This is a genomic window from Salinivibrio sp. AR640, assembly GCF_001995405.1.
GTDB classification, from domain to species: domain Bacteria; phylum Pseudomonadota; class Gammaproteobacteria; order Enterobacterales; family Vibrionaceae; genus Salinivibrio; species Salinivibrio costicola.
The window spans coordinates 1-97,526 of the sequence record NZ_MUFD01000008.1 but is presented as its reverse complement, the minus strand read 5'-3'; the positions used below and the strand labels follow the sequence as shown (position 1 = coordinate 97,526).

Here is a 97,526-nt window from a genome sequence, read left to right as displayed (position 1 = left end):
TTATGGTGTTATCTATTAAGCGTAGGGATGCGTGTGCGAAGGCAAAAACCTAACTCCATCAATTTACTGTTGATCGCCATTTATATCGGCGCACTGGCGATATTGTCTCATTATATTGTCTGACAATGGTGTCGGCGCCGATCAAGCTCACTGATTGATAGAAATCTATCCGTCGTCGTAGGCGCTTAGCGTTGTACCTTGCAGTACATATCCCACCTCTGCTAAGTCATGACTGACATGCTCAGTATTGAGTGTCCCTTCGACATAAACCACATCCCATAGTTCTTGAATCGGCGCGCCATCGGCAAACTTTACGTAAATAATTTGATTGGGCGGTGGGGGTGGCACATGGATGCAGGCGCCAAGAAAAGGGACCAGCAAGAATTCGGTCACCCGTTGATCGTCACCTTCTAACGGGATCACAAAGCCGGGGATTTTAACTTGGCTATTATTGAGTTCAGGGCGAACCGATCCGACCAAGCTTTGCGGGTTATCACCGTCGTGGCTAATGTCTGGCATGCCGCGGCTATCAAACTGTGCCCGTTCGTGCTCAGGAACCAAATCTATCCAATCGAGCATGAGTGGTTCACTGCTTGCCCAAGCAAGCGAACTCAAAAGGCCGCTAAGCAAGGCGATAAGATGGAGCGTTATCCGTTTTTTCATGGGTTATACCTTCATTGTCATGCCGTCGGACAGTGTTTGTCGGTACGCGCGCCAAGCGGGAATTAAGCCGACCACGAGACCAGCGATAAACACGCCGACCATTAACAAACATTCATAATAAGAGGGCCAGTCGAGCGGTAAGAACAGGCCAAATTCACTGATAATATAGGGCTGGGTGAGCGCAAGACCGCCATAAAGCAGTAGCACACCTAAGATGATACCCGCCAGGGTGATGGCAACCGCCTCACTGACCAACAGCAGAATAATATGTACCGGACGTGCGCCCATTGCCCGTAAAATTGCCATTTCTCGTCGACGCTCGTTCAGGCTGGTGAGCAGACTGGAGAGCATGCCTAATAATCCAGCAACGACGACAAATCCAGCGATCACTAATAGCGCTTGCTCGCCCACGCGCATCATGTCCCATAGCTCATGCAAGGCAATACCGGGCATGATGGCAGTCAATGGCTCGCGTGGATAAGTATTGACCCAACGCTGGACGGCAAACGTTTTGATTTTACTGTTCAGACCCACCATGACTGCAGTGAGTTGCTCGGGCTGTAATTCACGCTGCTGTGCTTGGGCTTGAGTGAGGCCTTGGCCAAGTCGTGCGCCACTTTCCCAGCCGACATGAATCGCTTCTATGGCTTCGAGCGACACATGCACACTGCGGTCGACGGGCGTGCCGGTGGGCGCCAAAATACCGGTGACAGTAAATGGCAAATTGTCGTGTTGATTAAAGCTTTTATCGGCCAGTCCATGAGCAATCACTAGGTTATCGCCCATTTTGTATCCCAGATCTTTCGCCACTTGGGCGCCAATCACGGTATCAAATAGACCGGAAAATGGGCCGCCTTGGCGAAAGACGAGTGGTTGTTTTTGACCATATTGATAATGGGAAAAGTAATCATTGCTGGTGCCGAGTACGCGAAAGCCACGGTGAGAATCCCCGAGTGAAATGGGGATGGTCCAACTCACATCTGAGTGCTCGCGAAGGCGCTGATAACTTTCCCAGCCGATATTGTTGGTGGCGTTACCAATTCGAAACACGGAATAGAGCAGCAAATTAATGGAGCCAGAACGGGCGCCCACAATTAAATCGGTGTTGGAAATGGTGTTGGCAAAGCTGGCCTTCGCTTGCGTGCGCACCTTTTCGACGCCGAGTAACAGCACCACGGCGATGGTGACGGTCAGCAAAGAAAGCAATGCGGTGGCGCGGCGATTTTTCAGGCTTTTCCCCGCAAGTCCCAATAGCGAAATCATTGCTGATCCTCCTTGCGACGCATGGCGCGATTCAGCGCGGGAAGCGAGACATCACGGTCAAACAAGGGCGCTAATTGACTGTCATGGCTGACAAACAATAAGCTGCTGTTGGCTTCTCGGCAGCGGTCTTGAAGCAACTGAATAAAGGTGTTGCGGGTGTCAGCGTCGAGCGCAGAAGTCGGCTCGTCAGCGATAATTAACGCCGGCGCACCAATCAGCGCCCGCGCCGCCGCGACCCGTTGTTGCTGGCCGATACTCAGCGCGGTGACCGGCTGGTGGTGGCAGTTTGTGGGTAAGCCCAATTGGTCGAGCAAGGTGGCGGCCTCTTGATGAGGCGATCGTGTCAACGCCTGACGACGCAGGTGAGAAAAGCGCAGCGGCACGGTGACATTATCGATCACCGATAAATAAGGCAGCAGATTAAATTGCTGAAAAATATAACCAATGTGGTTAGCACGGAATTGATCACGCTCGCGATCATTCAGTGCCGTTAGCGCTTGATGATTGACCGTCAGCGTACCCGTCTGGGGGATATGAATACCCGCAATCAGGCTTAGCAGGGTGGATTTACCACTGCCGCTGGGACCTTGTAAAAATATATGCTCGCCAGCATTGACCGCAAAACTGTCGATATCAAGGATCGGTTGCGGCTGGCCCGGCCACGTAAAACCTAGTTGTTTGATGGTTATCATGCCTGACAGGGGCACTGGATGCGCCCCGCCTCCTTTTTTCACTACCACTGGATGTGCGACTTAGCACGAATCAAGGTATCAACCCAGACCTTATCATCGGTAACGGCCTGAATTTTGATGGCTTCTGTGTTGGGGAACAGGCTAAACCAATCCGTTTTCAATTCGGTGAAGGCTTGTGGGTTTTGGCAAACGAATTGGTAGTTCACGGATAAAGTGTTGTGGTTACCCTGATCATGCTCGTCATGGCCGTAGTGCTCGTCGTGGTTATGGTGCTCGTCATGACCGTGGTGTTCATTGTGGCCGTGATGTTCGTCGTGGTCATGGTGTTCATCGTGACCATGATGCTCCTCATGGTTGTGATGCTCGTCGTAGTCGTCAAAACTGCTAGTGACTTTGGTCTCGGCAAGCTGGCAATTCGCCGCTTCAGCAAGTTGGAAGCGTTTTCCACCATCACGCAGAAGCGCATAGGCATCTTCGACCGCTTGCTGGTCGGCGGCGTTTTTAGGCTGGTGTTCAAAGCCGACCACATCGTGTCCCGGGGCCGTTAATTCAATGAATACGCGCTCACCGTCTTGGGCGAGGCTCAGTGCCACCTCCCCGTGGACGTGGGCATCGAACGACTGATAGCTGGCTTCATCGGCTAATGTTGCTGCAGAGGTGGTCGCGATGGCCATAGTGATAACGCTGGGTAATAAACGAGCTTTCATGTGGTTTCTCCTCGTGAATAAATGAATTAGATAATGAAGGTATTTATTTCACTCGGTGGGGCGCGCGCCGAAAAGGCTATAGCGGTACGATAAGCTCGCTGAGGTTTTGACCAAACGATGAGGGTATTGGCGGCATAGGTGGGCGTCGGTGTCACGATACTGGAAGCCAGTATTGCTGGTGGGATGAGATGACAGACACCACAATGCTCACTGTGATGGCTCGGGGCTAAGGTGTCGACTTGATGGTGCGCCCACAGTCCGGCTTGGCTAAGCACCAATACAAATAGCAGGTTGACGAGCACTCGACGAGTCATCCAGACGTCCATGAGGTTATTAAGTAATGTGATAACATAACAATTGTAGCCTTGAACGCCAAGTCTGAAATGAAAGCGCGGGCCTTGCCCGCGATATGATTATTGGTTTACCAGCTCTGTCACCAAGCTGACAACTTGATTCACTTCATCCTCGTTTAGCTTACCTTCTTTAACAAAACGCACCATGCCTTTATCATCCAGTACGGCAATCAACGAGCTCTCTTCTTTTAAGCGCCATGCCTCTGCGACACTGCCATTTTCGTCGAGCACAATCGATGACCAGCTAAATTCGCGTTTACTGTCTTCGGCTGACGATTTTACAAAGCCGCCAGTTCCCCACATGGCATCATCTTGATTGATGATGGTGGTGGTTTGATAGCGTGCATCGTCAAAATCCGCGGCGGTAATTGCCGCCATGAGGGGGGCGTTCATTTCTTTGGCGCTACTGCGTCCAGCAATGGCTTGGATCACGCGTACTTTTTCCTGCAACTGTTCGGTTTGCCAAGCTTGATAAACGATATCGTCGCCATTCAAGGTTAGTTCGCCTTGCTCGGCGACCTTGGCTGACGGTAAAGGTGCACCGTTTTGGATCGTGTGCGCCCAACTGGTGCCTGTGAATAACGCAAAAGTGAGAGCAAGTAGGGTTTTGTTCATTCTTTATCATCCATGTCTGTGGTCATTATTTGGCATTCGGTGCCAAGTTATCTATGGTTACGCCAGACAGTGCGTTGTGCCAAGTGCCAAGGGTTAATCCGTGCGCGAGATCGGAGTTTTATCCAGCGATCGTCACTTCAAAGCGCGCGTATTGATCTAAGGTAGGAACTTTTCGTGCCCAGTAGGCTCTAATTCTGTGCTTGTCATCAGAATAAGATGGCACTTTGCTTGCTTAGCTTTATACGTGGAGATTGCCAGATAATATTCGGTGCTCCAAGGTGGTAACACATAATTTACCAAGAAACGGTGAAAGAGCGTTGTTACTGTTTCGGTCTGTTCATCAGACTTGGTTGAGAAATAAAGGGATCCCTATGCTTCGCATCTTTCGTCAATATCGACCAACCCAGATTGCGCGATATGTGAAACGATTTTTTAAGGGCCGACTTTATATTGAAGGTGTCGGCGCGTTTGAGTTTGATGGTGGGCGTTTGCTACCTCCAGGACACAGTGATAAACGTGCACTCTCGGTCATGACCGAAGTAAATAAAGAAATTAAATCGATGGCCATCACCGCATAAAAAACGTGCGATGCAGAAAAAACACGTCTAATGACGTGTTTTTTTTATCTCTGAGTTTGCGTGTCTTCAGACTTTTGCGTGCCTTCAGACTATTGTGGCGGGAAGCAAACGCCGGTGCCACCCAAGCCGCAGTAGCCTTGGGGGTTTTTGTGCAGATACTGCTGATGGTCTGTTTCTGCTAAGAAATAAGTACCTGCGGGGGCGATCTCTGTGGTGACGGCATCCGACTTGCCCGCTGCTTTTAAAGCGGCTTGATAGGCGGCAAAGCTGGCTTCTACCGTCGCGCAATCGGCAGGATCACAGTAATAAATGGCTGAACGGTACTGTGGGCCCACGTCATTACCTTGGCGCAACCCTTGAGTTGGATCGTGGTTTTCCCAAAAGATCGTCAATAAAGCGTCCAGACTGGTGACACTCGGGTCAAAAATGACATTAACCACTTCGGCGTGGCCTGTTTGACCCGTACAGACATCTTGATAGCGCGGGTGTTGTGTTACCCCACCGCAGTAGCCAACAGAGGTCATGACTACACCTGGTTGTTGCCAGAGTTTGCGTTCTGCTCCCCAAAAACAGCCCATCCCTAAAATGACCTGTTTCTGACCGTTCGCTGGGGCCGTTGTGATAGGTTGCCCAAATACGGCATGTGGCTCGGTGGGCGTGATGGCATCAGCACGATCCGCAATCGCATTATCGGGTTGGCTGAACGAAGATTGCATCGACATAGGCATCCTTTTACTGCTGTGATGAAAAGCGTTATGTGTTGTATGAAACCGCTTTGGGTGTGGACTGATGTGAATGGCGCTAGCATCAAGCCCAGCTCAACGCGTAATATGGCAAGATATCATCAATTTTGTTGAGCGGCACCCTAGTAATGGTTCTCATTGCATGAAGATACGTAAACTCTCCCTTATTGCGATCGCTTTTTTACTGCTACCTAGCTGGGTACGCGCGAGCCTCGACGTTGAGCTCCAAGGACTCGAGGGTGAAGCGCAACAAAATGTAGCAACCTATTTGGCGGCGATCGCGCCCGAAGAACGCGATGGGTCGTATCGGTTTAAGGCGCGTGTCGAGCGCGATGTCCGACAAGCACTCCAGGCAGTAGGCTACTATCAGCCAAAAATCACGCTGAACGCGCCAGAGGGCGATACCCTGGTTGTCTCCGTTAATCCAGGCCCCCCGGTTAACGTGGCGCAAGTCGATGTCGTCTTTTCCGGTGAAGCTGCGATGGATGATGACTTTCATTCGCTTAAAGCGAAAGGACCGCAACCTGGTCATCGGCTCAATCACAGTGATTATGAGTCACTCAAAAGTCAGATCCAGAGCTTAGCCGTGAAAAAGGGCTATTTTGATGGTCGTTTTACGCAAGCCCGGCTCGAAGTTGCGCCTGACCGCCAGCAAGCCTTTATTCGTCTGCATTTTGCCAGTGGCAAGCGTTATCATTTTGGTGCGATCGATTATCAAGGCTCGCAAATCCAGCATAAGCGACTTGATACACTGCGAGATTTTTCACCAGGTGATCTCTATCAAGTTACTGACTTAGGCGAGTTTAACCAAGCGTTAGCAAATACGGGCTGGTTTGCCAGTGCATTAGTCCAAGCGGATATGGAAGACGCCGAGGACAATGAAGTGCCGATCAAGGTGACGTTGACCCCGGAAGCGCGCAACAAGTTTGAAACTGGGGTGGGGTATTCCACCGACATTGGCCCGCGTCTTAAGCTTAATTGGCGTAAGCCTTGGTATAATTCAAGGGGGCATAGCCTGAGCACATCACTGGCGGTTTCTCAGCCAGAGCAAACCCTTACTTCTACCTATAAAGTGCCGCTTGACGATGTTTCACGGGAATATTATCAAGTTCAGCTGGGGTTAAAAAATACAGACCAACGCGATACCACCAGTTTTGAAGCGACGACCTCTGTCTCCCGACACTGGCTTTATGATACCGGCTGGCAGCGCAGTGTATCGCTGCGCTGGCTGTACGAAAACTATAGCCAAGGGCAAGATGAAGATATCGTCAGCGTGGTGCTGCCGGGCGTCAACGTTACCCGAACGCGCGTGCGTGGTGGTTTAATGCCGCATTGGGGAGACAAGCAATCACTGACGCTGGAGGCAGCCGATCCCGCGTGGCTGTCGGATATTAGCTTGCTGCGACTTCAAGGTCGTAGTGCTTGGATTCGCAGTTTAAATAAGAATCATCGTGGCTTACTCCGGGTCGATGGTGGCGCCCTGATTTCCGAGGAGTTTCGTGAAGCACCACCATCATTACGCTTTTTCGCTGGGGGGGATAACAGCATTCGTGGTTATGGCTATGAAACCGTCTCGCCTGTCGATGACAGCGGTCAGTTAAGTGGTGCACGCTATATGTTAACCGGGACTTTAGAATATCAGTATCGTCTTGGTGGCAATTGGTGGTGGGCGGTGTTTGCTGACGGCGGCGATGCGTGGACCAACCATTTGTCATGGAAGCGCGCGGCCGGGACAGGCATTCGTTGGTCATCACCGGTGGGCCCGATTCGCCTTGATGTCGCCCATGGTTTTGATAATGACGATGACGACTTTCGTGTGCACCTGACGTTGGGGCCTGAATTATGAGCCGGTGGTTGGTTAGATTAACTTTGATTCTGTTAATCACGATATTTGCGCTGGTAGGTTTGGTGTCCACCACCTTATTTACGCCGATCGGGTTACAAGTTGGAGTGTGGGGGGCACAGAAAGCTATACCTGCATTATCGCTTGAACAAGCCGAGGGCACTTTGCTGACCGGTTTTGAACTTCGTGGTCTGCAATATCAGGATGAGCAAATCCAATTGGCCGCTAATAAGCTGGGGATTGAGATAAAAGGTAAGTGCTTACTTACTCCATCAATCTGTGTCGAACAACTGGCGGCTGAAGGGGTAACGCTTGCGCTTAATTTCCCGCCAAGCGATGACAACACCGCCGCCGAGCCGTCTACCGCGAGGATCCAATCGCCGCTACCGATACATATTAACGCGTTTGCATTCAATGATGTGGCGATTCAGGTGGCGGGACAGGCGATTGACTGGCAGCAGCTTCAAGGCGGTGTGCATGTCGAGGGAGACACCTTAACCTTATCGCCCACAAAGTGGCAGCAGCTGGTGGTTACCCTGCCCACCAACGACAGTGATCAAGAAAATACCGACCGTGCGGTTGGTAAACCTGATAGCGACGCCTCGAGTGCCCCTTTTCATTATCCAGGGCTCCGCTTGCCGTCCATTCATGTGCCGCTAAATATCAATGTTGAGCAATTTAGCCTACGCGATACTCGTATTGACGCCGGTACAGTACATACCTTTTCTTCGTTAGATCTCGTCGGCGCCGTCAAGGGCAGTGCGGTGACGATTGACCATTTTTCGGTGGCTGCCCCTCAGGGCACGGCTAAGCTTTCTGGCGATATCTTGTTGGAAGGTGAGTACCCACTGACCTTAGAAACACAGTTGACCGCGAACTTGGCATCGCTCCAAGGGCAAGCATTGTCACTGTCGGCGACGGGGAGTTTAGCGGCTTTAGCGCTGCGCGCTGAGGCAACAGGACCGGTGAATGCCAAACTTGATGGTGAGGCGAATGTCCTGGCACCGAACTTACCTTTTGCCGTGCAATTGGATAGCGAGGCATTGGCGTGGCCGCTGACGGGGGAAGCGATCGCGGCATTACGCGAGCTACACTTTTACGCCGATGGTGACTTATCTGACTATCAGCTCGGCTTACAAAGTGACGTCGACGGCCCTGAGGTGCCGACAACACAACTGACCCTTGCTGGACAAGGCAGCCTCTCGGCGCTCAAGCTCTCGCAATTTGAGGCACAAACACTCGGTGGTACTGTTGCCGGGCGCGCCAGCGTCGATTGGTCCAGCGTGCCTTTTTGGCAAGCCGAGTTAGGCTTTGCCCATATTCAGCCTCAGCGGCAATGGCCTGAGGTGAATGGTGATCTCACCGGCGCAGTGAGCCATCGTGGACGATTAACCCCACAAGGTGGCTGGGATGTGTCTATGCCAACCTTGGTCGTTCATGGTGAGCTTCAGCAATTACCCCTTTCAGTGTCTGGCGCGCTTAATGCCCATGATCGTGATGGCGATGGGCAACCTAGCGTTTCTACCTCCGGTCTGACGCTTTCCCACGGTCCTAACCGTATTACTGCGCAAGGGCAAGTGCGTGACGAGTGGAAAATGGGGCTATCGGTGGATATTGCTGACCTGTCCCAATCATTACCGATGTTAACCGGTGTGATTCGCGGCGATGCGCGTCTGAGCGGGCCCTTTGCCCATCCCGATGCCAAACTGGCCTTCCATGCCAAGCAGTTGCGCTGGCAAGATCTTCGCATCAATCAGCTTACCTTAGACGGCGCGCTGGCCTTAAAGGATACCTTAGGTGGCAACCTGAATGTGTCTGTGCTGGGAGGGCGTTATCAAACGCTGCGTTTAGAGAATTTAGATCTGGCCGTCCGCGGTGATGAAGCCGAGCATCAGCTGGATTTACGCTGGCAAGGCGTCCCTGCCTCTGGCGTGCTACGTATTCAAGGTGCGCTGGCGCGTGAGTCTGGTTGGCAAGGGCAACTGCTCGATACGCGAGTGAATGTGGAAGACATTGGCGACATCGTGCAGCAAACCGCGGCGCCCATTGCGTTTACTTTCGCCGATAAGCAAACCCAGGTCGGCGAGCATTGCTGGCAGTGGCAAGCCACTTCTTTATGCTTATCACAACCGGCCTATATTGGTGAGCAAGGAGAGGTCGTTGCCAATATTGAAGGGTTTGATGCGAAGCAAATTGCGGCGTTCATGCCGCCGGAATGGCACGTTGAAACACGTGCCAATGCAGCCGTTCACGCTCGATGGCAGCCTGACGCCTCGCCAGATGTACGCGCCTCGATTGATATCACCGACGGTGCACTGCGTCAGCAAGCAGAAAGGCCACTGGTCATTGACTGGCAACACGCGAACATGGATGCACGCTGGCACAATGACCAATTACAAGGGGCGCTTGCTCTGACGTTGGATGATGGTGGCACCCTTGCGTCTGGCTTTACCCTAACCGATTTATTGGCCCCTACACCTACGATTACTGGCGATCTTATCGTGACTGCTGTGCAGTTGGCCAAGCTTGAGCCCTTGCTCGGAAACGATAAACAAGCGGATATGAATGGTGAAGTGAATGCGAATTTACGTCTTGAAGGCCCACTAACGTTACCGCAAGTGTATGGCGGCATGACGGTCAGTGGGCTGCGGATGAAAGGCTTATCGTCACCGGTGGATGTAGATAACGGGCAATTGGCTCTGACGGTTGATGGGCAACAAGGGCAACTGGATGGGCAGTTAATCACGCCTGAGGGTCCGCTAACACTAAAAGGCGATGGCCAATGGCCCCGCATTGATGATTGGCAATTTGGCTTGAATGTATCGGGTGATACGTTACGTTTTAACCTTCCCCCAATGGTAAAGCTCGATGTCGCGCCAGATCTTACCGTCTCTGCGACGCCTGACCAGGTCGCGATTCGTGGTGATATTCATGTGCCTTGGGGACGGATAGAAGTCGAAAACTTACCTGCGTCAGCGGTGACGGTGTCAGACGATACGGTGCTGTTAAACCAAGACTATACGCCAAAAAGTGCAGAACAAGACGAGCCGATGCCGTTTAACCTAGTCACCGATGTAAAGTTAGCACTGGGGGATGACGTTAGTCTCGCAGCCTTTGGTTTAAAGTCGCGCTTATCCGGTGAACTGAATATCAAAAACAACCCGCAAGGTGTATTAATTGTCGGGAATGTCAGCTTACTAGACGGAACGTATCGCTCGTTCGGACAAGACTTGATTATCCGCAAAGGGGAAATCTTGTTTAATGGCCCTGCCGACCAACCCTACCTGCAAGTGGAAGCGATTCGTAACCCAGAGCGAATAGAGGGGGATGTGATCGCAGGTATTCGCTTGAGTGGCCCGGCCGATGATCCGGTTGCGGATATATTTATGGATCCGGCTGGCTCGCAGGCGAATGCCTTATCTTATCTATTGCGTGGCCGAGCGCTGGATGCTGGCGCCGGCGATGCCAATATGACCTCGATGCTGATTGGTATTGGGTTAGCGCAAAGCGGAAAATTGGTAGGAGAGATCGGCCAAGCCTTTGGTGTTGAGGATCTCACCTTAGATACCGCGGGTGCCGGCGACGAACAAAAGGTCGAAGTGTCAGGCTATATTTTACCAGATTTGGAAGTGAAATATGGGGTCGGGATCTTCGATGCGATTGGGGTATTTACTGTGCGCTATCGTTTAATGAAAGACCTTTACCTAGAAGCGGTGTCGGGTGTTGACCAAGCGGTCGATGTGCTTTATCAGTTTGAGATTAAATAAAAAAGCCCGCTGATAGAGCGGGCCTTTACTGTCTCAGTGACACGCTCGATTATTTCTGTGCGCGCTCAAAAGAAGACAGGATTTCGTCTTTTGCGGCTTGTGCATCGGCCCAGCCATCGACTTTGACCCACTTGCCGGCTTCAAGCTCTTTGTAACGCTCGAAGAAATGCGTGATTTGTGCTTTGAGTAGCTCAGGCAGATCGTTCACGTCTTTCACGTGATCGTACTCTTTGGTCAGCTTGCTATGAGGCACTGCGACAACTTTGGCATCTTCACCAGACTCGTCGGTCATTTTTAGCACACCCACTGGACGGCAGCGGATTACTGAACCGGGTACGAGAGGGAATGGGGTTGGAACCAGTACGTCTACCGGGTCACCGTCAAGTGACAAGGTATGGTTTACATAACCATAGTTACATGGGTAAAACATTGGGGTAGACATAAAGCGATCGACGAATACCGCACCGCTATCTTTGTCCACTTCGTACTTGATTGGATCAGCATTCGCTGGGATCTCAATCACCACATAAATATCTTCAGGCAGATCTTTGCCCGCAGGGACCTGGTTCAGGCTCATGGAATGTCCTTTTGTTAAATCAAATAGTGTGTGCCAATTATAACCGCCAAGCGTGAAAATAACAGAGGCGACCTACCAGGTCGCCTCGTCATCATAAAAAAGCGCGGCATTCTTTTTGCTAATACGCGTTAATTGTCTTCATGATCAGGATAGGTTTCCAGGTATTCGCCGACTTTATCCACCATATTACTAGAGCCAACGAAGAAGGGAACGCGCTGATGAAGTTCTTTGGGTTCAATGTCCATCACTCGCTGCATCCCATTCGTGGCTTTACCGCCGGCCTGTTCGATAATAAACGCCATGGGGTTGCACTCATACAGCAACCGCAATTTACCATTTGGATAAGCTAAGGTACTCGGGTACAAGTAAATGCCACCTTTTAGCAGATTACGGTGAAAATCGGCCACCAAAGAGCCAATGTAGCGTGACGTATACGGCCGTTTCTCGTCAGGGACGTTTTCTTGACAGTATTTGATGTATTTTTTGACGCCCTGCGGGAACTTGATGTAGTTGCCTTCGTTAATTGAGTAAATCGTTCCCTCTTTAGGAACGGTCATATTCTCGTGAGAGAGGCAAAACAGACCCAGCGATGGATCATAGGTAAAACCATGCACACCATCACCTGTGGTGTAAACCAACATGGTGGATGAGCCGTAAATGATATAGCCGGCAGCCACTTGGCGATGACCCGGTTGCAGGAAGTCGTCTTCGGTAGGGGGGGTGCCGACCGGTGAAACACGGTGATAAATGGAGAAAATGGTGCCGACGGAGACATTGACATCAATGTTTGATGAGCCATCAAGCGGGTCAATCAATACCACATATTTAGCGTTACGGTTCAGTTGCTTGTTGAAGATGACCGCTTCATCTTCTTCCTCACTCGCGACACCGCAAACGTGGTCGCGAGCCTCCATCGCAGCTTTAAACTTTTCGTTGGCGTAAACGTCGAGCTTTTGTTGTTCTTCACCTTGTGCGTTTTCTGTGCCGATAGCGCCGGCGATGTCGACCAAGCCCGCTTTGTTGATCTCACGGTTGACAATTTTGGCGGCGAGACGAATCGAGGCAAGCAAAGAAGATAAGTCGCCGCTGGCATGCGGGAACGCGTGTTGCTTCTCAACAATATATTCGCCGAGGGTCTTAATGTCGGGCATTCTCAATCCTTAGTGATGATGAACTGTCTTTCTAATTCAATGGCATTTAAGTGGGCAGTGGTCTGCCTCTTGAAATCGTTGTCATTCTAGCGCTCGTGACTTTTTAATCGTACTGAAGAAATGGATGAGGCCAGGGAAGTGTGATCGCGACATAAAAAACCATGTCATATGCGCGCAAGCGATAAGACCCAAGCGTTAATCCAAGGCATAATAACGGCCCGCGTCCAACGGCTGGGTAACCAACAATACAGTGAAGGCCATGCATATTCATATTTTAGGCATTTGCGGCACCTTTATGGGTGGAGCCGCCATGCTGGCAAAACAATTGGGGCACAAAGTGACAGGCTCAGATAGCCAGGTTTATCCCCCAATGAGTACCTTACTCGAATCCCAAGGGGTTGCTATCATCGAAGGCTATGATCCTGCGCAGCTTACACCTAAGCCGGATTTAGTGGTGATTGGTAATGCCATGAGCCGCGGGAATCCCTGTGTTGAAGCCGTACTCAATCAAGGTTTGCCTTACACGTCTGGTCCGCAATGGCTGCATGATTTTTTACTCCAAGACTGCTGGGTGTTAGCGGTTTCAGGGACACACGGAAAAACCACCACCGCCAGCATGCTAGCGTGGATTTTAGAAGACTGTGGTTATCAGCCTGGATTTTTAATCGGTGGCGTGGCCAGCAATTTTAATGCGTCAGCCCGTTTGGGGGATAGCCCGTTTTTTGTGGTCGAGGCCGATGAATACGACAGTGCATTTTTTGATAAGCGCTCCAAGTTTATTCACTACCAACCGAAAACCTTGGTTATTAACAACCTTGAGTTCGATCATGCCGACATTTTTGATGATCTAGCCGCTATTCAAAAGCAATTCCATCATGTGATACGCACCGTACCTGGGATTGGCCAGATTATTGCGCCGTCCGATGATCCCAACGTAGCTGAAACACTCGCAATGGGGTGTTGGAGTGAGTGTGTGTATGCGGGGCCTGATGGCCAGTGGCAAAGCGTGAAAAAAGACGCAGCTGGCAGCCAATTTGATGTGTACTTTGCCGGTGATCTCGTGGGATCGGTTAACTGGGATTTGGTCGGTGATCATAACGTGCGTAATGCCTTGATGGCGTTATCAGCGGCGCGTCATGTGGGAGTGACCCCGGGTCTTGCTTGTCAATCGCTCGAGAGATTTATCAATACTAAGCGTCGGCTTGAGTGGCGTGGCGAGCGGGCTGGCGTCACGGTATATGACGATTTTGCCCATCATCCGACTGCCATTCGACTGACCTTAGAGGGCTTGCGAGCCAAGGTCGGCGCAGGGCGTATTCTTGCCGTATTAGAACCGCGCTCGAACACCATGAAACAAGGGGTCCATAAAGACACGCTTGCCGCGTCGCTGGCGAGTGCGGACAGTGTGTTTTTATATCAGCCTCAAGGGCTCGATTGGTCGCTCGATGCGGTGGCGGATCGTTGTGCTCAACCTACGCAAATTCACACTGATATAGGCACACTGGTTGTCGCGTTGAGTGAGCAAGCCTTGCCGGGCGATACCGTGTTGATCATGAGTAATGGGGGTTTTGGTGGTATTCACGATAAGTTGCTCAGTGCGTTGAGTCACAAAGGAGAAAAGCATGACGGATAAGCGTATCACGCTGGCATGGACAGGAGCGTCAGGCGCGCCATACGGCCTACGGTTACTGGAGTGCCTGCTTGCGCAAGATTATCAGGTCTTTTTACTGATATCCTCGGCCGCTCGCGTGGTGCTGGCGACCGAACATGGGTTGAAACTCCCGTCAGGCCCGCAAGCGGCACAGAAAATATTAGCCGAACATCTGCAATGTGATAGCAATAAACTGATCGTTTGCGGTAAAGAAGATTGGTTTTCGCCGGTCGCCTCGGGCTCGGCAGCGCCGAAGAAAATGGTTGTCTGTCCCTGCTCGGCCGGATCCTTGTCTTCGATTGCCCATGGTCTATCCGATAACTTGATTGAACGGGCGGCGGATGTGGTGCTCAAAGAGCGGGGACAATTGTTACTGGTCGTTCGCGAGACGCCGTTTTCAACGCTGCATTTAGAAAACATGCACAAGCTATCGCAGATGGGCGTCACCATTATGCCTGCTGCGCCGGGTTTTTATCACCAACCCCAGTCTATTGACGACTTGGTCGATTTTATGGTGGCGCGCATTCTCGACCACTTAGGGGCGGCGCAAACCTTGGTGCCGCGCTGGGGGTATGACCAACGCCCTCGCGATAAAGCATAATCAATCAGGTTCAGGCAAGGCCTGAACCTTCACTTTACGAGGGTGGCCCTAAACGAGCAGCCAGATATCGGCTAAGGTTTGAGTACCATCACATGCATGGTGGCGCCTTCAAGCACTTTCGCGGCCACCGATCCTAACATCATCTTGTTGACGCGAGAACGCTTATGACTTGGCATGACGATCAAGTCGCACCCTAAGCGCTCGGCGGTTTTGATAATCCCTTTGTAAGGCTTGCCTTCTTCAACAGACACCTGGCAGGCCACGTTTTTCGGGACATATTTATCCGCAAATCCTTGCAGATTTCGCTTCATATCACGTTTCATTTTATTGGCAGCTTCTTCAGGGAAATAAGAGGCCACCATGGAGTTATGAATCCCCGGCAGTACCGTCAGTAGGTGGAGCTTAGCGCCGGATTGACTGGCCAGCCATGCAGCGTGATCGACCGCTTTATCCGCGAAGCTCTCATCATTTAAATCGACCGGAACCAGAATGTGTTTATACATAGCGATATCCTTTGCTATCAAAAAAGAAAAGGGCACGCGCCGCGCACGCACCCCCTGTCATTAGGCTTGGCGGATGCGACGGCGTTGATTCCAGCCCAGCAATGCCAAGAGTAATAGTGTCGGCACAAAAACCCATTCTTTCCACGGACGGATGTTATCCACCGTGACGGTTTTAATTTGCCAATCAAAGTCGATCCCCGCCTTATCGGCATCGCTTCCAAATTGAACTCTATCAACCAGTAATGAGTCATCCTCTTCGCGCAGTATCAAACCGGTATCACGTACCCGTGCATCGCCGCTTTCGAGGCGATTATCTACCGACAAAACCACATGTTTGGAAATCTGATCGCCAAAGAAGTCTTCCCCTTCCACAACCAGTTGCAGCGGTTTTCCGTCAGGCAGTTGCTCGGCTACGCGCATAATTTCTGTTCCTGGGTAGCTGGTGGTGGGTGGATAGATTTCATCCCACCAAAAACCAGGCCGGAATAGAGAGAAGGTGATAAGCAACAGCAACACGGTTTCCCACCATTTATTTTTGGTCATCCACCACCCTTGGGTTGCGGCAGAGAAAGCCAGCATCGCAATGGTCGCGGAAATAATGGTCAATATCAGGTGGAAAGGACCGTCGAGGTCGAGCAACAACAACTGAGTGTTGAAGATAAACATGAAAGGTAAAATGGCGGTACGAATATCGTAGGTGAAGCCTTGTACACCGGTACGAATCGGATCCGATTTAGCAATGGCCGCGGCAGCGAAAGCGGCGAGACCGACCGGTGGCGTGTCATCGGCGAGAATACCGAAGTAGAACACAAAAAGGTGTACGGCAATAAGCGGAATAATCAGCCCTTGTTGTGCCCCCAAGGTCACAATGACAGGTGCCATCAGTGTAGAAACCACAATATAGTTTGCCGTGGTCGGTAGCCCCATGCCTAACAGTAAGCTGATCACTGCCGTAAAGAGCAACATCAAGAAGATATTACCGCCAGAAATTAGCTCGACAAAATCAGTCATGACCAAACCAATGCCGGTTAGAGTCACGGTGCCGACAACGATCCCGGCAGCCGCCGTGGCGACACCGATGCCAATCATGTTGCGCGCGCCAGTGACAAAGGCTTCGAGCAGATCAACGCCCCCTTCTCGAATTTCTTCTTTAAAGTTGGTGCGTTGATTAAAGTAGGCGATCAGTGGACGCTGGGTCACTATGATAAAAATCATAAAGATAGTTGCCCAGAACGCCGATAGGCCGGGTGAAAAACGCTCGACGGTCAAACACCAAACCAGCACGCCAATTGGCAGCAAGTAATACAACCCGGAGCGAACGGTAGGGCCTGGCTCTGGCACCTCTGATAAATCCGTGGCCGCTGGATCTTCGGCGGCTTCAGACTTGTAGCGGGCGGAATAGCGCACCAGAAGAACATACGCAATTAGGGTCAGTATGCCGATCACCACGGTGGCCATGACGCCAAATACGTCCTTGGTCCAGCCAATGCCGTAATAGACTGCTGCGCTGAGCACTAATAGCCCAACAAATACCGTCATAAAGGAAAAGAGCTTTTGCAATACCGTACTAGAGTGGCGGCGCGGCAAGCCTTCCATACCCGCTTTACAAGCTTCCAAATGGACGATGTAAATCAGCGCAATGTAGGAAATCAACGCCGGGAGCAGGGCAGCTTTGATCACTTCGACATAAGAAATCCCTACGTACTCCACCATCAAGAAGGCGGCGGCCCCCATTATCGGCGGTGTGAGCTGACCGTTGGTGGACGCGGCCACTTCTACTGCCCCCGCTTTGTGGCTTGGGAAACCAACCCGCTTCATCAGTGGAATGGTAAAGGTGCCGGTGGTCACCACGTTAGCAATCGAGGATCCTGAGACTAACCCGGACAGGCCCGAGGCGACCACTGCGGCTTTCGCGGGACCGCCGCGCATGTGGCCCAGTAAAGAGAACGCCACTTTGATGAAATAGCCCCCAGCGCCCGCGCGATCGAGTAAGGCACCAAAGAGTACAAACAGGAAAACGAATGAGGTAGAGACGCCCAATGCGACCCCGAACACCCCTTCAGTGGTTAGCCACAGATGCGACATCGCCTTATTAAGGCTGGCGCCTTTGTGGGCAATGACATCGGGCATGTGAGGGCCAGCAAAGGTGTAAAGCAAGAAAACGGCGGCTACCACCATTAATGGTGGCCCTAAAGCGCGTCGTGTTGCCTCGAGCATCAATACCATGCCGATCGCGGCAACACTAATATCGAAGGCAGTATAGGCGCCGGCACGATCGGCCAGTTGGTTGTAAAATAAGAATAAATACCCGGCGGCTAGGCTGCCGATAAGGGCAAAAATCCAATCTAGAAGAGGTACACGGTCGCGAGGCGATGTTTTACGTGCGGGGTAGGCAGTGAAGGCCAAAAACATCGCGAACGCTAAGTGGAGTGAGCGTGCTTGTGTATTATTGAGGACGCCAAAATCGAGCGCAAAGGGAAGTGGCGACGCATACCAAAGCTGAAAAAGGGACCAGATAAGTGGTACCAGCCAAAGAATACGTCCTGATAGTCCATGTGGTGAGCGCGCACCCGTATCTGCTTGCGCCACCATGTCTTGCACATCAGGAGACGGTTGATGTGTCTTCGTCATGCAGTTTGTCCTTATTATCATATGCACCGCTGATGCGGCGGCAGTGTCCCGAGAAAAGCCTACTTGGCCTATTTCACTGGTGTGGTGATTGGCCAGTCTGCAGCTCACTGCTCCCCGCGTTTTCATTGACCCTCAACGAAAGCGTGGACAGTGTGTTAGCAGCTAAAAACAGATAGTACTAAAAACCGATAGTAACAGAGCGGTACAGAAAAATTAAAAAGATGTTATCGCTTTTGTCTTAGGGAGGGCGCTTCAAATATGAGACAAGGCAGACAGGCAGCGGTGTCACGCTGCCTGATAAAAAAATCAATAATGGTATTCGAACAAGTCACAAATCGCTTCAAATAGCGCTTCTGTGCTGGTACCTCGGGTGGGGGTGATAAAGATCGTATCGTCCCCGGCGACAGCGCCTAAAATGCCTTCGGCCTTACCGAGAGAGTCGAGTAGACGCGCAATCAATTGGGCGGCACCTGGACCGGTATGAATCACGACCACGGCCTCGTTGTAGTCGATTTCCATCACCAGCTCGCGTAACGCGCTGCCAGTGGTCGGAACACCGAGCTCAATCGGCAAGCAATAGACCATCTCCATCTTGGCGTTACGGGTACGTACAGCGCCGAATTTGGTCAACATGCGCGAGACTTTCGATTGATTGATGCCCTCAAATCCTTGAGCACGTAGAGCTTCGACTATTTCGCCTTGAGAACTGAATTTTTCTTCTTTGAGGATCGCTTTAAACGCTCGAACTAATTGGTCTTGTTTTTCTGAGTTACGCATGACGGCAGACTCGTAATGACAAACGAGTAGCTATTTTGCATATACATGCAATCAGGAGCAATCATTGCGCGCCTAAAATGGCGACAATATCACTGTTGTTACGTCTCGGCTAAGCCTTGAACGCACACCGGTTTCGAGGGTGAGCGAAAAAATGAGAGCTTAGGCTGATCATCATCGCCCGAAGCTTGAGTGGGGGTATACCCGGGCATATGATGAAGCAACAGCTCGCACCATTGATGGGCGATTTGTGCCCGAACAGAAGCCGGACCAGATCCGGACAATAAGAAATATCGAAAGGAGAACGACATGAAAGTTGCTGTGATTGGCGCTGCGGGAGGCATTGGTCAAGCCTTAGCCCTACTACTTAAAAATAACCTGCCAGCCGGTTCCGACTTGGCGTTATATGATATCGCACCGGTGACGCCCGGTGTGGCCGTCGATTTGAGCCATATTCCGACCCCCGTGAGCATTAAAGGGTTTAGCGGTGAAGATCCAACCCCGGCGCTAGAAGGGGCCGATGTTGTGCTGATCTCTGCAGGGGTAGCACGTAAGCCGGGCATGGATCGCTCTGATTTGTTCAATGTCAATGCAGGTATTGTTAAGTCATTGGCGGAAAAAATCGCCGATGTGTGTCCAAAAGCCTGTGTTGGTATTATTACTAATCCAGTCAATACCACGGTAGCGATTGCTGCGGATGTCTTAAAAGCGAAAGGCGTCTATGACAAAAACAAACTGTTTGGTGTGACGACGCTGGATGTGATTCGTTCTGAAGCTTTCATCGGCGAGCTTAAAGGAATGGATCCTCGTGACGTCTCCATTCCCGTGATCGGTGGCCACTCAGGTGTGACGATCTTGCCTCTATTATCGCAAGTTAAAGGCGTTACCTTCAGTCAAGAAGAAGTGGAGTCACTGACGCCACGTATTCAAAACGCAGGGACGGAAGTGGTTGAAGCGAAAGCAGGGGGAGGCTCAGCAACCCTATCCATGGGACAGGCGGCATGCCGTTTTGGCCTGTCTTTAGTGCGAGCGTTGCAAGGTGAAGCTAATGTGGTTGAATGTGCGTACGTTGAAGGCAGCGGTGAACACGCACGCTTTTTCGCGCAGCCTGTACATTTAGGTAAAAATGGTGTCGAGGCAATCTTAGACATCGGTGAGCTGAGCGCCTTTGAACAGCAAGCGATGGAAAAGATGTTAGACACCCTGCATAACGATATCCAAATGGGTGAAGAGTTCGCCGCAAAATAAACGGCAAGAACGAAAAAAGCGGCGTCCAATTAGGGCGCCGCTTTTTACATGTAGGCACAAGCGTGATAGCGAGGCATCACTGCGGTGAAGTCTGCGCTGACTAAGCTCTGCGTTGCCTAAGTTCTGTGCTGACTAAGCTCTGTGCTGACTAAGTTCTACGTTGACTTAAGTATTGCGATCAACGGCCAACTTGGCGAGCGCGACTAAGGCTTGTTTGTAGGGCGAATCAGAAAGGCTATCGAGGGCACGGACCGCTTTTTCTGCTTCTTGCTCTGCGCGTTCACGGGTATAAGCGAGCGAGCCACAGACGTCCATACACGCTAAAATAGCGTCGAGTTTGTCGCGTCCGTTCCCTTTTTCGATCGCGTCGCGAATCATCGCCGATTCAGCGTCACTGCCGTGCTGCATTGCATGAAGCAAAGGCAGCGTCGGTTTGCCCTCAGCCAGATCATCACCGGTTTGCTTGCCCATCTCATCATCTTTACTGGTGTAGTCAATGACATCATCAATGAGCTGGAACGCAGTCCCCAGGTAACGGCCATAATCTTGCAGGGCTTTTTCCGTATCAGTATCCGCTTGGTTGAGAATCGCCCCTATCTGTGTCGCAGATTCAAACAAACGCGCTGTTTTTGAATAGATCACCTGCATGTAACTGCTTTCACTGGTGTCGGGATCGTTACAGTTCATTAACTGCAACACCTCACCTTCGGCAATAACATTGGTCGCTTCACTCATCAAATCAAGAATTCTCAGTGAGCGTAAGCTGGTCATCATCTGAAATGAACGCGTATAAATATAATCCCCCACCAAGACGCTTGCCGCATTGCCAAATAAAGCATTGGCGGTGGCATTACCACGGCGTAAGTCGGATTCATCGACCACATCATCATGAAGCAAAGTGGCAGTGTGGATAAACTCAATGAAAGCGGCTGCGGTGGTGTGTTTATCACCTTGGTAACCCAATGCACGCGCGGCCAAAATGGCCAACATGGGACGTAAACGCTTGCCACCGCTGTTAACGATGTAAAAACCAAGCTGATTAATCAGCGCGACATCAGAATTAAGCTGAGCGAGTATTTTTTGGTCGACCTGCGCCATGTCATCACTGATCAAGGCTTGGATTGATTTGAAATCCATGTATATATCCGGGCGTTGTCCTAGTTACTTGCCTGCCGAGCTAACGATACACAACTTACCCCATGTAAGGTGTGAGTCACGATCGCTAATACGTACAGACGGTGATGGATCTTTCGTCAGTATCGGCACTAGAGCGGGTATTAAGAATGACATGGTACACCAGATAACGTATGACGAGATAGCGATCACACCGGTAAAATGTGTGGGAATGAATGCTGAGCAGCTTTTCACCAATTTTCTTGCGTTACCCTCTTGCCTCTAATTAATTTCTACCGTAGAATTCGCGCCCTATTGATGAATTATATGCGCACCCCTTGTTGTTCATAAATGCAGCAGGCCGTGCGGAAATGCGGAGTAAAACATGTACGCAGTTTTCCAAAGTGGTGGTAAGCAACACCGAGTAAGCGAAGGCCAGACTATTCGCTTGGAAAAGCTAGACGTTGAAACTGGCGCAAGTGTAGAACTTGACAAAGTATTGCTAGTGGCAAACGGCGAAGACGTTAAAGTTGGCGCGCCTTTTGTTAGCGGTGCAACCGTAACAGCAGAAGTTGTTACTCACGGTCGCGGCGATAAAGTGAATATCGTTAAGTTCCGTCGTCGTAAACATTCTCGCAAGCACATGGGCCACCGTCAGTGGTTCACTGAAGTCAAAATCACTGGCATCAGCGCTTAAGAGTAGGAGAGAGAAGAGATGGCACACAAAAAAGCTGGCGGTTCCACTAAAAACGGCCGCGATTCAGAAAGTAAACGCCTAGGTGTTAAGCGCTTCGGTGGTGAGTCTGTACTAGCAGGTAACATCATCGTGCGTCAACGTGGCACTAAGTTCCACGCAGGTAGCAACGTAGGTTGCGGTAAAGACCACACTCTATTCGCTCTGTCAGACGGCAAAGTGAAGTTCGAGACCAAAGGTCGTCATAACCGTAAATTCGTTACTATCGAAGCTGAATAAGCTTCAACGCAACGCGAATTTTTGAAGCCCTGCCTTATGGCGGGGCTTTTTATTGTGTCTGGGGATCACCGATCAAGCCACCGCCTCATCACGGTACGCAGATAATCGGCCAACGCTGAAAAATGATCCTAAGATCGATATGATCACCATTCACTAATCTGGGATAAGGCTGGTTGTGAGACGCCATAGGCATTCATAACTGGTGCGGAGAAGTTAGCATGAAGTTTGTAGATGAAGCGATTATTCGCGTCGATGCCGGTGACGGGGGCAATGGTACCGTCAGCTTCCGGCGTGAAAAGTATGTGCCTAAAGGGGGCCCAGATGGCGGCGACGGCGGTGATGGTGGTGACGTTTACCTGCTTGCCGACGAAAACCTGAATACCCTGATTGACTATCAATTTGAACGTTTTCATGCCGCGGCACGTGGTGAGAATGGTCGAGGCGGCAACTGCACCGGGAAACGCGGTGAGGATCGCGTCTTGAACGTGCCGGTGGGGACGCGCGCAATCGATGAAGACACGGGCGAAGTGATCGCAGACCTTACCGAGCATGGTATGCAGGTTATGGTGGCGAAAGGGGGCTTCCATGGCCTCGGAAATACACGCTTTAAGTCCTCGGTCAATCGTGCACCTCGACAAAAAACCATGGGCACGAAAGGTGAAGTACGTGCACTGCGTTTGGAGCTATTACTGCTTGCCGATGTTGGTATGCTTGGCTTGCCGAATGCGGGTAAATCGACCTTTATTCGTGCGGTATCGGCTGCCAAACCGAAAGTGGCTGACTACCCATTTACCACCTTGGTGCCAAGCCTTGGGGTGGTTCGTGTCGCCGCAGACAAAAGCTTTGTCGTGGCTGATATTCCCGGCTTGATTGAAGGCGCGGCAGACGGCGCAGGGCTAGGGATTCGCTTCTTAAAACACCTTGAGCGCTGTCGTGTGTTGTTACACATGATTGATTTGCTACCCGTTGATGGTACCGATCCGGTTGATAATGCGTTTACCATTATTGATGAGCTAAACCAATACAGTGAGAAACTTGCCGATAAACCGCGTTGGTTGGTGTTCAATAAAGTCGATCTGATGCCGGAAGATGAGGCCCAAGCTCAGATTGAGCGTGTGCTTGATGCGCTCGCTTGGGACGATAAGCATTATGCGATTTCGGCGATCAATAAAGCGAATGTGCAACCGCTTATTTATGATCTGATGGCGTCGATTGAGGCACTGCCTGCGCCGAAGCCAGAGGTTGAGCCTGAAGATGAAACCGTCGCCTTTAAATGGGATGATCATCACGAACAACAGCTCAAGCAAGACGACGATAACGATGATGACTGGGATGATTGGAACGAAGACGACTACGACGTCGAGATCATCTACAAGCCATAATCAGACTCACGCCGCTGCCGATTGCAGCGGCTTTTTTTTGTCCGTGATTTAGCGAACAATTGAAGAGACTTTTATTTGCATCAAAGACTGGCATGAGCCAATCGCCAATACTGAAGGCGTCGCAGAGAGAGAAGAGGGATTTTGGGTGACAAAACGACTTACTGAGCCAGAGCAACGCGCGATATCACGTTTAGTGATTGAAGTTGGGCAACGGCTATTACAGCATGGTGCGGAGAGCAAACTTGTCAGTGATGTAAGTATCCGGCTCGGTCGTGCGTTAGGGTTAGACAGTGTTGAGCTGTCGTTATCCGCCAGCTCGTTGGTGGTGACCACCTTGAGTCATGGTCATTGTATTACCACGGCAAGACGTAGCCCAGATCGTGGTATTAACATGAAAGTTGTCACAGACATACAGCGGACCGTGATCTTAGCAGAGAAGGGCTTTCTCGACGCGTTAGCGGTACGTAAACGCTTAAGCCGTATCAAACCATTCCGTTACCCTCCTTGGCTCGTTGTTGGGATGATAGGCTTGTCATGTGCCGCCTTTAGCCGGTTAGCTGGCGGCGATGCCGTGGTGTTTGCGCTGACCTTTGTCGCCTCTGCCACCGGCATGCGGGTTCGGCAACTTATCGCCCACCGTCACTTTAACCCTTTTTTGACCTTTGCAGTGACCGCTATGGTGACCACTCTCCTATCCAGCACGGGAACCATCATGGGATGGGGCAATGAGCCTTTTTTGATCATGGCATCATCTGTCTTGATGCTGGTCCCTGGGTATCCCTTTATTAATGCCGTCTCGGATATGATGAAAGGATTTGTGGATATGGGGATCGCACGTTGGACCATGGCGTCATTACTGACCCTTGCCACGGCAATGGGTATTGTGGGGGCGATGAACTTGGTAGATGCATGGGGCTGGTTATGAGCTTACTTGTGGCGTTATTGCAAGATATGTTCTTTGCGATGATCCCTGCCGTGGGATTTGCGTTAGTCTTTAATGTTCCGGTGAAAGCGCTTAAGTATTGTGCTTATGGCGGTGCGGTTGGGCATGGTTTACGCTTTGTTCTGATGGAGTCGGGGGTGGCGATTGAGTGGGCGACACTGGCCGGTGCGACCACGATTGGTTTTCTGGGCGTGTATTGGTCTCAGCGCTTCCTGGCTCACCCGAAGGTTTTTACCGTCGCTGCAATTATTCCCATGATTCCAGGGGTGTACGCGTTTAAGGCCATGATCGCGCTAGTGACGATTAATAACCAAGGTTACAGCCCGGTGCTATGGGCCAGTTTGATTGAAAACTTACTCAGCGCTGGCTTTATTCTCTCCGCGTTGGCAATTGGTCTTGCGATGCCTGGGCTATTGTTTTATCGTCGCCGACCAGTGATCTAATCGAGGAAGGCGAGCGCAATGCGAATTAGTTTAGTGGCCGCAATGGCAAACGACCGCGTGATCGGAAAAGACAATCAAATGCCTTGGCACTTGCCCGCTGATTTAGCGTGGTTTAAGCGTACAACACTGGGCCACCCTGTGGTGATGGGACGTAAAACCTTTGAGTCGATTGGACGCCCGCTGCCTAAGCGTGTCAATGTGGTGATCAGTGGTGATGCGGACTTTGCGCCCGAGGGCGTGACTGTGGTGCGCTCTCCCGAGCAAGCGCTTGAAGTGGTGGCCGGCTATGAAGAAGTGATGGTGATTGGCGGCGGTACTATTTATCAAGCGTTTTTACCTCAGGCTGATCGTTTGTATCTCACCTTTATCGATTTAGACGTTGACGGTGATACCCGTTTTCCAGAATGGGGAACCGGATGGTCAAAAACCGAGGTCGGCACGCATCCCGTGGATGAGAAAAATGCGCACCCTCTTACCTTTACGGTTTGGGACCGCGCTTAACCTTTTGTCTATTCGGCGGGAACGGTAAAGCAGGCTTTGTCTTCCCAACGCAGGAGCGTCAACTTTCCTCCCCAGACACAGCCGGTATCTAGCCCATAAAGTTTGGGCTGAATAGTGCCATTCAATGCCGCCCAGTGACCAAAGACTACGGCTTGCTCAAGCGGTTGGCGATTAGGTACCTCGAACCATGGTACTAAGCCACTGCCTAAGGCTTGATCAGGGGGGAGTTTGCACTGCATATCCAAACGTCCGTCAGGGGAACAAAAACGCATCCGCGTGAAGCTATTAATAATATAGCGATAACGTGCTATCCCGGTCAGCGTAGCATCCCATTGATCAGGGCTGTCATGGTACATATTCTCCAATAACCAAACTTGGTCTTCACTCCGCAGAATCGTTTCCACCTCACGGGCGCAGGCGACGGCAGTCGATTTATCCCACTGCGGACTGATGCCGGCATGGGTCAGCAGAAACCCGCCGTCTGGTGCGGGTACATCGCGTATTAGCGGCTGTTGAGCCAGCCAGTTTAATAGTCTGTCTGCGTCTGGCGCATCAAAGATAGGTTGCGTTTTATCTTTTGCTTTGACGGGTTTAATCCCATTGGCGACCGCCAGCAAATGGAGATCATGATTGCCCAATACCAACTTTGCGGATTCACCAAGCTGATAAAAATACCGTAAAACTGCGAGGGAATCGGGACCGCGTGCGACGAGATCGCCGACCGAGTAAAGCGTATCTCGGGCCGGCGAAAAGTCAGCTTCAGCCAATAAAGCATGTAGCGCTTTATCGCAGCCGTGGATGTCCCCGACAAGATAGGTAGCCATATGCCTCCTTGGAGGAGTTAGTGAAGAATGTTGGGGAGCGCGAGACGGAAAGGTGCAATATTGACCTTAAAAGACTGCGCATCTTGATTTTGCATGGTGTAAAACCCTTGCATCACCCCAACAGGCGTTTCAATGATGGTACCACTGGTATAGGTATACTTTTCGCCTGCGGCAATCTTAGGTTGCTCGCCGACAACCCCCTCACCTTCGATTTCCAACTCCTTGCCATTAGCGTCAGTGATCAGCCACTTTCTTCGCATCAACTGTGCGGGGGCGTCTCCTACATTTTTAATCGTGACCGTGTAGGAAAAGACAAAGCGTTCATGGTCTGGTTCCGATTGGTCTTCCACGTATTGAGTGGCGACGTGGACCTCGAATTGCGCGGGTTCAGTGGCTTGCAAGTCAAGACTCCTGTTTATGATGAGTGATTGGCATCTAACCAATTTGCGAGGCGAGAGAATTGCGCCAGTGTCATGTTCTCTGGACGTAAACTGGGATCGATTCCGAGCTCGGTTAAGGTGTCAACATCGACCAGCGATTTGAAACCGTTCCGGATAGTTTTGCGGCGTTGATTAAAGCCTTCACGACAAACACGTTCCAACCACGACAAATTAGTGACTGGATGCGGTAAGGTTTTATGTGGGACGAGGCGAACGACCGCAGAATCGACCATGGGCGCTGGCTTAAAGGCGCTTGGCGGTACTTCCAGCACGGGCACCACTTTGCAGTAGTATTGTGCCATGACCGTGAGGCGGCCATAGGCTTTAGTGCCTGGGCCTGCGGCCAAACGTTTTACCACCTCTTTTTGTAGCATGAAATGCATATCCTGTACGTGGTCAGTAAAGGAAAAGAGATGAAACATCAATGGGGTGGAGACATTGTACGGTAAGTTACCGAAAATGCGCAGAGGCCCCTGCTTTGCCAGCTCAGCGAAATCAAACGCCATGGCATCGGCTTCATGAACCGTCAGCTTTGGTCCCATAAATGGATGGCTTCGCAGGCGCGCGGCAAGATCGCGGTCGAGTTCGACCACGTTGAGGTGATCGACTTGTTCGGTCACCGGTTCGGTCAATGCGCCTAAACCCGGGCCAATCTCTACCAGGTTTTCACCAGATAAAGGATTGATTGCCGCGACAATACCGTCGATGACATACGGGTCGTTTAGGAAGTTTTGTCCGAAACGTTTTCTGGCACGGTGGCCTTGATGGACTTTATCGCTCATGCTTTGCTATCTACTAATTCAATGGCGTGGGAGATGGCCGTCCGCAGGCTTCCTGTATCCGCCGTACCGGTACCCGCTAAATCCAATGCGGTACCATGATCTACTGATGTTCTAACAAATGGGAGGCCCAAGGTGATATTCACCGAGCGCCCAAATCCTTTGAATTTTAACACAGGTAAGCCCTGGTCGTGATACATCGCTAAGACAGCGTCGGCGTCTTGCAAATATTTATCCTGAAAAAGGGTGTCGGCGGGCAGTGGGCCAATAATATCCATGCCTTGTTGGCGTAACTCATCAAGCGCTGGCTCAATGATGTCGATTTCTTCTCGACCCAAGCAGCCGTCCTCTCCCGCGTGCGGATTGAGACCGCAGATATAAATGCGCGGTTGCTTAATGGCGAATTTTTGTTGTAAGTCTTGATGCAAAATCGCAATGACGTCATGCAAGCGCTCACGGGTAATAGCTTTAGCCACATAGGCGAGTGGGATGTGCGTCGTCACCAGCGCGACACGTAAGCCTTCGGTGGCCAGCATCATCACCACTTGGTTGACGTTGGCGTGTTGGGCAAAAAACTCAGTATGACCGCTGAAGGAAACGCCGGCGCGATTAATGATCCCTTTATGGACAGGCCCGGTGACAACCGCTGCAAATTCGCCGGTCATATTGCCTTCTGCCGCACGAGTCAGCGTGTCGAGCACATAGCGACCATTGGCCTCATCTAACTGGCCTGGCACAACATCTGCGCCCATCGGGATATCTGCAACGACCAGCTCCCCTGCTTGATGAGGGCGAGGCCGTGCTGATGGGTCATAGTCCCGCAAACTCACGGCGAGATTGAGCGCTTCGGCTCGCGCTGCCAGCATCTGTTTATTGGCGATAGCTACCAGCTGATGTGGCCAAGAGAGCAGGGCCATTGCTAAGACCAAATCCGGACCAATGCCCGCCGGCTCGCCAGGGGTGATTGCGATACGCTCAGCTGTCATCATTGATCACCTCAACATAGGCACCCGCGCGCAGCTCTTGCAGCCAGGCTTGCGCTTCTTCATTAAATTTGCGGTTAAACAGCATACGGTAAGCACGGTTTTTAACCGCCGCATCGGTTTTATCGACATCGCGACGATCGGTCACTTCAACCACATGCCAGCCATGCACGGTCTTAAAAGGCTCACTAATTTGACCTTTTGGCAAACTATCGACTTTGGCTTTAAACGCGGGCACATAAGCTTCTGTGGTTGACCAGCCTAAGTCCCCCCCGTTAACGGCAGAGCCCGGGTCATCACTATATTGTTTGGCGAGGTCGGCAAAGGTTTGTTCGCCACGCTCGATTTGTGCAATCAGCTGATTGAGCTCTTTTTTCGCTCCTTTATCACTGAGTACGATCGAGGGTTTGATCAAAATATGGCGGGCTTTAACTTCGGTAACGGCGACCGTTTCCAAACCTTGCACATCATCGATTTTCAAAATATGAAAACCCACACCACTGCGAAATGGCCCGATAATAGCGTCTTTTCCTTGGTTGGTAATTTGGTCGGCGAAAATCGTTGGCATTTCTTCTAGGCGCAACCAGCCCCAATCACCGCCATCAAGTGCTTTGGGTCCCTTAGAATATTCCATCGCCAGCTCCGCCACGTTGCCGCCATGACGTAATGTATCGACTAAGCGATACGCTTGCTTTTTCACCGCGTCACGTTCAGCTTTGTCCGCATCATCATCCAATTTGAGTTGGATGTGAGAGAGCTTATAACGCACTTTTTGCATCTGCTGTTCGTTAAGCTGACTGGCTAATGTCTCAACTTCTTGCGGCAAAATGCTAATACGGCGGCGTACCTGTGCATTGCGCGCTTCTGAAATCGTGAGCTCTCGGCGAACTTGCTCGCGATATTGATCCCATGCGATCCCTTGCTCTGCCATTTTGTCGCGCAGAGCATTCACACTGACCGATTGCTCTTTAGCAATATTTTTGATCGCTTGTTGTAACTGGCTGTCGTCAATTTGGATGCCTAGCCGCTTTGCTTCCTGTAGCTGTAGTTCTTCAACAATGAGTCGCTCGCGCATCTGCTCTTCAAGAACGTCTTGAGGCGGTAATTCACGATCTCCGTTGGCCGCATTACGGGTGACCGTTTGGCGCATGGCCGTCATTTCACTGTTCAGCACCACACCATCATTCACAACTGCGATGACGCGATCTAGCTCTTGAGGTGCTGCTTGGGTTAAGGGGGTCAGCAACACTAAAACGCCAGTGATGAGGGCGTGACTCCATTTGTTCATGCTTTGTCCACTTTTTTTCATAGGTTCAACAGTCCAGACCACAATAAGGCGTGTTAGTTCTTTAATGCAAAGGGATCACGATAACCCAGAGCGTTGCCTGAGTCAGTGTTAAAGTTAAAGCCACTGTCAGCTCCCAATCCGAGTAAGCTGAATGACAAGGTAACATTGTTGTCGTAAACCGGATCGGCGTTAATATCAGCGCGCGACATTAAGTACTCGTTGTAACTTAACCCGACGACCCAACAGTCTGAGCGATAGGTGAGGCTAACTTGGTTTTCCAACATGACATCTTGGGTAAGGTCGCGCCAGTATTGGCCTGTAAAACTTAGCCCGCCGCCGAGAGGAAACCCTGTGACGACGCCAGCTTGTGAGAGGCCATCATCGGTGAGCCGGCTGATGTCTCGGTTTGGCAGCGTCGAGACAATATATTCTTGTGCGACGTAGCGATAACTGGTTTGTGCATAAAACTGGCCGCGGCGATATTCAGCAATCGCGTTACCAAACTGCATTTCGCGTAAGTTGCTGTCATATTGCATCGATGCGCGGACAAACAAGTTGTCATCAATGTTGGCTTCCCCTTCTAACGCCCAAGACGAATAATCAAAGGTTTCTGCATCTTGGTTAGACGGTTGGTCAAAGTAGTAAATTTGCCCAAAGGACAAATTCAGACGCTCTTTATATCCGCCATCATAAAAGCGGGTCGTCGCGCCGTAGGTGAGTTGGTTTGCCGGATTAATGTAATCAATGCTACTGAATTGATTACCGCGAAATAGACCGTAGTAGTCGGTTTGCAAGCGTGCGGTATCATAACCGCCGCCACTAAAGTTGACCGGATTATAGATACCGTCTTGATCCACATCTTTAATATACAAATATTGGACTTGCGGCTCGATAGTTTGGCTGAAATGACCGCCCATGGCCCAGAAGTTACGCTCTAGGACAACGCCAGAGTGCAGGCGCAGAGTGGGGATTTTTCGCTCGACTGAATGGYTCAGCTCCGCATTAGATTCTGCATCCTGGATGGCGCTATCAAAGCGCTGATCATAGTGCGTATACAGCATGCTGGCTTCCGCCGTGGCATTAAACCAAGGGCGGGTATATGGCAGCGTTAGGGTCGGGGCTAAATGTGTCCGGGTGGCTTCGGGTTTATTGGGATCATCGTTAGCAAATACACTAAATTGCGCAGGCACACTAATATCGAGCCAATCCGTGACTTGTGGCGCGTAGTAGTTAAGATCCACTTGTGGCATCAAGCGATAGACACTGGTACCTTCTGTTAGCGCTTGGAAGTCGCGAACACGAACTGTACTGTTCCAATCTAAACCGCGATAACTGATTTCGCCCGTTTGGAGTAGCGTGTTGTCTTCTCGTTTGCCCACATTAGAGTCCAGGCTCTGAAAGTAAGCGATATCACTGACTTTGCTGTAATCTGCTTCGTAGCGCCAGTGACCTTGTACACCGCTATGTTGCCAGTTGAACCCCCAACGTGAATCGAGCTCGGGGTTGAGTTGATCGTCAGGCAGGTATTCAGAGTAAAGCGACCCGCTTCCTATTGGTGTAAGGTAGCGAATGTTGGTCTTTAATTGAACGCCTCGCTCAGACATATATTTGGGCGTGAGTGTGGCATCCAGTTGCGGATGGATATTCCAATAAAACGGCGTTTCCATCTCGATGCCATCACGATCACTCCAAGTAAGCGACGGATATAAAAAGCCTGTCAGCCGACCTTCTTCTACCGGTACACGCAAATAAGGCAGATAAAAGATCGGGACGTCCATTACCTCAAATCTAGGGTGATAAAGATCAGCAAATAAGCTGCTGTCTTCTTTCTCAATTTTTGAGGCAGAAAACCGCCAGCTTTTATCTTCATCTGGACACGTGGTATAGGTGCCATCCTCAAGCTCGTAGAAGGTGGTGCCGTTTTTAAACACCCGTTTCGCCTCGCCCCGTCCTGGGGTACATAGCATCTTATACTGGGCGTTATTCAGCGTGGTGTCTTCGCTTTCGAGGTTGGCTTGTAGATAATCTGATGTCACCATCATCTGGCCATCATTGAATACCACATCTCCTTGTGCCGTAACGATCCGCTCTGGATCGCGTAAGGTTGCGGTATCGGCCGTCATCTTTCGGTGGCCTTGCGTAACTTCGACATTGCCACTATAGATGGCTTTGTCGTTGGTCTGCGCCTCAGCACGATCTGCGACCACACGAATGGGGGCGTTATTTACATCCTGTGTCTGCTCGCTGGCCGGAACGCACTGGGCCTCCTTGTCAGAGCAAGGCTGAGTCGCTGGGTCTGTGTTGGCAAACACAAGGGCTGGGCCGTAGAGCGCCAAGCTGATCATGGTGGCTAAAAAGCTACGTGCAGTCGGTGACATTGAAGAAGACATTCCTGTTTTATCTGATTGCGTGGTGTACACGAAGGCAACGCATCAGTATGCTTTGGCTGCAAAATGCGATTATCATAAATCAATTTGCGCCCGGCATCACCTTTAAATGTGCAGGGTGTGAAACTAGCAATGAGACCATGGCATGCGACTAAATGGCAAGGTAATTGGGGCAATTCTCGGCACATTGTTGGGAGGCCCAATCGGTTTTCTTCTTGGCCTTTTCTTAGGTCATCAGTTTGATAAAGCGAAACAGCGCGCGCGTTTCGGCGGTTTGGGTGGCCAAGGGCCACAAGCACAACGTGTTTTTTTCCATGGCACCTTTGCCGTGATGGGACATATGGCGAAAGCTAAAGGGCAGGTGACGCAACAAGAAATTCAGCTCGCCAGCTTATTGATGGATCGCATGCAGTTGCAAGGTGAAGCTAGGCAACTGGCCCAGCAGGCGTTTCGCGAGGGAAAAGACAGTGACTTTCCGCTGGATGAAACCCTCAACAGTATTCGTGCCTTAAGCCAGGGGCAACGTGATTTATCGCGTGTCTTTTTGGAAATGCAGATACAAGCTGCGTTTGCTGATGGTGAGATCCATCCTAAAGAGCGTGAACTTTTGTATGTAATTGCCGAAAAGTTGGGCTTTTCGCCACAGCAACTGGAACAGCGCCTGCGAATGCAAGAAGCTGCGTTTCGCTTTAGTCAAGGCTATCAAGGCGGCTGGCAGCATCAATCCGATGGCCCCGGTGCGCCGCCGCAGCAGAATGAAATCGACGATGCCTATGATGTATTAGGTGTTGACGCTTCTGCTTCCTCTCAGGAGGTGAAAAAAGCGTATCGGAAACTGATGAATGAGCATCACCCCGATAAATTGATGGCGAAAGGTTTACCGCCAGAAATGATGGAGATGGCGAAAGAAAAAGCGCAAGAAATCCAAAAAGCGTACGACGTAGTGAAAAAAGCCCGCGATATATAGCGGGCTCGTTAGGTTGATTAATCGTCGCGATCATCAATCCAGCGCATCAATCAGCGTGTGTTGTGGTGCACCACGAAAGAACCCATCAATATTGGCGATCAGCTGTTGTGCCAGAGTGTGAACGGCTTCGTCAGCGCCCCAAGCAATATGCGGGGTGACAATAAGGTTGGGTAATGATGCTGCAACTAACGGATGTGCGTCGGGGGCGGGCTCTTGACTAAGCACATCCAAGCCAGCACCACCAATTTGGCCGCGTTTTAACGCGCATAACAGGGCCTGTTCATCCACGAGATCGCCGCGCCCAGTATTAATCAAAATGGCATGCTGTGGCATCTTGGCCAACACATCTTGACTAATCAGATGTCGGGTTTTGTCGGTTAACGGGCAATGCAGCGACAGCACATCAGCCTGTTGAATCACCTGTTCAAAGGGCTGGTAGCCTGGCCGGCAATGGCTCGCCCCTTGATGCTCGGCAAACATGACTTTCATGCCTACGGCCTGGGCCAATTGCCCGACCGCTTCTCCTAGTGCGCCTTTGCCAATAATCCCCAAGGTACTGCCAGCAACACTGCCTATCGGGTGAGTAAAAAAGCAAAACTGGCCCCGTTTTTGCCATTCACCTTGACGCACATCGGCATGATAACCCATCAGCTGACGTTTTAAGGCGTAAATCAGAGTCATGACATGCTCGGGCACGGATTGGGTGGCATACCCTTGTACGTTGCAGACTTGTACGCCGTGTGCCTGACAAGCCGCTAAATCGACATTGTTGACCCCGGTTGCCGCGACCGCGATCAGTTTTAGCTTGGGAAGTGCAGTCAGTATTGCTTCATTGATCACGACTTTATTGGTGATTGCCACATCGGCATGTTGCAGGCGATCGATCACGTCACCGGGAGCGGTGGCAGGGTAGGATTGCCAATGATGGGGGTGATGAAGCGTTGGCAGCGTAATGTGAGCAGGAATGGTGTCTCTATCGAGAAAAACCACCTTGATGGGGGTGTGATGAGCCATGTTGATCTCCGTGTCTCAATGCATGGCCCTAGAATGTGAGATTAGTAGCTTTTCTGCAAACCTTAATGGTCAGCCTGTGAGGTTAGCAGGCGCAAGCTGATACTCACTCGCTAGTCGATTATCCGGCATCTGCGGATAAAATGCGCAGGGCGCTTGAAAGTGCATCGGCGTTTCAGTGACAGGATGCAAAATGCTTAACTCTGCGGCATGCAAATGAAGGCGAGAGGCATACTCAAAGGCTTCTGGCAGCGCATAAAACTCATCGCCGACAATCCCATGCCCAAGGGCCTGCATATGCACACGGAGCTGATGAGAGCGGCCGGTGAGAGGATACAATGCCATTAAGCTTGTCTGTGCATGCTGATGCAAACAGCGGTAGTGCGTTTGCGAGGGCTTGCCGTGTTCAAAACAGACCTTCTGTCTGGGGCGATTGGGCCAGTCGCAAATCAAGGGCAGATCGACATTTCCCTCGTCGTGTATAGGGTGCCCCCACACTTCGGCGTAATACAACTTGGTGGGCACGCGCTCGCGAAATTGCGCTTTAAGGTGTCGCTCAGCGGCTTTGTGCGCGGCAAACGCCATGACGCCAGAGGTCGACATATCTAAACGATGGACCAGCTCTGCGTCCGGGAATTCGGCTTTAACCCGTGACCACGCACTGTCGTAATGCGCAGGATCACGGCCAGGGTTAGCCAATAATCCACTGGGTTTATTAATTACCACCAAATCGGCATCTTGATACAAGATATCGAGCCAAGGTGTGGTGGGAGGGTGATACTCAATGATTGCCATATAAGGGTTCGGGGCCGGTTGGCCCCGCCTTCGTTCAAAGGGTGATTATTGGTGGCTGACCACAATCAAACGCAGGGCGTCTAAATCGACTTGTGCGTGTTGAATATGATGCGACAAGGTACTGATCTGATCGCGTAGTGCGTCGAGCTCATCATCACGAATATTGGGGTTAACCGTTTTCAGTGCATCGAGCCGTGCTAAGGCCTGATTCAGCTCGCTGTCCATCTCTTGGTGGGCGGCCGTTTGAATCTCAGACAAGGCTTTTTGGGCCAGCGGTTCGCTTTTCTCAATCAGCTGGTGGACTTGGGCTTGAACCGAGTTGACCATTTTACTGCCTAAATGACGATTCACCGGGCTGAGCTGGCGATGAAACGATTCAAACTCAACGTTGGCTGAAAGATCATTGCCGTTCGCATCCAAAAGCAACCGCACCGGCGTTTGCGGTAAAAAGCGATGAATACCCGACGATTTAGGGGCTTGTGCATCAATGGTGTAAATCAGTTCAACAAACAGGGTTCCCACAGGCAGCGCTTTGTTTTTGAGCAAAGAGACCGCGGTGGTGCCGATGTTTTCGCTCAGCAATAAGTCGATACCGCCACGCACGATCGGGTGCTCCCAAGAGACAAACTGCACATCTTCGCGACTGAGTGCCGTATTGCGGTCGAAGGTCAGTGTGCACCCATCCGTTGGTAGGCCAGGGTAACTGGGCACCATCATCTGCTCCGACGGCTTGACCACGATGGCGTTTTCGCCTTTGTCATCTTGATTAACGCCGATGGTATCAAACAGACCGAGCGTGAAGGTGACAAGGCCCGTATCGCCATCTTGATCGGCGATGGTTTGCGCCAGCTGCTTGGCAGCCTCCCCGCCGTGTGAGTGCATCTCGAGCAGTTTATCGCGGCCTTGCTCCATTTCTGCTTTAAGGCGTTGATTCATGGCGGCGCTATCGTGAATGAGCGTATTTAGCGCATCATCATGTTGATTATTGGCTAACAGTGTTAACAATGTCTCGCCATACTGCTCAAACACCGCACGGCCGGTTGGGCAGGTATCCTCAAAGGCATCAAGCCCTTCGTGATACCAACGCGCTAAAATGGTTTGCGCTGTGCCTTCAAGGTAAGGAACGTGAATGGCAATATCTTGACGCTGACCAATACGATCAAGGCGACCAATGCGCTGCTCGAGCAAGTCGGGGTTCATCGGTAAGTCGAACATCACCAGCTGATGGGCAAACTGGAAGTTCCGGCCTTCTGATCCAATTTCAGAGCAAATCAAGACTTGAGCCCCGCCTTCCTCTTGGGCAAAGTACGCTGCCGCTTTATCACGCTCAACAATCGACATGCCTTCATGGAACACGGTGCCACGGATCCCCTCACGCTCGCGCAAGGCCTGCTCAAGCGTCAGTGCGGTTTGCGCGCGTGAGCAAATGATCAGTACTTTGTCGCGACGGTGGGTTTTTAAATAATCCAGCAACCAATCGATACGTGGGTCAAAGCCCCACCAGCTGGCACTATCGCCCTCAAACTGCTGATAAATATCTTCAGGATAAAGATTTTGTACCGCTTTTTGTTCGCTCGAGCTTGTGCCTCCCATCATGCCCGCCACCCGCATGGCAGTTTGATACTGGCTCGGTAACGCCATAGGGTGCATGTGCAGATGCCGGCTCGGGAAGCCACTGATGGCAGCCCGCGTGTTACGGAACAAAACGCGCCCGGTACCGTGGCGATCCATTAAATCATCAATCAGCTGTTGGCGAGCGGTGTGCTTGGTTGCATCATCATCGCTATCAATGGCGCTGAAGCGTTCATCAAGCTCGTCACTTTGCAATAGCGCCCGAATGCTACGTTGGGCATTATCACTTAACGGGGCATCGGCAAGTAGCGCTTCAACCGCTTCGGCGACAGGGGCATATTGTTCGGCTTCTTCAACAAAGGCGTCATAATCATAAAAACGATCAGGGTCGAGCAGGCGTAAACGCGCAAAATGACTTTGCTGACCTAACTGCTCAGGGGTCGCGGTGAGTAACAACACCCCAGGGGTATGCTCAGCAATGCTTTCGATAATCTGATATTCACGGCTCGGTGCCGTTGGTGTCCAGGTTAAATGGTGTGCTTCGTCCACCACCAATAAGTCCCAATGGGTGTCACAGACTTGCTCGACGCGACGCCGGTTTTTGCGTAAAAACTCCAGTGAACATAACACCAGTTGCTGGGTATCAAATGGGTTGGGTGAGTCAGCAAAGGCCTCGACACAGCGCTCTTCGTCAAAAATAGAGAAGTGCAGATTAAAGCGGCGCATCATCTCGACCAACCACTGATGCTGCAAGGTTTCTGGAACCACGATCAGTACCCGCTCGGCTTGGCCTGCAAGCACTTGCTGGTGAATGATCATGCCCGCTTCAATGGTTTTCCCTAAGCCGACTTCATCCGCGAGCAAAACCCGCGGTGCGTGACGACGACCCACCTCATGGGCAATGTAAAGTTGATGAGGAATTAATCCAGCACGCATCCCCGTCAACCCCCGTAGAGGGCTACGCAACTGCTGATGCTGATTGGTTAACGCCCGATAACGCAACGCAAAACGATCCATGCGGTCAAGTTGACCGGCAAAGAGTTTGTCTTGCGGCTTGTTAAAGCGGATCTGATGGCTGAGTAAGATTTCGCGCAGCGGGACTTCGTCTTCCTCGGTGTCTTCGCGATAGCCGTAATAGGTCAACACCTCGTCGTTTTCTTCAACGCGCGAGACGGTCATGGTCCAGCCCTCGTGACTTTCTACCTCATCGCCGGGGTTGAACATCACCCGAGTCACGGGCGCGTCATGGCTGGCGTACAGCCGTGTTTCATCACTAGCAGGAAACATTAGGGTCACGGTACGGCCATCAACGGACACCACAGTGCCCAGTCCAAGATCATGCTCCGTATCACTGATCCAACGTTGTCCAAGCGCAAATGACATAAGGGAAAACCTCTGAATTAACTCGATTGTCGAAAGACTCGGTGCCGCGCAAACGCAACCCGATTAAATAGTGTGTTATTCAGTGTGGCACTGAAAAAATTGGTCGCCAATAGTACTCGAACTTGTGAGGAGGGTCACGATGAAACTCCATCAATCGCGGCAAAGATCGTCTTGACATACAAACGTCATCAACGCGCGGCAAAGATGAAAACGTGAACTGGCACAATCAAACAAGTTGGGCGATGCGCAACGGCCAGGTCTATGCTTACTTTAAGCGCTGTCATCGACAGTGAATTGCCGACACAGGAGGTGCCTATGGGCGACGCCGACCGGAAGCTGTTTGTATTAGACACTAACATTCTCCTCCACGAACCTTTCGCCATCTATTCCTTCCAAGAACACGATGTCGTGATTCCTATGACCGTCCTCGAAGAGCTTGACCGTATTAAAGATAGCAAGCGTGATGTCTCTCGGGATGCCCGTGTGGCGATTCGTGCCTTGGAAGATATCTTTAAAGAAGCCACACCCGATGAAATTGGCGAGGGTATTGTGGTTGGTAAAGGCGATGCGACGGGTACCGTCTCCATTCTGGCTGATTTTGAGATTAAAGAAACGGTCCATGCCTTTGCCGATAAAGCGGGCGATAATCGCATTTTAAATGCGGTGTTATACCTTCAAACCAAACGCTCACCGCGCAAAGTCGTGCTGGTGACCAAAGATATCAATATGCGCCTGCGTGCCAAAGGGGCGGGGGTGATGTATGTCGAGGATTACCGTACCGACCAACTGATTGATGATGTTCGGTTGCTCACCAAAGGCTTCCATCAATGTGCGGGCAGTTTTTGGGATAAAGTGGGGCAATGCGACAGCCAGGCCTATGGCTCCGAAACACGCCACACATTACCGGCTGAGCTATTAGAAACGCCTTTTGTGAACCAGTACTTATTGGATGAAAGTGACGACTTCGCCGCACGAGTGCAAGCCATTGATGGTGATAAAGCGATCATCAAAGATCTCAGTCGAGAGCGATTAATGAACCGTGCTGCTTGGGATGTTAAACCGAAAAATATCTATCAAGGCATGGCAATGGATGCGTTGCTTGATCCCACGATTGATTTAACCATTCTGACAGGGCCTGCAGGCTGTGGGAAAACGATTTTAGCCATGGCTGCGGCATTAGAGTTAGTGGTAGAAAAGGGCATGTACGATAAGATTATCGTTACTCGTAATACGCCAGATATTGGCGAGTCGATTGGTTTTCTCCCCGGGACAGAAGAAGAGAAAATGCTGCCATGGCTCGGCGCAGTGACCGATACCCTCGAAGCCTTACACATGAATGATGAATGCACCGACGGTTCGATGCGCTACATTATGGAAAAAGCGAATCTGCAGTTTAAATCGATTAACTTTATGCGCGGGCGCTCGATTCAAAACGCGTTTGTGATTTTGGATGAGTGCCAAAACCTGACCGCCTCTCAGCTTAAAACCATTATCACCCGTTGTGGGGAGGGGACTAAGTTAGTGTGCTCGGGGAACTTAGCGCAAATCGACTCTTCCTATTTGACACCTGTAACATCCGGACTGACTTACATTGTTGAGCGGTTTAAAAACTTTGAAGGCAGTGCGTGCGTGTACCTCAATGGTGTGGTGCGAAGCCGGCTGGCTGAGTTTGCCGAAGAGAACCTTTAACCATCAAGGTGGCGGCCTCTATGCCGCCACTGATAGGGTTACGCCGTGACACCGATATAATCACGCATGATGGCTGGCGGTGTCTTGAGCGTATCAACCGGATCGTGAAGCTGGATTCGGCCATTATCGAGATAGATAAATTGATTGGCGATCGCTTGTGCATCGTCTGGATGGTGAGTGACCATTACCACCGTCGTGCCTTGTTCTTGAGCGGTACGTTTGACCAAGGCTAACATGTCTTGTTTTAGCGCCGGATCAAGTGCCGAAAAGGGTTCATCGAGCAGTAATAAAGGCTGGTTGCGTGCGATGCTTCTCCCCAAGGCGATGCGTTGGCGTTGGCCGCCCGATAGTTGGCTGGGTAGACGAGATAAATAATCGGTCAACCCTACTGCGTGTGCAGCATGGCGCACGGCCTCTTGCTGTGTGGCCGTGAGTTTAAGCGAGGGAGACAAGCCAATTGCCATGTTGTCGAATACTGACAAATGGGTAAATACGTTGTGCTCTTGAAACAAGATAGACAGTGGCCGCTGGTGGGCGGGCGTCGTGGTGACAGGCTTGCCATCAATAGTGATCTCGCCACTATCTGGCGCGATCAGCCCAGCAATCAGTGATAATAAGGTGCTTTTGCCTGCACCGCTGGGCCCGAGCACAGCCACAATCTCTCCAGGGGCTATTTGGGCATCAAAGATCATCCAATCTTGCTGGTAACGATAGTGGACATTGGAAAGCGTCAGCATGCGTGTCTCCATTGGATCAGACGAGTGATTAGGGCATAGCAACCCAAACTGGTAAGCAGTAATAGCATGGCAGCGGCAGCGCCTGCGTCCATTTGGTAGCTCCCCATCAAGCGAAACAAATAGAGCGGCAGGGTTTGAAAATTTTGGCTACCAAAAAGTGCGATCGCACTAAGATCGCCCATCGATAACACAAAACTCACCGCCGCGCCGCGCGCGATCGGGGCGCGTAAACACTGCCATTCGATAAGACGTAGACGGTTGACACCTTTTAGCCCCAAGGTAGCGCAAAGATTGTGATAGGACTGGGCAAGTTGATAGGCGGGCGCGCTCAGTACTTTTATTAAATAGGGCAACGCCATCAGGGCGTTCACGGCCATCACCAACCACAGCGCCAAGCTGAATACATCGCTAAACTGGCGAAACAGTAAAAAAAGCCCGGTACTGAGGACAATACTGGGTACCACCAAAATCATCGCCCCTAACGTTTCAATGCCATTCGCTTGTTTCTTACGCCCGTTCAAGCGCCAATGACGACTAGCTAAGATGACAGAGGTGGCCAACACGAAGGCCAAGACGGTTGCTCCGGTAGCGATAAGCAGTGAATGCATGGTGGCTTGCCATAATGCCGTGTCGCTCAGCACAATTAACGCGCTAGGGTTAAGGCCACGCGCGATCACAACCCCGAGAGGTGGTAGAACCAACAATAAAGTCAGCGCAATCCAGAGACTGTCCCAACACTTCGCCGTGCGACTATCGAGTGCCGATGGAAGCGGTTGCACTTCGCTGGGGGTGTTGGCAATCGGCCGAGTCAGTGTTTGCACAATAAAAGCAAAGGTGCCGCACAAGAGCATTTGCCACAGCGCCAGAGCGGCACCGGTTTGTAAGTCAAAATCAAAATGAATGGCTTGATAGATAGCCAATTCAATGGTGGTCGCTTTGGGGCCACCGCCTAATGCCATCACGGTGGCGAAGCTGGTGAAACACAGCATGAATACCAGTCCGACGACATGGGGTAGACTTTGCCGCAGATAAGGCCATTCAAGGTGGCGAAAACGTTGCCAGCCTCTTAGACCAAGCTGGGTTGCCAGGCGCCTTTGATCCGCCGGGATCCCTTCCAAGGCCTGCACCATCAATTGGGCCGAAAAAGGCAGGTTAAAGAAAACATGCGCAAGCAAAATGCCGCTTAAGCCATAGAGAGAAAATGGCATCGCCGCATCAAAGTACGCGAAGGCTTGTGCAATCCAACCGCTACGGCCGTAGATGGCAACCAATCCAAACACGCCCACCAATACCGGCAGCACCAGGGTCATGGCAAACAGTTTGAGTAGCCAAGCTTTCCCTGGAAATTGTCGCCGAGCCAGCGCATGGGCCACAGGAATGGCGAGCCCAACGCTGAGCACCACAGATAAGGTAGCCTGCTTAAAGCTAAACAGCGTGACATGGCGCAGATAGGCATCTTGCCACAGGGCGGACAGCTTCAAGTCTTGACTGTGTAAGAACAGCGCCCAGAGTGCGCTGCCAATTAATAACACGACCAAGCTGGCCGCGAGACTGCCCGGCCAGGTTCGAGAAGGGTTAAGCATCGACGTTATTCAACCAAAGCGGTTTGCCAATCGCGCACCCATTGCTGACGGTTACCCATCACTTCATCGGGCTGGTACAACAGGCTCTCTTCTGGTTTGTTCAGCGTATAGAAGGCGTCAGGCAAGCTAACATCAGTGACCGGGTACATCCACTGCGTGGTTGGGATCACAGACTGTGCTGCGTCACTGAGCATAAATTGTAGAAACGCATCGGCGCGTTCTGGTTGGTCGGTATAAGCAGACTTCGCCGCCACTTCAATTTGCATATAGTGGCCTTCTTCAAACATGGCGGCGGCAAAGCGGTCATCATCGTCAGCGACCAGGTGATAGGCGGGCGAAGAGGTGTATGAAAGCACCATATCTGCCTCTTTGTTGAGGAACATGTTGTACGCTTCGGTCCAGCCTTTGGTCACGGTAATAGTGTTGTCGGCAAGATCGCGCCATGCCTGCTGGCTTTGATCGCCGTATACTTTTTGGATCCACAGCATCAAGCCTTGGCCAACTGTTGACACGCGTGGATCTTGGTAAATCACACTGATGTCATCACGCTCCTCAATCAAAGCTTTCAAGCTTTTGGGTGGGTCGAGCAAACGCGTGGTGTCATACACAAAGGCAAAGTAGCCGTAATCGTAGGGGATAAAGTAGGGATTATCCCAACCGCCGGGTACCTGCAGGCGCTCCGTATTCACCGCGTGCTCGGCGACAATGCCGCTACGCTCAGCTTCTTTCATCAAGTTAGTATCCATACCGAGTACAATATCAGCCTTGGTAGTATTGCCTTCGATACGTAAGCGATTAAGCAGAGCAGCACCGTCACTAAGAGACACAAACTCTAATTGGCAGTCACAGCGTTTTTCAAATTCGGCTTTGATTTTTGGCCCTGCGCCCCAATCGGCGATAAAAGAATCATAGGTATAGACCGTCAGAGGGTCGGCGGCACGGGCGCTGAGTGATAACAGCGATAAAGAAACCAGAGTGAGAACAGAGGTAATAACTTTCACAGCACGCTCCTAAGTTGGGCGTGGGTGTTGAGGCAAGTTGATGGCAACATCAAGTCTCAATCCCTACGCCAGTGTTAGCTGGATCAGGTTCGATGGGTTTAGCGCCGCGCGCAATCTCAGCCATGAGGCTCCCCAATGAGTACGGTGCTATTGTACTGATTGGCTTAGTGTTCACCAAGCCTTTTAGTCCGCGAGTTGGTTAAGCGTCCAGTCGTAGTCATAATCCAAGCGTGCATCCTTGGGAAGCTTGATGTCTCTATATTGATTGATATGGGTGATCACCCCTTGTTCACTGCCGCCAAAGTCAGTCTCAAACCACTCATAGATAGAAGAAAGCTGCCACTGATTACCCTGCTGACTCACGCCTTTATCACTATTAATAAAGGTGTAGGCGGCTTGTTCTAATTGCGCATCCAAGGTGTCGGCTTGAAAGGCTTGCGGTTGCAGGTTAGGGCAGCCAAGGCTGGCACAATTGACCGCATAGTGGGTACGCGGATCTTGCCATAGCGGACGCAAAATACGGTGTTCGATTTCATTGAGCGTGAGGGCTTCGCCCGCCACCGTCACTACGTCATCATCCCACGGACCAAAGCTAAAGAGTCCGCCTAGCTTGGTGATCGAACCGATTGGATAGGCGTCCAAAATTAGCTTTACGGTGACTGAGTTGTAGAGATTAACCCAATACGCGTATTGTTCGTCTTTGCTCAGGGTACGCGGATCGCGCTTGGTAAGCATGCGAATGTAATGATCGAGGGTCGCTTTTTCGGCCTCGGTGACGGCTGCGTAGTTAAATAAGGTGTGCTGCCCCTGAGGCTGTAAATACTTATCGAGTAATACTTGCCAACTGTGATGCGTGAAGGTGGCTTGGCTGTCAGGATTATGTGCATCCCACATTGCCCAGTAGTCCGCTTTGGGCGCGGCTTGGCTGATGAGCGGAAACACTAGCCCGAACAGAAGTATCAAATGTTTTTGCATTGTCAGTCCTTAATGCGATCAAACCTTCTTTGAGACTAGACCAAGCGAGTCAGCGGTTGGTTTCATTGAGGATAGAAAAATGGGAAGGAACGCCAATAAATGCGGAATAATCAGCACTTATTGGCGAGAGATGAGTGGATGGTATTACACCAAAAAATCAGGTATTTGCTGCTCAAAGCGCGAAATTTCCGCTTCGTGCTGTAACGTCAGCCCGATACTATCCAAACCTTCGAGTAAGCAATGATGGCGAAAATCATCCATCTGGAAGCTAAAGCAGTGTTCACCGGCACGGATGGTTTGGGCGGGCAAATCTAGCGTTACCGTCGCACCTTCATTTTCGGCCACATACGTAAATAAAGCATCGATTTGGCCTTCTTCAAGGGTCACCGGCACCATTTGGTTATTAATGCAGTTGCCATAGAAAATATCGGCAAAACTGGGGGCGATAATCACTTTAAAACCGTAATCATCCAGCGCCCAAGGAGCATGTTCGCGTGACGAGCCACAGCCAAAGTTTTCGCGGGTGAGTAACACGCTCGCCCCTTGGTAGCGAGCTTGATTGAGCACAAAGTCAGGGTTCGGTTGCTTGCCCGCATCATCTAAAAAGCGCCAATCGTGAAACAGGTGCTGACCAAAGCCAGTACGGGTGACTTTTTGCAAAAACTGTTTGGGAATGATCGCATCGGTGTCGACGTTCGCCGCATCCAATGGAGCAACAATGCCGGTGTGAGTGTGTATGCCTGACATAAGGCCTCCTTATAATTGGTTAACGTCGACAAAATGACCGGCAATCGCCGCCGCCGCGGCCATCGCCGGGCTGACCAAGTGGGTACGTCCTTCACGGCCCTGGCGGCCTTCAAAGTTACGGTTGCTGGTGGACGCGCAGCGCTCTTTAGGGCCCAAGCGATCGTTATTCATCGCCAGACACATCGAGCAGCCAGGCAAGCGCCACTCAAAGCCCGCTTCGCGGAAAATCACATCCAGCCCTTCTTGCTCTGCTTGGGCACGCACTTGCTCGGAGCCTGGCACCACCATGGCATGGACGCTATCTGCGACGTGCCGACCTTTGGCGACCGCCGCGGCTGCGCGCATGTCCTCAATTCGAGAGTTGGTGCATGAGCCAATAAAGACTTTATCAATTTGGATATCTGTTATGGCTTGGCCTGCGGTTAGCCCCATATATTTCAGCGCGCGCTCCGCCGAGTGGCGCGCGATCGGATCTGCCATGTGCTCAGGGGCCGGCACGCTATCGTGCACACTAACCACTTGGCCGGGGTTGGTCCCCCAGGTGACCTGATGATGAATTTGACTGCCATCGAGTGTCACGACACGATCAAATTGCGCATCGGCATCCGAGTGCAAGGTTTGCCAAAAATCGACCGCTTGCTGCCATTGTTCACTTTTAGGAGCAAATTTCTTGTCTTTTAAATAGGCAAATGTGGTCTCATCGGGGGCGATCAGGCCAGCTTTTGCACCCAATTCGATCGCCATGTTGCAGACCGTCATTCGCCCTTCCATGGACAAGTCGGTAATGGCGTCACCGCAAAATTCCACCACGTGTCCGGTGCCGCCGGCATGACCGACTTGGCCGATAATCGCTAGGACAATGTCTTTGGCGGTGATCCCGGGGGCGGTTTTGCCCGTGACTTCAATTTTCATCGTGCGGGCGCGGGATTGCTTGAGTGTTTGGGTGGCCAGTACGTGTTCGACTTCGGAGGTACCAATACCAAAGGCCAGTGCACCAAAAGCACCGTGAGTTGCCGTATGAGAATCACCACAGACGATGGTATTGCCAGGCAAAGTAATCCCTAACTCGGGCCCCATCACATGGACAATGCCTTGGTAGGGGTGATTCAAGTCGTACAGGGTGACGCCAAATTCTTCGCAGTTTTTAGCCAAGGTTTCCATTTGGATGCGCGCCATTTCCCCTGACGCGTTAATGTCTTTGGTTTCGGTGGAGACATTGTGATCCATGGTGGCGAAGGTTTTGCTCACTTGGCGCACCGGACGGCCTTTCTCTCTCAGGCCGTCAAACGCTTGTGGCGAGGTCACCTCATGCACCAAGTGACGGTCGATATACAGCAGCGGCGCTTCGCCTGGTTGCTCAGTGACCACGTGAGACTGGTGAATTTTTTCGTACAAGGTCTTGGCGCCTTGCTGGGTGTTTGCATTCGACATAGCTCGTATCCTTACGGGTAATGATTATGCGCCTTGGCGGATATAGGCGGCGATACGATCGCCCATCTGCTCGGTGCTCAGTGCTGGATGATTACCGGCCAGATCGGCCGTCAGTTCACCGGCTGCCAGCGCTTGGCTCACTGCGTGTTCAATTGCACAGGCCGCGTTTTCTTCGCCCAACGAGTAACGCAGCATAAGTGCCGCCGATAAAATTTGCGCCACTGGATTAGCAATGTTTTGCCCGGCGATATCGGGCGCGGAGCCACCGGCGGGCTCATACAAGCCAAATTTACTCGCGTTCAAACTGGCTGAGGGCAGCATGCCCATGGAGCCTGTGATCATCGCGCACTCATCAGAGATGATGTCGCCGAAAATATTTGAACACAGCATCACATCAAATTGCGACGGGTCTTTAATCAGCTGCATGGTCGCGTTGTCGATATACATATGGCTTAAGCTGACATCCGGATAATCTTTTGCCACCGCTTCTACCACCTCGCGCCACAGCATTGAGCTTTGCAGTACATTGGCTTTGTCGATTGAGCACACTTGTTTGTTGCGAAGCTGGGCGGATTGAAAGGCGATGTGTGCGATGCGCTCAATTTCATAGCGATGATAGACTTCCGTATCAAACGCCTTTTCCTCGCGGCCTTCGCCTTCGCGCCCTTTGGGCTCACCAAAATAAATCCCGCCGGTCAGCTCTCGTACCACCACGATATTAAAACCTTGGTCGGCAATATCGGCGCGCAGCGGACAAAAGCTTTCGAGACCGGTATGGATTTGTGCCGGACGCAAATTACAAAACAGACCAAAGTGCTTGCGTAGCGGCAGTAAGGCACCGCGCTCCGGTTGTTCGGTTGGCGGTAAATGCTCCCACTTGGGGCCGCCGACTGAGCCAAATAAAATCGCATCGGCTTTTTCACAGCCAGCCAAGGTGTGTGCGGGCAGCGGCGAACCATGGGCGTCGATTGCAGCACCGCCAACCGGATAATGCTGACGCTCAAAGGTGACAGCGAATCGCTCGCTAACCGCATCAAGCACTTTTTCGGCTTGCGCCATCACTTCGGGGCCGATACCGTCGCCGGGTAAAATTGCAATTTGGTGTGCGCTAGCCATGTTTATACTGTCTCCTGTTTTAAATGGGATTGTTCCTTAATCTGCGCAATTTTGTTGGCGCGATAAATAGCATTGATCACGTTTAATAAAGCTTCGCCGGAGGCCTCGATAATATCGGTTGATACCCCGGTGCCGTGATATTTACGGCCTTTGTAGTTGGCAATGATATCGGCTTGGCCGAGGCCATCTTCCCCTTCTCCTTTGGCGGTCAGATCGAATTTATCCAGCTCAATGTCATAGCCGGTGATCCGATATATGCACTGGTACAAGGCGTCGACGGGACCGTTTCCAATCGCCGCTTCGCGTTTTTCTTCATCGCCACATTGCAACTTGATGCTGGTGGTCGCCATTAGGCTGCCCGATTGCACGCCTAGATAGTTGAGCTTATAAAAATCGTCCTCTTCTTTGAGGTTGTTGAAGAACATTAAAGCTTCTAAGTCGTAATCGAACACCTGACCTTTACGATCTGCTAACTGCAAGAATGATTGATACAAGGTCTCCAAATCATAGTCTTGCTCGTTGTAGCCAAGGTTATCCATATGGCTTTTCACCGCCGCGCGGCCGGAGCGACTGGTGAGATTCAATGATTTTTTACCCAATCCAATCGACTCTGGCGTCATGATTTCGTAGGTATTTTTGTTTTTCAGCATGCCATCTTGGTGAATGCCAGAAGAGTGGCTAAAGGCATTGGTACCGACCACGGCTTTGTTGGGCTGGATTGGCATGTTGCAAAGTTGGCTAACCAGCTTACTGGTGCGGGCGATTTCAGTATGATTTAAGCCTGTCTCCACGCCTAACAAGTCAGCGCGGGTTTTTAAGATCATTGCAATTTCTTCTAGCGCACAGTTACCGGCGCGCTCGCCGATGCCATTAATCGTGCCTTCGACTTGGCGGGCGCCGGCCTGTACAGCGGCAATAGAGTTGGCGACCGACATCCCCAAGTCATCATGGCAATGAACAGAAATCACCGCTTTGTCGATATTGGGTACGCGGTTGAACAGGTTGGCAATGATATCGCCAAACTCACTGGGGACCGTATAGCCGACTGTATCTGGGATATTGACCGTGGTGGCGCCAGCATCAATTGCTGCTTCGACCATGCGGCATAAATTATCAATCGGGGTGCGTCCGGCATCTTCGCAGGAAAACTCCACATCATCCGTATACTGGCGCGCATGTTTGACCGCACGCACGCCCATTTCTACTACGTCATCGTAGCTGCGGCGAAGCTTGTCTTTGACATGAATGGTAGAGGTGGACAAAAAGGTGTGGATACGAAAAGCATCGGCGGCTTTGAGCGATTCCGCTGCCACATCAATGTCTTTAGGAACAGCGCGAGACAAAGCACAGACACGGGCATGCTGCATATGCTGAGCAATGGTACGTACGGACTCAAAGTCGCCCGGAGAGGACACAGGAAAGCCAGCTTCAATGATGTCTATTTTCAAACGATCCAAAGCTTGCGCGATTTGCAGTTTCTCTTTGACCGTTAAGCTTGCCGACAACGCCTGCTCGCCGTCACGTAATGTGGTGTCAAACAGAATGACTTGGCTGTTCTCGCTCATGAGTAACTCCCTGTTGTGTTTGCTGGCCGCCGTCATGGCTCTTTAATTGGCGATATGTTTTATTTTGGCGACATTAGATACAAAAAAACCCGCGTCTGGCGCGGGTTTTTGAGATTTGGCATTCACTGTTTTCTGCCCAAAACCTACCCGCGCGACTGGGTCACGATAAGGAGGAGAATGAGGCGTAGGTGAAACAGTGTCATGCTGATGTCCGTCAGTAAATATTCTGTTACCAGAAATAACAGAGCGATGGGGAAAGCGTCAATCTGAAAAAAACAAAACCCGTTTTCTGCGCAATACAAAGGCGAGAAACCGGTTAATTAAACTGCTTTTTACACTAAAAGTTAGACTTTTGTGCTGTGGTCTGGGGCGGCTTTGTCCACCCTGCATTATTTTACTTACGCCAACACAGCTGATCTTAAGCGGCGACGGGGCAGAGTAAATTCATTGAGATGTCCCAATAACGTCACCGACCTGTCACACCGGCTGGCTAATGTTTAATCATCAGCTCGCTGTATTGGGAGATACCATGAGACGCTTTGCTGCGATTCAACGCTTTGACCACTCGGTATCGACACTTTGCCTATCGCATCGCTTTAGCGCTGACACCGCCAAAGTGGCCCGTGCCGTTTCCCACTCGGGCGATGGGCCTCTTTATATCGTGGTGGGGTTAGCTGCTTGGTGGCTGCAAGAAGCCGTGGGGCTCTGGTTTTTACTCACGGGGCTCACTGCATTTGCCATTGAGCTGCCAATTTACTGGGTATTAAAACGCAGTTTCCGGCGCACACGTCCTTCGCAGCTACCCGCCTTTATCACGCCGTCTGACCTATACAGTATGCCATCAGGCCACACCGCAGGTGCCTTTTTAATGGCCTCTTTGCTGAGCATCTTTTTCCCATCGCTCACGCTGTTTGTATTTATTTGGGCGAGCTTGATTGGCATTTCTCGGGTGTTACTGGGTGTGCATTTTGTGACCGACATTATTGTGGGCGCAGGGTTAGGGATAATGTGTGCCAACTTGGCGCACAGCATCACCGCGGATCTTTACGGAATGGCAGGTCTTTCATGAAGCTTTTATACGGTGTTCAAGGAACCGGTAACGGCCATATATCGCGAGCCCGAGCGATGGCGCGTGCTTTGGCAGAGTACGATGTCGAGGTTGATTTTATTTTTTCTGGTCGGCCGGCAGAGCACTATTTTGATATGACGCCATTCGGTGACTATCGGACCTTTACCGGGATGAGCTTTGTGAGCCGCGATGGCAAAATTGATATGTTGGCCACGGCGAGACACAATCACTTGGCACAGCTGCGACGCGATATACGCCAGCTTGATGTATCAGACTATGATAAGGTCATCTCTGATTTTGAACCCATCAGTGCGTGGGCGGCGCGCCAACAAGGAATACCCTCGGTAGCCATCAGTCATCAAGCCGCGTTTTCTCACGCGGTGCCCAAACACGGAGAAACTTGGATTAATCGTCTGATTATGCGCCACTTTGCGCCAACAGACTATGCCATTGGCCTGCATTGGTATCACTTTAACCAAGCGATTTTACCCCCGATTATTGATACCAGCCTGCCGAATGCAACAACGGTGTCGCCCGTTGCGGAAAAGGCGGTACTGGTCTATTTACCCTTTGAATCTTTATCTGCGGTCAGTGAGTTGTTGTTGCGCTTTAGCCAGCCTTTTGTCTGCTTTCACCCCGAGGTAAGCGCGCCCGAGCAGCGAGAAAACCTTACGCTTATGCCGCTGGGCAAAGAAAGCTTTCACTCGGCGCTACATCAGTGCCAGGGGGTAATAGCGAATGGGGGCTTTGAACTTCCGTCTGAAGCGCTGACGTTGGGTAAAAAACTGTTATTAAAACCACTGTCTGGTCAGTTTGAGCAGTTAAGTAATGTCGCGACACTCGCCCAGCTTGGCTTGGCGCACACTATGAATAGCTTGGATGCGCGTGCTGTCCGAGAATGGCTACAGACACCTGCAGTGGACGCGATTGCATACCCAGATGTTGCTAAAGCTCTGGCGGAATGGCTAGTCAAAGGTGAGTTGGGCCAGACGCGCAGCCTATTTCACCATTTGTGGGCTCAGGTTGATTATCCGGAAACAGTCGAAGAGTCGATCTTAGACTTCAACCGCTTATCAACACGCGTTGAGCCGAACCGATTGAGGTTACAGCGGCTGAACCGTTAATAGGATCCGTTATGCACAAGGTGACTGATTAACGCCTCAACGCCGCTGAATCACGTTTTTACATTTTCACTAGAGTATTCGCTCGATTTTGCTTGTTTTTACCCGAGCGGTCAGTAGACTCGCTTTATTATTTGAGCGTACAAGTGTTCGCCTAAAGGTGAGCCCAAGAGAAGCATAGTGAACACCCAATACCATATTGTTACCCGCCTTCGTGAGCAAATTCGCACTCAGCATCAGCGAGAAGCGATTCGCTTCCAGCAACACAACCAGTGGACAAGTATTAGCTGGCGTCAACTCGGCGAGCGTGTTGATCAACTGTCTCGCTGTTTACTCAAAGCCGGCTGTCAGGTTCAGCAAACCGTCGCTATCTTCGCGCCAAACAGTGAAAAGTGGGCAATGTTAGATTATGCCGCACTGCAAATTCGCGCTGTGCCGGTGCCGATTTACGCGACCAGCACGGCCCAGCAAGCGGCATACATTATTAACGATGCCGATGTGCAATGGATTTTCGCGGGTGACGATCAATTGGAAATGGCGGTAGCGGCGTTGGAGCAATGCCCAAACATCAAAGGTGTGGTGGCGTTAAGCCAAGAGACGCCGGTGCCAGCACATCCTAAAGTGTGGGATTGGGCGAGTTGGTTATTGCAAGACGATCGTGGTCATCAAGCCGAATTAGAGACGCGCATTGACGCACGCTGCATGGACGATCTGATCACCTTGATTTATACCTCAGGCACTACTGGGGAGCCCAAAGGGGTCATGCTCGATTATGCCAACGTCGCGGCGCAGCTTGATGTACATGATCAGGTGCTCGCCATTGAACCGCATGACGTCTCTTTGGCGTTTCTGCCCTTATCACATGTCTTTGAGCGTGCCTGGAGCTATTACGTCTTACATCGTGGGGCGGTCAATGCCTATCTCTCAGACCCGCAAAAGGTGCGATCGGCATTGGCGTCGGTTCAGCCAACAGTGATGTCGGCCGTACCGCGTTTTTACGAAAAAATCCATGGAGCTATTCACGACAAACTCAGTCGAGCCACCGGCGTTAAACCGCATTTATTCCGTTGGGCCCTGCGCCAAGGCGAGCGTCATGCTGCTCAGTTACGTGCTGGCCATTCACTGTCGCGGCGCCAGCAATGGCAATTGGCGTTGGCCGACAAGCTGGTACTCAGTAAGTTGCGTGCGCTGCTGGGTGGCAAGATGCGCTTGATGCCATGCGGTGGGGCGCGTCTTGACCCTGACATTGGCGCGTTTTTCCATGCAATCGGTATTAACGTGAAGCTCGGTTATGGCATGACCGAAACCACGGCCACCGTGTCTTGTTGGGATGATACCTGCTTTGACCCCCAGTCGATTGGTTCTCCGATGCCCGGCGCCCAATTGCGCATCGGTGAGGATAATGAAATTCAAGTGCGTGGGCCGATGGTGATGCGTGGCTACTTCAATCAGCCCGATGCGACGGCGGCCACCTTTACCGCGGATGGTTTTTTGAAAACCGGCGATGCGGGGTATCTCGATGCTCACGGCAATGTATTTATCACTGACCGAATTAAAGAGCTGATGAAAACGTCAGGCGGTAAGTATATAGCACCACAGCGGGTAGAAGGCGCTTTGGTGCGTGATCATTTTATCGATCAGATAGCGGTGGTGGCCGAGGCGCGTCATTTTGTCTCTGCCTTGATTGTGCCTTGCTTTGATGCCTTAGAAGAGTGGGCGCGAACGGCTAACATCGAATATCAAAATCGCAAAGAGCTGTTAAAACATTCTGATGTGGTGGCCTTGTTTGAAAAGCGTTTACAAAGCTTGCAACATGAATTGGCCAAATTTGAGCAAGTCAAACGCTTTACCTTGTTGCCACAGGGCTTTTGTATGCACAGTGGTGAGCTTACGCCAACCATGAAGTTGCGTCGTAAAGTGATCCTGTCGCGTTACCAGCATCATATCGACGCCATGTACCAGCGTTGACGGTTTCTAGCTAGGGGGCTCATTGGTGAGCCTCCTCATACGCTGTTTTTATCCCTTTTCTCCTCTTTATCGCCTTTTGTCGGAATAGCAAATCTCGCAAGCCGATGCTTTTTTAGTGAATGTTGTCGATTTACTCCCTTCTCATCAGCGTAATCCAGCAACATACACTCAACATCTAGTGATTAAATGTAAATACTGGTTAGCCAATGGACAGTTTTGCAAATAAAACGTTACATTGGAGGTCGTTTCTGTCGAGGCGGGCCAACGAACAATCTAACGCTACCTTACCGCCAGTATTTGGTTTTGATGTCCGTGTGATCACACCACCAGTACATCCAAGTGTAAGGAGCTGGATTAGGCTAAAAGTAAGTCCTAACTATGCAAACAGGGAGGCGTAGAGTGGAAATGTTATCTGGTGCCGAGATGATCGTGCGTTCCATGATCGATCAAGGCGTAAAACATATTTTTGGCTATCCAGGCGGGTCGGTGCTGGATATTTACGATGCATTGCATGAAAAAAGTGGTATCGATCATGTGTTAGTGCGTCACGAACAAGCGGCCGTGCATATGGCGGATGGTTACGCGCGCGCAACCGGAGAAGTAGGCGTGGTGCTGGTGACTTCAGGCCCAGGCGCAACCAATGCGATTACCGGTATCGCCACCGCCTACATGGACTCGATTCCCATGGTGGTTTTTTCTGGGCAGGTGATGAGTAGCTTGATTGGCAATGATGCCTTTCAAGAGTGCGACATGGTGGGGATTTCTCGTCCTGTGGTGAAACACAGCTTTTTAGTCCAGCGTGCTGAAGATATTCCCAATATTGTCAAAAAAGCCTTTTATCTTGCCTCGACTGGACGTCCCGGCCCTGTGGTGGTGGACATCCCCAAAGACATGGTCAATCCGGCGCAAAAGCATCCGTATCAGTATCCTGATAGTGTGCGTATGCGCTCCTACAACCCGACAACAACCGGCCATAAAGGGCAGATTAAGCGCGGACTAAAAGCACTACTGGCGGCGAAAAAGCCGGTGCTGTATGTCGGCGGTGGCTCTATCATGGCTGATTGCGGCGAACAAATCCGCCAGCTATCAGAAAGCTTGAACATCCCGGTGGTTAGCACCCTGATGGGGCTGGGTGCCTTTCCCGGCACCCATGAGTATTCGCTGGGCATGCTGGGCATGCATGGTACCTACGAAGCCAACATGGCGATGCACCAAGCCGACCTGATTTTTGGTATTGGTGTCCGGTTTGACGATCGCACCACCAATAATCTCGAAAAATACTGTCCCGATGCCACCATCATGCACATTGATGTGGATCCCTCGACCATTTCCAAAACTGTCTCGGCCGATATTCCTATTGTCGGCTCTGCGGATGCTGTGCTCAGTAGCATGCTCAAATTGCTGGTGGAGCAGGGAGGCAGCAACGACAGCGATGCGATCAGCACCTGGTGGCACAATATTCAGATTTGGCGTGAGCGCCAATGTTTGCAATATGTCGCTGATCCTGAGCGGATTAAACCGCAGCAGGTGATTGAAACCTTGTACCGCCTCACTCATGGTGATGCCTATGTGACCTCGGATGTCGGCCAGCATCAAATGTTTGCCGCACTTTATTATCCGTTTGATAAGCCACGCCGTTGGATTAACTCGGGTGGCTTGGGCACCATGGGCTTTGGGCTTCCCGCCGCCATGGGGGTCAAGTTCGCGCTCCCGGACGCTCAGGTGGTGTGTGTCACCGGTGATGGCAGTATTCAGATGAACATTCAGGAGCTCTCCACCGCGTTGCAATATGACATTCCGGTGGTGATTGTGAACCTCAATAACCGCTTCCTCGGGATGGTCAAACAATGGCAGGATATGATTTATCAAGGCCGTCACTCGCACTCTTATATGGACTCGGTGCCGGACTTTGCGGCGATCACTGAGGCCTATGGGCATGTAGGGATGCGCATTAATCATCCGTCTGAGCTGGAAGCTGGCCTAGAAAAGGCGCTGGCAATGAAAGATCGTTTGGTGTTTGTCGATATCCATGTTGATGAAACCGAGCATGTATATCCAATGCAGGTACGCGGTGGGGCGATGAATGAAATGTGGTTGAGCAAAACGGAGAGAACCTAATGCGCAGTATTGTATCGGTTTTAATGGAAAACGAACCAGGTGCCTTGTCGCGGGTTGTGGGGTTATTCTCTCAGCGTGGCTACAACATTGAATCACTGACGGTATCACCCACCGATGATGCGACCTTGTCGCGCTTGAATATCACCACCTCGGTGGTGAGCGACGCGGACCGCGAGCAAATCGAAAAGCACCTGCACAAGCTGATTGATGTGCTGAAAGTGAGCAATGTCACCGAGAGCGATCACATTGAGCGTGAACTGGCGTTGGTGAAAGTAAAAGCCAGCGGCTTTGCCCGCGCGGAGGTAAAACGCACCGCCGATATTTTCCGCGGGCAGATTGTCGATGTCACGAACTCGCTTTACACCGTGCAGTTGACCGGTGACAGTGACAAGCTGGATGCCTTTATTCGCGCGGTGGGTGAAATTACCGAGATCATTGAAGTTGCACGCAGTGGTGTGGTGGGCATTGCTCGCGGCGAAAGAGCGCTGCGCCAGTAACCAAAGCAACTGATCGTGGTAGAAAAATGGCACGCCAAGGCGTGCCATTTTTGTGTCGGTTAAGCGGGATTAATCAAATACACCAAGGCTTCATAGGGTGCCAGTTGCATTTCTGGCATCAATGGCTTGGCTTCTGGGTAATTATGGCTCACCAAGTCTGCGTTCGGAGCAGGGGCGATAGGCAAGGTCGCTGTGACCGGTTCGCCATAAAAGTTACACACTACTACCAGTTGGCTATCACCGTTGTCGCGACGATACGCGAGCAATTGTGGGTGGTCAGGCAGCAAGTCCTGATAATCTCCCTCACGGATCACGGGTAAGGTTTTACGTAGGGAAATCAGCTGCTTGTAGTGATAGAACACCGAGTCTTTATCCGCCAGTGCGGTGTCGACATTGACGTCAACATAGTTAGGCGCAGGTTTTAGCCAGGGTGTGCCTTGAGTAAAACCGGCGTTTGCTGAGCTGTTCCACTGCATGGGCGTGCGTGAATTGTCGCGTGAGCGTGCAGCGAGAATGGCCAACACTTCCCCTTCAGGCATGCCTTGGTCGCAAAGCAGACGGTGCATGTTGCGACTTTCGACGTCTTGATAGTCATCAATATGTTGATAGCCAGGGTTGGTCATGCCAATTTCTTCCCCTTGATACACGTAAGGTGTGCCTTGCTGCATATGTATCGCAGTGGCGAGCATTTTGGCTGATTCGACCCGGTGGTGGCGGTCATCACCAAAGCGGCTGACCACACGTGGTTGGTCGTGGTTACACCAAAATAATGCGCCCCAACCTTGATTATGCAGGCCGTGCTGCCAAGTGCGGAACAGCTGTTTTAGGGCTAAGAAGTCAAACGGCGCCAGTCGCCACTTCTCACCGCCCGGGTAATCGACTTTTAAGTGGTGGAAGTTAAACACCATGGAGAGCTCTTTGCCATCTGGCGCGGAATACTGCTGACAGTGCTCTAAGGTGGTCGAAGACATCTCGCCCACGGTGACGCTGCCGTAACGCTGGAAAATATCGCGGCTGATCTCTTGCAAGTATTCGTGAACGCGGGGGCCGTCGGTATAAAAACGGCGACCATCGCCTTGGTGATCGTCGGGGAACGACTGATCTTTGGAGATCAAATTGATCACATCGAGTCGAAAGCCATCCACGCCTTTTTCTGCCCAAAAAGCCATCACGTCTTTGACGGCGGTCCGCACCGCTGGGTTTTCCCAGTTAAGATCGGCTTGCTCGGTGGCAAATAAATGAAGGTAATACTGACCGGTCGGTTCATGCCATTGCCACGCGCTACCGCCAAATTTTGATTGCCAGTTGTTTGGAACGCCGCCGTTAACCGGATCTTTCCAGATGTAATAGTCGCGATAGGGGCTGTCCTTGCTGGCAAGCGCTGATTGAAACCAGGGGTGCTCGGTTGAGGTATGGTTAATCACAATATCCATGATGATGCGGATGTCGCGTTTATGCGCTTCGGCCAGCAAGGTGTCGAAGTCGTCCATGGTGCCTAGGCTAGGATCAATCGCGTAATAATCGGCAATGTCGTAGCCGTTATCGACTTGTGGCGATACATAAATGGGGGTGAGCCACAAGGCGTCGATGCCCAAGGTCGAAAAGTAGTCCAGCTTTTCGATAATGCCTGGCAGATCACCTGTCCCTGTTTGCGTGGTATCACGGAAGCTCTTTGGATAAATCTGATAAATGGTGGCCGTTTTCCACCAGGGATTTGCGTGCATAATGTCTCTCTTAACGCTAAAAAAAGCGGGGAGCGTTCCCTCCCCGCAGACTGAAGGGGAATTAGATGACGGCCAGTTTGCCTTTGCTGGCTTGGCGGCGATACATAAAGGCGGTGAGTGCAATGGGCACGATAATGGCTATCAGCATCGCGACCGCATAAACACCCCAGAACTGTGGCTGAATGGATAAAATACCTGGCAGGCCACCCACACCAATGCCGTTGGCCATCACGCCGGAAAGACCACACACAATCGCCGCTAGGGCCGAGCCAACCATGGCGCATAGCATCGGGAATTTGTAACGTAAGTTAATCCCGTACATGGCCGGCTCCGTGACGCCAAGGTAGGCAGAAATCGCGGCAGGCACCGATATTTCGCGCTCGTTTTCTTTTTTGCTCATCCAAATGATCCCGACCACCGCCGAGGCTTGTGCAATGTTGGACAGGGCAATCAGTGGCCAAATAGGGGTACCGTTCATTTCTTGCATCAGCTGCAAGTCCACCGCGTTGGTGGTGTGGTGAACACCTGTGATCACTAAAGGTGCATAAAGGAAGCCGAACAGAGCCGCACCTATGTAAGCGTAATCGCCGGTCATCGCCGAACGGGCTAAGAAGGCGACACCATTACCGATTTCGCGGCCAAATGGGCCAATCAAGGTGTGTGCCAAGATCACGGAAGTCAGCAGCGCGACAAACGGCACCACCACAAGATAGAGGTAATCTGGAATAATCCGTTTTAACTGGGTTTCGATAAATGCCAACGCCATCCCCGCAAACATCGCCGGGATCACCTGCGCTTGATAACCGACTTTTTCAATCGAGAACCAGCCAAAGTCCCACACTTCGGGGATTTCTTTACCGATAAGGTAAGCGTTCATCAACTGGGGTGATACTAGGGTAATACCGAGCACGATACCCAAGATTGGCGTACCGCCCATTTTTCTCACCGTCGCCCAACAGACACCGACAGGCAGGAAGTGGAAGATGGCTTCGCCAAGCAGCCATAAGAAGCCGTGAGCGGTGGCCCAAAACTCGCTGATCTCGGTCAGGGTTTTGCCATCGAACATGCGGATATCACCGATCACATTACGGAAGCCGAGGATCAGACCGCCGGTGATGATCGCGGGAAGAAGGGGAACAAAAATTTCCGCGAGGTGTGAAATCGCACGTTCAGTTAGGCTCATATTTTGGCGAGCCGCTTGTTTGGCTTCGTCTTTTGATTGGCCCTCGACGCCGGTGGCTTGTTGTAACAGCGCGAAAGCTTGGTCGACGCTGGTGCCGATCACCACTTGAAATTGACCGGCACTGGTAAAGCAGCCTTTCACCATGGGGATCGCTTCAATCGCTGCGACATCGGCTTTCTCCGGATCGTTTAACACGAAACGTAAACGGGTGAGGCAGTGGCTTACGGTTGCAATGTTGTCTTTGCCGCCAATATGAGTAACCAATTGGTCAACGGCTTTTTTATCTATCTGGCTCATAAGCAATCCTGTATTGCTGTAGGGTATTCATTGGTAACGTTCCCACTAATTATGGATCGTACGATCGAATTTATCAGTGGAATCGTTCCCATTATTTGAAAACCATCACACAGAATTTTTTAACTGCTTGATTCATCGTGTGGAGAAAAGGTTAGGGCACCACGAGATGACACGGTTGTGTCCAATGCGTGATCTCAGTAGGCGTTTCATCAAGCTGCTTGAGCAATAGCTCGGCTGCATGCTGACCCGCTTGATGGTAACCCAGCTCCACACTGACTGCGCGTGGGAACATAAAGCGTAGCATGTCATGATTGCCAATGCCGCCAATGGCGATGTTTTCTTGATTTAGGGTTTGTAGGCGTTTTGCGACTCCCAAAGCGAGGGTGTCGGAGGCGCAGACAATGGCGTCAGTCTGCGGGGTTAACAAACAATCCGTCGCGGCATAGGCGGCATGCAGACTCATCTCACAACGATGGAGTTGTGGTGAAAGCTGGTGGGTTTGGCAGAAATGCTGATACGCATCAGAGCGGGCGAGACCTGTGGTTTCATCGCGCTCATCAATCCCCAAGAAGGCAATATGACGACATCCTTGATGATAAAAATGGTTCATCACTTGTGTGACTGCGCCTTGGTTGTCGTAACTGACACTGGCGTATTGCTGACTATCAACAGCCAGTACGACGCAGTTTGGAGCAAAGGGCGCTAACGCATTGAGATCGCAGCCAGAAAAACCAAAAAAGATAATTCCATCGACATTACGGCGTTTTAGTACATCCAGATGCGCTTGCGCTTTTTGTTGCGAAAATTGCGTTTCCATAATCGCGGCGTCATAGCCTCTGGCATACAAGGTATTGAGCAAGCCAGTCAGCGCGGTATTTTCGGAGTTGGAGCTCAGCTTAGCTACAATCACACCCACAACACCACTGCGTTGTGCTCGCATCGCCCGCGCGGATTTAGAAGGGAGAAAGTCGTGTTGGTCGATCACCGCTTGCACTTTAGCGCGTGTGCTGTCTTTAACGCGTGCGTCATTGTTTAACACACGGGATACGGTCGATTTCCCGACCCCGGCTAAGCGGGCAATATCCAAAATGGTTAATGGTTTTGTCATCTTTTTCTCTGTGATAGCGTTAAATCAGTGGCTTAGACACAGCGCCTTTACTTGTCATGATAACAGCCGTGATTGGCGCTTGCGATTTATTGATTAATTTGTAAACTACAGCCTGATTTTTGAACAACGACCTTTTTAGACTGAAATGATGATGAGCCACCCTGTCGTACAAACCATCAATAAGTGCCTAGTGCGCATGACCACCTTGACGCTCGCGGTATTGGCATTAAAGCTTAGCGCGATTTATTTAGTGCCGTTAGCGGTATTGATCAAAACGCACTTCAAAGAAATTGTCCACTGGTAAGCGCAGATAAAAAAACGCCCCGACATAGTCGAGGCGTAAATTTTGTTATCGCTTTTACTATATAAGTACGATCAATTACAGCACGTGCACTGATGTAGTATTGGTTGTGCCTGAAGGAACTAAAGCACCGGACACCATCACGACGATATCGCCTTTGTTGGCCAAGCCTGATTCGAGAGAGATGGTTTTACCGCGACGGTAGAACTCATCCGTGCTGTCGATGCTTTCGATCATCACGGGCGTCACCCCTTTAGTCAGACACAAGTGTGCGGCTGTTTTCGGATTAGTGGTTACCGCGATGATATTAGCCGTTGGGAAGTACTTACGTACTGAGCGTGCTGATTTGCCCGCTTCGGTCGCAACGACAATCAAAGGTGCGCCCAGTTTTTGAGATGTATCGACAGCGCCTTTACAGACCGCTTCGGTGATGCGCAGACGGCTGCTATCGAGACGAGAACCCAACGCAGGTGACATTTGACGGTCTGTACGCTCACAGATTTGCGCCATGATGCTTACCGCTTCTAATGGGTACTTACCTTTTGCAGATTCCCCTGACAGCATGACGGCATCGGTACCATCCATGATAGCATTCGCCACGTCACCGGCTTCAGCACGGGTTGGACGTGGGTTTTTGATCATCGAATCCAGCATTTGTGTTGCGGTAATAACCAGCTTGCGAGCACGGTTACATTTTTCGATCATCATCTTCTGCGCGAAGATCACTTCTTCAACCGGGATTTCTACACCCAGATCACCACGAGCAACCATGATGCCGTCTGAGGCCTCTAAGATAGCGTCAAAGTTGTCGACACCTTCTTGGTTTTCGATTTTAGAGATGATTTTGATGTCGCTGCCACCGTTTTGGGCGAGTAGCTCGCGGATTTCTTCCACGTCTTCTTTTTTACGGATAAATGAAGCGGCAACAAAATCAACACCTTGCTCACAGCCGAATTTAAGATCAGACTTGTCTTTTTCTGCCAATGCCGGAAGGCTAACGGAAACGCCTGGCAGATTAACGCCTTTGTTTTCACCTAGCTCGCCATTGTTCAGTACTTTACAAACCACTTCTTTTTCAGTCGTTTCTAGTACTTCCATCTCAAGCAGACCATCATCGACTAAGACAGTATTACCCGCTTTTAAATCCTGAGGTAAACCTTCGTAAGTGACCGCAACGCGATCTTTATTGCCCACGACAGAGGTATCTGTGGTGAAAGTGAAGGTTTGACCGGCTTCTAGCATGACATCGTCGCCATTTTCTAGTTTTACCGTACGGATCTCTGGACCTTTAGTATCCAGCAAGATAGCGGCTTGTTTACCCGTTTGCTTCATCACGTTACGTAGGTTAGCAATACGAGCACCGTGCTCTTGATAGTCACCGTGTGAGAAGTTAAGGCGCATAACGTTCATACCAGCTTCAACAAGCTGAGTCAGCATCTCTTCAGATTCGGTTTTTGGGCCAATCGTACATACGATTTTGGTCTTTTTCATCGACACATTTCTCCGGTCAAAAATTGAAACATAAGCTTGGTGCTTTCTCACAACACACTGAAAAAGTGTAATTTTACCACGCACTTTTTGCTCAAGTAGCTGTGAAAGCGAAACCTCTGCATTTTTCAATGGCGTTACCGCAACTAGGATAGCTGGGGTAACATCACTGTTTATCGCCTGTGAGTATAGATGGTCTGCGGTGATCTATGTTGATCACGGGCAATAAAGCCGCTATCGATTAGAAGACTTAAAGCACGCGATCTGAATATCCAAGCCCCTTTCTCCATTTGGGCGCGTAAATTTACCACAACTACCGATTTAAATCATTACAACAGCATGACAGGTTAATGAGGGGGGTAAGATATTTTTGTATTGATTACGCTTTCTGTTGACGCGCGCTCCTTTACCATACGACGTATTCCTTTTTGATTAGTTTCTATACCGTTAATGTCTAACTTGACATTATATGGTGTGATCTGGCTTCCAATTTGAACTGGATCATGCTTTTTTATTAAGTCTTTTGCGTTCTGTAAGAATTTATCTACCATCAAGACTCTTTTCATGGGCTGCCTAACAATGTTTGCGCGTATTTTACGGTTTTTGACAGGGATGCTGCTTATAGCCTGCACGTATGCAAGTACGTTTGCATGGGCTGACGACGCGTATCTGTCAGAAGAAAAAGACATACTAGTCGTTGCGCATTCGTCTGAATGGAAACCCTACAGCTACATACCGGGTAATGGTCAACCCAAAGGCTTATTGATTGATTTTTGGCAGGCTTACGCTAAATACAATCACGAATCGATTCAGTTTATGCTGCTCGACTGGGCTGACTCCCTTTCGTATATGAAAGAGGGAGGCAATCGCGTTCACGCGGGGTTACTCAAGTCTCCCGAACGTGAAACCTATTTGGATTATGTGGCGCCTATCTTCAATACTAATGGGTCTTTATATGTGCAAAATCAGGCGGGACAAGTTAGTAAAGATCCGTTAGCCGCAGACAAAGTGGTTGGCGTGGTGGCTGGCAGCTACGAATCTTGGTTTTTAGCTGAACATTATCCTAATGTGAAGCAAAGACGCTTTCGGCGTAATGAAACGTTATTTAGTGCCGCGCTCGATGGCGAAATCAGTGCACTCGTTGCCGATAGCCAAACCGCAAACTTTTATTTTTTGACGCAAGGTAAGCCGCTGGCGTTTGTTGCCGATCAAGTGCTGTATACGCGTCCGATTTATGCGGCGGTACCTAAAGGTAATCAAGCACTACTGAACGAGATACGTGCCGGCATTGATAACATCCCCGCACAAGAGTTACTGCGTATTAAACAAAAATGGATTAATACCGAACGCGTCGAAGCCTATCCCACTTGGCTTATCCCGAGTATCGCTCTTGCGGTGCTATTAGGCGCGGTGACCTATATTTTTATTCTAAAGCGTATGGTGTATAAGCGGACTGTTGCGCTGCGCCAAGCCAATTCACGTCTGCGAGAGTTTGCTAATACGGATCCTTTAACGCAGCTGTTAAACCGTCGTGGTTTAGACGCTTACTTTTCACGTCAAAAGCCCAAACTTAGCCGTCAGCAAGAAATGGGATTGATCCTGATTGATCTTGACCATTTCAAACAAGTCAACGATACCTACGGGCATATGCAAGGCGATAAAGTGTTGGTGCACCTTGCCAGCTACTTAAAGCGATTAGTCAAAAAAGGCGCTGCAGCACGTCTGGGAGGCGAAGAGTTCTGTGTGCTCTGTCCAACACCAAATTTAGATGCCTTGATTGAAATAGCGAATCATATTCGCTGCGATGTGGCGGATAGTGTATTTGAGTTTGACGGTGCTGATATACGGGTAACGGTCAGTATCGGTGCAATCATTGCCAGTGATGTTACCGATGATATGGACGCGTTAGAGCTTGATGCTTTGATTCATGCGGCAGATGTGTTGATGTATCGCGCTAAGCACCGAGGACGTAACCAAGTAATGCTCGCCTCGTCTCAATCGGTGAAGACGCCTATTTCAGCGATGTAATCCCCTTAGCGCGTTATACCTTATCAGACACAACATCCCACCAAGAAAGTCGGCTCCTTTTTAGGGGGCGTTTTTTTATCAACCGGTTATAGGGCGTGCACTGGTTTTTCTTTTGCTTTCTCTTGCAGCGCGACGAAAGTTAAATATACTGTGCATATATACAGGTATTTTGATGATGAAAACACTCGACCAATTAGCCCAGCAACACGGCCTATGGCGCGCTAGTCAGCGGCCGTTAATGGCGGAATTACCCGATAAAAAAGCGACCGGTTACAGCGCCTTTGATCAGCGTCTAGGGGGGCTCCCGTCTCCAGGTGTGACAGATATCATCAGTGACTATGGTGTCGGTGAGTTGCGGCTGGTGTTACCGGCGTTGTATCACGCTAGCGGTCAGCAGGTAGCGTGGATTCGTCCACCGGTTGGACTCAACGCAGCGATGCTACACCAGCAAGGCTATTTAACCGACAACACCTTGTTGGTGTCTCCCAAAAGCGATCAGGATGCGCTGTGGGCAGCCGAGCAAGCGGCGCGCAGTGGCGCGTGTCAGGCAGTCGTGTTATGGCCATCTTCGCTCACGGTGGGACAAGTTAAGCGTCTAAAACTGGCGGCCGAACATGGCCAATGTGCGGTGGTACTGTTGCGCCGCCAGCAGACGTATTCATTGACCTTGCCGGTCGATTTAAGCGTGGCGCTGGCCCCTTCTGCATGTGGTGTGACGGTCACGGTGCGCTATTGTCGCGGGCAATGGCCACCGGCCCCGTTTACCCTCGATTGGCGCACGCAATGGCCCGCGTTGGTAACCTGGCCGAGCAATGCAGAGAATTTGCTTGCCTTTCCTTCACGGCAACAGCGGGAGCAAGCGTGATGTCATTGTGGCTGTATCTGCATTGCCCAAACTTGCTGTTAGATAGCCTTTATGCGCCGTCATCGGTGCAAGCGGTGGGGCTGGTTAGCGAGCAAGAAGGCCGTTTAGTGCAGCTCTCTGTGGCGGCTAACACGCACGGTCTGAATACCGGTATGGGGTTAGGGGCTGCAGCGCTTATTTGTCATCAGCTCGCGGTCTATCCTTATTGCGCGGTGAAAGAGCAGTCCGCGCTTGAGCAGCTCGCCACACAGCTTTATCCGCTGGTCGCGGAAATCAGCCTTAATCCCCCTAAAGGTTTATGGCTACACGTGTCACCGATGTTGGCGCTATATCAAGGGTTTACTCCGCTATGGCAGGCCGTGACTCAAACGCTGGTGGAAAGTGGTATCCGTTATCAGGCAGGGGTGGGCCAAACGCCGCGTGCCGCCGAGCTTATGGCGTATGGCCACGCGGGCAAGATCAGTATCGACCCCGAGCATTTGCAGGCAGCGTTGCAGCAACTGCTGTTGGCTGCTGCCCCTTTACCGGAGACGGTGAAAACTCAGTTTACGCGTCTGGGCCTCTCTCGGTTAGGTGAGCTTATCGCCTTGCCCACCGCGTCGCTGACGCGACGTTTTCCGCGCACAGTGGTGGATTACCTTGCTGAAGTGCGTGGCGCCCAGCCGACGCCATTGCGCTATTTTCAGCCACCGCTGCAATTTTTTCAGCAACGGATTTTGTTGTTTGAGCTCAGTGAGCAAGCCCATTTATTGCCCATTATCGAGAATCTCGTCTCGGCACTGTGCCACTTTCTTGAGCAGCGTAGTGCCTGCACGCCTGCGCTGACGTTGGGGTTTAGCTTGCGTGATAATCGCGAAGAAACCCTTTCCGTGGTGGCCGCGCATGGTGAGAAAGACACCGATCGCTGGATGGCGTTGGTGCGTTTACGCCTGGCGTCATGGCAAGTAAGCCAGCCAGTAACGGCGGTGAGTGTGGCTGCCACGCACATCGATTGCCACCAACCCGGCCAAGTGGATCTGTTTAGCCCGCAGCAAGGTGTTCAAAGCCGCGATGAGTTGGTTGCGACTCTGGCGGCCCGATTAGGGGAGGAGGCGGTCATGCGGTTAGCGTATGTGGATCATCACCGTCCCGAGGCCGCGAGTCAGCACCTACCGCATCATCAACGCGTTACTCAGCCAACGTCGGTGCCGACGCGCCCGCGTCCAAGTTTATTATTGCCGCAGCCTACGCCACTGGTGGGTAAGGTCACTTTACGTGAAGGGCCGGAGCGGATTGTCACGGGCTGGTGGGAAGATGCGCCTATCCAGCGCGATTACTTTATTGCTCAAAACGCTCAGCAACAATGGCTATGGGTATTTCGCACGCCAGAGCAAACTTGGTTTTTACACGGTTGGTTTAGTTAGACGGTGAAGCGATGAGTACGTATGCCGAGCTGGTATGTTGCAGCAATTTCTCCTTTCTTGAGGGCGCCTCACACCCGGAAGAGCTGGTGGCGCAAGCGGCGGCATTGGGCTATCAAGCGCTCGCGATCACCGATGAATGCTCGGTCGCAGGCGTGGTGCGTGCGTATCAAGCTCAGCGTGGTTATCCGCAGCTTTCGCTGATCATTGGCAGTCGCTTTCGTCTGCAGGCGTTAGATATTGTTCTGCTGTGTCCCACCCAAGCGGCTTACCAAGAGCTGTGTCGGATTATCACCAATGCGCGGCGGCGCAGTCACAAAGGCGATTACCAGCTGAGCGAGTGGGATCTGATGTCGATACGTCATGGCTTGGTGCTATGGCTACCCAGTGGCGCGGAGAGTGATCATCATTGGGCGACGTGGCTGCTGCGTTATCATGCTGAGCGCTTGTACCTGGCTGTGCGCCGCGATTTAGCAGAACACGATCATCCGTATCTGGCGCACTGTCGCATGCTGGCAAGCCAGTATCAACTTTGTGTGACAGCGTGTGGTGATGTGCAGATGCATCACCCTGAGCGACTAGCATTACATCATACTTTAACCGCGATTTGGCATCGTCAGCCTGTGGCTGAATTGGGGCAGACTTTATTGCCCAATGCAGAGCGGGCTTTACGCCCGCTATCTAAGTTACAGACTCTATTCCCACCCGAGTGGCTAGCGGAAAGTGCCAAGATTGCCGCTCAGTGTCAGTTCTCCTTGGCGAGCCTCAAATACAGCTACCCCAAAGAAGTGGTGCCAACCGGCGAGTCTGCGATGGCGTATCTGCGTGACGCGGTCAAGCAAGGCGCACAGCAGCGTTTCCCCAAGGGGGTACCCAGTGACGTGGGAGCCATCATTGAAAAAGAGCTCGCGCTTATCGAGGCGCTCGATTACCCGTATTACTTTTTGACCATTTACGATCTGGTGCGCTTTGCTCAATCGCGTGGGATCTTATACCAAGGGCGCGGCTCGGCGGCGAACTCGGTGGTGTGTTATTGCTTAGGGATCACCGCGGTGGATCCGTGCAAAGTCGATGTGCTGTTTGAGCGTTTTATTAGTAAAGAGCGCGACGAGCCGCCGGATATTGATGTGGACTTTGAGCACCAGCGCCGTGAAGAAGTGATCCAGTATTTGTATCAAAAATATGGCCGTGAGCGGACTGCCTTAGCGGCAACCGTGATCCGTTATCGGCTTAAAAGTGCACTGCGTGATGTGGGCAAAGCGTTGGCGATCCCCGCTAGCCAGATTGATTTTTTTATTCAAAACCTCAATCGGCGCGATAAAACTCAGCCTTGGACGCAGCAACTTCAACAGTTGGGCCTCGATCCTAAAAGCGCGAAAAGCCAACAATGGCTGTCGCTTACCCAGACATTGATCGGCTTTCCGCGCCACCTTTCTCAGCATGTCGGTGGCTTTGTGATTGCAGATGGGCCTTTGTATGAGTTGGTGCCGGTGGAAAATGCGGCGATGGCAGAGCGGACGGTGATCCAGTGGGATAAAGACGATCTGGAAACGCTGCATCTGATGAAAGTCGACGTACTGGCACTGGGCATGCTCACCGCGATTCGACGTACCTTTGATTTGATTGCTCAAACCGGTGGCCCTCGCTTGAGTTTGGCGGCGATCACTCAACAAGGCGATGATCCGGCGGTGTTTGCGCGCATTCAGCACGCCGATACCGTAGGGGTATTTCAAATTGAGTCACGGGCACAAATGAGTATGCTACCGCGGCTCAAACCGGCTTGTTATTATGATTTGGTGATCCAAATTGCCATTGTCCGCCCCGGCCCGATTCAAGGTGACATGGTGCATCCGTATTTAAAGCGCCGTGATGGGGAAGAAGTGGTGAGCTACCCGTCCAAAGCGGTTGAGCAAGTGCTGGCGCGTACGCTTGGAGTGCCCATTTTTCAAGAGCAGGTGATCAAACTGGCGATGGTGGCAGCCGGTTTTTCTGGTGGCGAAGCGGATCAGCTGCGTCGTGCGATGGCCGCATGGAAGAAAAAGGGTGGACTGGCGCCGTTTCGCGACAAATTGATTACTGGGATGACCGCGCGTGGCTATCGCGCCGACTTTGCCGAGCAGCTTTACCGGCAAATCTGCGGGTTTGGTGATTATGGTTTCCCAGAAAGCCACTCGGCGTCGTTTGCGGTCTTGGCCTATGTGTCGGCGTGGCTGAAGCATTATTATCCCGCCGCGTTTTATACCGCCTTGCTCAATAGCCAGCCGATGGGGTTTTACTCGCCGTCACAACTGATGCAAGACGCCACGCGCCATCAGGTACCCGTGTTGCCGGTTTGTGTGCAACACTCGGGGGCGGATCATTGCTTAGAAAAGGTCGACGATCACTGGGGCGTGCGGCTGGGATTGCGATTAGTCAAAGGGTTGAGTGCGGCGGCGATAGACCGATTGTTGGTCCATCGTCCAGAGTCGGGGTTTGCGTCTTTGTCGGCACTGCAAGAAATTAACCTTGACCGCGATGCCTATCAAGCCCTAGCCAGCAGTGGCGCATTGGCGGCGCTGGCTGGCAATCGCTATCAGGCGCGCTGGGCACTGATGGATCAGCAGCGGCAACTGCCGCTACTGGCCACCAGTGACGATGAGGTTGTCTTGCCTCATTCGCCTTCCCAGTGGCAAAACGTGATTGAAGATTACGCGGCCTTGGGGCTGTCGCTCACCGATCATCCTATTCGTTTGATGGCGCAAGCCGGCACGCTGGGCCGTTTTACCCGCGGCGTTGAGTTATCACAGTGTGCGCCGCAAAGCTGGGTTGCGGTGGCGGGCGTGGTGACGGGCAAGCAATCACCAGGTACCGCCAGTGGTGTAACCTTTGTCACCTTGGAAGATGATACCGGCAATATTAATGTGGTGGTCTGGGCGGGGACGGCACGGGCGCAATCCCGTGCTTTTATGCAAGCCAAGGTGTTGAAAGTGCATGGCATTGTCGAGCGTCAGGGCGAGGTGGTGCATGTAATTGCCGGTAAGTTGATTGACCTTACCCCTAAGCTCACCGCCTTGTCGGTTACGTCGCGTGAGTTTCGTTAATAGGGTGTGCCCGCGATTTGCTGATCGCTTGGCGAAGCGCATGCCGCAATCGCCTGAATACGTTGGCGATGAAGCTCATCACGAATCGCTGCCCCTTTAAAGCCAGCGTCGACAATCGGCTTTACATCGACGTTCTCGGCACAGGCAAAGCGCTCACGTAAGGCATCGGCTTGCGGGTAATGATAATTTTCACGTCCCTTGCGGCCACGCACATCGGCTAAACATGCCAAGGCCAATTGCTCAACCCGTTCAGGTTTTCGCCACGCATCAATTTGATTAAATAATGCCACCCAATGCTCGGGGCTGAGTTGATCGCATTTATGGATCTTAGAGTGATGTGCACTGACTACCAAGGCTAAATCTCTGCATTGATTGGGGATTTTAAGCCGCTCGCACAGATCTTTTATCACCGGCAGCCCACGATCGCCATGGCCGCGATGGCCGGGCAAGATGGAGGAAGGGGTGAGGGCTTTACCGAGATCATGGACTTGTGCAGCAAAGCGAATGCATTTGTCATCGGTCAACGAGGCGGCATAACGGCTGACCATTTCAGTGTGGATGCCGGTATCGATCTCAGGGTGCCAGTTGGCAGGATTCGGCACGCCGTACAGGGCGTCGATTTCAGGAATTACTACCGCAAGTGCACCACAATCGCGCAGCACAGCAAGAAACACATCGGGACGATCACTGCCAAGCGCTTTCTCCCACTCCCGCCAAACTCGCTCTGGGGTGAGGTGGGCAAGTTCGCCGTTGGCGACCATCGTTTTCATCAGCGCCAATGTATCGTCGGAAATGGTGAAGCCGAGAGGCGCAAAGCGGGCGGCAAATCGTGCCACACGTAGCACCCGCAATGGGTCTTCGCTAAAGGCGGGCGAGACATGACGTAACATCCGGTTGTGTAAATCTTGCTGACCGCCATAAGGGTCAATCAAGGTGCCATCTTCATCTTGGGCAATGGCGTTTATAGTGAGATCACGCCGCTGAAGATCGGCCTCTAACGAGATATCTGGCGAAAAGTCACACACAAAACCGGTGTAGCCTTGGCCCGATTTACGCTCTGTGCGTGCTAATGCGTACTCTTGATGCGTTTCTGGATGCAAAAAGACTGGGAAGTCTTGGCCAACTTGTTGATAGCCTGAGGCTTGCATTTGCTTCACTGTCGCGCCCACCACGACCCAATCTTTGTCCGTGACCGGTAAACTTAACAACGCATCGCGTACCGCGCCGCCGACAAGATAGTGTTTCACACAAAGCTCCTTGGTTGCAGAAAGTGAAGAAACAGCAAAGATGCTGAGTCATACCTTCATAGAAGTATACATATAGCGTAGCAGCACGCCCACCGTGTGCTGATAATGGTTATCGTTGGATGGCTAATCGTTAGCTCGCCAATGAAAGATGGGGTTGCTCATCAACGACGAGATAGAAAAACGCGGGATAAAACGTAAACGATATAAACGTGGCGATCTAAATAAAATAGGCTGCAAACGCAGCCTATTTATCGGAGATTGATTATGCCCAGCCGTCACGGCGACGTTTTTTACGTGGGATAAGATGTGGCAGCACAAGGCCAAACAGTAAGCCGCCGCCGGCCACCATGCCGCCGTAGGTGAACCAGCGCATTAATAAGTCATCTTTTTGCGTATCAATTTTTGCACGCAAAGCACGAATTTCATTTTGTGCATCAATCAGCTTTTTATTGAGTTCGCTGCTGTGTGTTTCTAGCTTCTCGATTTGCGCATTGCGCTTTTTAAGCGACTCAACCAACCCTTTTTGTTGTGCTTTGGCATCATCCTGTGCACTCGATAAGGCTGTTTTTACTTTTTTGAGCTCGGCTTCAAGCGCAGGTACACGTTCTTTCAAGCCAGGTTGAGTGGTGACGAAGTCACTTTTCACCCAGCCTTTACGGCCGCGACTATCGACAATTTGCGAATAGCCCGCATTTTGGTCGCGCTTGAGTACAGTGATTTTATCGCCTGCATCAACACTGCCGATAATGCGATATTGTGTACCAGGGCCAGAGTGCATATAGGTAAATAATTCATCAGAAATATAGTTCTCTGCCATGGCTTGCGGCGCGGTGACGAGAACGAATAGCAATATGAGAGCAGAATACAGGTGTTTCACGTCTGGGGTCCTTTGCATTATTCAGTGTGGGACACATCGGCTTTGCTAGGCATAGTGCCATAGGCTAAAAAGAAAGGGGAGCCATGCCCCCCTTTTTTTAACCGTGATTTGACATCGCTGCCGACTGTTAGGCAAAGAAGGTGATCATTACTTGGTAAAAGATCACAGCTAATAAAGCGCCTGCTGGAAGCGTGATGAGCCACGAGGCAACAATATTGCGCACCACGCCGAGGTTGAGTGCGGCAATGCCTCTGGCAAATCCAACGCCGAGAACGCCACCGACTAATGTTTGCGTGGTCGAAATCGGTAAGCCTGTCCCCGAGGCTAAAACGACTGTGCTCGCGGTGGCTAATTGCGCGGCAAACCCGCGGCTTGGTGTGAGCTCTGTTATCCCTGAGCCAACGGTCGCCATGACACGATGCCCCAAGGTCGCAAGGCCGATGACAATGCCGGCACCGCCCATCGGAAGAATCCACCAAGCAATGTGTGCTTTTTCTGCCACAGTACCGAGGTTTTGCACGGTCGCGACAATCGCTGAAAGGGGACCAATGGCATTGGCAACGTCGTTTGAGCCATGCGCGAAGGCCATGGCACACGCCGTGACGACCATGAGTAAGCTGAATATCCGCTCAACGCCTTGAAAGCCTTGGCTCTCATCGCCGCGATATTTTCGAGAGATATAATACACGCCAAAAAACATCACCAGTGCAGACAAGACAATTGACGCACTGACTGACTCTAACGTGGTCAAATGCAAGCCAACATGCTTGAGCCCTTTTTTAATGGTCACCATCGCAATAATAAACGCGGTGAGGAACATATAAATGGGGACAAAACGTTTTGCATTGAGTACGGGGCGGTCAGTGTCAAAAATGAGGCGCTGGGCGCTAAGAAAAATAAAGTAGGCAAAAAGACCGGAGATAAAGGGGGTGATCACCCAACTGCCAACGATACCTTGGACGGTATGCCAATCGACGGCCTCAGAGCCAACCGATAGGCAAGCAAAGCCAATGATCGCGCCGATTATCGAATGGGTGGTGGAGACTGGCCAGCCCATATAGGAGGCAAGGAGCAGCCAAGTACCCGCCGCGAGCAGAGCGGACATCATGCCAAAGACCAATTCTAACGGTTGATCGGCATAGAGACTGGTATCGATAACACCTTTTCTAATGGTATCTGTGACTTCACCGCCAGCTAAATAAGCGCCGGCAAATTCAAAAATCATGGCAACAATAATGGCTTGCTTGATGGTTAGCGCTTTAGAGCCCACAGACGTGCCCATTGCGTTGGCGACATCATTGGCACCAATACCAATTGCCATTAAAAAACCAAAAGCCGCGGCGACCATAATAAGAATGGTCCCGTGATTCATCAGGATTTCCATTGTAATACCTTGTTGTTACATCACTCGGTTAGGAACGGGAAAGCATGACCTCTAAGCGCGCACCGACACGTTGCGCTTGATCAGCAATTTCGCCGACCCACTCGAGGATTTTGTACAAGAACATGACGTCGACAGGATTGTATTCCTGTTCCACCGCCATCAATGCCTGGCGAAGCTGGATTTGCATTGAGTCAGTATCATCTTCAATCACATCCAACTGATGAATCATTTCGGCCACTAAGGTGACTTCGCGTCCTTTAAATCCAGTCTCAAGCAGTTCTTCGAGCTCATTAATCACCCGACGTGCTTGAGCGGCTGCATCTAGGCACCGTTGTACATAAGCAATGAAAGCGGTATTCATTGCTGGGGGCATACGAAGCTGGCGGCCGATCACTCGGCCGGCAATATCTTTGGACAAGTTTGCCAATTTGTCTTGCTGAGTCAATAACTCGAGCATGTCCGTCCGATCAACGGGCATAAACAAACCGCGGGGCAACTTGAGTCGGATATTGCGCTTCAGGGTGTCAGCATCTTTCTCTATCTCAGAGATTTGGTGACGGAGTTGATTCGCCTTTTCCCAATCTTGCTGTTCGCAAGCATGGAAAAACGGGATCAGTAGCTCACAGCAATCATTGACACGATTGACGTGGCGTTGCAGAGGTTTTATAGGGCTTTTTGCGAATAGCCCAACAATTGTATTGACTGGCATAGCCGTAATCTACCTGGTTGCCTCACGCCCAAAGGGCAAAGAGTGGAGGCTAAACGTTCAACGATGGTATATCGGAGCGGCGAATGGTAGCGCAGAACATTGGCTAAAGAAACAGCTTTTGTGATCTATGCCGCAGTGCGTTTGATCAAGACTGGTGGTTATAGTCCTTGCCGACAAGATCAATTGTTCATATCCTTGTCAGGCAATTGGCTATAGGTACCCGTATGGACACTGAGATAGAGCTCAAATTTTTTGTCTCTTCTGACTTTCCTCACCGCATCCGCGATAAGATTGTCAGTGTAAAGCAGCTACAGCAAAGCCAGCGTGAGCTGGGCAACATCTACTTCGATACGCCAGATTTTACCCTACGCGAACACGATATCGGTTTGCGTGTGCGTTGTTTTGATGGTGTTTATATTCAAACGCTCAAAACCGCTGGCCGGGTGGTAGCTGGGCTGCATCAGCGCCCAGAATACAACGCTGAGCTTAATGGACCTGAGCCCGACCTTTCTTTGATCCCGGTCGATGCATGGCCTGATAGTGTCAATATTGATGCACTGAGTCAGTCGATTCAGCCGCTCTTTTCCACCGACTTTGTCCGCCAACAGTGGCTCTTAGCCACTGACGACGGGAGTCAAATAGAGTTAGCCAGCGATCAGGGTGAAGTCTCAACCGAAGCCGGTGATAAAGATGTGATTTCTGAGGTCGAGCTAGAGCTTATTTCGGGTCAAACCGATGCCTTATTTTCATTGGCGCGCAACCTTGCCGATGAAGGAGGACTGCGACTGGGAAATTTGAGTAAAGCCGCGCGAGGCTACCGCTTAGCCACTGGCTATCAAGGCGATCCGGTCAAAGCGCTGTCTATCGTCAAACTGAGCACCGACGATACGCAAGAGAAAGCGCTCATTCGAATTCTTGAGCACGCGCTCAGCCACTGGCATTACCACGAACAAATCTACATAGAGCGAGAGTCGCTTGATGCGCTGCAGGAAATTCGCTACGCGGTATTACTGATCCGCCAAGCCTTCGTTCTATTCGGCAGCGTGTTGCCGAGACGAGCGAGCACATTATTGCGTCAAGAGTTGCAATGGTTTGATGGCGAACTCGCTTGGCTGGATGATGCGTGGGCGAATGCACGCTTGTGTGAAGATAAGGGCCAATACCTGCGCAAACTCAATGCCCGAAAAATGATGGTCAAAACGCTGAAAGCTGAGCAAACTCAGTTGCCGGAGCGCGAGGATATCGTGGCGTTACTTCATACCTCTCGCTACTGCAATCTGTTGCTTGATTTAAGTCGTTGGATTCTCTCTAAAGGTTGGCAGCCGTTTTTAGATGAAAAAGCAGCGGATAAATTAGCGCAACCGATTCAAACCCTGGCCGATAAGGCATTACCTGAATCTTGGCATGAGCTCCTTGATGCCTTTGACGAGAGTAAGACACTGACAAGGCATGAGTATTTTGATCAGTATCCACGTCTGCAACGCAACTTGGTGTTAGGGACCTGCTTGGCGTCACTCTTTGATAAAAGTCGCCGTAAAGCGTTCCGACTGCCTTGGCTAGATTTACTGCAAGGTATAGAGGAACTTCGGCTACTTGAGCCAGTACGCGATTTAGTTGCAGCGATCGACGATGACGACGATAAGCAACAAGCGGAAAAGTGGTTAGCGAGAAAAGAAGAATCACTTTTTCATGCGATGACGCAAAGCCGCCAAACAGGCTTACGCCTCACGCCTTATTGGCAAGAATAAGCGACGCTAAAAAGTGTAAGAGAATAAGTAGAAGCAGCCAGATGGCTGCTTTTTTTAGCCGAATCGATTATGCAAATAAGATGTTTCTGTATGCATCGCCATGGCGCCTTTGGTCTCGACGTTGACTCGGTAAAAACTCAGTCAAGATCAATCTATGTTGGTGGTTTTTGCGTTATAAACGGTTTACGCGTCACATGATAATTTGACTAAGTTATCATTATGGGCAATGTTTGTGGTTAAATTTCACAAATACGGTAAACAAGGATTCAGCCTGCGTGGTGTTTGTCGATATAACATCACCTAGTATCAATAATCGCCCGTTTTTTTGGGTCACTCAGTTGGCTTGATAGCGGTCATGGAGCTTTCAGGATTATGGCTAAACATACCTTCTATGCGTGGGAAAAACCCGTTACCAATCTGCGCTTGATTCCAAAACTCGTGATTCTTATGGTATTTAGTACCATTATTTTGGTCGGTAAGCAGATGTGGGACGCCAATACATTTCGCCAATCCGTCATTGATTTCACCTTAAGCCAGACCCAAGAACTTGCCCGTTCCAGTGCCGCAATGACTGGCACATTAATCGAGCAACCGGACGGAGAGCGTCTGATGCGAGAGACGGTCGACACCATGAACAATGAGTTCAGTGAAGGCGCGTATTTATTTTTAGTCAATGGCGAGACGCGTCAGATTTGGGCGCACCCCTCCATGCGACAATTTGATCAATTGCGTGTGCCGGATGACACCTCTGGCGCTGATATTACTGAGCTTTTTCTCAATCAGTCACAGCCGTTCAGTTACACCGTCTATGATGGCGGACGACATGGGTATGCCGTGCCTGTAGGCAACAGCGACTGGTGGTTAGTGGCCTCGCAGCCCACATCTGAAGCGCAAGCGTATTACCAAGATTATATCATCAAAGTGGCGTGGCAGACTGCGGTAATGATTGTGTCTTTTATGGTGATCTTGCTGGGTGGATCTAACATCATGCTGCGCCAAATCAACTACCTGACCGACAGGATTCGTGCGTTGGCGAATCGCGATTTGAGTGAGCCGATTGAAATGAATAGCCAAGACGAGTTTGGCGATCTTGCGCGCGAGCTGGAAACGTCTCGTCGGCAATTGGTCGACGTGATTCAAGCGCAGCGACAAGCGTCAGACGATCTGTCGTCTCTGGCCGAGATCATGACCATCAGCATGTCGGAAACCAAAGAATCGTCGAAAGAGCAGTTCGATGAAATGGATCAACTGGCGTCAGCCATGAGTGAAATGAGCGCCACCGTGCAAACGGTCGCAGAGCATACCCGAGAAGCAGCTAAAGCGACTGAAAGCTCCAGTCAGCAAGCCAGCAGTGGCCAAGCGCATGTTAGCACCACCATTAATACCATCAATGCGCTGTCAAATGACATTAGTGAGTCATCACAAGTCGTCGGTCAGGTCGACGCGCAAGTGGAGAAAATTGGTACTGTGGTGGTGACCATTCAAGGCATCTCAGAGCAAACCAATCTATTGGCGCTTAACGCCGCGATTGAAGCTGCCCGGGCGGGGGATACAGGACGCGGCTTTGCGGTTGTGGCGGATGAAGTGCGTAAGCTGGCACAACATACCCAAGAAGCGACGGTTGAAATTCAAGATATGATCACCCAACTGCAGCAAAGTGCACAAAAAGCGGTGGGACTGATGGATCGCAGTGTGACGGAGGCGAGTGCCGGGGTAGACTCGGTGAGTCAGGCGGGTGGCGAGTTAGAGCAAATTGTTACTCAAATCCAATCACTGAATGATATGAACTTCCAAATTGCCTCGTCGGCAGAGCAACAAGCCTCGGTGGCCGGTGAAATGAATCAAAACCTCACCAATGTTAAAGACTTGGTTCAGGCCTCAGTGACGGTGGCGAGCGAGCTGCATGAAACGGCTGAAATGGTCGAGCAGAGTGCTCAGTCACTGAAAGATAAGATCGATGCCTTTAAAGTGTAATCGTTGTCCCTTCACGTCCCGATAAAGATAACGGCTCACTGCATTAGTGAGCCGTTTTTGTTAGTGTCAAATGAAGGAATTATCAAAAGGAATGCCCATGGTGCTGTCTGACTCCCTTTCCGCCAACCTGAATCAACATTGGACACAATTGGCTGAATTCGCCCCCCAAGCACTTGACCAATGGCAAGGACCCGCCCGCGACCAGCTGGAAAAGGCATTGGTATGCAGCGATTTTATTGCCTCTGCGCTCACGCACACTGACGGATTGTTGCAATGGCTTCATCAACATCACCGCGATGTATCACGCGAGGCCTGCTATCAGCCAGAACTGACGGCAGCGCTTGAGACGGTGAATGATGAGCATGAATTCCATCGTCAATTACGTCTGTGTCGGCAACGTGAACTTGTGTGGATTGCTTGGCGCGATATACATCAGCAGTGGCCTGTGGAGGCGAGTTTACAGCATTTATCGGCCTTGGCTGAGGCGCAGATCCTCAGTGCTTATCACTGGTTATATCAGCGTTGTTGCCATGATTGGGGCACGCCAATGAGCCCAGATGGCGACCCACAGCCTATGCTGATCCTCGGGATGGGGAAATTGGGAGGCGGTGAGCTCAATTTTTCTTCCGATATCGATTTGATTTTTACCTATCCCGAAAATGGAGATACTCAGGGAGCAAGGCGCAGTATCGCCAATGCCCAATTCTTTACGCGACTGGGTCAAAGGCTGATAAAAGCGCTCGACCAGCCTACCGTCGATGGTTTTTGCTATCGCGTTGATATGCGATTACGCCCATTTGGCGACAGTGGGCCTTTGGTGATGAGCTTTTCTGCCTTGGAAGATTACTACCAAGAACAAGGGCGTGATTGGGAGCGTTACGCCATGGTTAAAGCACGGGTGATGGGCAAAGAGCAATACGATTGTTATCAAACACTTAGGAAAATGCTGCGTCCTTTTGTCTTTCGACGCTATATCGATTTTAGCGCGATACAAGCTTTAAGGCGGATGAAGCAGTTAATTCAACGAGAAGTACGTCGGCGTGGACTGACGGACAATATTAAACTGGGTGCGGGTGGCATTCGAGAAATTGAATTTATTGCACAATCTTTCCAATTAATTCGTGGGGGGCGAGAGCCCAGCTTGCGTCAGCGTGGCTTACTGGAAACCTTGGATGCGATAGAAGAACTGGAGTTACTGCCAGCCGCTGAAGTCAGTCAGTTAAAAGCGGCCTACTGCTATTTGCGTCGGGTCGAGAACTTATTGCAGGCCATTGATGACAAACAAACGCAGACCTTGCCCGATAACGCGCTTGATCGGGATCGTCTCTCCTTCGCCATGGGGAGCAAAGATTGGGCGAGTTTACACGCGGAGATCGCGCGGCACATGCAGGCGGTCAATCAGGTTTTCTCTGGCTTAATTGGCGAAGATGAACAAGATAACGACATGGATGTTGATAGTGAGTATCACGATCTATGGGCGATGGCGCGCGATGTCGACAACGCTAAATTGATCCTCACAGGGTTGGATGTGCCGGAGGCCAATATTGCTGAGCAATTATTAACGTTTAAGCAGGAGCTGGCGAAACGGACCGTTGGCCCACGTGGCCGTGAGGTGGTCAATCGTCTGATGCCGGTGTTGTTAAGTAAATTATTAACCTTGCCTGAGCCTCAACAGGTTCTGCCGCACATTACCCATTTATTATTAAATATTGCCACTCGGACAACGTATTTAGAGTTATTAGATGAACATCCGGGGGCGATTGATCAAGTCCTTCGGCTTTGTACCGCCAGTCCCATGGTAGCGGAAAAGCTGGCACGCTATCCCTTATTGCTCGACGAGCTGTTGGATCTGACCCACTTGTATCAACCTCTTGCGCCTGATGCGTATCGCAGCGAATTGCGCGATTATCTGGCACGGATCCCGGTTGAGGACATGGAGCAGCAGATGGAGGCCGTACGTCAGTTCAAGCAAGTGCAACTATTAAAAATTGCCGCCGCAGATATTGCCGGTGTCTTACCGGTGATGCGGGTCAGTGATCATTTGACTTACTTGGCCGAGGCGATTGTAGAGGCGGTGGTCAATCAGGCCTGGCACCAGATGGTGGAAAAATATGGCCAACCGACACACTTAGGCGAGCGAGAGGGACGTGGCTTTGCGGTGATTGGTTACGGCAAGTTAGGAGGCTGGGAGCTGGGTTACAATTCCGATCTCGACGTGGTTTTTCTCCATGACTGCCCAGCGGATGTTGAGACTGATGGGCGAAAAGTGATTGATGGCCGGCAATTTTATCTGCGTTTGGCGCAGCGCATTGTGCATCTTTTCTCCACCCGCACTCCGTCTGGGATTTTGTATGAAATCGACACGCGCCTTCGCCCATCAGGTACCTCAGGGATGCTGGTGAGCACGCTAGAGGCCTACGCGGATTATCAACAAAACGAAGCCTGGACGTGGGAGCACCAAGCGTTAGTTCGCGCGCGGATGATCGACGGCGATCCCGACCTTGAGTCTGGCTTTGCACAGGTGCGGCATCGCATTTTATCGGCCTCGCGCGATCAGAACATACTGCGCGAGCAAGTCACTGGCATGCGTGAGAAAATGCGCCAACACAAAGCGACGCGCGATCATACTGTCTTTTCGATCAAGCAAGATAGCGGCGGGATCACTGACATTGAGTTTTTGGCTCAATACCTGGTGTTACAACATAGCGAGCAGCAGCCCGCCTTGACGCGTTACAGTGATAACGCACGCATTTTTGAGCAAGCAGGCGAGCTTGGCGTGATGACGATGGCACAAGCGGAGCGCCTGAAATCGGCGTATACCCGCATGCGCAATGCATTGCATCGTAGCCACTTGGCGGGAGAGAGTGGCAAGGTCGAAGCCAGTGCATTCCTCGACGAACGCGATGCCGTGATGCAAGCTTGGCAACAATGGTTAGCGACAGAAAAGGCGTCGTAAATCAGCGATCCGCGTGCGATGCTCAATAAAGCGATGGCTCGCCCTCAGGGCGTGTTTTAAAGCGTCGGTGTAACCACATATATTGCTCCGGCGCTTGTAGGATTAACTGCTCAACCGCGCGATTGGTGACAACGGCAGCCGCATCGGCGTCCTTGGGAAAATCCTGCAGCGGAGAATGGATGGTTATCCGGTACTGACCACCGCGTCGATCTCTCACAATCGAAAACGGTACCACAGCAGCGTGACCGGCTTGCGCGAGTAAGCTCGTCCCTGTGGTCGTACAGGCTTTCTCAACGGCGAATAATGGCGCAAAGGTAGAACGGCGTCGCCCATAGTCATGATCCGGTGCATACCACATCCTATCGCCTTGTTTGAGATGATGAATCATGGTTTTAACGTCTTTCCTGTCGATGGCGCCATTGTGTCGCGTCCGGCCGCGGTGCTGGAACCAATCATAAACAGGATTATTGTTAGGGCGGTACACACCCACGCCAGGAGTGACCTCACCTAAGGCACGTGCCCCCAGCTCTAAGTTCATCGAGTGTACAGCGATTAAGAGCACACCTTGCGCCTGACTTTCTAGGTTTTTAAGTTGGTCTAGGCCTTCATAGACCACATGTTTTTTGATGCGCCAAGAAGGCCAAAACCATGCCATACAGGTTTCAAAAAGGGCCAAGCCAGAGTTGGCAAAGTTCTCTTTCACCATCGCCTGACGCGAGGCAGGACTCATTTCAGGGAAACACAACGCCAGATTACGATCGGCGATCTTCACACGCCTTTTCATCAGCGTATGCATCAGTCGGCCAAGCCCGCGCCCCGCGTAAAACTGAACGCGATAGGGAAGCCAGCTGGCTAGGTACATGAGTCCCACCCCGAGCCAAGTGTGAAGATAGCGAGGGTGAAGAAATCCAATGTGAAATTTTGGCGGTGAAAAATCGCTCATAGCGTCAATGACTCGTGAAAACAAAAATGAAACTGGCCGTCAGGCACGCGCCACATTGTAGAGTAAATTGCAGGAGCTGTCCTGTGCTTGTCTGCTCGATGGATGTTGAGATTGTGCGCAGCGCACGCCTGTACGCGCCCCATTTGGTTTTTGGCTATGCTACTATCGCTCGGTAACGACAGTATTCGGAGATCCAGATGAAACTCAGCCTGCCTGATTATAACCAAGCCAATGTTCTGGTTGTCGGTGATGTGATGCTTGACCGCTATTGGTATGGTCCCACCGGACGTATATCACCAGAAGCCCCCGTGCCCGTGGTCAAAATCAATCAAACGGAAGAGCGCCCTGGTGGGGCTGCCAACGTGGCGATGAACATCGCTGCTTTAGGGGGACATACCCAGTTAATTGGTTTGACAGGCAAGGACGAACAAGCGGATGCGTTAACCCAAACCCTGGATTCTTTAAACGTCAATTGTGACTTTGTGGCGCTGGACTCGCATCCAACCATCACCAAGTTACGGGTGATGAGCCGTAATCAGCAGTTGATCCGGCTCGATTTCGAGGAGGGATTTGCGGGCGTGGATCTCACTCCAATGCTGACAAAAGTGACAGCCGCCTTACCCAAGGCGCAGGCGATGATCTTATCGGATTATGCCAAAGGTGCATTGGCGCAGGTGCAATCATTGATTCAAGCCGCGAATCAAGCCGGCGTGACCACCTTGGTGGATCCCAAAGGGACGGACTTTGAGCGCTATCGTGGCGCCAGTCTGCTGACGCCAAACCTGAGTGAATTTGAAGCCGTGGCTGGCACGGTGACAGACGATCAAAGCTTGGAAGAAAAAGGCTTAGCGCTGATTAAACACTATGAATTGGGCGCGTTGTTGGTTACCCGTAGTGAGCATGGTATGACCCTGCTTCGTCCTGATGCTGCCCCACTTAACTTGCCGACGCTGGCCAAAGAGGTCTATGACGTCACCGGCGCTGGCGATACCGTTATTTCGGTGCTGGCGGCCTCATTAGCTGCCGGCAAACCGATCGAACACGCATGTGCACTGGCCAATGCCGCTGCCGGTGTGGTGGTCGGCAAGCTCGGCACCTCAACGCTATCAACCATTGAGTTAACCGAAGCCATACACGGCTCGCACGAATCCGGCTTTGGGGTCACCACAGAATCGCAACTGATCGACGCGGTTAAGGTGGCGCAAGGACGGGGTGAGAAAGTGGTGATGACCAATGGCTGCTTTGATATTTTGCACGCCGGTCATGTTGCCTATTTAAACGAAGCCGCTAAATTGGGCGACCGCCTGATTGTCGCGGTTAATACTGATGCGTCGGTACAAGGTTTAAAAGGACCAGGCCGCCCGGTTAATCCCACCGATCGACGCATGGCAGTCTTGGCGGGGCTTGGCGCTGTGGATTGGGTGGTACCCTTTGGCGAAGAAACGCCTGCGCGCCTGATCAGTGCGGTGTTACCGGATTTATTGGTGAAAGGCGGCGACTATCAGGTCAGTGAAATAGCCGGAGCTGAAGCGGTGCTTGCCAATGGCGGTGAGGTCAAGGTGCTTAACTTCGAAGAAGGATGCTCAACGACTGAGATCATTGAATCGATTCGGCGTGGTCAATAGCGCCTCTTGCCCTATCAATTGAAAACAATAAAAAAGGTGCCCGTCGGCACCTTTTTGCGTTCTCGAGCCTTAAGCGTGAATTAATCTTGTTTCACCAGCCCTTGGTTGATATCAAGTAAGTCTTGCTCGGTCAAGGTGCCGACCGCTTGGTGTAAACGCAAATGACTTAAAATGTAATCGTAACGTGCGTTTGATAGATTACGGTTGGCGTCATACAAACGGCGTGTCGCGTCTAACACATCGACAATGGTACGGGTGCCCACTTCAAAGCCGGCTTCTGTCGCTTCTAATGCCGAGCGAGCTGAAATCACCGTTTGTTCATAAGCACGCAGGGCGCCAATCGAAGCATTAATGTCGTTATAGAACGCACGCACATCTTTCACTGTGCTCCGGTAAGTGGACTCTAAACCCTGCGAGGCAGCGACATATTCATGTTGCGCTTTTTCAACATTGGCCGAGGTGCTGCCACCGGTGAAGAGTGGTAAGCTAAAGTTGAGCGCAGCCGTCCCCTCGTTAGAATCAGTAGAGCCTGGCGTGTGTTGGTTATCAACATCCGTCATCCCGTATTTGGCGCTAAACGTCAACGTAGGCAGATGACCGGTTTTGGCGAGCTTAATCTGCTCTTTGGCGGTGTCACGCGCAATGCGGTTAGCCAGCAGTTGCAGATTTTTCTCTTCTGCGGTCTTCACCAAAGCAGCGGGTTGCTGTTGCGGGTTGCTGGCACTAAAACGCGCTTTATCGAGCACGCGTAAGTCTCTCGGCGCTTGGCCGGTGATCTCACGTAAGCCTTCATAGCTGTTGGTGAGAGCGTTTTCTGCCAAGATCTCATCGGCGAGCACAGCGTCATACTGCGCTTGAGCGTCGTGCACATCGGTAATCGCCGACAAGCCAACTTCAAAACGTTGCTTGGTTTGTTCAAGCTGACGGCCCACCGCCGCTTTTTCTGCTTGAATAAACTCAAGCTTGTCCATCGCACGTAGGACATCAAAATACGCTTGCGCCACGCGCAGCATCAACCCTTGTTGCTGGGCAGCATAGGCGGCATCCAGTTGACGCGCTTGCATTTCGCTAATATCCAGATTCACCCAGCTATCACGCTTAAATACTTGTTGGCTCAGGCTGATATCGGCGGAAGTGGTGTCCATATCACGGTTGTTGTTGCTGTCATTGCGTTGGATCGCGTAACTGGCGTTAAGTGCAATTTGTGGTAGCAAGGTGCCGCGGGTAGCATCCACGGCGGAAAACGCCGCGTCACGTTCAGCGGCCGCTTGATTAAGAGTGGGATCGCTTTGCTTCGCTTGTTGGTAAATTTGGGCGAGATCATCGGCAAAGGCTGCATTGCTTACGCTGCCGAGTGCCAAACCTAACGCCAGAGGGAGCAATTTTTTCATAGATAGAATCCCTGAATCTGTGCTATTCGATAAATATACAGTTACTAGCTTAACGCAATTATGCTTGCGTGAAACTGACAATTTGTGAGGACATTGAGTGTAAACTATCCAATTTATAAATGGGACTTAAAAATAGTTGTAACTTTTATCAAAAAAGTTAAGTTTAAAGTTTGCAGTGAATCAGGGCCAGTGATAAGACTGCGCCGCGACAGCCTATCATAAGGAGCTAGCATGTCAGACCATCCGCCCGGACAATTTGGTCGCGACGATATCGTGATTGAATATATCTCACCACTTTATCAAGGCTTCTTTTCTATTCAACGCTATCAGTTTCGTCATCGTCTATTTGAGGGCGGCTGGAGCGGTGCGGTGGTACGAGAGCTGTTTGAGCGTGGACACGCCGTCGCGGTACTGCCGTATGATCCAGGGCGAGATGAGGTGGTCATGCTTGAGCAAATCCGCGTCGGGGCGATGGCAGCAGGTGCGACGCCGTGGCAGTTAGAAATTGTCGCGGGCATGATCGATAGCGATGAATCACCAGAGCAAGTGGCACACCGTGAAGCGCGAGAAGAAGCTGGATTGTTGTTGCAGCAAATGGAACATGTCACTCGTTATTTATCCAGCTCCGGTGGGTGCTCTGAGCAACTTGATGTATTTGTTGCCATTGTGGATGCGAGTGATGCCGAGGGGATTCATGGCCTAGACACTGAGAATGAAGACATTCTTGTTCATCGTTTTTCTCGTGAGCAGGCGTATCAAAAAGTGGTCGATGGTGAAATTGAGAATGCAGCCTCGATCATTGCTTTACAATGGTTGGAACTCAATGCGGCGAGATTGCGTCAGAGTTATAATCGTTAAAACCGATAACCGATCGTGTACGCATTGCGCAGGCTCGAATAACAAGTAGGTACCCGTGAAAACTAATTATCGTGTCGACTTATCGGCGATGATGCGCCTTTATGAAACCAATTACGCTAAGCTTGTTCGTCTGATGCCACAGCCGGATGAGGTAGGTCGCGTCTGCCGATACGATATTCATGGTCAGGAATATGCGCTGGTGGTCCGCGAGTCGACGCGTTATACCACCTTGCTTGATATCGCGCAGCTTAGTCCAGGAGATGCACCTTCGTATTTACATGCTAACCTGACTGTACGCTTGTATCACGATGCACGTGTGGCGGAAGTGTGTACCACGCAGCAGATTTCGCGCTTGAAACCACGTTATGATTACCCAAATCCGCGCATGCATCAGCGCGATGAAAAGCATCAAGTGAATGCATTTTTATCGGATTGGCTCGGTCATTGTTTGCGTCGTGGCATTAGTGCGTCTAATCCTATGTATAAATCATCGTTAAACTAAACCAGCAAAGGTACTTTCAACGTTGCAGCCTTGTCAGATAGATAACGCCCACGGTGATTGCATTCGTCTCTTGCAAATTACCGACACGCACCTGTTCGCCGATGAGCAGGGCAGTTTGCTGGGTATCAACACACTTCAAAGCTATCACGCCGTGTTAGAGGCAATCAGTGCGACATCTAAGCCTTTTGATGCCATTATTGCCACGGGCGATTTATCGCAAGATCACTCTGCATTGTCATATCGTCGTTTTGTCGACGGGATTCAGCGCTGGAAGCAGCCTTGCTTTTGGCTGCCAGGCAACCATGACTTTCAGCCTGAAATGCGCGCGGTGCTGCACTCGAACACCTTGATGGCCCGTTCGCAGGTCTTATTAGGGGAGCACTGGCAAATGATCTTGCTCGACAGCCAGGTCGCGGGTGTGCCGCACGGTGAATTATCTCACGATCAACTCAAACGCTTAGATGCGGATTTAAGTGCTTATCCAGAGCGACACGCGCTCGTGCTATTGCATCACCATCCTTTGGAGGCAGGAAGCACTTGGCTTGATCAGCATAAACTGGTCAATCGAGAGGCGTTTTGGCAGATTATGGCTCGCCATCCTCAAGCGAAAGTGGTGGTGTGTGGCCATATTCATCAGGCGTTAGATATTCGTCATCAAGGCGCGCGTGTGATGGCAGCGCCTTCAACCTGTATCCAGTTTATGCCCGATTCGCATGATTTTGCCCTCGATAACCAAAACCCGGGTTGGCGCTGGCTGACGCTTTATCCTGACGGACACATTGACACGCAGGTTGAACGTGTCACCGGACGTTACTTCCGTCCTGACTTTGACTCGAGCGGGTATTAATCAACATGGCATCTGCGTTACTTTACTTACATGGCTTTAATAGCTCGCCACACTCATTAAAAGCCACGCAAATGCGTGAGTTTTGTCATCGTTACCGGCCTGATATTGATGTATTGGTCCCGCAACTCCCTAGCCATCCCGCGCCGACTATCGATTTACTTTCTGAACGGGTAGAGGCCTATAGGGAAACGCATCAACTTGGATTGGTCGGAAGCTCATTAGGGGGATTCCTCGCCACTTGGTTGAGTGAACGTTATCAATTGCCTGCTGTACTGGTGAACCCTGCGGTTCGCCCTTATGAGCTATTGCAAGACTATATTGGCGAGCAGGTTAACCCTTATACCCAAGAACATTACCACTTGGATGCCGCTGATATTCTCGCCCTGCGTGAGCTTGATGTGCCCACGCTGTCTGAGCCTTCTCGCTTTTGGTTATTACAACAAATGGGTGATGAAGTATTAGATTACCGTCAGGCGGTGGAGAAATTTAACGCGAGCAAACAGACCGTTGAGCCTCATGGCGATCATAGTTTTATTGGCTTTGAGCGCTATTGCGAGGAGATATTGCAATTTCTCGGCGTCTAATCTGCTTACCACGCCAATGCTTGTCCACTCATGCTCTGACCAATGCCTTGTCCACCCATGTTTATCTGCCAAAGCGCTCTGCTAAGCGGATACTTAAGCCAACTATGACTCGGATGGCAGTTCACAGAAACTCGTGGCAATCTGGGGTCGCGCTTGACAAGCGGATCCCCCTTGCTGACCATGTCATCACATTTATTAAGCTAATCGATTATGACAGAACAAAACTATAACGCAGGATCGATAGAAGTCCTCAATGGGCTCGAGCCAGTGCGCCGACGTCCGGGTATGTACACCGATACCAGCCGTCCCAACCATTTGGGGCAAGAAGTGATCGATAATAGTGTCGATGAAGCGCTAGCCGGTCACGCCAGTAAAATTGATGTCATTCTTCATGCAGATCAGTCATTAGAGGTGATTGATGATGGGCGAGGGATGCCGGTTGATATCCACCCAGAAGAGGGCGTCTCTGGGGTCGAACTGATTTTATGTAAACTTCATGCTGGCGGTAAGTTTTCCAATAAAAGCTACCAGTTTAGTGGCGGCCTGCATGGGGTGGGTATTTCGGTTGTTAACGCTTTGTCTCATCGGGTCGAGATCAGCGTTAAACGCGACGGTCAGGTGTATGACATCGCGTTCGAAAATGGCGATAAAGTACAAGACTTGACTGTCACCGGAACATGTGGACGCCGTAATCGAGGTACCCGCGTTCATTTTTGGCCCGATAGCCAATTTTTTGATTCGGACAAGTTCTCGCTTACGCGCTTGAAAACCATTTTAAAAGCCAAGGCTGTATTGTGTCCGGGCTTGACGGTGAACCTGACGGATAAAAACACCAATGAAACCATTACTTGGTGCTATGAAGACGGGCTCAAAGACTACTTAGCACACAGTGTGAAAGGTTATGAGGTACTGCCCGAGACACCTTTTATCGGTGAATTTAGTGGCCAAAGTGAAGCCGCTGATTGGGCGGTGATTTGGCTCCCAGATGGGGGAGAGTTAACCACCGAAAGTTATGTGAATTTAATTCCAACCCCACAGGGCGGTACCCACGTTAATGGCTTACGCCAAGGTATGTTGGAAGCAATGCGGGAGTTTTGTGAATTTCGCAACCTATTGCCTCGCGGGGTCAAGTTGACCGCGGACGATATTTGGGAGCGTTGTGCCTACGTGCTCTCGGTTAAAATTCAAGACCCGCAATTTGCCGGACAAACCAAAGAGCGCTTGTCATCGCGCCAATGTGCGGCGTTTGTCTCTGGCGTGGTAAAAGATGCGTTCAGCCTTTGGCTTAATGAGCGTCCTCATTTGGCTGAGCGCTTGGCAGAAGTCTGTATCGCCAGCGCCCATCGACGGATGCGTGCCGCCAAGAAAGTGGTGCGTAAAAAAGTGGCGTCTGGCCCTGCATTACCTGGCAAGTTAACGGATTGTGCTATGCAAGACTCCAGTCGTACTGAGCTCTTTTTGGTCGAAGGGGATTCTGCAGGTGGGTCGGCCAAACAAGCGCGCGATCGAGAATTCCAAGCGGTGATGCCGCTTCGAGGAAAAATCCTGAATACCTGGGAAGTCTCAGCGGACCAAGTACTCGCCTCGCAAGAAGTACACGATATTTCAGTCGCGCTGGGGATCGATCCGGACTCGAGCGATTTATCTCACCTGCGTTACGATAAAATTTGTATCTTGGCCGATGCGGACTCAGATGGCCTGCATATTGCGACCCTTCTATGCGCATTATTTATGCAACACTTTCATGCGTTGGTCGGAGGTGGCCACGTTTATGTCGCGATGCCGCCTTTGTACCGGATTGATTGTGGAAAAGAGGTCTTTTATGCCTTGGACGAGGATGAAAAGGCCGGGATCTTGGAGCGTTTAAGTAATAAGCGCGGCAAGGTCAATGTGCAACGTTTCAAAGGGCTAGGGGAAATGAATCCCTTACAACTGCGTGAGACCACCATGGACCCCAATACTCGGCGCTTGGTACAGCTCACTATCGATGACGAAGAGCAAACGCAACAGCTAATGGATATGTTGCTGGGGAAAAAGCGAGCGGAAGATCGCCGCCATTGGCTGCAGCAAAAAGGCGACATGGCCGAACTTATCGATATTTAAATAACTATAACGGGATCTTATTCGCATGACAGAGGTGACTTATGATGGCGTAGAGCAGCTTGCCCTTCGCCAGTTCACTGAGGATGCTTACCTCAATTACTCGATGTACGTCATCATGGATCGCGCACTGCCGTTTATCGGCGATGGCTTAAAGCCAGTGCAGCGCCGGATTATTTACGCGATGTCCGAGTTGGGGCTTTCCGCCTCCGCAAAGTACAAAAAATCGGCCCGAACCGTTGGCGATGTGTTGGGTAAATACCACCCCCACGGGGATGCGGCTTGCTATGAAGCCATGGTGTTGATGGCGCAGCCGTTTTCTTATCGCTACCCACTGGTTGATGGGCAAGGGAACTGGGGCGCACCGGACGATCCTAAATCCTTTGCTGCGATGCGGTATACCGAATCACGTCTTTCGCGCTTTTCAGAAGTGTTGCTGCAAGAGCTTGGCCAGGGCACGGTCGAATGGGGCCCCAATTTTGATGGCACCATGAAAGAGCCGAAGACCTTACCGGCACGTTTACCGCATATTTTATTAAACGGTATTACTGGGATTGCAGTGGGTATGGCCACCGACATTCCCCCACACAATGCCCGGGAACTCGCCAATGCGCTGGCGGCGATGATTGATAAGCCCAGTATCGATTTAGACGGCGTGCTTGAGTATGTTCAAGGCCCTGACTATCCGACCGAAGCTGAAGTGATCACGCCAAAATCAGATTTGAAAAAGCTCTATACCAGCGGACGCGGATCCATCAAGATGCGCGCCTTGTGGCATAAAGAAAGCAATGAAATTGTGATCACAGCGTTGCCGCATCAAGTCTCTGGTGCCAAATTATTAGAGCAAATTGCCAATCAGATGCGAGCGAAAAAGCTGCCGATGGTGGATGATTTACGCGATGAGTCGGATCATGAAAATCCAACGCGTATTGTCATCGTTCCGCGCTCGAATCGTGTTGACTGTGATCAGCTGATGGATCACTTATTCGCATCGACCGATTTAGAGAAAAGCTATCGCGTAAACCTCAATATGATTGGTCTGGACGGTCGGCCGCAGGTTAAAGGCTTACACGGCATTTTGTCTGAATGGTTAACCTTCCGACGCCAAACCGTAAGACGTCGCCTTGAGCATCGCTTAGAAAAAGTGCTCGCTCGCCTGCATATTTTGGAGGGCTTACTCGCCGCTTACCTCAATATTGACGAGGTGATTGAGATCATCCGCAGTGAAGATGAGCCAAAGGCGGAGTTGATTCAGCGCTTCGGTTTGAGCGAGAAACAGGCCGAAGCCATTCTTGAGATCAAGTTGCGCCAGTTGGCCAAGTTGGAAGAGATTAAAATTCGCGGTGAGCAAGATGAGCTCAGCAAAGAGCGCGACAAACTCGAAACATTGCTGGGGTCAGATCGTCGGTTAAACACCTTGATCAAAAAAGAAATCCTGGCGGATGCAGAAAAATATGGTGACGACCGCCGTTCTCCTTTGATCGAGCGTGCCGAGGCCAAAGCGTTAACGGAACGTGATTTAGTCCCCAGTGAGCCCATCACTGTGGTGTTATCTGACAAAGGTTGGATTCGTCATGCCAAAGGCCATGATGTTGATGCCAGCAGCCTAAATTACAAAGCCGGGGATCAATTCCTCGATGCCGCACCGGGTAAGAGTAATCAACCTGCGGTGTTCTTGGGATCAGATGGGCGCAGTTATGCGATCGAATCGCATACCTTGCCGTCAGCACGAAGCCAAGGCGAGCCGATTACGGGTCGAATTAATATCACGCCAGGATCATCGATTCGTCATGTACTCATGGCAGATGAAAACCAGTTTATGCTGATGGCTTCCGATGCGGGCTATGGCTTTGTGTGTAAACAAGCCGATATGCTGTCAAAAAACCGTAGCGGCAAAGCCTTGCTAACGGTGCCCGCGCATGCTGAGGTGATGTCGCCTCGTCAAATCAGCCAGCTAGAAACGGATTTGATTGTGGCTATTTCTAATGAAGGGCGAATGCTGGTCTTTCCTGTGCATGAACTTCCCCAGTTGAGCAAAGGCAAAGGCAATAAAATCATTAATATCCCTGGCGCACGCGCGAAATCGCGTGAAGAAGTGTTAAGTCAGCTCTATGTCGTGCCCGCCGATGTAGGGATTACTCTGCACGCAGGTAAACGGAAATTAACGTTAAAGCCAGACGATTTGGCTCATTATCGTGGCGAGCGTGGTCGTCGAGGGAGTATGCTGCCTCGAGGCCTTCAGCGCGTCGATGAGATAGATATTCTCACTGATGAATAACACAACGTCCGCCCTTGTGATCAAGGGCGGCGTGGGTGCATTTTTGTGCTGAATCCGTATACTGACTCGCCTTCTACGCTGGCTCTTTGGAGAGAGAAATGATTTTTGTCGTGCGACTGCTGGCATTATTAATTGCCGCTGTGTTGCTGTTTGTCTTTGGCGGGCTTTACTGCTTATTAAGCCCCCGTAACCCCCGTAATTGCTATCATATCAGTAAATGGTTTGGGCGCCTCTCTCGTTTATTTGGGATTCGCTTGGAACTGCGATTTGCCGAAGGCGCACCGCGCGAGCCCGGTGCCAGTGTTTGTATTGCCAACCACCAAAGTAACTGGGATATGGTGACCTTATCCAATGCATTAATGCCTGGCGCGGTCACCGTTGGTAAAAAAAGCCTCTTGTGGGTACCGATTTTTGGCCAGCTTTATTGGCTAACCGGCAACGTATTGATTGATCGAGCGAACCGCAGTAAAGCGATGGGGACCATTGCGCAGGTGACGGAAAAGATCCGTGCCAAGCAACTGAGCGTATGGTTATTCCCAGAGGGGACACGTTCTCGCGGGCGTGGGTTATTGCCTTTTAAAACCGGCGCGTTTCACGCCGCAATCGGTGCCAACGTGCCTTTGATCCCGATCGTATGCAGCTCAACGCATCATTTAAAAGCCAATCGTTGGAACAATGGTCATGTGATTGTTGAAGTGATGGCACCGATTTCATCTGAGGGCTACGATAAAAACAATGTTCGTGCGCTTGCTAAACACTGCCACCAGGTGATGAAAAGCAAGTTAGAACAGCTTGATGCAGAAGTTGCGGAACGTAATCAACGCGACCGCTAATTGAGGATTCAGCTATGACTTCAACCCAGCGCCACCATGTTGTGTTGGTCTCACCTAATGGTGAACCACAAGGGATCGCTGAAAAGTTGGAGGCGCATCAGCAAGGATGGCTGCATATGGCCTTCTCCGTTATGTTATTTCGATGCAACGCCAATGGGGAGCGTGAGTATCTACTCCAACGTCGGGCGGCAGATAAATATCACAGTGGCGGGTTGTGGACTAACACCTGTTGTTCACACCCCAAACAGGATGAACCGATTGCCGCAGCGGCAAAGCGGCGTCTATATGAAGAGTTAGGTATTGCGCGTCCGCTCAACTTTATGATGGGACCTTGGTTTGAATATCGCGCAGAACTGGGCAATGGGTTGATTGAACACGAGTTGGATCAAGTCATTGCCTGTGAGGTGAATCGCGTCGATATGATCTTAAACCCAGATGAGGTAGAAGATTGTCGCTGGTGGCCGGAAAGTGAGGTTAGGCAGGCAGTCGCAGAGAGCCCTGAGCGATTTACCGCATGGTTTGAGCAGGTACTGACCCGGGTTCATGCGATGGTTGAGTTGCCAACCGCCTCGCAGATATAAACCGAGATTGGCTGCGTGACAATTAAGCGGCGTCGTCGACGCCGCTTTTCTTCTTTAAGCGCTACGTACTGCGATGGCTTCAATTTCAATATCAACATCTTTGGGCAGGCGTGCCACTTCAACACACGAACGTGCTGGATAGTTTTCTACCCCGTGCTCGTCAAAGAATGCACCATACACTTTGTTGATATCGGCAAAGTCTTCCATGTTTTTCACAAACACAGTGAGCTTAGCAATATCGTTCACTTTCAGTCCTGCCGCTTCGACAACCGCTTTAACATTATCCAGCGACTGGCGTGCTTGCGCCGTAATTTCTGGTGAAATCTGTCCAGTTACCGGGTTAACCGGGATTTGGCCAGAAGTAAGGATCATATTGCCAAGATCAACCCCTTGTGAATAAGGACCGATCGCTTCTGGCGCTTGTTCAGTTTGCAGTACTTGGATCATTGTCTATTCCTTTGTTAAAACGCAACACCTATAGTCTGCAACGGTTATCCAGCCAGGTAAAGCCGTTTACACGGGGGCAAGGCGATCACGGACCACTTGCTCGCAGGCACTGAGATCGCTTAAGCGGCGAGGGGCGACCAAAATGGTGTCGTTGCCGCCTACCGTGCCTAAAATTAAGGGGTGCCGGTGAAGATCGATTAAGCGTGCAATCAGTTGGGCACCGCCTGGATGTGTTTTTACCACCACCATGGCGTGGCTACAGGTGATCGCGTCAATTTGTGATCCAACCGAAGAGATCGCATAGACAGGCTCCATCTCGCCACTCAGCGTATAGACTTTTTGTCCATGCGCATTGGGTACTTTGGCGACCCCCAGCTTGGATAATAACCGAGAGACAGTCGATTGGCTGACATCAAGATAGCCAAGATCCACCAGTTGCTGACGCACAGCATCTTGGGTAGTAAAGCTTTGGGTTTGGAGTAGATGCCGGCACGTTGAAAGGATATCTTCCTCTGGTGTGGCGGCTGTTACCGATAGAATTGCATCATCAACCACGGGCAACCCCTTATAATTAACGGCACTTTACTTTAATATCAGTAGATAAAACTGATGATTAGCGATTCAATCGCATATGCTATCAGTTGCGGTAAAGGGAAACCTTGATGCGTGTCACTGCGTGGTATCAAGAGGAGAAGCAGGGCGCCGTGTGACGCCCTGTTAGGGGATTAATCGCCGAGGGTGGCGACCATCACCGCTTTGATGGTGTGTAAGCGATTTTCTGCTTCGTCAAAAACGATAGAGCAGTCTGACTCAAACACATCTTCGGTGACTTCTAGTCCTTTTAGGCCGTATTTTTGTTCTATTTCGGCGCCGACGGTGGTTTCGTTATTATGGAATGCGGGCAAGCAATGCATGAATTTTACATGTGGATTACCGGTTGCTTTCACTACATCCATATTGACTTGATAGGGTTTCATCATCGCGACGCGTTCGTCCCAAGCCTCTTTAGATTCGCCCATGGAAACCCAGACGTCGGTATACAAGAAATCACAATCTTTAACGCCTTCTTGTACGTCTTCGGTGAGCGTAATGCGCGCGCCGGTTTGCTCTGCAATTTCACGGCATTGTGTCACCAATGCGTCTTCCGGCCAGAATGCTTTTGGTGCTACCAAGCGAATATCCATCCCCATTTTCGCTGCACCGACCATCAGGGAGTTTCCCATGTTGTTGCGAGCATCGCCGAGATAAGCAAAGCGCATTTCATGAAGCTGCTTACCACGGCCATGTTCGAGCATGGTCATTAAATCGGCTAAGATTTGTGTAGGGTGAAACTCGGTGGTCAGGCCATTCCATACAGGTACCCCGGCAAACTCACCGAGCTCTTCGACAATGTCTTGTCCAAAGCCACGGTATTCAATACCGTCATACATGCGGCCGAGTACGCGAGCGGTGTCTTTCATCGACTCTTTATGACCAATTTGAGAGCCGGTTGGGCCGATGTAGCTGACTTGGCCGCCTTGGTCGAACGCAGCGGTTTCAAAGGCACAGCGGGTTCGTGTTGAGGCTTTTTCGAAGATCAGAGCAATGTTCTTACCTTTTAGACGCGGCGTTTCATAACCGTTGTATTTGGCTTTTTTGAGTTCAATAGCCATATCGATAAAGTGTTGGATCTCACGGGGCGTGAAGTCCAGTAGTTTCAGAAAGTTACGGTTGCGTAGGTTAAAAGCCATAATGGGAAATCCTCTTCGTTATTGGTCTCAGGCTTGTGCAGGAGCAGGTTGGCCGTGAGAAATATTGTTTTTATTCACTGAATGTGGACGAATACGCGTGCCCGCCTGACCGGCTAGAATCGCTAAACCATCTTCTAAAGCGCCAATGCCAACCAGTTTTCCACCTTGGCGCACAAATTCGCACGAGGCATCAATTTTAGGCCCCATTGAGCCTGCATCGAAGGTGTATTGGCTTAGATCCTCGGGCGTTGTCTCGGCGATGGCCCGTTGATTGGGTTGACCATAGTCGAGATAGACCGCCTCGGCATCGGTCAAAATCAGCAGAGCGTCGGCATTGATTTGGCGGGCTAAGAATGCGGCTGACATGTCTTTATCAATCACCGCTTCAATGCCTTTGAGTTGATCACCTTCTTTAATGACTGGGATACCGCCACCACCGGTACAAATCACTAAATGCCCCTGTTTGATCAAGCTGGCAATGGCATCATCCTCAATAATGCCAGTGGGTTGCGGGCTAGGTACCACCCGACGGAAATATTGGCCATCCGGTTTGATATCCCAGCCATATTTGTCAGCAAGCTGATTCGCTTCTTGTTGGTCATACACGGGGCCAATCGGTTTGGTCGGATTGGCAAATGCCGGGTCCTTGGGATCAACCGTCATTTGCGTGAGCATACAAGACACATGTTGATCCGGTGCTAAGTTATGTAGCTCTTGCATCAGCATGTAGCCAATCATGCCTTGGGTTTCAGAGCCGAGCACATCCAACGGATAAGGGGTCACAGATTTGTATTCGAGCCCCTGCAGGGCCAGTAAGCCAACTTGGGGGCCATTACCGTGGACAAGCACTACATTGTATTGCTCACCAATCGCCGCGATGGTTTTTGCCGCTTTGGCGATATTGGCACGTTGAACGTCGGCTTCTAAAGGCTCGCCTCGACGCAGGAGGGCGTTGCCACCTAATGCAACCACGACAGTGGGTTTATTCATAATCATACTCTCTACAGTCGTTGGGGCTGAGCGCAAGCAGGCTCAGCCCAATGCGTTTTAAATACCATCACGATGGATAGGGCAGCTCATGCAGCGCGCGCCGCCCCGGCCGCGGCCCAATTCGTCACCGGGAATCGACAAGACAGTGATACCCGCTTTATCATATTTTTCGTTGGTATAGGTATTCCGTTCATAGCCCACCACGACACCAGGACGAACGGTGAGTACGTTGTTGGCATCATTCCATTGCTCACGCTCGGCTTCAAAGCTGTCACCACCTGTGGTAATCAGATTCAGTGGGCCGACATCAAGTCCTTTTTCAATCGCGGTTAGGAAGTAATCCTCTTCGCGAACATTGAGTTTGCCAGTGCGATCACCGGTGAGGCTCCAGCACTTGATGTCTTTGCGAATCACTTCTGGGTATACCGAGAAGGTATCTTCGCGCATATGGGTCATCACGGTATCAAGGTGCATGCATGAGCGGTGTTTAGGGAGTTCCATCGCAATCACTTGCTTGGCTTGTCCGTGTTTGAACAAACTGGATGCGAGGTTTTCTACCCCTTGCGGCGTGGTGCGTTCAGACATCCCAATGAGGACCACGCCTTTACCCAAGACAGTGACATCGCCGCCTTCTATAGTGGCATTATCATAATCAATGTTCTCGCCACCAAAGTAGGTAATAAAGTCGCCATTGGCGAAACGTGGGTGCCATTTGTAGATGGCACGCAAGTGGTTCGTTTCACGCTTCCGCGCCGGTTTAGCCATTGGGTTAATCGATACGCCGCCGTATAACCAGCACGAGGTATCTCGCGTAAATAAGTGATTAGGCAGTGGGTCGATAATAAAGTCTGAAGGGGAATGCATCGCTTGCAACATCGATGTTGTCGCCAGCGGAAGCTCAGAGTAGGCGAGCCCGCCTAAGAACATCGACGCTAACTCATGATGAGGAAGATCATTTAAGTAGCAGCGGATATCGTTCGCAAACGACGGACCAAAGGTATAGTCAGATATTTTTAGGTTCATCAGCCAAGCTTTGGCTTCAGGGACATCCAGCGTTTCAGCCAGCAGGTTTTGCAACAATAAGACTTCCACACCCTGGTCTCGAAGCGTTTGTGCGAACTTGTCATGCTCTTCACCTGCGCGTTCAACGGAAAGTACATCATCGAAAAGCAGGTCGTGACAGTTAGAGGGAGTGAGGTGTGTCAAAGCACGCTCAGGACGGTGTAACATCACTGTACGTAATTGACCAATTTCTGAGCCGACATAGAAGTTGTTCATCTTTCTTTCTCCGTATATCTCTGCTTGGCTTTTCATCGGAAGGGATAAATAAAAAGTGCAGATTTATTATTGGGTACAAATTCATTCTAACGCGGCGTGATAATGGAACTGGAAGTTAGATCACATTGACTCAATACATCCTAGAGAGCGGTTTTTACCCTGTGTTAATGGTATTTATGGCAGATGATTTACGTGGTCTTTAATAATTAATCACTTTTAATGATTGCTTAGCGTTTTTATTTTTTTATCTTCAGAGTTTGCGCGGACTTTGTGTTTGTTTTATGCCTATTTTATTTTGCGTGTATTAAAGCTTATGCGTCATTAATGAATGACTATCTTTTGATTTTTTTTAATTTAACAAGTACAGGCGATTTTTTGGTTTGAATTGTGACGGTGATCATTATTATAC

The 97,526-nt window shown here is 51.0% G+C and carries 81 protein-coding genes and 1 riboswitch; of the genes, 36 read left to right on the top strand and 45 right to left on the bottom strand.

The window, feature by feature from the left end; genetic code table 11:
* Positions 1 to 165 precede the first annotated feature (165 nt).
* The 6 genes from BZG75_RS06430 to BZG75_RS06405 form a co-directional block, all read right to left on the bottom strand.
* Positions 166 to 663, bottom strand: a complete 498-nt coding sequence (locus BZG75_RS06430) for a DUF3299 domain-containing protein (protein WP_021023528.1) — start codon at positions 661 to 663, stop codon at positions 166 to 168.
* A 3-nt stretch (positions 664 to 666) separates the two neighbouring features.
* Positions 667 to 1,926: an ABC transporter permease gene (locus BZG75_RS06425; protein ID WP_077459984.1), complete on the bottom strand. Its 1,260-nt coding sequence runs from the start codon at positions 1,924 to 1,926 to the stop codon at positions 667 to 669.
* Positions 1,923 to 2,618, bottom strand: a complete 696-nt coding sequence (locus BZG75_RS06420; protein ID WP_077459983.1) for an ABC transporter ATP-binding protein — start codon at positions 2,616 to 2,618, stop codon at positions 1,923 to 1,925. The genes BZG75_RS06425 and BZG75_RS06420 overlap by 4 nt, the downstream gene beginning before the upstream one ends.
* A 41-nt stretch (positions 2,619 to 2,659) precedes the next feature.
* Positions 2,660 to 3,325: a zinc uptake protein ZrgA gene (zrgA, locus tag BZG75_RS06415; protein ID WP_077576496.1), complete on the bottom strand. Its 666-nt coding sequence runs from the start codon at positions 3,323 to 3,325 to the stop codon at positions 2,660 to 2,662.
* A 26-nt stretch (positions 3,326 to 3,351) separates the two neighbouring features.
* Entirely contained in the window at positions 3,352 to 3,639 is a 288-nt protein-coding gene (locus BZG75_RS06410; protein ID WP_077576495.1) for a DUF2607 family protein, read from the bottom strand.
* Positions 3,640 to 3,738: 99 nt separating this feature from the next.
* Positions 3,739 to 4,293 (bottom strand): YtfJ family protein, encoded by a 555-nt coding sequence (locus BZG75_RS06405; RefSeq protein WP_077576494.1) that lies wholly within the window; start codon positions 4,291 to 4,293, stop codon positions 3,739 to 3,741.
* A 371-nt stretch (positions 4,294 to 4,664) separates the two neighbouring features.
* Between BZG75_RS06405 and BZG75_RS06400 the strand changes: the two genes are divergently transcribed.
* Positions 4,665 to 4,871 (top strand): DUF1107 domain-containing protein, encoded by a 207-nt coding sequence (locus BZG75_RS06400; protein ID WP_077459979.1) that lies wholly within the window; start codon positions 4,665 to 4,667, stop codon positions 4,869 to 4,871.
* Positions 4,872 to 4,960: 89 nt separating this feature from the next.
* Here BZG75_RS06400 and msrA read toward each other — a convergent pair whose 3' ends face one another.
* Positions 4,961 to 5,587, bottom strand: coding sequence for a peptide-methionine (S)-S-oxide reductase MsrA (gene msrA, locus BZG75_RS06395; protein WP_443216186.1), 627 nt, complete (start codon positions 5,585 to 5,587; stop codon positions 4,961 to 4,963).
* A 169-nt stretch (positions 5,588 to 5,756) separates the two neighbouring features.
* Between msrA and tamA the strand changes: the two genes are divergently transcribed.
* Positions 5,757 to 7,460, top strand: a complete 1,704-nt coding sequence (gene tamA, locus BZG75_RS06390) for an autotransporter assembly complex protein TamA (protein ID WP_077576492.1) — start codon at positions 5,757 to 5,759, stop codon at positions 7,458 to 7,460.
* Between the two features lie 8 nt (positions 7,461 to 7,468).
* Positions 7,469 to 11,224, top strand: a complete 3,756-nt coding sequence (gene tamB / locus BZG75_RS06385; RefSeq protein ID WP_158009966.1) for an autotransporter assembly complex protein TamB — start codon at positions 7,469 to 7,471, stop codon at positions 11,222 to 11,224.
* A gap of 49 nt (positions 11,225 to 11,273) precedes the next feature.
* Here the strand turns inward: tamB and ppa are convergent, their stop codons facing one another.
* Together ppa and fbp are read right to left on the bottom strand one after the other, a co-directional pair.
* Positions 11,274 to 11,801 (bottom strand): inorganic diphosphatase, encoded by a 528-nt coding sequence (ppa, locus tag BZG75_RS06380; protein ID WP_077459975.1) that lies wholly within the window; start codon positions 11,799 to 11,801, stop codon positions 11,274 to 11,276.
* Between the two features lie 128 nt (positions 11,802 to 11,929).
* A complete protein-coding gene (fbp, locus tag BZG75_RS06375) occupies positions 11,930 to 12,952 on the bottom strand; it encodes a class 1 fructose-bisphosphatase (protein WP_077576490.1) in 1,023 nt (340 codons plus the stop codon).
* A gap of 259 nt (positions 12,953 to 13,211) precedes the next feature.
* Here fbp and mpl point away from each other — a divergent pair, with 259 nt between their 5' ends.
* Positions 13,212 to 14,585 carry a UDP-N-acetylmuramate:L-alanyl-gamma-D-glutamyl-meso-diaminopimelate ligase gene (gene mpl, locus BZG75_RS06370; RefSeq protein ID WP_077459973.1) on the top strand — a complete coding sequence of 458 codons (1,374 nt, stop codon included), beginning with the start codon at positions 13,212 to 13,214 and terminating at the stop codon, positions 14,583 to 14,585.
* Positions 14,575 to 15,204, top strand: coding sequence for a flavin prenyltransferase UbiX (locus BZG75_RS06365; protein ID WP_077459972.1), 630 nt, complete (start codon positions 14,575 to 14,577; stop codon positions 15,202 to 15,204). Before mpl ends, BZG75_RS06365 begins: the two co-directional genes overlap by 11 nt.
* 71 nt (positions 15,205 to 15,275) lie before the next feature.
* On the opposite strand, the gene BZG75_RS06360 is transcribed toward BZG75_RS06365, so the two are convergent.
* The 3 genes from BZG75_RS06360 to argR all read right to left on the bottom strand — a co-directional run bounded on the left by BZG75_RS06360 (position 15,276) and on the right by argR (position 19,115).
* A complete protein-coding gene (locus tag BZG75_RS06360) occupies positions 15,276 to 15,707 on the bottom strand; it encodes a universal stress protein (protein ID WP_021023341.1) in 432 nt (143 codons plus the stop codon).
* Positions 15,708 to 15,767: 60 nt separating this feature from the next.
* On the bottom strand, positions 15,768 to 18,338 hold the full coding sequence (locus BZG75_RS06355) for a TRAP transporter permease (protein WP_077576489.1): 2,571 nt from the start codon (positions 18,336 to 18,338) through the stop codon (positions 15,768 to 15,770).
* 306 nt (positions 18,339 to 18,644) lie between these two features.
* A complete protein-coding gene (argR, locus tag BZG75_RS06350; RefSeq protein WP_077459970.1) occupies positions 18,645 to 19,115 on the bottom strand; it encodes a transcriptional regulator ArgR in 471 nt (156 codons plus the stop codon).
* 306 nt (positions 19,116 to 19,421) lie between these two features.
* Here argR and mdh point away from each other — a divergent pair, with 306 nt between their 5' ends.
* Positions 19,422 to 20,360 carry a malate dehydrogenase gene (mdh, locus tag BZG75_RS06345; RefSeq protein ID WP_077576488.1) on the top strand — a complete coding sequence of 313 codons (939 nt, stop codon included), beginning with the start codon at positions 19,422 to 19,424 and terminating at the stop codon, positions 20,358 to 20,360.
* A 165-nt stretch (positions 20,361 to 20,525) separates the two neighbouring features.
* Here mdh and ispB read toward each other — a convergent pair whose 3' ends face one another.
* Positions 20,526 to 21,497 carry an octaprenyl diphosphate synthase gene (gene ispB, locus BZG75_RS06340; RefSeq protein WP_077459968.1) on the bottom strand — a complete coding sequence of 324 codons (972 nt, stop codon included), beginning with the start codon at positions 21,495 to 21,497 and terminating at the stop codon, positions 20,526 to 20,528.
* A gap of 361 nt (positions 21,498 to 21,858) precedes the next feature.
* Here ispB and rplU point away from each other — a divergent pair, with 361 nt between their 5' ends.
* The 6 genes from rplU (at position 21,859) to folA (ending at position 25,715) form a co-directional block, all read left to right on the top strand.
* Complete coding sequence (gene rplU, locus BZG75_RS06335) at positions 21,859 to 22,170, top strand: 50S ribosomal protein L21 (RefSeq protein ID WP_021023346.1); 312 nt, start codon at positions 21,859 to 21,861, stop codon at positions 22,168 to 22,170.
* An 18-nt stretch (positions 22,171 to 22,188) separates the two neighbouring features.
* Positions 22,189 to 22,446, top strand: coding sequence for a 50S ribosomal protein L27 (gene rpmA, locus BZG75_RS06330; protein ID WP_025675203.1), 258 nt, complete (start codon positions 22,189 to 22,191; stop codon positions 22,444 to 22,446).
* Between the two features lie 218 nt (positions 22,447 to 22,664).
* Positions 22,665 to 23,828 (top strand): Obg family GTPase CgtA, encoded by a 1,164-nt coding sequence (gene cgtA / locus BZG75_RS06325; protein ID WP_077459967.1) that lies wholly within the window; start codon positions 22,665 to 22,667, stop codon positions 23,826 to 23,828.
* A gap of 145 nt (positions 23,829 to 23,973) precedes the next feature.
* Positions 23,974 to 24,753, top strand: a complete 780-nt coding sequence (locus tag BZG75_RS06320; protein ID WP_077576487.1) for a threonine/serine ThrE exporter family protein — start codon at positions 23,974 to 23,976, stop codon at positions 24,751 to 24,753.
* Positions 24,750 to 25,214 carry a threonine/serine exporter family protein gene (locus BZG75_RS06315; protein ID WP_077576486.1) on the top strand — a complete coding sequence of 155 codons (465 nt, stop codon included), beginning with the start codon at positions 24,750 to 24,752 and terminating at the stop codon, positions 25,212 to 25,214. The genes BZG75_RS06320 and BZG75_RS06315 overlap by 4 nt, the downstream gene beginning before the upstream one ends.
* A gap of 18 nt (positions 25,215 to 25,232) precedes the next feature.
* Complete coding sequence (gene folA, locus BZG75_RS06310; protein ID WP_077576485.1) at positions 25,233 to 25,715, top strand: type 3 dihydrofolate reductase; 483 nt, start codon at positions 25,233 to 25,235, stop codon at positions 25,713 to 25,715.
* A gap of 8 nt (positions 25,716 to 25,723) precedes the next feature.
* Here folA and apaH read toward each other — a convergent pair whose 3' ends face one another.
* Genes apaH through lptD form a run of 6 tightly spaced genes read right to left on the bottom strand, consistent with a single transcriptional unit; the run spans position 25,724 to position 32,407 of the window.
* The gene (gene apaH, locus BZG75_RS06305; RefSeq protein WP_077459964.1) at positions 25,724 to 26,539 is read right to left on the bottom strand and encodes a bis(5'-nucleosyl)-tetraphosphatase (symmetrical) ApaH; all 816 of its coding nucleotides are present in this window, start codon (positions 26,537 to 26,539) and stop codon (positions 25,724 to 25,726) included.
* A 17-nt stretch (positions 26,540 to 26,556) separates the two neighbouring features.
* Positions 26,557 to 26,940: a Co2+/Mg2+ efflux protein ApaG gene (gene apaG, locus BZG75_RS06300; protein WP_077576484.1), complete on the bottom strand. Its 384-nt coding sequence runs from the start codon at positions 26,938 to 26,940 to the stop codon at positions 26,557 to 26,559.
* Between the two features lie 14 nt (positions 26,941 to 26,954).
* Positions 26,955 to 27,761, bottom strand: coding sequence for a 16S rRNA (adenine(1518)-N(6)/adenine(1519)-N(6))-dimethyltransferase RsmA (gene rsmA, locus BZG75_RS06295; protein WP_077576483.1), 807 nt, complete (start codon positions 27,759 to 27,761; stop codon positions 26,955 to 26,957).
* A complete protein-coding gene (gene pdxA, locus BZG75_RS06290) occupies positions 27,758 to 28,747 on the bottom strand; it encodes a 4-hydroxythreonine-4-phosphate dehydrogenase PdxA (RefSeq protein ID WP_077576482.1) in 990 nt (329 codons plus the stop codon). The genes rsmA and pdxA overlap by 4 nt, the downstream gene beginning before the upstream one ends.
* Positions 28,734 to 30,029: a peptidylprolyl isomerase SurA gene (gene surA, locus BZG75_RS06285; protein WP_077576497.1), complete on the bottom strand. Its 1,296-nt coding sequence runs from the start codon at positions 30,027 to 30,029 to the stop codon at positions 28,734 to 28,736. The genes pdxA and surA overlap by 14 nt, the downstream gene beginning before the upstream one ends.
* A gap of 53 nt (positions 30,030 to 30,082) precedes the next feature.
* Entirely contained in the window at positions 30,083 to 32,407 is a 2,325-nt protein-coding gene (gene lptD, locus BZG75_RS06280) for an LPS assembly protein LptD (protein ID WP_077576481.1), read from the bottom strand.
* A gap of 154 nt (positions 32,408 to 32,561) precedes the next feature.
* Here lptD and djlA point away from each other — a divergent pair, with 154 nt between their 5' ends.
* Positions 32,562 to 33,383, top strand: coding sequence for a co-chaperone DjlA (djlA, locus tag BZG75_RS06275; protein ID WP_077576480.1), 822 nt, complete (start codon positions 32,562 to 32,564; stop codon positions 33,381 to 33,383).
* 33 nt (positions 33,384 to 33,416) lie between these two features.
* Here the strand turns inward: djlA and BZG75_RS06270 are convergent, their stop codons facing one another.
* From BZG75_RS06270 to rapA, 3 genes are all read right to left on the bottom strand, one after another.
* A complete protein-coding gene (locus BZG75_RS06270; RefSeq protein WP_077576479.1) occupies positions 33,417 to 34,397 on the bottom strand; it encodes a D-2-hydroxyacid dehydrogenase in 981 nt (326 codons plus the stop codon).
* A 69-nt stretch (positions 34,398 to 34,466) separates the two neighbouring features.
* Positions 34,467 to 35,189: a bifunctional tRNA pseudouridine(32) synthase/23S rRNA pseudouridine(746) synthase RluA gene (gene rluA, locus BZG75_RS06265; RefSeq protein ID WP_021023361.1), complete on the bottom strand. Its 723-nt coding sequence runs from the start codon at positions 35,187 to 35,189 to the stop codon at positions 34,467 to 34,469.
* A 45-nt stretch (positions 35,190 to 35,234) separates the two neighbouring features.
* A complete protein-coding gene (gene rapA / locus BZG75_RS06260; protein ID WP_077576478.1) occupies positions 35,235 to 38,144 on the bottom strand; it encodes an RNA polymerase-associated protein RapA in 2,910 nt (969 codons plus the stop codon).
* Between the two features lie 315 nt (positions 38,145 to 38,459).
* Here rapA and BZG75_RS06255 point away from each other — a divergent pair, with 315 nt between their 5' ends.
* On the top strand, positions 38,460 to 39,833 hold the full coding sequence (locus tag BZG75_RS06255; RefSeq protein ID WP_077576477.1) for a PhoH family protein: 1,374 nt from the start codon (positions 38,460 to 38,462) through the stop codon (positions 39,831 to 39,833).
* A gap of 38 nt (positions 39,834 to 39,871) precedes the next feature.
* Here the strand turns inward: BZG75_RS06255 and thiQ are convergent, their stop codons facing one another.
* From thiQ to leuA, 8 genes are all read right to left on the bottom strand, one after another.
* Positions 39,872 to 40,570, bottom strand: coding sequence for a thiamine ABC transporter ATP-binding protein (thiQ, locus tag BZG75_RS06250; RefSeq protein ID WP_021023364.1), 699 nt, complete (start codon positions 40,568 to 40,570; stop codon positions 39,872 to 39,874).
* Positions 40,564 to 42,153 carry a thiamine/thiamine pyrophosphate ABC transporter permease gene (thiP, locus tag BZG75_RS06245; RefSeq protein WP_077576476.1) on the bottom strand — a complete coding sequence of 530 codons (1,590 nt, stop codon included), beginning with the start codon at positions 42,151 to 42,153 and terminating at the stop codon, positions 40,564 to 40,566. The genes thiQ and thiP overlap by 7 nt, the downstream gene beginning before the upstream one ends.
* Positions 42,154 to 42,158: 5 nt before the next feature.
* A complete protein-coding gene (gene thiB, locus BZG75_RS06240; RefSeq protein WP_077460038.1) occupies positions 42,159 to 43,145 on the bottom strand; it encodes a thiamine ABC transporter substrate binding subunit in 987 nt (328 codons plus the stop codon).
* A gap of 52 nt (positions 43,146 to 43,197) precedes the next feature.
* Positions 43,198 to 43,299, bottom strand: a riboswitch (TPP riboswitch).
* 38 nt (positions 43,300 to 43,337) lie between these two features.
* A complete protein-coding gene (locus BZG75_RS06235; RefSeq protein WP_077576475.1) occupies positions 43,338 to 44,129 on the bottom strand; it encodes a DUF547 domain-containing protein in 792 nt (263 codons plus the stop codon).
* Positions 44,130 to 44,273: 144 nt separating this feature from the next.
* On the bottom strand, positions 44,274 to 44,876 hold the full coding sequence (leuD, locus tag BZG75_RS06230; RefSeq protein ID WP_077459955.1) for a 3-isopropylmalate dehydratase small subunit: 603 nt from the start codon (positions 44,874 to 44,876) through the stop codon (positions 44,274 to 44,276).
* Positions 44,877 to 44,885: 9 nt separating this feature from the next.
* Positions 44,886 to 46,307, bottom strand: a complete 1,422-nt coding sequence (leuC, locus tag BZG75_RS06225) for a 3-isopropylmalate dehydratase large subunit (RefSeq protein ID WP_077459954.1) — start codon at positions 46,305 to 46,307, stop codon at positions 44,886 to 44,888.
* Between the two features lie 24 nt (positions 46,308 to 46,331).
* Entirely contained in the window at positions 46,332 to 47,423 is a 1,092-nt protein-coding gene (leuB, locus tag BZG75_RS06220; RefSeq protein WP_077459953.1) for a 3-isopropylmalate dehydrogenase, read from the bottom strand.
* A gap of 2 nt (positions 47,424 to 47,425) precedes the next feature.
* Complete coding sequence (gene leuA, locus BZG75_RS06215; protein ID WP_021023371.1) at positions 47,426 to 48,988, bottom strand: 2-isopropylmalate synthase; 1,563 nt, start codon at positions 48,986 to 48,988, stop codon at positions 47,426 to 47,428.
* Between the two features lie 529 nt (positions 48,989 to 49,517).
* On the opposite strand from leuA, the gene BZG75_RS06210 reads away from it, so the two are divergent.
* The 5 genes from BZG75_RS06210 to ilvN all read left to right on the top strand — a co-directional run bounded on the left by BZG75_RS06210 (position 49,518) and on the right by ilvN (position 55,761).
* Positions 49,518 to 50,057, top strand: coding sequence for a phosphatase PAP2 family protein (locus BZG75_RS06210; RefSeq protein ID WP_077459952.1), 540 nt, complete (start codon positions 49,518 to 49,520; stop codon positions 50,055 to 50,057).
* The gene (locus tag BZG75_RS06205) at positions 50,054 to 51,181 is read left to right on the top strand and encodes an MJ1255/VC2487 family glycosyltransferase (protein WP_077459951.1); all 1,128 of its coding nucleotides are present in this window, start codon (positions 50,054 to 50,056) and stop codon (positions 51,179 to 51,181) included. Before BZG75_RS06210 ends, BZG75_RS06205 begins: the two co-directional genes overlap by 4 nt.
* 174 nt (positions 51,182 to 51,355) lie before the next feature.
* Positions 51,356 to 53,146, top strand: coding sequence for an AMP-dependent synthetase/ligase (locus BZG75_RS06200; RefSeq protein WP_077459950.1), 1,791 nt, complete (start codon positions 51,356 to 51,358; stop codon positions 53,144 to 53,146).
* 399 nt (positions 53,147 to 53,545) lie between these two features.
* Positions 53,546 to 55,264 (top strand): acetolactate synthase 3 large subunit, encoded by a 1,719-nt coding sequence (locus BZG75_RS06195; RefSeq protein WP_077459949.1) that lies wholly within the window; start codon positions 53,546 to 53,548, stop codon positions 55,262 to 55,264.
* Positions 55,264 to 55,761, top strand: coding sequence for an acetolactate synthase small subunit (ilvN, locus tag BZG75_RS06190; RefSeq protein WP_021023377.1), 498 nt, complete (start codon positions 55,264 to 55,266; stop codon positions 55,759 to 55,761). Before BZG75_RS06195 ends, ilvN begins: the two co-directional genes overlap by 1 nt.
* Before the next feature lie 59 nt (positions 55,762 to 55,820).
* On the opposite strand, the gene treC is transcribed toward ilvN, so the two are convergent.
* The 3 genes from treC to treR form a co-directional block, all read right to left on the bottom strand.
* Positions 55,821 to 57,485: an alpha,alpha-phosphotrehalase gene (gene treC / locus BZG75_RS06185; RefSeq protein ID WP_077459948.1), complete on the bottom strand. Its 1,665-nt coding sequence runs from the start codon at positions 57,483 to 57,485 to the stop codon at positions 55,821 to 55,823.
* A 61-nt stretch (positions 57,486 to 57,546) separates the two neighbouring features.
* On the bottom strand, positions 57,547 to 58,965 hold the full coding sequence (gene treB / locus BZG75_RS06180) for a PTS trehalose transporter subunit IIBC (protein WP_077459947.1): 1,419 nt from the start codon (positions 58,963 to 58,965) through the stop codon (positions 57,547 to 57,549).
* A gap of 151 nt (positions 58,966 to 59,116) precedes the next feature.
* On the bottom strand, positions 59,117 to 60,073 hold the full coding sequence (treR, locus tag BZG75_RS06175; protein ID WP_077459946.1) for a trehalose operon repressor TreR: 957 nt from the start codon (positions 60,071 to 60,073) through the stop codon (positions 59,117 to 59,119).
* 151 nt (positions 60,074 to 60,224) lie between these two features.
* Here treR and BZG75_RS15380 point away from each other — a divergent pair, with 151 nt between their 5' ends.
* Entirely contained in the window at positions 60,225 to 60,377 is a 153-nt protein-coding gene (locus tag BZG75_RS15380) for a hypothetical protein (protein WP_021023381.1), read from the top strand.
* Between the two features lie 75 nt (positions 60,378 to 60,452).
* Here the strand turns inward: BZG75_RS15380 and pykF are convergent, their stop codons facing one another.
* Entirely contained in the window at positions 60,453 to 61,865 is a 1,413-nt protein-coding gene (gene pykF / locus BZG75_RS06170) for a pyruvate kinase PykF (protein WP_021023382.1), read from the bottom strand.
* A 561-nt stretch (positions 61,866 to 62,426) separates the two neighbouring features.
* Here pykF and BZG75_RS06160 point away from each other — a divergent pair.
* The 4 genes from BZG75_RS06160 (at position 62,427) to BZG75_RS06145 (ending at position 69,235) form a co-directional block, all read left to right on the top strand.
* Positions 62,427 to 63,890, top strand: a complete 1,464-nt coding sequence (locus tag BZG75_RS06160; protein ID WP_077459944.1) for a transporter substrate-binding domain-containing diguanylate cyclase — start codon at positions 62,427 to 62,429, stop codon at positions 63,888 to 63,890.
* A 172-nt stretch (positions 63,891 to 64,062) separates the two neighbouring features.
* Positions 64,063 to 64,755, top strand: a complete 693-nt coding sequence (gene imuA, locus BZG75_RS06155; RefSeq protein ID WP_077576474.1) for a translesion DNA synthesis-associated protein ImuA — start codon at positions 64,063 to 64,065, stop codon at positions 64,753 to 64,755.
* Complete coding sequence (locus BZG75_RS06150) at positions 64,755 to 66,158, top strand: Y-family DNA polymerase (RefSeq protein WP_077576473.1); 1,404 nt, start codon at positions 64,755 to 64,757, stop codon at positions 66,156 to 66,158. The genes imuA and BZG75_RS06150 overlap by 1 nt, the downstream gene beginning before the upstream one ends.
* 11 nt (positions 66,159 to 66,169) lie before the next feature.
* Positions 66,170 to 69,235 carry an error-prone DNA polymerase gene (locus BZG75_RS06145; RefSeq protein WP_077576472.1) on the top strand — a complete coding sequence of 1,022 codons (3,066 nt, stop codon included), beginning with the start codon at positions 66,170 to 66,172 and terminating at the stop codon, positions 69,233 to 69,235.
* Here BZG75_RS06145 and BZG75_RS06140 read toward each other — a convergent pair.
* The 4 genes from BZG75_RS06140 to BZG75_RS06125 all read right to left on the bottom strand — a co-directional run bounded on the left by BZG75_RS06140 (position 69,232) and on the right by BZG75_RS06125 (position 73,452).
* Positions 69,232 to 70,482, bottom strand: a complete 1,251-nt coding sequence (locus BZG75_RS06140) for a multifunctional CCA addition/repair protein (protein ID WP_077576471.1) — start codon at positions 70,480 to 70,482, stop codon at positions 69,232 to 69,234. The genes BZG75_RS06145 and BZG75_RS06140 overlap by 4 nt on opposite strands.
* Before the next feature lie 262 nt (positions 70,483 to 70,744).
* Positions 70,745 to 71,359, bottom strand: coding sequence for a TIGR04211 family SH3 domain-containing protein (locus BZG75_RS06135; protein ID WP_077576470.1), 615 nt, complete (start codon positions 71,357 to 71,359; stop codon positions 70,745 to 70,747).
* Between the two features lie 127 nt (positions 71,360 to 71,486).
* Complete coding sequence (locus BZG75_RS06130; RefSeq protein WP_077576469.1) at positions 71,487 to 72,743, bottom strand: inorganic phosphate transporter; 1,257 nt, start codon at positions 72,741 to 72,743, stop codon at positions 71,487 to 71,489.
* A gap of 28 nt (positions 72,744 to 72,771) precedes the next feature.
* Positions 72,772 to 73,452, bottom strand: a complete 681-nt coding sequence (locus BZG75_RS06125) for a TIGR00153 family protein (RefSeq protein WP_021023390.1) — start codon at positions 73,450 to 73,452, stop codon at positions 72,772 to 72,774.
* 224 nt (positions 73,453 to 73,676) lie between these two features.
* Between BZG75_RS06125 and BZG75_RS06120 the strand changes: the two genes are divergently transcribed.
* The 3 genes from BZG75_RS06120 (at position 73,677) to glnE (ending at position 80,130) form a co-directional block, all read left to right on the top strand.
* Positions 73,677 to 75,200: a CYTH and CHAD domain-containing protein gene (locus BZG75_RS06120; protein WP_077576468.1), complete on the top strand. Its 1,524-nt coding sequence runs from the start codon at positions 73,677 to 73,679 to the stop codon at positions 75,198 to 75,200.
* Positions 75,201 to 75,572: 372 nt separating this feature from the next.
* Positions 75,573 to 77,174, top strand: a complete 1,602-nt coding sequence (locus tag BZG75_RS06115) for a methyl-accepting chemotaxis protein (protein WP_077576467.1) — start codon at positions 75,573 to 75,575, stop codon at positions 77,172 to 77,174.
* Positions 77,175 to 77,271: 97 nt separating this feature from the next.
* The gene (glnE, locus tag BZG75_RS06110; RefSeq protein WP_077576466.1) at positions 77,272 to 80,130 is read left to right on the top strand and encodes a bifunctional [glutamate--ammonia ligase]-adenylyl-L-tyrosine phosphorylase/[glutamate--ammonia-ligase] adenylyltransferase; all 2,859 of its coding nucleotides are present in this window, start codon (positions 77,272 to 77,274) and stop codon (positions 80,128 to 80,130) included.
* A 22-nt stretch (positions 80,131 to 80,152) separates the two neighbouring features.
* On the opposite strand, the gene lpxL is transcribed toward glnE, so the two are convergent.
* Positions 80,153 to 81,073, bottom strand: a complete 921-nt coding sequence (lpxL, locus tag BZG75_RS06105) for an LpxL/LpxP family Kdo(2)-lipid IV(A) lauroyl/palmitoleoyl acyltransferase (protein WP_077576465.1) — start codon at positions 81,071 to 81,073, stop codon at positions 80,153 to 80,155.
* Positions 81,074 to 81,270: 197 nt separating this feature from the next.
* Here lpxL and hldE point away from each other — a divergent pair, with 197 nt between their 5' ends.
* The gene (gene hldE, locus BZG75_RS06100) at positions 81,271 to 82,698 is read left to right on the top strand and encodes a bifunctional D-glycero-beta-D-manno-heptose-7-phosphate kinase/D-glycero-beta-D-manno-heptose 1-phosphate adenylyltransferase HldE (protein WP_077459932.1); all 1,428 of its coding nucleotides are present in this window, start codon (positions 81,271 to 81,273) and stop codon (positions 82,696 to 82,698) included.
* An 80-nt stretch (positions 82,699 to 82,778) separates the two neighbouring features.
* Here the strand turns inward: hldE and tolC are convergent, their stop codons facing one another.
* A complete protein-coding gene (gene tolC / locus BZG75_RS06095; protein ID WP_077576464.1) occupies positions 82,779 to 84,089 on the bottom strand; it encodes an outer membrane channel protein TolC in 1,311 nt (436 codons plus the stop codon).
* 231 nt (positions 84,090 to 84,320) lie between these two features.
* Between tolC and nudF the strand changes: the two genes are divergently transcribed.
* The 8 genes from nudF (at position 84,321) to idi (ending at position 92,672) form a co-directional block, all read left to right on the top strand.
* Entirely contained in the window at positions 84,321 to 84,947 is a 627-nt protein-coding gene (nudF, locus tag BZG75_RS06090) for an ADP-ribose diphosphatase (RefSeq protein ID WP_077576463.1), read from the top strand.
* 55 nt (positions 84,948 to 85,002) lie between these two features.
* The gene (locus tag BZG75_RS06085) at positions 85,003 to 85,449 is read left to right on the top strand and encodes a DUF1249 family protein (protein WP_021023397.1); all 447 of its coding nucleotides are present in this window, start codon (positions 85,003 to 85,005) and stop codon (positions 85,447 to 85,449) included.
* A 22-nt stretch (positions 85,450 to 85,471) separates the two neighbouring features.
* Positions 85,472 to 86,296: a 3',5'-cyclic-AMP phosphodiesterase gene (gene cpdA, locus BZG75_RS06080; protein ID WP_021023398.1), complete on the top strand. Its 825-nt coding sequence runs from the start codon at positions 85,472 to 85,474 to the stop codon at positions 86,294 to 86,296.
* A gap of 5 nt (positions 86,297 to 86,301) precedes the next feature.
* Positions 86,302 to 86,880 carry an esterase YqiA gene (yqiA, locus tag BZG75_RS06075; protein ID WP_077576462.1) on the top strand — a complete coding sequence of 193 codons (579 nt, stop codon included), beginning with the start codon at positions 86,302 to 86,304 and terminating at the stop codon, positions 86,878 to 86,880.
* Positions 86,881 to 87,090: 210 nt separating this feature from the next.
* Positions 87,091 to 88,983: a DNA topoisomerase IV subunit B gene (gene parE / locus BZG75_RS06070; RefSeq protein WP_077459928.1), complete on the top strand. Its 1,893-nt coding sequence runs from the start codon at positions 87,091 to 87,093 to the stop codon at positions 88,981 to 88,983.
* Positions 88,984 to 89,008: 25 nt separating this feature from the next.
* Positions 89,009 to 91,258, top strand: coding sequence for a DNA topoisomerase IV subunit A (parC, locus tag BZG75_RS06065; protein WP_077576461.1), 2,250 nt, complete (start codon positions 89,009 to 89,011; stop codon positions 91,256 to 91,258).
* A 98-nt stretch (positions 91,259 to 91,356) separates the two neighbouring features.
* On the top strand, positions 91,357 to 92,091 hold the full coding sequence (locus BZG75_RS06060; protein WP_077459926.1) for a 1-acylglycerol-3-phosphate O-acyltransferase: 735 nt from the start codon (positions 91,357 to 91,359) through the stop codon (positions 92,089 to 92,091).
* 14 nt (positions 92,092 to 92,105) lie between these two features.
* Positions 92,106 to 92,672 (top strand): isopentenyl-diphosphate Delta-isomerase, encoded by a 567-nt coding sequence (gene idi, locus BZG75_RS06055; protein WP_077459925.1) that lies wholly within the window; start codon positions 92,106 to 92,108, stop codon positions 92,670 to 92,672.
* Between the two features lie 54 nt (positions 92,673 to 92,726).
* Here the strand turns inward: idi and BZG75_RS06050 are convergent, their stop codons facing one another.
* From BZG75_RS06050 to arcA, 5 genes are all read right to left on the bottom strand, one after another.
* Positions 92,727 to 93,119 carry a RidA family protein gene (locus BZG75_RS06050; RefSeq protein ID WP_077459924.1) on the bottom strand — a complete coding sequence of 131 codons (393 nt, stop codon included), beginning with the start codon at positions 93,117 to 93,119 and terminating at the stop codon, positions 92,727 to 92,729.
* Between the two features lie 66 nt (positions 93,120 to 93,185).
* Positions 93,186 to 93,674 carry an arginine repressor gene (locus tag BZG75_RS06045; protein ID WP_077459923.1) on the bottom strand — a complete coding sequence of 163 codons (489 nt, stop codon included), beginning with the start codon at positions 93,672 to 93,674 and terminating at the stop codon, positions 93,186 to 93,188.
* A gap of 170 nt (positions 93,675 to 93,844) precedes the next feature.
* Entirely contained in the window at positions 93,845 to 94,849 is a 1,005-nt protein-coding gene (gene argF / locus BZG75_RS06040) for an ornithine carbamoyltransferase (RefSeq protein ID WP_077459922.1), read from the bottom strand.
* 27 nt (positions 94,850 to 94,876) lie between these two features.
* Positions 94,877 to 95,839, bottom strand: a complete 963-nt coding sequence (gene arcC / locus BZG75_RS06035; protein WP_077459921.1) for a carbamate kinase — start codon at positions 95,837 to 95,839, stop codon at positions 94,877 to 94,879.
* A gap of 57 nt (positions 95,840 to 95,896) precedes the next feature.
* On the bottom strand, positions 95,897 to 97,117 hold the full coding sequence (gene arcA / locus BZG75_RS06030; protein ID WP_077459920.1) for an arginine deiminase: 1,221 nt from the start codon (positions 97,115 to 97,117) through the stop codon (positions 95,897 to 95,899).
* Between the last annotated feature and the right edge of the window lie 409 nt (positions 97,118 to 97,526).

Bases quoted from the DNA above. Each gene is read 5' to 3' on its own strand.
- BZG75_RS06430 (WP_021023528.1), bottom strand. From the start codon at position 663: ATGAAAAAACGGATAACGCTCCATCTTATCGCCTTGCTTAGCGGCCTT.
- BZG75_RS06425 (WP_077459984.1), bottom strand. From the start codon at position 1,926: ATGATTTCGCTATTGGGACTTGCGGGGAAAAGCCTGAAAAATCGCCGC.
- BZG75_RS06420 (WP_077459983.1), bottom strand. From the start codon at position 2,618: ATGATAACCATCAAACAACTAGGTTTTACGTGGCCGGGCCAGCCGCAA.
- zrgA (WP_077576496.1), bottom strand. From the start codon at position 3,325: ATGAAAGCTCGTTTATTACCCAGCGTTATCACTATGGCCATCGCGACC.
- BZG75_RS06410 (WP_077576495.1), bottom strand. From the start codon at position 3,639: ATGACTCGTCGAGTGCTCGTCAACCTGCTATTTGTATTGGTGCTTAGC.
- BZG75_RS06405 (WP_077576494.1), bottom strand. From the start codon at position 4,293: ATGAACAAAACCCTACTTGCTCTCACTTTTGCGTTATTCACAGGCACC.
- BZG75_RS06400 (WP_077459979.1), top strand. From the start codon at position 4,665: ATGCTTCGCATCTTTCGTCAATATCGACCAACCCAGATTGCGCGATAT.
- msrA (WP_443216186.1), bottom strand. From the start codon at position 5,587: ATGCAATCTTCGTTCAGCCAACCCGATAATGCGATTGCGGATCGTGCT.
- tamA (WP_077576492.1), top strand. From the start codon at position 5,757: ATGAAGATACGTAAACTCTCCCTTATTGCGATCGCTTTTTTACTGCTA.
- ppa (WP_077459975.1), bottom strand. From the start codon at position 11,801: ATGAGCCTGAACCAGGTCCCTGCGGGCAAAGATCTGCCTGAAGATATT.
- fbp (WP_077576490.1), bottom strand. From the start codon at position 12,952: ATGCCCGACATTAAGACCCTCGGCGAATATATTGTTGAGAAGCAACAC.
- mpl (WP_077459973.1), top strand. From the start codon at position 13,212: ATGCATATTCATATTTTAGGCATTTGCGGCACCTTTATGGGTGGAGCC.
- BZG75_RS06365 (WP_077459972.1), top strand. From the start codon at position 14,575: ATGACGGATAAGCGTATCACGCTGGCATGGACAGGAGCGTCAGGCGCG.
- BZG75_RS06360 (WP_021023341.1), bottom strand. From the start codon at position 15,707: ATGTATAAACACATTCTGGTTCCGGTCGATTTAAATGATGAGAGCTTC.
- BZG75_RS06355 (WP_077576489.1), bottom strand. From the start codon at position 18,338: ATGACGAAGACACATCAACCGTCTCCTGATGTGCAAGACATGGTGGCG.
- argR (WP_077459970.1), bottom strand. From the start codon at position 19,115: ATGCGTAACTCAGAAAAACAAGACCAATTAGTTCGAGCGTTTAAAGCG.
- mdh (WP_077576488.1), top strand. From the start codon at position 19,422: ATGAAAGTTGCTGTGATTGGCGCTGCGGGAGGCATTGGTCAAGCCTTA.
- ispB (WP_077459968.1), bottom strand. From the start codon at position 21,497: ATGGATTTCAAATCAATCCAAGCCTTGATCAGTGATGACATGGCGCAG.
- rplU (WP_021023346.1), top strand. From the start codon at position 21,859: ATGTACGCAGTTTTCCAAAGTGGTGGTAAGCAACACCGAGTAAGCGAA.
- rpmA (WP_025675203.1), top strand. From the start codon at position 22,189: ATGGCACACAAAAAAGCTGGCGGTTCCACTAAAAACGGCCGCGATTCA.
- cgtA (WP_077459967.1), top strand. From the start codon at position 22,665: ATGAAGTTTGTAGATGAAGCGATTATTCGCGTCGATGCCGGTGACGGG.
- BZG75_RS06315 (WP_077576486.1), top strand. From the start codon at position 24,750: ATGAGCTTACTTGTGGCGTTATTGCAAGATATGTTCTTTGCGATGATC.
- folA (WP_077576485.1), top strand. From the start codon at position 25,233: ATGCGAATTAGTTTAGTGGCCGCAATGGCAAACGACCGCGTGATCGGA.
- apaH (WP_077459964.1), bottom strand. From the start codon at position 26,539: ATGGCTACCTATCTTGTCGGGGACATCCACGGCTGCGATAAAGCGCTA.
- rsmA (WP_077576483.1), bottom strand. From the start codon at position 27,761: ATGAGCGATAAAGTCCATCAAGGCCACCGTGCCAGAAAACGTTTCGGA.
- pdxA (WP_077576482.1), bottom strand. From the start codon at position 28,747: ATGATGACAGCTGAGCGTATCGCAATCACCCCTGGCGAGCCGGCGGGC.
- surA (WP_077576497.1), bottom strand. From the start codon at position 30,029: ATGAACAAATGGAGTCACGCCCTCATCACTGGCGTTTTAGTGTTGCTG.
- djlA (WP_077576480.1), top strand. From the start codon at position 32,562: ATGCGACTAAATGGCAAGGTAATTGGGGCAATTCTCGGCACATTGTTG.
- BZG75_RS06270 (WP_077576479.1), bottom strand. From the start codon at position 34,397: ATGGCTCATCACACCCCCATCAAGGTGGTTTTTCTCGATAGAGACACC.
- rluA (WP_021023361.1), bottom strand. From the start codon at position 35,189: ATGGCAATCATTGAGTATCACCCTCCCACCACACCTTGGCTCGATATC.
- rapA (WP_077576478.1), bottom strand. From the start codon at position 38,144: ATGTCATTTGCGCTTGGACAACGTTGGATCAGTGATACGGAGCATGAT.
- BZG75_RS06255 (WP_077576477.1), top strand. From the start codon at position 38,460: ATGGGCGACGCCGACCGGAAGCTGTTTGTATTAGACACTAACATTCTC.
- thiQ (WP_021023364.1), bottom strand. From the start codon at position 40,570: ATGCTGACGCTTTCCAATGTCCACTATCGTTACCAGCAAGATTGGATG.
- thiP (WP_077576476.1), bottom strand. From the start codon at position 42,153: ATGCTTAACCCTTCTCGAACCTGGCCGGGCAGTCTCGCGGCCAGCTTG.
- BZG75_RS06235 (WP_077576475.1), bottom strand. From the start codon at position 44,129: ATGCAAAAACATTTGATACTTCTGTTCGGGCTAGTGTTTCCGCTCATC.
- leuD (WP_077459955.1), bottom strand. From the start codon at position 44,876: ATGTCAGGCATACACACTCACACCGGCATTGTTGCTCCATTGGATGCG.
- leuC (WP_077459954.1), bottom strand. From the start codon at position 46,307: ATGTCGAATGCAAACACCCAGCAAGGCGCCAAGACCTTGTACGAAAAA.
- leuB (WP_077459953.1), bottom strand. From the start codon at position 47,423: ATGGCTAGCGCACACCAAATTGCAATTTTACCCGGCGACGGTATCGGC.
- leuA (WP_021023371.1), bottom strand. From the start codon at position 48,988: ATGAGCGAGAACAGCCAAGTCATTCTGTTTGACACCACATTACGTGAC.
- BZG75_RS06210 (WP_077459952.1), top strand. From the start codon at position 49,518: ATGAGACGCTTTGCTGCGATTCAACGCTTTGACCACTCGGTATCGACA.
- BZG75_RS06205 (WP_077459951.1), top strand. From the start codon at position 50,054: ATGAAGCTTTTATACGGTGTTCAAGGAACCGGTAACGGCCATATATCG.
- ilvN (WP_021023377.1), top strand. From the start codon at position 55,264: ATGCGCAGTATTGTATCGGTTTTAATGGAAAACGAACCAGGTGCCTTG.
- treC (WP_077459948.1), bottom strand. From the start codon at position 57,485: ATGCACGCAAATCCCTGGTGGAAAACGGCCACCATTTATCAGATTTAT.
- treB (WP_077459947.1), bottom strand. From the start codon at position 58,965: ATGAGCCAGATAGATAAAAAAGCCGTTGACCAATTGGTTACTCATATT.
- treR (WP_077459946.1), bottom strand. From the start codon at position 60,073: ATGACAAAACCATTAACCATTTTGGATATTGCCCGCTTAGCCGGGGTC.
- BZG75_RS15380 (WP_021023381.1), top strand. From the start codon at position 60,225: ATGAGCCACCCTGTCGTACAAACCATCAATAAGTGCCTAGTGCGCATG.
- pykF (WP_021023382.1), bottom strand. From the start codon at position 61,865: ATGAAAAAGACCAAAATCGTATGTACGATTGGCCCAAAAACCGAATCT.
- BZG75_RS06160 (WP_077459944.1), top strand. From the start codon at position 62,427: ATGGGCTGCCTAACAATGTTTGCGCGTATTTTACGGTTTTTGACAGGG.
- imuA (WP_077576474.1), top strand. From the start codon at position 64,063: ATGATGAAAACACTCGACCAATTAGCCCAGCAACACGGCCTATGGCGC.
- BZG75_RS06150 (WP_077576473.1), top strand. From the start codon at position 64,755: ATGTCATTGTGGCTGTATCTGCATTGCCCAAACTTGCTGTTAGATAGC.
- BZG75_RS06145 (WP_077576472.1), top strand. From the start codon at position 66,170: ATGAGTACGTATGCCGAGCTGGTATGTTGCAGCAATTTCTCCTTTCTT.
- BZG75_RS06130 (WP_077576469.1), bottom strand. From the start codon at position 72,743: ATGGAAATCCTGATGAATCACGGGACCATTCTTATTATGGTCGCCGCG.
- BZG75_RS06125 (WP_021023390.1), bottom strand. From the start codon at position 73,452: ATGCCAGTCAATACAATTGTTGGGCTATTCGCAAAAAGCCCTATAAAA.
- BZG75_RS06120 (WP_077576468.1), top strand. From the start codon at position 73,677: ATGGACACTGAGATAGAGCTCAAATTTTTTGTCTCTTCTGACTTTCCT.
- BZG75_RS06115 (WP_077576467.1), top strand. From the start codon at position 75,573: ATGGCTAAACATACCTTCTATGCGTGGGAAAAACCCGTTACCAATCTG.
- glnE (WP_077576466.1), top strand. From the start codon at position 77,272: ATGGTGCTGTCTGACTCCCTTTCCGCCAACCTGAATCAACATTGGACA.
- lpxL (WP_077576465.1), bottom strand. From the start codon at position 81,073: ATGAGCGATTTTTCACCGCCAAAATTTCACATTGGATTTCTTCACCCT.
- hldE (WP_077459932.1), top strand. From the start codon at position 81,271: ATGAAACTCAGCCTGCCTGATTATAACCAAGCCAATGTTCTGGTTGTC.
- tolC (WP_077576464.1), bottom strand. From the start codon at position 84,089: ATGAAAAAATTGCTCCCTCTGGCGTTAGGTTTGGCACTCGGCAGCGTA.
- nudF (WP_077576463.1), top strand. From the start codon at position 84,321: ATGTCAGACCATCCGCCCGGACAATTTGGTCGCGACGATATCGTGATT.
- yqiA (WP_077576462.1), top strand. From the start codon at position 86,302: ATGGCATCTGCGTTACTTTACTTACATGGCTTTAATAGCTCGCCACAC.
- parE (WP_077459928.1), top strand. From the start codon at position 87,091: ATGACAGAACAAAACTATAACGCAGGATCGATAGAAGTCCTCAATGGG.
- parC (WP_077576461.1), top strand. From the start codon at position 89,009: ATGACAGAGGTGACTTATGATGGCGTAGAGCAGCTTGCCCTTCGCCAG.
- BZG75_RS06060 (WP_077459926.1), top strand. From the start codon at position 91,357: ATGATTTTTGTCGTGCGACTGCTGGCATTATTAATTGCCGCTGTGTTG.
- idi (WP_077459925.1), top strand. From the start codon at position 92,106: ATGACTTCAACCCAGCGCCACCATGTTGTGTTGGTCTCACCTAATGGT.
- BZG75_RS06050 (WP_077459924.1), bottom strand. From the start codon at position 93,119: ATGATCCAAGTACTGCAAACTGAACAAGCGCCAGAAGCGATCGGTCCT.
- argF (WP_077459922.1), bottom strand. From the start codon at position 94,849: ATGGCTTTTAACCTACGCAACCGTAACTTTCTGAAACTACTGGACTTC.
- arcC (WP_077459921.1), bottom strand. From the start codon at position 95,839: ATGAATAAACCCACTGTCGTGGTTGCATTAGGTGGCAACGCCCTCCTG.
- arcA (WP_077459920.1), bottom strand. From the start codon at position 97,117: ATGAACAACTTCTATGTCGGCTCAGAAATTGGTCAATTACGTACAGTG.